The organism is Streptomyces lunaelactis (genome assembly GCF_003054555.1).
In the GTDB taxonomy this organism is placed as follows: Bacteria; Actinomycetota; Actinomycetes; order Streptomycetales; family Streptomycetaceae; genus Streptomyces; species Streptomyces lunaelactis.
This window is the reverse complement of sequence record NZ_CP026304.1, coordinates 4,721,900-4,837,242: the sequence shown is the minus strand read 5'-3', so window position 1 is coordinate 4,837,242 and position 115,343 is coordinate 4,721,900. Positions and strand designations below refer to the sequence as shown.

At 70.3% G+C, this 115,343-nt stretch carries 86 protein-coding genes, 2 tRNA genes and 7 pseudogenes (2 of these 95 running past the window's edge); 45 read left to right on the top strand and 50 right to left on the bottom strand.

Going from position 1 to position 115,343, the window contains the following annotated elements:
- The 3 genes from SLUN_RS22255 to SLUN_RS22250 form a co-directional block, all read right to left on the bottom strand.
- On the bottom strand, positions 1 to 28 hold the 5' portion of the coding sequence (locus SLUN_RS22255) for a hypothetical protein (RefSeq protein WP_108150959.1). It extends 212 nt beyond the left edge of the window; 28 of the gene's 240 nt are visible here — the first part of the coding sequence; its start codon is at positions 26 to 28; its stop codon lies beyond the left edge, outside the window.
- Positions 25 to 237 (bottom strand): hypothetical protein, encoded by a 213-nt coding sequence (locus SLUN_RS39550; protein WP_159100304.1) that lies wholly within the window; start codon positions 235 to 237, stop codon positions 25 to 27. Before SLUN_RS39550 ends, SLUN_RS22255 begins: the two co-directional genes overlap by 4 nt.
- A gap of 967 nt (positions 238 to 1,204) precedes the next feature.
- Positions 1,205 to 2,191, bottom strand: coding sequence for a LuxR C-terminal-related transcriptional regulator (locus tag SLUN_RS22250; RefSeq protein ID WP_108150957.1), 987 nt, complete (start codon positions 2,189 to 2,191; stop codon positions 1,205 to 1,207).
- Positions 2,192 to 2,406: 215 nt separating this feature from the next.
- Here SLUN_RS22250 and SLUN_RS22245 point away from each other — a divergent pair, with 215 nt between their 5' ends.
- The 13 genes and pseudogenes from SLUN_RS22245 to SLUN_RS22190 all read left to right on the top strand — a co-directional run bounded on the left by SLUN_RS22245 (position 2,407) and on the right by SLUN_RS22190 (position 29,536).
- The gene (locus SLUN_RS22245) at positions 2,407 to 2,655 is read left to right on the top strand and encodes a hypothetical protein (RefSeq protein WP_108150955.1); all 249 of its coding nucleotides are present in this window, start codon (positions 2,407 to 2,409) and stop codon (positions 2,653 to 2,655) included.
- A gap of 87 nt (positions 2,656 to 2,742) precedes the next feature.
- Entirely contained in the window at positions 2,743 to 2,934 is a 192-nt protein-coding gene (locus SLUN_RS22240; protein ID WP_159100303.1) for a hypothetical protein, read from the top strand.
- Positions 2,935 to 3,381: 447 nt separating this feature from the next.
- Complete coding sequence (locus SLUN_RS22235; RefSeq protein WP_108150951.1) at positions 3,382 to 3,600, top strand: MbtH family protein; 219 nt, start codon at positions 3,382 to 3,384, stop codon at positions 3,598 to 3,600.
- A gap of 859 nt (positions 3,601 to 4,459) precedes the next feature.
- Positions 4,460 to 8,023 (top strand): non-ribosomal peptide synthetase, encoded by a 3,564-nt coding sequence (locus SLUN_RS22230; protein WP_108150949.1) that lies wholly within the window; start codon positions 4,460 to 4,462, stop codon positions 8,021 to 8,023.
- Between the two features lie 65 nt (positions 8,024 to 8,088).
- On the top strand, positions 8,089 to 15,432 hold the full coding sequence (locus SLUN_RS22225) for a non-ribosomal peptide synthetase (protein ID WP_108150947.1): 7,344 nt from the start codon (positions 8,089 to 8,091) through the stop codon (positions 15,430 to 15,432).
- On the top strand, positions 15,429 to 16,706 hold the full coding sequence (locus SLUN_RS22220; protein ID WP_108150945.1) for an MFS transporter: 1,278 nt from the start codon (positions 15,429 to 15,431) through the stop codon (positions 16,704 to 16,706). Before SLUN_RS22225 ends, SLUN_RS22220 begins: the two co-directional genes overlap by 4 nt.
- Positions 16,707 to 16,717: 11 nt before the next feature.
- Positions 16,718 to 18,202, top strand: a complete 1,485-nt coding sequence (locus SLUN_RS22215; RefSeq protein WP_108150943.1) for an argininosuccinate lyase — start codon at positions 16,718 to 16,720, stop codon at positions 18,200 to 18,202.
- Positions 18,180 to 19,172, top strand: coding sequence for a GHMP family kinase ATP-binding protein (locus SLUN_RS22210; RefSeq protein WP_108150941.1), 993 nt, complete (start codon positions 18,180 to 18,182; stop codon positions 19,170 to 19,172). Before SLUN_RS22215 ends, SLUN_RS22210 begins: the two co-directional genes overlap by 23 nt.
- A gap of 17 nt (positions 19,173 to 19,189) precedes the next feature.
- On the top strand, positions 19,190 to 21,445 hold the full coding sequence (locus tag SLUN_RS22205; RefSeq protein WP_254709945.1) for a pyridoxal-phosphate dependent enzyme: 2,256 nt from the start codon (positions 19,190 to 19,192) through the stop codon (positions 21,443 to 21,445).
- Positions 21,446 to 21,464: 19 nt separating this feature from the next.
- Positions 21,465 to 22,511, top strand: a complete 1,047-nt coding sequence (locus tag SLUN_RS22200) for a GntG family PLP-dependent aldolase (protein WP_108154881.1) — start codon at positions 21,465 to 21,467, stop codon at positions 22,509 to 22,511.
- 1 nt (position 22,512) lies between these two features.
- Positions 22,513 to 25,502: pseudogene (locus SLUN_RS42415) on the top strand (non-ribosomal peptide synthetase); the annotation flags it as partial.
- Positions 25,482 to 29,051: a non-ribosomal peptide synthetase gene (locus tag SLUN_RS42410; protein WP_371413921.1), complete on the top strand. Its 3,570-nt coding sequence runs from the start codon at positions 25,482 to 25,484 to the stop codon at positions 29,049 to 29,051. The pseudogene SLUN_RS42415 and the gene SLUN_RS42410, both read left to right, overlap by 21 nt.
- Before the next feature lie 5 nt (positions 29,052 to 29,056).
- On the top strand, positions 29,057 to 29,536 hold the full coding sequence (locus tag SLUN_RS22190; protein ID WP_257153934.1) for an FBP domain-containing protein: 480 nt from the start codon (positions 29,057 to 29,059) through the stop codon (positions 29,534 to 29,536).
- A gap of 169 nt (positions 29,537 to 29,705) precedes the next feature.
- Here the strand turns inward: SLUN_RS22190 and SLUN_RS42640 are convergent.
- From SLUN_RS42640 to SLUN_RS22165, 4 genes and pseudogenes are all read right to left on the bottom strand, one after another.
- Positions 29,706 to 29,915, bottom strand: a pseudogene (locus SLUN_RS42640) (hypothetical protein); the annotation flags it as partial.
- Positions 29,916 to 30,314: 399 nt separating this feature from the next.
- Entirely contained in the window at positions 30,315 to 31,322 is a 1,008-nt protein-coding gene (locus SLUN_RS41435; RefSeq protein ID WP_257153780.1) for an SNF2 helicase-associated domain-containing protein, read from the bottom strand.
- A 384-nt stretch (positions 31,323 to 31,706) separates the two neighbouring features.
- Positions 31,707 to 33,035, bottom strand: a complete 1,329-nt coding sequence (locus SLUN_RS22170; protein ID WP_108150932.1) for a phosphoribosyltransferase family protein — start codon at positions 33,033 to 33,035, stop codon at positions 31,707 to 31,709.
- A 180-nt stretch (positions 33,036 to 33,215) separates the two neighbouring features.
- Complete coding sequence (locus SLUN_RS22165) at positions 33,216 to 34,343, bottom strand: CapA family protein (RefSeq protein ID WP_108150930.1); 1,128 nt, start codon at positions 34,341 to 34,343, stop codon at positions 33,216 to 33,218.
- A gap of 207 nt (positions 34,344 to 34,550) precedes the next feature.
- On the opposite strand from SLUN_RS22165, the gene SLUN_RS22160 reads away from it, so the two are divergent.
- A complete protein-coding gene (locus SLUN_RS22160; protein WP_108154880.1) occupies positions 34,551 to 35,102 on the top strand; it encodes a DinB family protein in 552 nt (183 codons plus the stop codon).
- On the opposite strand, the gene SLUN_RS22155 is transcribed toward SLUN_RS22160, so the two are convergent.
- Together SLUN_RS22155 and SLUN_RS22150 are read right to left on the bottom strand one after the other, a co-directional pair.
- Complete coding sequence (locus SLUN_RS22155) at positions 35,095 to 35,580, bottom strand: GNAT family N-acetyltransferase (protein ID WP_371413920.1); 486 nt, start codon at positions 35,578 to 35,580, stop codon at positions 35,095 to 35,097. The two genes, SLUN_RS22160 and SLUN_RS22155, sit on opposite strands and share 8 nt — an antisense overlap.
- Positions 35,581 to 35,585: 5 nt before the next feature.
- Positions 35,586 to 35,957 carry an ArsR/SmtB family transcription factor gene (locus SLUN_RS22150; RefSeq protein WP_108150926.1) on the bottom strand — a complete coding sequence of 124 codons (372 nt, stop codon included), beginning with the start codon at positions 35,955 to 35,957 and terminating at the stop codon, positions 35,586 to 35,588.
- Between the two features lie 112 nt (positions 35,958 to 36,069).
- On the opposite strand from SLUN_RS22150, the gene SLUN_RS22145 reads away from it, so the two are divergent.
- The 4 genes from SLUN_RS22145 to SLUN_RS22130 all read left to right on the top strand — a co-directional run bounded on the left by SLUN_RS22145 (position 36,070) and on the right by SLUN_RS22130 (position 39,711).
- Positions 36,070 to 37,431 (top strand): NAD(P)-binding domain-containing protein, encoded by a 1,362-nt coding sequence (locus SLUN_RS22145; protein ID WP_257153779.1) that lies wholly within the window; start codon positions 36,070 to 36,072, stop codon positions 37,429 to 37,431.
- A 30-nt stretch (positions 37,432 to 37,461) separates the two neighbouring features.
- Positions 37,462 to 37,926 carry an ArsI/CadI family heavy metal resistance metalloenzyme gene (locus SLUN_RS22140; RefSeq protein ID WP_108150922.1) on the top strand — a complete coding sequence of 155 codons (465 nt, stop codon included), beginning with the start codon at positions 37,462 to 37,464 and terminating at the stop codon, positions 37,924 to 37,926.
- 839 nt (positions 37,927 to 38,765) lie between these two features.
- Positions 38,766 to 39,053, top strand: coding sequence for a helix-turn-helix domain-containing protein (locus SLUN_RS41430; protein WP_257153778.1), 288 nt, complete (start codon positions 38,766 to 38,768; stop codon positions 39,051 to 39,053).
- 4 nt (positions 39,054 to 39,057) lie between these two features.
- Positions 39,058 to 39,711, top strand: coding sequence for a PIN domain-containing protein (locus SLUN_RS22130; RefSeq protein ID WP_108150918.1), 654 nt, complete (start codon positions 39,058 to 39,060; stop codon positions 39,709 to 39,711).
- A gap of 18 nt (positions 39,712 to 39,729) precedes the next feature.
- On the opposite strand, the gene SLUN_RS22125 is transcribed toward SLUN_RS22130, so the two are convergent.
- Positions 39,730 to 39,803, bottom strand: a tRNA-Thr gene (locus SLUN_RS22125).
- A gap of 321 nt (positions 39,804 to 40,124) precedes the next feature.
- Between SLUN_RS22125 and SLUN_RS22120 the strand changes: the two genes are divergently transcribed.
- Positions 40,125 to 40,649 (top strand): hypothetical protein, encoded by a 525-nt coding sequence (locus SLUN_RS22120; RefSeq protein ID WP_257153777.1) that lies wholly within the window; start codon positions 40,125 to 40,127, stop codon positions 40,647 to 40,649.
- A gap of 13 nt (positions 40,650 to 40,662) precedes the next feature.
- Here SLUN_RS22120 and SLUN_RS22115 read toward each other — a convergent pair whose 3' ends face one another.
- The 10 genes from SLUN_RS22115 to SLUN_RS22070 form a co-directional block, all read right to left on the bottom strand.
- Positions 40,663 to 42,210 (bottom strand): alpha/beta hydrolase, encoded by a 1,548-nt coding sequence (locus tag SLUN_RS22115; protein ID WP_108154879.1) that lies wholly within the window; start codon positions 42,208 to 42,210, stop codon positions 40,663 to 40,665.
- A gap of 89 nt (positions 42,211 to 42,299) precedes the next feature.
- On the bottom strand, positions 42,300 to 43,505 hold the full coding sequence (locus tag SLUN_RS22110) for a DNA polymerase III subunit delta' (protein WP_108150916.1): 1,206 nt from the start codon (positions 43,503 to 43,505) through the stop codon (positions 42,300 to 42,302).
- Positions 43,506 to 43,888: 383 nt separating this feature from the next.
- The gene (gene tmk, locus SLUN_RS22105) at positions 43,889 to 46,945 is read right to left on the bottom strand and encodes a dTMP kinase (RefSeq protein WP_108150914.1); all 3,057 of its coding nucleotides are present in this window, start codon (positions 46,943 to 46,945) and stop codon (positions 43,889 to 43,891) included.
- A gap of 158 nt (positions 46,946 to 47,103) precedes the next feature.
- Positions 47,104 to 49,944: a type I DNA topoisomerase gene (topA, locus tag SLUN_RS22100; RefSeq protein ID WP_108150912.1), complete on the bottom strand. Its 2,841-nt coding sequence runs from the start codon at positions 49,942 to 49,944 to the stop codon at positions 47,104 to 47,106.
- 200 nt (positions 49,945 to 50,144) lie between these two features.
- Positions 50,145 to 50,342: a hypothetical protein gene (locus SLUN_RS22095; RefSeq protein WP_108150911.1), complete on the bottom strand. Its 198-nt coding sequence runs from the start codon at positions 50,340 to 50,342 to the stop codon at positions 50,145 to 50,147.
- A gap of 314 nt (positions 50,343 to 50,656) precedes the next feature.
- Complete coding sequence (locus tag SLUN_RS22090; RefSeq protein ID WP_108150909.1) at positions 50,657 to 52,168, bottom strand: DUF7059 domain-containing protein; 1,512 nt, start codon at positions 52,166 to 52,168, stop codon at positions 50,657 to 50,659.
- Positions 52,169 to 52,274: 106 nt separating this feature from the next.
- Entirely contained in the window at positions 52,275 to 52,934 is a 660-nt protein-coding gene (locus tag SLUN_RS22085; RefSeq protein ID WP_108150907.1) for a prolipoprotein diacylglyceryl transferase, read from the bottom strand.
- A 187-nt stretch (positions 52,935 to 53,121) separates the two neighbouring features.
- The gene (locus tag SLUN_RS22080) at positions 53,122 to 55,527 is read right to left on the bottom strand and encodes a sodium-translocating pyrophosphatase (RefSeq protein WP_108150905.1); all 2,406 of its coding nucleotides are present in this window, start codon (positions 55,525 to 55,527) and stop codon (positions 53,122 to 53,124) included.
- Positions 55,528 to 55,792: 265 nt separating this feature from the next.
- Complete coding sequence (locus tag SLUN_RS22075; protein ID WP_108150903.1) at positions 55,793 to 56,239, bottom strand: ATP-binding protein; 447 nt, start codon at positions 56,237 to 56,239, stop codon at positions 55,793 to 55,795.
- A 91-nt stretch (positions 56,240 to 56,330) separates the two neighbouring features.
- Positions 56,331 to 56,684: an STAS domain-containing protein gene (locus SLUN_RS22070; protein WP_003967428.1), complete on the bottom strand. Its 354-nt coding sequence runs from the start codon at positions 56,682 to 56,684 to the stop codon at positions 56,331 to 56,333.
- A 78-nt stretch (positions 56,685 to 56,762) separates the two neighbouring features.
- Between SLUN_RS22070 and SLUN_RS22065 the strand changes: the two genes are divergently transcribed.
- Entirely contained in the window at positions 56,763 to 59,246 is a 2,484-nt protein-coding gene (locus SLUN_RS22065) for a DEAD/DEAH box helicase (RefSeq protein WP_108150901.1), read from the top strand.
- Here SLUN_RS22065 and SLUN_RS22060 read toward each other — a convergent pair.
- Genes SLUN_RS22060 through ssd form a run of 7 tightly spaced genes read right to left on the bottom strand, consistent with a single transcriptional unit; the run spans position 59,182 to position 64,127 of the window.
- On the bottom strand, positions 59,182 to 59,547 hold the full coding sequence (locus SLUN_RS22060; protein ID WP_108150899.1) for an Rv3654c family TadE-like protein: 366 nt from the start codon (positions 59,545 to 59,547) through the stop codon (positions 59,182 to 59,184). The two genes, SLUN_RS22065 and SLUN_RS22060, sit on opposite strands and share 65 nt — an antisense overlap.
- Positions 59,544 to 60,032, bottom strand: coding sequence for a TadE family type IV pilus minor pilin (locus tag SLUN_RS22055; RefSeq protein WP_108150897.1), 489 nt, complete (start codon positions 60,030 to 60,032; stop codon positions 59,544 to 59,546). The genes SLUN_RS22060 and SLUN_RS22055 overlap by 4 nt, the downstream gene beginning before the upstream one ends.
- Positions 60,019 to 60,219, bottom strand: a complete 201-nt coding sequence (locus tag SLUN_RS22050; RefSeq protein ID WP_246340270.1) for a DUF4244 domain-containing protein — start codon at positions 60,217 to 60,219, stop codon at positions 60,019 to 60,021. The genes SLUN_RS22055 and SLUN_RS22050 overlap by 14 nt, the downstream gene beginning before the upstream one ends.
- 44 nt (positions 60,220 to 60,263) lie before the next feature.
- Positions 60,264 to 61,034: a type II secretion system F family protein gene (locus SLUN_RS22045; RefSeq protein ID WP_108150892.1), complete on the bottom strand. Its 771-nt coding sequence runs from the start codon at positions 61,032 to 61,034 to the stop codon at positions 60,264 to 60,266.
- Positions 61,031 to 61,879, bottom strand: coding sequence for a type II secretion system F family protein (locus SLUN_RS22040; protein ID WP_108150890.1), 849 nt, complete (start codon positions 61,877 to 61,879; stop codon positions 61,031 to 61,033). The genes SLUN_RS22045 and SLUN_RS22040 overlap by 4 nt, the downstream gene beginning before the upstream one ends.
- Positions 61,879 to 63,027, bottom strand: coding sequence for a TadA family conjugal transfer-associated ATPase (locus tag SLUN_RS22035; RefSeq protein ID WP_108150888.1), 1,149 nt, complete (start codon positions 63,025 to 63,027; stop codon positions 61,879 to 61,881). The genes SLUN_RS22040 and SLUN_RS22035 overlap by 1 nt, the downstream gene beginning before the upstream one ends.
- Positions 63,024 to 64,127 carry a septum site-determining protein Ssd gene (gene ssd, locus SLUN_RS22030; RefSeq protein WP_108154878.1) on the bottom strand — a complete coding sequence of 368 codons (1,104 nt, stop codon included), beginning with the start codon at positions 64,125 to 64,127 and terminating at the stop codon, positions 63,024 to 63,026. Before ssd ends, SLUN_RS22035 begins: the two co-directional genes overlap by 4 nt.
- 479 nt (positions 64,128 to 64,606) lie before the next feature.
- Between ssd and SLUN_RS22025 the strand changes: the two genes are divergently transcribed.
- Positions 64,607 to 65,455 carry an HAD family hydrolase gene (locus SLUN_RS22025; RefSeq protein WP_108150886.1) on the top strand — a complete coding sequence of 283 codons (849 nt, stop codon included), beginning with the start codon at positions 64,607 to 64,609 and terminating at the stop codon, positions 65,453 to 65,455.
- 337 nt (positions 65,456 to 65,792) lie between these two features.
- Here SLUN_RS22025 and SLUN_RS22020 read toward each other — a convergent pair whose 3' ends face one another.
- Positions 65,793 to 66,623, bottom strand: coding sequence for a Fic family protein (locus tag SLUN_RS22020; protein ID WP_108150884.1), 831 nt, complete (start codon positions 66,621 to 66,623; stop codon positions 65,793 to 65,795).
- 102 nt (positions 66,624 to 66,725) lie between these two features.
- On the opposite strand from SLUN_RS22020, the gene SLUN_RS22015 reads away from it, so the two are divergent.
- A complete protein-coding gene (locus tag SLUN_RS22015; protein ID WP_108150882.1) occupies positions 66,726 to 67,712 on the top strand; it encodes an ATP-binding protein in 987 nt (328 codons plus the stop codon).
- A gap of 140 nt (positions 67,713 to 67,852) precedes the next feature.
- Here the strand turns inward: SLUN_RS22015 and SLUN_RS22010 are convergent, their stop codons facing one another.
- Positions 67,853 to 69,130 carry a polysaccharide deacetylase family protein gene (locus tag SLUN_RS22010; protein ID WP_108150880.1) on the bottom strand — a complete coding sequence of 426 codons (1,278 nt, stop codon included), beginning with the start codon at positions 69,128 to 69,130 and terminating at the stop codon, positions 67,853 to 67,855.
- Positions 69,131 to 69,423: 293 nt separating this feature from the next.
- On the opposite strand from SLUN_RS22010, the gene SLUN_RS22005 reads away from it, so the two are divergent.
- The 6 genes from SLUN_RS22005 (at position 69,424) to SLUN_RS41425 (ending at position 77,494) form a co-directional block, all read left to right on the top strand.
- Positions 69,424 to 71,811 (top strand): bifunctional SulP family inorganic anion transporter/carbonic anhydrase, encoded by a 2,388-nt coding sequence (locus tag SLUN_RS22005; protein ID WP_108150878.1) that lies wholly within the window; start codon positions 69,424 to 69,426, stop codon positions 71,809 to 71,811.
- A gap of 204 nt (positions 71,812 to 72,015) precedes the next feature.
- A complete protein-coding gene (gene acs, locus SLUN_RS22000; protein ID WP_108150876.1) occupies positions 72,016 to 73,971 on the top strand; it encodes an acetate--CoA ligase in 1,956 nt (651 codons plus the stop codon).
- Positions 73,972 to 74,201: 230 nt separating this feature from the next.
- Complete coding sequence (gene nhaA / locus SLUN_RS21995) at positions 74,202 to 75,593, top strand: Na+/H+ antiporter NhaA (protein WP_175313231.1); 1,392 nt, start codon at positions 74,202 to 74,204, stop codon at positions 75,591 to 75,593.
- 40 nt (positions 75,594 to 75,633) lie between these two features.
- Positions 75,634 to 76,083 carry a phage holin family protein gene (locus tag SLUN_RS21990; protein WP_108150871.1) on the top strand — a complete coding sequence of 150 codons (450 nt, stop codon included), beginning with the start codon at positions 75,634 to 75,636 and terminating at the stop codon, positions 76,081 to 76,083.
- A 127-nt stretch (positions 76,084 to 76,210) separates the two neighbouring features.
- Entirely contained in the window at positions 76,211 to 77,158 is a 948-nt protein-coding gene (locus SLUN_RS21985; protein ID WP_108150870.1) for an alpha/beta fold hydrolase, read from the top strand.
- A 147-nt stretch (positions 77,159 to 77,305) separates the two neighbouring features.
- On the top strand, positions 77,306 to 77,494 hold the full coding sequence (locus SLUN_RS41425) for a hypothetical protein (protein WP_108150868.1): 189 nt from the start codon (positions 77,306 to 77,308) through the stop codon (positions 77,492 to 77,494).
- A gap of 75 nt (positions 77,495 to 77,569) precedes the next feature.
- Here SLUN_RS41425 and SLUN_RS21975 read toward each other — a convergent pair whose 3' ends face one another.
- The 3 genes from SLUN_RS21975 to nth all read right to left on the bottom strand — a co-directional run bounded on the left by SLUN_RS21975 (position 77,570) and on the right by nth (position 80,539).
- Positions 77,570 to 78,769: a MarP family serine protease gene (locus SLUN_RS21975; RefSeq protein ID WP_108154877.1), complete on the bottom strand. Its 1,200-nt coding sequence runs from the start codon at positions 78,767 to 78,769 to the stop codon at positions 77,570 to 77,572.
- Between the two features lie 116 nt (positions 78,770 to 78,885).
- Entirely contained in the window at positions 78,886 to 79,608 is a 723-nt protein-coding gene (locus SLUN_RS21970; protein ID WP_108150866.1) for an NUDIX hydrolase, read from the bottom strand.
- 88 nt (positions 79,609 to 79,696) lie between these two features.
- Positions 79,697 to 80,539, bottom strand: a complete 843-nt coding sequence (nth, locus tag SLUN_RS21965; RefSeq protein WP_108150863.1) for an endonuclease III — start codon at positions 80,537 to 80,539, stop codon at positions 79,697 to 79,699.
- A gap of 317 nt (positions 80,540 to 80,856) precedes the next feature.
- Between nth and SLUN_RS21960 the strand changes: the two genes are divergently transcribed.
- Positions 80,857 to 81,531, top strand: coding sequence for a Crp/Fnr family transcriptional regulator (locus SLUN_RS21960; protein ID WP_108150862.1), 675 nt, complete (start codon positions 80,857 to 80,859; stop codon positions 81,529 to 81,531).
- An 84-nt stretch (positions 81,532 to 81,615) separates the two neighbouring features.
- On the opposite strand, the gene SLUN_RS21955 is transcribed toward SLUN_RS21960, so the two are convergent.
- The 6 genes from SLUN_RS21955 to sp36 all read right to left on the bottom strand — a co-directional run bounded on the left by SLUN_RS21955 (position 81,616) and on the right by sp36 (position 87,643).
- Entirely contained in the window at positions 81,616 to 82,500 is an 885-nt protein-coding gene (locus SLUN_RS21955; protein WP_108150860.1) for a prohibitin family protein, read from the bottom strand.
- 113 nt (positions 82,501 to 82,613) lie between these two features.
- Complete coding sequence (locus tag SLUN_RS21950) at positions 82,614 to 83,444, bottom strand: MBL fold metallo-hydrolase (RefSeq protein WP_108150858.1); 831 nt, start codon at positions 83,442 to 83,444, stop codon at positions 82,614 to 82,616.
- Positions 83,445 to 83,718: 274 nt separating this feature from the next.
- Entirely contained in the window at positions 83,719 to 84,588 is an 870-nt protein-coding gene (locus tag SLUN_RS21945) for an NUDIX hydrolase (protein WP_108150856.1), read from the bottom strand.
- 59 nt (positions 84,589 to 84,647) lie between these two features.
- Positions 84,648 to 86,792 carry a PQQ-dependent sugar dehydrogenase gene (locus tag SLUN_RS21940; protein WP_108150854.1) on the bottom strand — a complete coding sequence of 715 codons (2,145 nt, stop codon included), beginning with the start codon at positions 86,790 to 86,792 and terminating at the stop codon, positions 84,648 to 84,650.
- A 225-nt stretch (positions 86,793 to 87,017) separates the two neighbouring features.
- Complete coding sequence (locus tag SLUN_RS21935) at positions 87,018 to 87,488, bottom strand: RidA family protein (RefSeq protein ID WP_108150852.1); 471 nt, start codon at positions 87,486 to 87,488, stop codon at positions 87,018 to 87,020.
- The gene (gene sp36, locus SLUN_RS21930; RefSeq protein WP_003967454.1) at positions 87,485 to 87,643 is read right to left on the bottom strand and encodes a Sp36 family protein; all 159 of its coding nucleotides are present in this window, start codon (positions 87,641 to 87,643) and stop codon (positions 87,485 to 87,487) included. Before sp36 ends, SLUN_RS21935 begins: the two co-directional genes overlap by 4 nt.
- 96 nt (positions 87,644 to 87,739) lie before the next feature.
- On the opposite strand from sp36, the gene bagA reads away from it, so the two are divergent.
- Together bagA and bagB are read left to right on the top strand one after the other, a co-directional pair.
- Entirely contained in the window at positions 87,740 to 88,696 is a 957-nt protein-coding gene (gene bagA, locus SLUN_RS21925) for an ATPase BagA (protein ID WP_108150850.1), read from the top strand.
- A complete protein-coding gene (gene bagB, locus SLUN_RS21920; protein WP_108150848.1) occupies positions 88,693 to 89,973 on the top strand; it encodes an ATPase BagB in 1,281 nt (426 codons plus the stop codon). The genes bagA and bagB overlap by 4 nt, the downstream gene beginning before the upstream one ends.
- A 42-nt stretch (positions 89,974 to 90,015) precedes the next feature.
- On the opposite strand, the gene SLUN_RS21915 is transcribed toward bagB, so the two are convergent.
- Positions 90,016 to 90,360 (bottom strand): WhiB family transcriptional regulator, encoded by a 345-nt coding sequence (locus tag SLUN_RS21915; protein ID WP_175255791.1) that lies wholly within the window; start codon positions 90,358 to 90,360, stop codon positions 90,016 to 90,018.
- Positions 90,361 to 90,754: 394 nt separating this feature from the next.
- On the opposite strand from SLUN_RS21915, the gene SLUN_RS21905 reads away from it, so the two are divergent.
- Positions 90,755 to 93,004, top strand: a complete 2,250-nt coding sequence (locus SLUN_RS21905; RefSeq protein ID WP_108150844.1) for a transglycosylase domain-containing protein — start codon at positions 90,755 to 90,757, stop codon at positions 93,002 to 93,004.
- A gap of 145 nt (positions 93,005 to 93,149) precedes the next feature.
- Here SLUN_RS21905 and SLUN_RS21900 read toward each other — a convergent pair whose 3' ends face one another.
- Complete coding sequence (locus tag SLUN_RS21900) at positions 93,150 to 93,614, bottom strand: GatB/YqeY domain-containing protein (RefSeq protein ID WP_108150842.1); 465 nt, start codon at positions 93,612 to 93,614, stop codon at positions 93,150 to 93,152.
- A 197-nt stretch (positions 93,615 to 93,811) separates the two neighbouring features.
- On the opposite strand from SLUN_RS21900, the gene mptB reads away from it, so the two are divergent.
- The 5 genes and pseudogenes from mptB to SLUN_RS39545 all read left to right on the top strand — a co-directional run bounded on the left by mptB (position 93,812) and on the right by SLUN_RS39545 (position 99,095).
- Complete coding sequence (mptB, locus tag SLUN_RS21895; RefSeq protein ID WP_371413840.1) at positions 93,812 to 95,251, top strand: polyprenol phosphomannose-dependent alpha 1,6 mannosyltransferase MptB; 1,440 nt, start codon at positions 93,812 to 93,814, stop codon at positions 95,249 to 95,251.
- On the top strand, positions 95,248 to 96,681 hold the full coding sequence (locus SLUN_RS21890; RefSeq protein WP_254709884.1) for a glycosyltransferase 87 family protein: 1,434 nt from the start codon (positions 95,248 to 95,250) through the stop codon (positions 96,679 to 96,681). Before mptB ends, SLUN_RS21890 begins: the two co-directional genes overlap by 4 nt.
- Positions 96,576 to 97,532 (top strand): annotated as a pseudogene (locus tag SLUN_RS21885) (metallophosphoesterase). The gene SLUN_RS21890 and the pseudogene SLUN_RS21885 overlap by 106 nt, the downstream one beginning before the upstream one ends.
- A gap of 133 nt (positions 97,533 to 97,665) precedes the next feature.
- Positions 97,666 to 97,739 (top strand) — tRNA-Pro (locus tag SLUN_RS21880).
- Between the two features lie 831 nt (positions 97,740 to 98,570).
- Positions 98,571 to 99,095, top strand: coding sequence for a hypothetical protein (locus SLUN_RS39545; protein ID WP_159100301.1), 525 nt, complete (start codon positions 98,571 to 98,573; stop codon positions 99,093 to 99,095).
- A gap of 342 nt (positions 99,096 to 99,437) precedes the next feature.
- Here the strand turns inward: SLUN_RS39545 and SLUN_RS42710 are convergent, their stop codons facing one another.
- Positions 99,438 to 99,623, bottom strand: coding sequence for a DUF6233 domain-containing protein (locus tag SLUN_RS42710; RefSeq protein WP_503461801.1), 186 nt, complete (start codon positions 99,621 to 99,623; stop codon positions 99,438 to 99,440).
- A 78-nt stretch (positions 99,624 to 99,701) separates the two neighbouring features.
- Here SLUN_RS42710 and SLUN_RS21865 point away from each other — a divergent pair, with 78 nt between their 5' ends.
- A complete protein-coding gene (locus tag SLUN_RS21865) occupies positions 99,702 to 100,148 on the top strand; it encodes a hypothetical protein (RefSeq protein WP_108150834.1) in 447 nt (148 codons plus the stop codon).
- Positions 100,149 to 101,177: 1,029 nt separating this feature from the next.
- The gene (locus SLUN_RS21860; protein ID WP_108150833.1) at positions 101,178 to 102,194 is read left to right on the top strand and encodes a hypothetical protein; all 1,017 of its coding nucleotides are present in this window, start codon (positions 101,178 to 101,180) and stop codon (positions 102,192 to 102,194) included.
- A gap of 443 nt (positions 102,195 to 102,637) precedes the next feature.
- Here SLUN_RS21860 and SLUN_RS21855 read toward each other — a convergent pair whose 3' ends face one another.
- The 3 genes and pseudogenes from SLUN_RS21855 to SLUN_RS40505 all read right to left on the bottom strand — a co-directional run bounded on the left by SLUN_RS21855 (position 102,638) and on the right by SLUN_RS40505 (position 103,550).
- Positions 102,638 to 103,057 carry an ImmA/IrrE family metallo-endopeptidase gene (locus tag SLUN_RS21855; RefSeq protein WP_108150831.1) on the bottom strand — a complete coding sequence of 140 codons (420 nt, stop codon included), beginning with the start codon at positions 103,055 to 103,057 and terminating at the stop codon, positions 102,638 to 102,640.
- A pseudogene (locus SLUN_RS41420) lies at positions 103,044 to 103,286 on the bottom strand (LacI family transcriptional regulator); the annotation flags it as partial. The gene SLUN_RS21855 and the pseudogene SLUN_RS41420, both read right to left, overlap by 14 nt.
- Positions 103,287 to 103,310: 24 nt before the next feature.
- Positions 103,311 to 103,550, bottom strand: coding sequence for a hypothetical protein (locus tag SLUN_RS40505; RefSeq protein WP_217506079.1), 240 nt, complete (start codon positions 103,548 to 103,550; stop codon positions 103,311 to 103,313).
- Here SLUN_RS40505 and SLUN_RS21845 point away from each other — a divergent pair.
- The 3 genes from SLUN_RS21845 (at position 103,534) to SLUN_RS21835 (ending at position 105,873) form a co-directional block, all read left to right on the top strand.
- The gene (locus SLUN_RS21845; RefSeq protein WP_217506080.1) at positions 103,534 to 104,340 is read left to right on the top strand and encodes a right-handed parallel beta-helix repeat-containing protein; all 807 of its coding nucleotides are present in this window, start codon (positions 103,534 to 103,536) and stop codon (positions 104,338 to 104,340) included. The genes SLUN_RS40505 and SLUN_RS21845 overlap by 17 nt on opposite strands.
- The gene (locus SLUN_RS21840; RefSeq protein WP_108150829.1) at positions 104,337 to 105,182 is read left to right on the top strand and encodes a hypothetical protein; all 846 of its coding nucleotides are present in this window, start codon (positions 104,337 to 104,339) and stop codon (positions 105,180 to 105,182) included. The genes SLUN_RS21845 and SLUN_RS21840 overlap by 4 nt, the downstream gene beginning before the upstream one ends.
- Before the next feature lie 73 nt (positions 105,183 to 105,255).
- Positions 105,256 to 105,873 (top strand): GAP family protein, encoded by a 618-nt coding sequence (locus SLUN_RS21835; RefSeq protein WP_108150827.1) that lies wholly within the window; start codon positions 105,256 to 105,258, stop codon positions 105,871 to 105,873.
- A gap of 506 nt (positions 105,874 to 106,379) precedes the next feature.
- Here the strand turns inward: SLUN_RS21835 and SLUN_RS21830 are convergent.
- Together SLUN_RS21830 and SLUN_RS21825 are read right to left on the bottom strand one after the other, a co-directional pair.
- Positions 106,380 to 106,764 (bottom strand): annotated as a pseudogene (locus SLUN_RS21830) (6-pyruvoyl trahydropterin synthase family protein).
- Between the two features lie 55 nt (positions 106,765 to 106,819).
- Positions 106,820 to 109,504, bottom strand: a complete 2,685-nt coding sequence (locus SLUN_RS21825) for an AAA family ATPase (protein ID WP_108150824.1) — start codon at positions 109,502 to 109,504, stop codon at positions 106,820 to 106,822.
- 339 nt (positions 109,505 to 109,843) lie between these two features.
- Here SLUN_RS21825 and SLUN_RS21820 point away from each other — a divergent pair.
- Positions 109,844 to 110,319, top strand: a pseudogene (locus tag SLUN_RS21820) (sporulation protein); the annotation flags it as partial.
- On the opposite strand, the pseudogene SLUN_RS41415 reads toward SLUN_RS21820, so the two are convergent.
- Both SLUN_RS41415 and SLUN_RS21815 read right to left on the bottom strand, forming a co-directional pair.
- Positions 110,285 to 110,485: pseudogene (locus tag SLUN_RS41415) on the bottom strand (M56 family peptidase); the annotation flags it as partial. The pseudogenes SLUN_RS21820 and SLUN_RS41415 sit on opposite strands and share 35 nt — an antisense overlap.
- A gap of 4 nt (positions 110,486 to 110,489) precedes the next feature.
- On the bottom strand, positions 110,490 to 110,894 hold the full coding sequence (locus SLUN_RS21815; protein WP_108150822.1) for a BlaI/MecI/CopY family transcriptional regulator: 405 nt from the start codon (positions 110,892 to 110,894) through the stop codon (positions 110,490 to 110,492).
- A 194-nt stretch (positions 110,895 to 111,088) separates the two neighbouring features.
- Here SLUN_RS21815 and SLUN_RS21810 point away from each other — a divergent pair, with 194 nt between their 5' ends.
- Entirely contained in the window at positions 111,089 to 111,718 is a 630-nt protein-coding gene (locus SLUN_RS21810) for a hypothetical protein (protein WP_257153776.1), read from the top strand.
- 226 nt (positions 111,719 to 111,944) lie between these two features.
- Positions 111,945 to 112,607 carry a sigma-70 family RNA polymerase sigma factor gene (locus SLUN_RS21805; protein ID WP_108150818.1) on the top strand — a complete coding sequence of 221 codons (663 nt, stop codon included), beginning with the start codon at positions 111,945 to 111,947 and terminating at the stop codon, positions 112,605 to 112,607.
- Between the two features lie 80 nt (positions 112,608 to 112,687).
- Here SLUN_RS21805 and SLUN_RS21800 read toward each other — a convergent pair whose 3' ends face one another.
- Both SLUN_RS21800 and SLUN_RS21795 read right to left on the bottom strand, forming a co-directional pair.
- The gene (locus SLUN_RS21800) at positions 112,688 to 113,209 is read right to left on the bottom strand and encodes a copper chaperone PCu(A)C (protein ID WP_108150816.1); all 522 of its coding nucleotides are present in this window, start codon (positions 113,207 to 113,209) and stop codon (positions 112,688 to 112,690) included.
- Positions 113,206 to 115,343, bottom strand: the 3' portion of a protein-coding gene (locus SLUN_RS21795; RefSeq protein ID WP_108150813.1) for a heavy metal translocating P-type ATPase. The gene runs 193 nt beyond the window's last position; only the last 2,138 of its 2,331 coding nucleotides appear in the window; the start codon falls outside the window, past its right edge — the gene reads right to left on this strand; it ends in the stop codon at positions 113,206 to 113,208. Before SLUN_RS21795 ends, SLUN_RS21800 begins: the two co-directional genes overlap by 4 nt.

The window sequence follows — 115,343 nt, the reverse complement described above, 5'->3', positions numbered from 1 at the left end:
CGTCCGGAGTACCGGGCGCGACGGTCACCCGCAGGAAGGTCTTGACCTTGAGTGACTTCTTGAGCGCCGGGTCCTTGGGTCGACGCGCTTGGCGGAGATCGAGATGAGCGACGTGCCAAAGCCGTCGTCGTACACCAGGGAGGCGTTTGCGATGTCGCCCGGGCCGCCGAAGTTGCTGGTGCCCCGCTGCTTGCTGAACTCCCCCTTGGGCAGGCTGATTTCCAGCAGCTTGATCATCTGGTCGGCGCTGGCGCATGTACCACTTGGGATCGCCGATTCGCGGGTCCGGCTTCCCGGTGATCGTGACGCGCGGTTCCGGCCGGGTGCCCTCGTCCCGCTTCGCGTCGGCCACCGACGTCCCGTCCGGACCATCGCCCGGCACGCCCCCGTAGGCGCCGGCCGTCCCCACGACGCGGGCTCGGCGGGCCGCGCGATCCGCCGGGCCCGCTCCGGCGGCGGGCGGGCAGCCGCGCCGGGTCACGCAGATCGCCGAGGCCGAGGACTGGGGCGTCATCGAGCAGGCGGCCGGCAGCCGCGACACCGGCAGTCGTACGCCGCGCCGGGCCGCGCCCGCCGACGCTCTCACCCAGCGCGCGAAGGGCCGCGGCCGCTCCCGTATCCGGCAGACGGGCGGCGACGAGGCAGAAGACTCATGAAGATCTTGCTGAGGGGTTGTCCGGCCGCAGGCCGGGCGGCCCCTCTGTCTATGCGGTGGCTGGGGTGATGGTCCAGGTTTCGTTGGTCCGGGTGAGTCCGAGGTTGATCAGTCGGCAGATCGCCCACACATCCGGCCCGACCGTCTCCCCGGCCCATTCACTCATCGCCACAACAGAACAGTCTGACCCCGCCGCTCGCGCGGCGGGTCCAGACCCCAACATCTTCATCGGTCTTCTAGTGCGCGCGCCGACCGTCAGCTACTGCGTACCCCTCAGCCCCAAGGCGCCGACGGCCCGCAAGCCGCAGGCAAATCGGGGCAGTCTGGCCGATATGGGCGGTGCGCCGATTCGTCGTGCATCGGCCGTCTGCATCGGGCGGCCAGCGGGTGAGGATGCACCGGCACGGCCGGGACGAGATCCACGGCCTGGCGCTCTCCGACCGCGACTTGGTGGTATTCCTGGAGGCCGCTGGCGTGGTCGACCCGGAGACGGTGCTGGACGATCCGCGCTGGGTGGAGTGGCGCGGCCGGCGTGCCCAGCGGCCGGGACTAGGGCTGAGCTGTCGGGGGCCGGGCCGGCGGCTCGGTGCGCTGGGTACCGAGGAGGTAGCCCGCCTGGAAACGGCTCTTCACGCCGAGGCGGTCCATGACCTCTGCGATGTGGCGGCGGCAGGTGCGGACGGACATGCCCATGCGGGTGGCGATCGACTGGTCGGTCAGTCCTTCGCTGAGCAGCAGGGTGATCCGCTGCTTCAGCTGCTCGGAGATGTCCGCGACCTCCTGGTTGTTCCACTCCAGGGGGAACGGGGTCGCGCTGACCCACCACAGCTCGAAGGTGCTCCTGATGAAGTGGATCAGGTTGGGCTCGCGCACGATGATCGCAGCGCCCGGGTCGCCCTCGACCCCGATGACGGCCACTTTCTGGTCGAACATCAGCAGACGTACGAATTGGTCGTCGAGCGTCCGCACCTCGGCGCCGCGCTGGGAGACCCGTTCCACGTACTCGCGGGTGCCCTGACTGAAACGGGCGGTGTGCTGGTAGAGGGTGCGCATGCTGACCCCGCGCTCCAGCATCGCCTCGTCGCGGGCGATGGCCTCCTCCAGGACGTCGGCCTTACGGCCGCCACCGGGCTGGGAGGTCAGTACCTCGCTCTCGCACTTCGAGGCGAGTTCGGCGATGGCCGCCCGGGTGCTGCTGAGCGTCGCCAGGAACTCGACGGAGCCGCGCGCGTCGCTTCTGGCGGGCTGCTCCTCGTAGACGCGGCTGAACTCCAGAAGCTGCCCGCGCAGGGTCTCGACGGTGGAGCGTTGCGCGCGGATGGAGCGTTCCATCGGGCTGATGACGCGCTCGGCGGCAGTCTCAGGGTCGACGGCGACGAAACCGGAAGGCGCCTCTGCGTCCTCGCGCAGCAGGCCGAGCTCGGCCAGTTCCGTGCAGGACCGCTGGGCCACAGCGAGGGCCAGGCCCAGGCTGGAGGCGATGCCCTCCACAGTGACGGGGGACTGGCGCAGCGTGTGTCGGTAGACGGCGTGCATGACACCTGAGGGATGCACATCGCCAGGTATGCCCGTTTGCTGCTGATTCACGTCTCTACGTCCAGTGCTCATCATGCTGACATGCAGATTAATGATCCACCACTATGCAGGATCCAGCCAGGATGGCCTGCCAGAGTGAAGGCGTGCCAGGGGGCGCAAGGGGGGGTTTCCGACCAGATCCCTCTCAGTGGAACTGTTGAAGGACATGTAACGCAATGAGGCACTTCACCACCATATTCCGCACCGCTTGCACGCTCGCCGTCGTGGCCGTCGCGGGGGCGACCGCTGTCACCACCGCGGGGCAGGCGGCCGACCAGCGGCCCACCGCCGTCGTGGCGGACACCGGCAGGGGCAACCACGGTTTCAAGGGCCTCACTCGAGTAGACACCGGCTGGGGTGGTCCCGGCGCGAAGACCCTGGCGTCGTCGGACACCGGCTGGGGCTCCCCCACCCGCGACGCCTGACGCTACGGGACGGGGGCGCCAGGCCGGACGTCACCACTCCGCTGACCACGTACAGCATGAGCAGGACCCCGCGAGGTGGTGCTGGACGTGCGGGAGAACGAAGAGGCGCCCTGCGGGGTATGCAGCACGACGGACGCGTACGGGTTCGGCCCGGGCGCCACCATGCCGCACTCTGCGTCGACGGCCTTCGACACCTCGTTGCTGGAGATCTACTGCAGGTCACTCAGCGGCGCGCGGCTGGCGGTCGCCGATGACAGCGCTACGACCCTGAGCGGCTGATGGGTTCGTGCGGGACCAGGCGGCCACCCTCGCCTTCTGCATGGCCTCCGGCTGGTGCCGGTGGGCGGAGAGGCTCGTCCGGCCGGCCTGGCGAGTTCCTCGGCCGGGCCGACCAGGTGAAGATCCAGGTCTGCCGGATCGAGCCCGGTGAGATCAACACGGGTGTTCACCGGGCAGCCGACGGTCGCCCAGCCGCATGTGCGGGCGGTGGACTGCCGTGACGGGCGCCCAGCCGGCTGGTCATGCGGGAGCGGGGTGTCCGGGCGTGGCCCGTGGGGTGGACCGCCTCCGGGGGGAGCGCGGGCACCGGCACGGAGCCGCTGGTTCGTGCGTCGGACGCGTACCTCGTGGGCCTGACCAACCCGTACTTGACTTCGGGTCCGGCATCACGGATCCGATCCCACCGAAGCTCCCGAAAAGGCCCCAAGAAGAGATGAGGAACCAACCATGAGCAATCCCTTCGAGGACGCGGACGGCACCTACCTCGTGCTGGTCAACGGCGAGAACCAGCACTCGCTGTGGCCCTCGTTCGTCGCGGTGCCCGAGGGCTGGGCAGCGGCCTTCGGGGAGGCCCGCCGCGAAGAGTGCCTGGCGTACATCGAGGAGAACTGGACCGACATGCGGCCCAAGAGCCTCGTCGACGAGATGGCGACCTCCGCGCGATAGGCGGTACGGCCCCGCACCGCCCGATCGAGGACCAAAGTACGCGAGTCCCCGGACGCGGTGGCACTGATCGTCGGTAGGCAGCGGGGCAGTTGTGTACGGACGGCCAACACCCGGGCCAATGACTTGGCCCGGGTGTTGGCCGTCCGGGGTGCCGGTCTCGGCACGGTAGTCGGGGTCACGCTGCCGTACCCGGGCTTCCCCGTGGGGAGGGCTGTTGCAAAGTCGACTGATCTTGTGACTTCGCTGGTCGGGGCAAGCCGCGCGGCTTGGACCGCGCCGGGGAAGTCCACACCGAGTTCAGTGACCGTCAGGGCCTTTACGGCGCGCAGTTCACGCCGCCCGTGCCCGGTATCGCCTTCCGCATGGCAGGCGGTGACCTCCTCCCCTCGAAGCTCCGTTGAGTGCAGCGACTTGGCAAAGTCACTCGCTCCAACGGGGCTTCGTTGTTTACGGCACGGACGGCGCGACAAGTACCGCCGACCAGGACCATTACAAGATCACACGACTTTGCAACAGCCCTGTCCCCGTAGGCCTGAGCCGGATGCCCGGACCTACTTCATTCGCACGGTCGGCCGTGACGAGGTGATACACCGGGTGCCCTCGGCGCTTTTCGAAGTATTTCGCGCGCAGGAGCCGGGGGAATCGGCGGGCGTCACGGCCGCGGGCCGCTCTTCGCGGACCACGGGATCCGCGAGTACCTGCACGTCAACGCTCTCTCCCGTGCGTCCGTTTCGCTCCCTTTGGTGTTGTATGCCAAGCGCTCAGCTTGCTGTCATGCAGTTATATGAGGCACCAGCTTGCTCGTTTCGGCCGCCCCTGGATGCCAGGGTAAAGCGATGCCTCTTGAGGCAGTTGATCTATGGGTACGCATTTCTTTGAGGTCGGGGGCACCTTGTCTTCTCGTGCTGATTCGCAGCCGTCGCAGGAATCACAGGCAACGCAGGAAAACATCGAGACGTGGCTGTCGGATGTATTCGGAAACGCCCTCGGTCTTGCCGAATTTGCCTCCGACGCCGATTTCTTCGAATGCGGCGGAGACTCCATCCTCGCGGCCAGGGCCGTGATGTGTATCCGGGCCAAGGTGTCGGGCGACGTGCCGCTCTCCTGGCTCTTCGAGCAGCGGAGCCCCGCCAAACTCGCCGCCCTGCTGAACGGCCGCGTCGACCTAGGGGAGGCGGAGCGCTCCCCCGCCATCGTACGGGCCGGGAGCGGGACCCCGCAGCCGCTGTCCCACGCGCAGGAACGCCTGTGGCTTCTCCACCAGCTCGACCCGGAAACCGCTGCCTACAACGAGCCGCTCGTGTACCGGCTCCACGGGGACGTCGACGTCGAGGCGCTGCACACCGCGCTGCGGCACCTGGCGGACCGTCACGACATCCTGCGCACCTCCCTGGTGCTGGACGGCGACCGCCCCGTACAGCGGGTCGAGGAGTCGGCGCGGGTGGAACTGGCCGTCGAGGACCTGCGGGGTGAAGGCGCCGGGACCGCTGAGGACGCGGCCAGGGAGCGGATCCACACCGACCTTGCCACCCCGTTCGACCTCGCCACGGGGCCGCTCTTCCGGGCCGCGCTGCTGCGTACCGGCGACCAGGATGCGTACCTGCTGCTCACCTTCCATCACATCGTCACCGACGGCTGGTCCACCGGGCTGATCCTCGGCGAACTCAGCGCGGGCTACACGGCGGCGCTCGGCGGCCGCCCGGTGGCGGGCGAGCCACTGCCCGTGCAGTACGCGGACTTCGCCGCCTGGCAGCGCGGCTGGCTGGAGGACGGCACCGGGGAGCGCCAACTGGCCTTCTGGGAGACAGAACTGGCCGGAGCGCCGGAGATGTCGGCGCTCCCCACCGACCGCCCCCGTCCTTCCGCGCAGTCCTACAACGGAGACCACGTGCGGTTCAGGCTCTCCCCCGAGCTGGGCGGCCGAGTGGTGACGGCGAGCCGTGAGCACGACGTCACCGTCTACGTGATGATGCTCTCCGCATTCCTGCTCACCGTGCACAAGTACACCGGGCAGCGGGACCTGGTGATCGGCACGCCGGTCGCCAACCGGCACCACCCTGACGTGGACCAGCTCATCGGCTTCTTCGCCAACACCGTCCCGTTCCGATCCCGTTACGAGAACCGTGACACTTTCGAGGAGTACGTACGGGCCGTCGGCGGCACCTGCCTCGGGGTCCTGGACCACCAGGACGTGCCGTTCGAGCAGATCGTGCAACGGCTGAACCTCCAGGGCGTCACCAGCCATTCCCCGCTGGTCCAGACGGTCTTCGCGTACCAGGACGACGAGGAGCAGGAGCTGGCCCTCGACGGGCTGCGGACCGAGACCGTGGCGGTGACCGGCGAGACCTCCCGGTTCGACCTGACTCTCTTCATGACCCGGCGGGGCGACGGATCGTTCGACTGCGACCTTGAATTCAGCACCGACCTCTACGACCTCGCCACCGCCGAGCGTCTCGTCACGCACTTCCTCGGGCTCCTCGGCCAGGTCCTGGACGCCCCGGGCGCCGGCCTGGCCAGCTACCAGCTGTGCACGGCAGCCGAACTGGCCCAGCTGCACGCCTGGAACGACACCACCGTGGAGTTCCCCGCCGATCGCTGCCTCCACGCGCTGGTTGAGGACCAGGTCCGCGCCACTCCCGATGCCACGGCCGTGGTCTTCGGGGACGCCGAGCTGAGCTATGCCGGACTGGACGCCCGCGCCAACCAGCTCGCCCGTCACCTGAGGCGGCTCGGTGTCGGTCCGGACGACGCCGTCGGCCTGTGCATTGACCGTTCACCCGAACTGGTCGTGGGGCTGCTGGCCATCCTCAAGGCGGGCGCCGGCTATCTGCCCCTCGACCCCGAGGCGCCGCGCCAGCGACTGACCCAGATAACGGCCGACGCGCGCGCCGAGGTCTGCCTCACCCTCGGTCACCAGGCCGGGAACGCGCCCGAGGTGGCGCACGTCGTGCTCGTGGACGACGACTGGCAGGAGATCGCCGGACTGCCCGCCGACCGCCCTGACGTGGCCGTACACCCCCGGAACCTGGTGTCGGTGTACTACACCTCCGGCTCCACCGGCGCCCCCAAGGGCGTCGCCAGCACCCACGAGGGCTGGGTCAACCGGATGGTGTGGATGCAGAAGCAGCACGATCTGCGGGCCGGCGAGACGGTGCTGCACAAGACGACGCTGACCTTCGACGACTCGGCGCTGGAGCTGTTCTGGCCGCTCATGTACGGCGGACGGATCGCGCTGCTTGAACCAGGACTGCACCGCGACCCGCAGGCGGTGCTGGCGGCCGCAACGGCGTACCGGACCGTGCTGCTGCAGACCGTTCCCAGCATGCTGAACCTGCTGATGGACGGGATCACCCCGGCCGACCGGGCCGCGCTCGGCGCGCTGCGCAACACCGTGTCCAGCGGCGAGGCCCTCACCCCGGCGGCGGTGCGCCGTTTCGGCGAGACGATGCCCGGCGCGCTGCACAACACCTGGGGCGCGACCGAGGTGTCCATCGACTCCACCATCCGTACCTGCGACGCGTCGGACGCCGAGGACGCCGGCGCGGTCAGCGTCGGGGTGCCCTTCGACAACAACACGGTCTACGTCCTGGACGCGGCGTTCAACCCGGTGCCTGCGGGCGTCACCGGAGACCTCTACATCGGTGGCTCCGGGCTGGCCCGTGGCTATCTGAACGACCCGGTGAAGACCGCGCAGGCGTTCGTCGCGAGCCCCTTCGGCGGCGGGGAGCGGCTCTACCGCACCGGTGACCAGGGCTATCTGCGGACGGACGGCTCGATCAAGTTCGTCGGCCGCAACGACCACCAGATCAAGATCCGTGGCATGCGGGTGGAGCTGGGCGAGATCGAATCCGTCCTGCGCGACCACGAGCATGTGCAGGACGCGGTGGTCGTAGCGCAGCGCACGGCGGCCGGACACTACCGGCTGGCCGGGTATGTGACCGCGCTCGAGCACGACGCCGCTCCGGACCTGGAGTCGCTGCGACGGCACCTCGCCCAATGGCTTCCCGACCACATGCGCCCGCCGTTCCTCCTGGTGATGGACCGGCTGCCGCTCAACGCCAACGGCAAGCTCGACCGGCACCGACTGCCCGACCCCACACAGGGGGTTGGGCGGGCGGAGGCCGAGCGGGCGCCGCTGGAGGGACCGGTGCAGCGGGCCGTCGCCGAAATCTGGTGCGAGGTCCTGGAGCTCGACGCCGTGGGCCCCGACGACAACTTCTTCGACCTGGGCGGCCACTCGCTGATCGCCACCAAGGTGACCGGCCAGCTCCGCGCCCGGTTCGGCCTCGAACTGCCGCTGCGCACCGTGTTCGCCGCCCCTGGCCTGCGCGGATTCGCCGAAGAGGTGGACCAGCACCTCAGGGAGAGGATCAGCGGAATGAGCATGGACGAGATGCGGTCGCTGCTCGAACTGCTGCGCTGACCAGCGCCGGACGACGGCGGACAAGCGGCTGTACGAGCCGCCCGGTACCAAGGGATGGGGACTTCGTGAACACCGGACTGCCTGGAGCAGCCGAAGAGGAATTCTATGAATTCCGCGCCTCACGGGCGCAGCACCGCATGTACTTCCTGCAGCAGCTCGCCGGAGCCGCGCCGACGTATCACATGCCGCTCTTCTACCGGCTGCGCGGCGAGGTGGACAGCGGAGCGCTGTACGAGGCGGCACGCGTGCTGACCGAGCGGCATGAGGCACTGCGGACCCGGTTCGCCGTCCAGGACGGCGAGCTGCTGCAGCTGATCAGCCAGGACGCCGTCTTCGAGTGGCATGAGACGGACGTGGGCACCGACGCCGCGACCGACGGGAACGCAGACGGGAACGCCGAGGGCGCGGTCCGGCGCTGGATGCGGGACGAGGCGGCGCGGCCGTTCGACCTCACGCGCGGGCCGCTTTTCCGGGCCGGGCTGCTGCGCGTCTCGGACCGAGAGTCGGTACTGCTGCTGGGCATGCACCACATCGTCTCCGATGGCTGGTCGTCCGAGATCATGCTCCGCGAACTGGCCGAGGTCTACACGGCCCGGGTGACTAGCGGCGACGTCTCGCTGCCGGAGGTGGAGTTCCAGTACGGGGACTACTCCTCCTGGCAGGACGAGTGGATGGAGAGCCCCGCCGCCCGGCTGCAGGAGGCGTACTGGCAGGAGAAGCTGGCCGGCGAACTCCCTGTCATGCGGCTGCCGGTGACACGGCCGCGCGACGCGTCGGCTCCAGAGCGGCGGGGCGCGAGCCTGGAGTTCCCGCTGCCCCCGGCGGCGGAGGAGCTGCGGGAGTTGTGCAGCGGCGCCAACGCCACGTTCTTCACCGGACTGTTGGCAGCCTTCAAGATCCTGCTCAACCGCTACACCGGACTCGACGACCTGCTGGTGGGCACGCCGATCGCCAACCGTCATCGCGGCGAGTTCGAGTCGACGGTCGGCCTCTTCGTCAACACCACAGTCTTCCGGACCGACCTGTCGGCGGACCCGACCTTCCGTGAACTCCTCATCCAGGTACGCGACTGCGTGCTGGAGGCGCAGGACCACCAGGACATGCCGTTCGAAGAACTGGTCCGGATGAAGAACCCGGACCGGAACGCCGAGTCGTCTCCCGTCTTCCAGGTGATGTTCGGCATGAACGAGGTCGGGGACCAGGGTCTGCGGCTGCCCGGGATCACCGGCGAGTGGCTGTCGACGGACTCCGGAACCGCCAAGTTCGACCTGATGCTCGACGTGGCGGACACGCCGGAGGGCCTCACGGGGATCTTCGAGTACCGCAGTGACCTGTTCGAGGCGTCCGTCGTGGACACGCTCGCCCGGCACTACGGGCGGCTGATCGAGGCCCTCGCGAAGGAGCCCGACGTCCCGGTCTCCGCCCTGCGGATGCTGTCGGACGATGAGTACGCCGCCCTCACCCCGCCGCCCGCCGTGACCGACGAGTCCGGGGCCCCGCAGCCGGTGCACGAGCTGTTCGCCCAGTGGGCCGCCCGCACGCCGGACGCCGTCGCGCTGGTCGACGGCGGTGTCCAGCTCACCTACGGCGATCTGGACCGCCGGTCCCACCAGCTCGCCCACCACCTGCGCGAACACGGTGTGGGGCCGGGGGTGATGGTCGGGCTGAGCATGGAGCGCTCCGCCGACCTGGTGACGGCGCTGCTCGCCGTGCTGAAGGCGGGCGGCGCCTACGTACCGCTCGACCCGGCGTATCCGGTGGACCGGCTGCGGTACATGGTCGAGGACTCCGGGCTGGCGACGATCGTGACCGGTGGCGCGGTCCCGCGCTGGTGGACCGGGTCCGAGGGGGCCGCGTTCGAGGGCACCGTGGTCGACCTCACCGCCGACCCGGAGCTGCTGGACCGGTACCCGGCCACGCCGGTGCGGGGCGGCGCGGGCCCCGACGACCTCGCGTACGTCATCTACACCTCCGGCTCGACCGGCCGCCCCAAGGGCGTGCTGATCCCGCACCGCAACGTCAGCCGCCTGTTCACCGCCACCGACCACTGGTTCGGCTTCGGGGAACGGGACGTGTGGACGCTCTTCCACTCGTATGCCTTCGACTTCTCGGTCTGGGAACTGTGGGGAGCCCTCGCCCACGGCGGACGGCTCGTCCTGGTGCCGTACGAGACCAGCCGCGAGCCCGAGTCCTTCCTGCGGCTGCTGCGCGAACAGCGCGTCACCGTGCTCAACCAGACGCCGTCCGCCTTCTACCAGCTGATGCGGGCCGACGAGGCCGCTGGCGGCGACCCGTCCGAACTCTCCCTGCGCTATGTGGTGTTCGGTGGCGAGGCGCTCGACCCGAACGCCCTGCGCGGCTGGTTCGCGCGGCACGGCGACGCCACCCCGCAGCTGGTCAACATGTACGGCATCACCGAGACGACCGTGCACGTCACTTACCGCCCGATCACCCTCAAGGACCTGGCGGAGGGCAACGGCAGCGTCATCGGCGAGCCCATCCCGGACCTCCACCTGTACGTGCTGGACCAGCACGGCCGCCCGGTGCCGGCTGGTGTCCAGGGCGAGCTGTACGTGGGCGGCGCGGGCCTGGCGGACGGGTACCTGAACCGGCCGGAGCTGACCGCCGAGCGGTTCGTGCCGCACCCGTTCGCGGCCGACCCCGCCGAGCGGCTCTACCGCACGGGTGACCTCGCTCGTTTCCTGTCCAACGGGGACCTGGAGTACTGCGGGCGCATCGACTCGCAGATCCAGTTGCGCGGCTTCCGGGTCGAGCTGGGCGAGATCGAGTCGGCGCTCTCCGACCATGACCTCGTCCACGAGGCCGTGGTGTTGCTGCGCACCGAAGCGGAGGGGCACGCCCAGCTCGCGGCGTACGTCACCGCGCGGGCGGGCGCGACTGACGCAGCCGCGCTCGACACGGACGCGCTCGACACCGAGGTACTGCGTGCCCACGCGGCCCGTCGGCTGCCCGCCTACATGATCCCGGCCACCTTCACGCTGCTGCCCGAGTTCCCGCTCACGGCCAACGGCAAGGTGGACCGCAAGCGGCTGCCCGACCCGCAGGTCGGCCAGGCCGTCTCCGGGCGGGAGTTCGCGGCTCCGACCACTGCGGCCGAGCAGGTCCTGGCCGAGGTGTGGTCCCGGGTCCTGGGCGTGGAACGGGTGGGGATCGACGACAACTACTTCGCGCTGGGTGGCGACTCGATCCGCAGCATCCGGCTGCTGGCTCTGGCCCGCGAGGCGGGGTTGGAGATCGGCTTCAACGACCTCATGACCCGCCAGACGGTCCGTGGCCTCGCCGTGCTCGCGAAGACGGCGGACGCCACCGGGGACCCGGCCGGGGCGGCGGGAGCGGGGGCAGGCTACGTGCCGTTCTCCCTGGTCCCGGCGGCTGACCGGGCGCTCCTGCCGGACGGCCTGGAGGACGCCTATCCGATGACCCGGCTCCAGCAGGGCATGCTGTTCCACAGCGACCTGTCGGCGGCGGGCACGGAGTACCACAACGTCTCGACGTACCATCTGAAGGCCCGTTTCAGTGAACCCGCCTGGCGCGACGCGGTCTCCGGGCTGCTGGTCCGGCACGAGATCCTGCGCACCTCCTTCGACGTGAGCGGCTTCGAGGAGCCGCTCCAACTGGTCCACGAGCGGCTGCCGTCGCCGATCACCTTCGAGGACCTGAGCGGTCTCACCCCCGCCGAGGCGGACGCGGCGGCGGACCGGTGGTTCGAGCGCGAGAACGCCAAACACTTCGACTGGCGGACAGCACCGGTGATCCGGTTCCACGTCCAGCGACGCCCGGACGACACCCTCCAGCTCTACATCACCGAGCACCACGCGATCCTGGACGGCTGGAGCGAGCGCTCCCTCTACGCGGAACTCCTCCTCCGCTACAGCCACGGCCTGTCCGGCGCGGAGCCGCTGGACGCCGCTCCGCTGCGGTCCCGGTTCTCCTCGTACGTCGCGCTGGAGCGCGCGGCGGTCGAGGACGACGACAGCCGCCGCTTCTGGGCCGACCAGCTGACGGGGTCGACGCTCACCCGACTGCCCCGGGGCCTGGTGGCGGCCGGGCGCCCGGGGTACGCCGTCGACGCGGTGATGGCGTTCACCGACCGCCCGGTGCCCGAAGCGGTGCACCGGGGGCTGGGCGAGCTCGCCCGTGAACTCGGCGTCCCGCTGCGGACGGTGCTGCTCGCGGCGCACCTGCGGGTCATGGGCCTGCTGACCGGTACGGACGACCTCGTGACCGGCGCCGTCTACAACGGGCGCGGCGAGGAGGCGGACGGCGATCTGGCGCTGGGCGTCTTCCTCAACACGTTGCCGGTGCGCGGGCGCCTGCCGGGCGGGACCTGGTCCGACCTGGTGCGCCAGACGGCGGCACTGGACCTGGAGATCCTGCGGCACCGCAGGTACCCGCTGTCGGAGATCATGCGGCGGACGGGGGTCTCGGAGCCGTTCGAGGCGTTCTTCAACTACACCCATTTCCACGTCGAGCGGTCGCTGGACGAGCAGTCGGACGTGGAGGTCCTCGACTCCCACGGGGTCGCGCACACCAACTTCCCCTTCGGCGCGGAGTTCTTCCGGGACGGTGTCGACGGCGCGCTCGGGCTCGGGCTGCGGTATGACACGGCCCAGTTCGACGCGGAGCAGATCGAGCTGTTCCACGGGTACTACGCCGCCGCGCTGGCCGCGCTGGCCACCGACCCGGAGGGCCGCTACGAGACCGCCGACCTTCTCTCCCCCGCCGAGCACCGCACCTTCCAGGAGTGGAACGACACCACCGAGCGGTACGACCGGCCGCACGTGCTGCACATCCTGATCGAGGAGCAGGCGCGGCGGACCCCTGACGCGACGGCCGTCTGGTTCGAGGGCCGGTCACTGACCTACCGCGAGCTGGACGAGCGCGCGGATCGGCTGGCGCGGAGCCTGCGGTCGCGCGGCGCCCGGCGCGGCGGCTTCGTGGCCGTTCTGCTGGAGCGCTCGCTGGAGCTGCCGGTCTGCCTGCTGGGGGTGCTCAAGTCCGGCGCCGCCTACGTGCCGCTCGATCCGGACCACCCGGAGCAGCGGCTGCGCGGAATCCTGGCGGACTCGGGCATCCCCGTGGTGATCACGCTCCCGTCGTGGGACGCGAAGGCCGCCGGGCCGGGCGTCGCGATCGTCCGCCCGGACGAGGGGGGGACGGAGCCGGGTTCCGAGGACACCCTGGTCCCCGTGGACGCCGTAGGCCCAGAGGACGGCGCGTACATGATCTTCACTTCGGGCTCGACCGGGACGCCGAAGGGCGTGGTGGTCTCACACGGGGCCATCGCCAACCGGCTGCTGTGGATGCAGCGGGAGTACGGGCTGCGGCCCGGTGAGCCGGTGCTGCAGAAGACACCCGCCACCTTCGACGTGTCGGTGTGGGAGTTCTTCTGGCCGCTGCTGGCCGGGGGCGTGCTGGTGCTGGCCAGGCCTGGCGGTCACCGCGATCCGGCGTATCTGGCAGAGCTGATCGACGCCGAGTCGATCACCACGGCCCACTTCGTGCCCTCCATGCTGCAAGCGTTCGTCGAAGACCCCGCCACGGCCGCGTGCACCGGGCTGAGCCGAGTGATCTGCAGCGGCGAGGCCCTCCCGTATGACCTCCAGCAGCGCTTCCTGGCAAGATTCCCGGCGGAGCTGCACAACCTGTACGGGCCCACCGAAGCGGCTGTCGACGTCACGTACTGGCAGTGCGCCGACGACGGCAGCGGCGTGGTGCCCATCGGGCGGCCGATCGCCAACACCGAGCTGCACGTCCTGGACCGGCACGGTCGGCACATCCCGCGAGGCGTGACGGGGGAGCTCTACCTGGGGGGGACCGGGCTGGCCGAGGGCTACCACCGGCGGCCGGAACTGACCGAGCGGGCCTTCGTCCGGCACACCGACCACGCGGGAGTGACGCGTCGCCTCTACCGGACCGGCGACCTCGTACGGCACCTGCCGGACGGCGCGCTGGAGTACCGGGGCCGGACCGACGCGCAGATCAAGCTCCGCGGCTTCCGGATCGAACTCGGCGAGATCGAGGCGGTCCTGGCGGGCCACCCCGCCGTCGCCGAGTGCGCCGTCCTGCTACGTGACGAGCGGCTCGCCGCCTACGTCGTACCGCGTCCTGGTGCCGAGGCCGGCGCCGATCCGGTCCTGCTCGCGGCCTACGCGGCCAGCGCGCTGCCCGCCTACATGGTGCCGTCGTCCTGGACCTCGCTGCCCGCGATGCCGCTTACCGGCAGCGGCAAGCTGGACCGCAAGGCGCTGCCCGCGCCGAGCGGGACCACGCCGGCCCAGAGCCGCCCCGCCGCGCCCCCGCGGGACGAGGTCGAGGCGTGGTTGCTGGAAATCTGGACCGAACTGCTCGGCCCGGAACGGCTCGGCGTGCACGACGACTTCTTCGTGGTGGGCGGCCACTCGCTGCTGGCGCTGCGGCTCGTCTCCCGCATGAACGCCGCGTACGGGCGGAGCCTGGGGGTCTCGGCTGTCCTGGAGAACCCGACGATCGCCCAGCAGGCGTCCCTGGTCCGGGGCGACACCACTGCGGCGCGGGTCGGCGCGGCGGTGCCCATCCGGGCCACGGGGGAGCGGCCTCCGCTCTTCCTCGTCCACCCCGCCGGCGGCGGCGTCCTGTGCTACCGCGAGACCGCGGCGGCACTCGGAGGCGACCAGCCGGTGTACGGGCTGCCCGCGACCGGGCTCGCCGAGGGGATCGTTCCGGCGGAGACGGTCGAGGAGATGGCCCAGTCGTACCTGCGCGCCGTCCAGGAGGTCCAGCCGTCGGGCCCGTACCACCTGGGGGGCTGGTCGTTCGGCGGGCTGGTGGCCTACCAGATGGCCTGCCTGCTGGTCGCCGACGGCGAGCGGGTGGACCTGCTCGCGCTGGTGGACAGCGGCCACCCCGGTGGTGGCGGCGCGCCTGGTACGGAACCCGGTCGGCCAGATCCTCAACTGCCCGAACCCGAGTTGCTCGCGGACTTCGCCGAGGACCTGCTGCTCTCCGCCGGGCTCACCGTTCCGCTCGAACTGGCCGCCGCGCTCAGCGAAGCGGGCGACGGCGACCAGGAGTGGGAGAGCCTGCGGCTCGTCCACGAGGAACTGGTCCGGGCGGACGCGGGCGGCGGTCTCGGCCTCGCCGACCTGGCCCGCCATTACGCGGTGTTCCGGGCGAACCTGCTCGCCATGACGGCGTACCGGCCGCCGGCCTTCCCGGGAGCCGTGCGCTTCTACCAGAGCACGGACGGCGCTCAGTCGGGCTCCGCGCGGGCCTGGGAGCGCACCGTCGGCACCGCCCTCACGGTGCGCGACCTCGACACCGACCACTACGGGATCGTGCGCGCCGCGCACATCCAGGAGATAGCGAGAGACATGGAAGAAATCATGCAGGAAGGGCCGCGCCGGTGACCGACAAGAGAACGACCCTGTGGCGGCACGCCGACTTCCGCAACCTGTGGTTCGGACTGACCGCGTCGCTGTTCGGGTCCAAAGTCACGGCCGTGGCGCTTCCGCTGATCGCAGCCGTCTCGCTGGCGGCGACGCCGTTCGAGATGGGCGTCCTGATCGCGGCGGAGGGACTGCCCTACCTCTTCATCAGCCTGTTCGCCGGGGTGTGGCTGGACCGGAGCGCCAAGCGCCCCATCCTCATCCTCACCGACCTGGTGCGCGCGGGGCTGCTGCTGCTCCTGCCGATCGGCTGGGCGGGCGACTTCCTCTCCTTCCCGCTGCTGCTCGCGGTGTCGCTGGCCGTCGGCGTCTGCACGGTGGTCTCCGACATCGGCAGCGCCTCCTATCTGCCGCTGCTCATCGACCGCAAGGACCTGGTCGAAGGCAACAGCAAGCTGGAGCTGAGCAGTTCCGCCTCGGACATCGCGGGCAACGCGATCGGTGGCGGCTTGCTCCAGATCATCTCCGCGCCTCTCGCGGTGATCATCAACTCGTTCACGTACCTGGTGTCGGCCGTCTTCACCGGCCTCATCGGGCACCGCGAGGCGAAGCCCGCCCCGGCCGGCGCGGTCGAGGCCGCCGTACAGCCCGGCGTCTGGCGGGAGATCGCCGAGGGCGCGCAGCCCGTGCTGCGTAACAAGGTGGTCCGCACGCTGGTCACCGCCACGCTGGTCTTCAACCTCTTCACCCTGGTGATCGAGCCGGTCTTCCTGATCTTCATCACCCGGACGCTGGGCCTGGAACCGTTCTTCATCGGGCTGATCTTCGCCTCCGCCGGGGCGGGCGCGCTGGTCGGGGCGCTGGTCGCCGAGCGAGCGACCCGACTCCTGGGAGTCGGGCGCGCGATGGTCTTCTCCCTGGTGATCGCGGGGCTGTCGGCCCTGCTGATCCCGGTGGCCACGCAGCTGCCGAAGACCGAGGCGTCGTTGCTCATCGTGGCCATGCACTTCATCGACTCGGCCATGGTCATCATCTACAACGTCAACCAGCGCAGCCTGCGGTCGGCCGTCACTCCCGACGACCTCCAGGGCCGGATGAACGCGACGATCCGGATGGTCGTGATGGGCGTCACCCCGGTCGGCGCCCTCGCCGGCGGCTTTCTCGGCGGCTGGTTGGGTGCCCAGCAGACACTGGCGCTCGGCGCCGTCGGTGTCCTGCTCTCCGGCGTCGTGATCCTGCTGTCCGGCGTCCGATCGGTGCGGGAGATCCCCGATGCCGACCCTGTAGCGGTCTGAGGCGGGAAAGCGTGAAGCACACACTCAGCGGCCGCATTTCTAGCGGCCCCAGCTTCCTCCTCCGGACCGAGCTGCTCGATCCGCAGTTCGCCTACGAGGCCGAGCACCTGCTCCCCTACTACGTGAAGATCGAGCGCACGCTCGTCGCCGAGTACGCGCGTATGCGGCTCATCAGCCCGGAACAGACGCGGGAGCTGGACGGCCTGCTCGCCGGTGCGACCCGGGAGGTCATCACCGGGCAGCAGCAGGCGAACATGTCCGACATCGCGTTCGCGCTGGAGCGGCACGTGGAGGCCGGGCTGTCCGCGCCGGTCCCGACCTGGCACCTCGACCGGAGCCGCAATGACCTCCAGGCCTGCGCCCAGCTGATGTTCGGCCGTGGCCGGCTCATCGGCGCGGCGGAGTCACTGCTGGAGTTCCAGGAGGCGGCCCGGCAGCTGGCGGAGGCCACCACCGATCTGCCCATGCCCGGCTACACCCACCACCAGGCCGCCCAGATCATCACCCCGGGCTTCTACCTGGCGGCGCTCTCCGAGCACGTCCAGCACACGCTGCGCCGACTGCTCGCCACGTACGACGGCTTTGATGCCTGCCCGCTGGGTGCGGGCGCCATGTCCGGCCAGGAACTGCCCTGGGACCGGGACAGGATGGCATCCCTGCTGGGCTTCCGGCGGGCACAGCCGAACGCGCTGATGTCGGTCGCCTCGCGCGGCTGGGCCCTGGAGATCACCGCCGAGTTCGGGGTCTTCGGGGTGGCGCTGAGCCGGTTCGCGACGGACCTGCTGGCCTGGGGGAGCAGCGAGTACGGCTTCATCGACCTGCCGGACGAGCTGTCGGGCATCTCGTCGGCCATGCCGCAGAAGAAGAACTTCCCGATCCTGGAGCGCATCCGCGGTCGCAGCGCCCATCTGTCGTCGTTCCACATCGATGTGACGCTGGGTCAGCGCAACACGCCGTACTCCAACACCGTCGAGGTCTCCAAGGAGGCCGGAGCGCACGTCTACGAGGCGTTCGAGGCGCTGCGCAGCACGCTGCGGCTGTTCACCGAGGTCCTGCGGCACCTCACTTTCCGGGCAGACCGGATGGCCGAGGTCTGCGAGCGGGAGTTCCTGGGCGGCTTCGCCCTCGCCAACTCCCTGACGCTGGCCGAGGAGGTCCCCTGGCGACGCGCCCAGGTGATCGCGGGGCGGTACATCGTCGCGGCGGTGGCGGCAGGCCGCAAGCCTGCCGACGGCGACCCGGAGCTGCTGCGCGCGGCGGCCGAGGCGGAGGGTCACGTGCTGCGCGACCCGGCCAGGACGCTGGGCGACGCCTTCGACGTGGGGCGGGCGCTGCGCCGGATGAAGTCCAGCGGGTCGGCGCACCCGGACGCGGTGGGCGCGGCACTGCGCGCGCAGCGGGACGAGCACGAGCGGCTCGTACGGGAGTGGGCGGCGCGGGCGGCGACCGCCCGGGCAACGGGGGAGGACGGAAATGGACACGCAAGCGCGCCCTAAGGCGACTGAGACGATCGTGCGCGGCACCGGCACGGCGTTCGGCACCTTCGGCGAACTCCTGCAAGGCGTACTGCCCGGCGGCGACCGGCACTTCATGGTGACCTTCCCGGTCGCCGCATGGAGCACGGCGGTCTTCCGCCACTCTCCGGACCGCGACGGATTCGTGGTCTGGCCGCCGCACAAGGGCAAGGCGGTGCGCATCGCCGAGCTGGCGCTGGCCGCCGCCGGGCGGAGCGGCGGCGGCTCACTGGAGCTGAGCAGCGAACTGCCCGAGGGCAAAGGGATGGCCAGTTCCTCCGCGGACCTGGTGGCCACCGTGCGCGCGGTGGGCGCGGCGCTGGGCACGACGTTCGACGCGGCGGCGATCGAGTCGTTCCTGCGGGAGATCGAACCGACCGACGGGGTCATGTACGACGAGATCGTCGCGTACTACCACCGCGAGGCCGAACTCCGTGAGGGGCTGGGGATCCTGCCGTCGCTGGCCATCGTCGCGTACGACGAGGGCGGTCAGGTCGACACGATCGCGCACAACCGGGACGCGCGGCAGGTCAGCGAGGCCGACAAGGCGGAGTACGCCCGGCTGCTGGACGAGCTGTGCGGCGCCGTCCGGGCCCGTGACCTGACCGCCGTGGGCCGCGTCGCCACCCGCAGCTCCGAGCTCAACGCGGCGGCCCGGTCCCGCCGGAGCCTGCCCGAGCTGCGCCGGATCTGCGAGGAGACCGGCGGACTGGGGGTGGCCTGTGCCCACAGCGGCACGGTGCTCGGCATCCTCTACGCCGCCGACGACCCGGAGCTGACGAGGAAGGTCGGGGCGGCCCGGGCCGCGTGCTCCGCACTGCCCGGCACCACCACCGTGCACCGGTCGCTGGGCCATGGCGACGTGTGGAGCGCCTGCTCCATGGAAGTGACGGCGCGGGATAACACCGCACCGGCTCGCACCGCGAGCACCGAACATGCCTGGGGGGCGTGAACATGATCTTTGAGTCAATGAACGAAGCGATCGGCAACACACCGCTGGTCCGGCTCGCCGTCTCCGCCTCCGAAGGGACGCGGGTGTACGCCAAGCTGGAACTCGCCAACGCGTTCGGCATGAAGGACCGCGTCGCCAAGAACATCGTGGCCGAGGCCCGCCGCCTGGGCGTGCTGCGGCCGGGCGCGCCGATCGTGGAGAGCTCGTCAGGCACCATGGCTCTGGGCGTGGCCCTGGTCGGACGTTCGCTCAGCCACCCGGTGCACATCGTCACGGACCCACGGACCGACCCGACCACCCTGGCGAAGCTGCGCGCCCTGGGGTGCGAGGTGCACGTGGTGCCCGCCATGACCGACGGCGGCTGGCAGGGCGCCCGGCTGGCCCGGCTGGCGGAGCTCATGCGCGAACTCCCCGGCTCCTTCTGGCCGCAGCAGTACAGCAACCCGGACAACCCCGGCGCGTACCGGGTCCTCGCCGACGAGATCCTGCGCGACCTCGGCCCGGTCGACACGCTGGTCGGCGCGGTCGGCAGCGGCGGCTCGCTGTGCGGGACCGGTCGCGCCCTGCGCCGTACCCTGCCCGGACTGCGGGTCGTCGGCGTGGACTCCGTCGGCAGCACCCTCTTTGACCAGCCGGACGTGCCCGGCCGCCTCCAGAGCGGTCTCGGCAACAGCCTGCACCCGAACAACCTCGACCGGACCGCGATCGACGAGATCCACTGGCTCAACGACCGCGAGGCGTTCGCCGCCACCCGTGACCTCGCCCGTGAGCAGCAGATCTTCGCGGGCAACACGTCCGGCTCCGTCTACCGCCTGCTGCGCGAGCTGGCCCTGACGGCCACGCCGGGCAGTCGGATCGTCGGCATCTTCCCGGACCGTGGCGACCGGTACACCGAGACCGTCTACAGCGACGCCTACTGGGCCGCGCACCGGCTGGAGGAGCTCCCGTTCTCAGACGCCCCGGCCCCGGTCGGCTACGGCACCGCCGTCCGCTCCTGGTCCCGCGCCGGTCTGGACGAGCGGCCCGCCCGCCAGCGCCACCTGCTCTTCGTCGAGGCCAACACCAGCGGCACCGGGGTGCAGGCGCTGAGGGCGGCGGCCGCGCTCGGCCTCACCGCCGTGCTGCTCACCAGCAAGCCGGAGCGGTACGTCGGTGCCGTGGAGACGGGCTGCGAGGTGCTGGTCTGTGACACCAACCAGATGCCTGTCCTCCGTAAGGCCATCCAGGAGCGCTTCCGCCGGGAGGAGATCGCCGGCATCACCACGACCAGCGACTTCTACGTCCCCACGGTCGCCGGACTCGCCGACTGGCTGGGCCTGCCCGGCAACTCCGAGGACGCGGCGAACCGTTGTCGCAACAAGGCGTCGCTGCGCCGGACGCTGAAGGACGCAGGCGTCCCGCAGCCCCGCTTCGCCGTCGTGACGGACGTCGCGCAGGTCGCGGCGGGCGTCGCCGCCGTGGGCCTGCCGTGCGTGGTCAAGCCCGCCGACGACTCCGGCTCCAACGACGTGCTGCTGTGCGCCACGGCCGCCGAGGCGACGGAGCACGCCGCCCGGGTGCTGGCCGTCGAGAGCAACGTACGGGGGCTGCCCACGGCCCGCACCGTGCTGATCGAGGAGTACCTCGATGCGCTCGAGTACAGCGTCGAGATGTTCAGCGACGGCGACGAGGTCACGTGCGTCGGCGTCACCGCCAAGTACCTCACCGGGACGCCGTACTTCGTGGAGACCCGGCACGTCTTCCCGGCCCCGCTGCCGGAAGCCGAGCGGGCCGCGCTGACCGATACCGTCACCCTGGCGCTGAAGGCGACCGGGATGCGCTTCGGCCCGACGCACACCGAGGTCAAGCTCACCGCCCGGGGCCCGGAGATCATCGAGATCAACCCGCGGCTGGCCGGTGGCATGATCCCCGAACTGATCAGGCTGGCCACCGGATCCGACCTGCTGGAACAGCAGGTCCGGGCCGCCGCCGCGCTGCCGGTGGATCTCTCCGCCGAGCGGTCGGGCCACGCGGGCATCCAGTTCCTGCTTGCCGAGCACCCCGGCACGCTGGCCTCCGTCGACGGCACCGCCGAGGTGCTGTCCGCCGAGGGGATCGAGCGGGTGACCGTGACGGCGTCCGAGGGCATCGACGTCCGCCCGCCGCGCAACGCCTACGACCGGCTGGGCCATGTCATCGCGCGCGGTGACGACGCCGCCGACGTGATGGACGCCCTCGACTCGGCCCTACGCGGGATCAGCGTCCAGCTGTGCACCGACACGTTCGCGAAGTAGTGAAGAGAGACCAGTGACCATGATCGAACTGCGCAGTGACACCTTCACCCTGCCCACTCCGGCGATGATACGGGCGATGAACGAGGCCCCGCTGGGTGACGACGTGTACGGGGAGGACCCGACCGTCCGCCAGCTGGAGGAACGTTCCGCCGACCTGCTGGGCAAGCAGGCGGCCTGCCTGATGCCGAGCGGCACCATGGCCAACCTCGCCTCCATCCTGGTGCACGCCCCGCGCGGCTCGAAGATGCTGGCCGGCGCCGAGAGCGACATCTACATCTACGAGGCCGCTGGTGCCACGGTCTGCGGCGGCGTGATGTACGAGCGGATCCCCAACCAGCCCGACGGCCGGCTCCTCCTCTCCGACCTGCGCGCCGGGTTCCCCGACGAACCCGAGGACGAGCAGTTCGCGTTGCCCTCCCTCATCTGTCTGGAGAACACCCAGAACCGCTGCGGCGGCGTGGTGCTCCCGCAGAGCTACATGAAGGAGGTGTGGGAGTTCGCCCACGAGCGCGACGTCGCCGTGCACCTGGACGGCGCGCGCCTGTTCAACGCCGCCGTAGCCCTCGCGATCCCGGCCAGCGAGATCGCGCAGTACGCGGACTCCGTGCAGTTCTGCCTCTCCAAGGGGCTCGGCGCACCCATCGGCTCGATGGTCGCCGGAAGCGAGGACTTCATCACCGAGGTCCGCCGGGCCCGCAAGATGCTCGGCGGCGGTATGCGCCAGGCGGGCATCATCGCGGCTGCCGGCCTGGTGGCCCTCAACGACCTGGGACGGCTCCAGGACGACCACGCCAACGCGCTGCGGCTGGCCGAGGGCCTCGCGGAGATCGACGGGATCGACACCGACCCCGCCGCCGTGCAGACCAACATCGTCATGTTCAAGGTCACTGACCCCCGCTTCACCTGGCAGATGTTCGTCGAGGCCGCCGGGCACCTCGGTCTCTCACTGGCCGAACTCGGCCACGGCAGGCTGCGCGCCGTGACCCACAACGGAGTCAGCACGGCGGACATCGACACGGCGCTGTCGATCGTGCGCCAGGTGCTCACCGAAGGGCGGGGCAACTGACATGAGCCCCAACGAACTCGCCCCGGACACCCTGGACCCGGACACCCGGGACCTCCAGGCCGAACTGCTCAGCATGCTGCTGGACAACAAGAAGGAGGTCCTCGCGCCCTCCACCGTCTGCCGGACGCCCCGCGAGGGCCGGCTCCCGGCCTCCAGCGCCCAACAGCGGCTCTGGTTCCTCGACCAGCTGCACGGCAGCAACGCCACGTACAGCGTGCCGTTCGCCCTCCGCATAGACGGCGACCTGCGGATCGACGCGCTGTGCGCCGCGCTCCAGGACCTCGTCGACCGGCACGAGATCCTGCGCTCCACCCTCGCCGGCGCCGATGACGACCTGGTCCTGCGCATCGCCGACCGGCTCACGCTCGACGTGCCCCGCGTCGAGGTCCCCGGGCTGACGGCCGAAGAGGGCGAGCGGGAGGTCCTGCGCCAGATCGCGGCCGAGGCCCAGATCCCCTTCTCGCTCACCGACGGCCCGCTGCTCCGGGCCGCCGTCTACCGCACGGACCCCGCCCGGCACTACCTCTTCATCAACTTCCACCACACCGTCACCGACGGCTGGTCGGAGGGCGTCTTCGCGCGCGAACTCTGGCAGCTCTACGCGGGGCACGCGTCCGGCACCCGCGCCGTACTGCCCGAACTCCCGCTCCAGTACGCGGACTACGCCCACTGGGAGCGCGACTCGCTGGCCGACGGCGAACTACGCCGCCAGGTGGACCACTGGATCGTGGACCTGGCGGGAGAGCTGCCCACCCTCCGGCTGCCCGCCGACCGCCCCGCCCGGCCCGGCCCACCTTCGAGGGCGGCACCACCCTGGCCGCCCTGCCCGGCGACCTGGAGCGGCGGCTGCGGGAGCTGTGCCGGCGGGGCGGGGTCTCCCCCCTCACGGTGCTGCTCACCGCGTTCAACGTCCTGCTGCACCGCTACACGCGGGAGGAGGACATCATCGTCGGCGCACCGGTCGCCAACCGGACCCGCCGGGAGTTCGAGGGCATCGTCGGGTTCTTCGTGAACACCGTCGCGCTCCGCTCCGACGTGCCCGGCACCGCGACCCTCACCGACGTGCTGCGGACCACGCGGGAGACGCTGCTCGCGGCGCAGGCCAACCAGGAGGCGCCGTTCGCCCGCGTCGTGGAGGAGCTCGCCCCCGACCGGGACCTCGGGCTGAACCCCGTCTTCCAGGTGCTCTGCAACTTCCTCGACCTCCGCGAGGGGCCCGCCGTCGGCGGCCTCACCACGACCGTCCTGGAGATCGAGGAGCAGGTCACCCGCTTCGACCTCGAGCTGCACTTCGAGGCCAAGGAGGAGGGCACCACCTGCCGCTTCGTGTACAGCAAGGACCTCTACGACGCGGCGCGCGTTGAGCGGATGGCCGCCCACTACCTGGCCGTGCTGCGGGCCGTCCTGACGGCACCGGACACCCGGGTGGACGACGCCGAACTGCTCTCCGGAGCGGAGCGGCAGCAGGAACTCGCCGTCTGGAATGCCACCGACGCGCCCGTCTCACCGCTCTCCCTGCCCGAGTTGGTCGAGGCCCAGGTCGCCAGGTCGCCCGGCGCGACAGCCGTCATGTTCGAGGGCCAGACGCTCACCTACGCCGAGCTCAACGCCCGCGCCAACCGGCTCGCCCACGCGCTGATCGCCCGCGGAGCGGGACCGGAACGGGCGGTCGCCCTGCTGGTACCCCGGTCGCTCGACATGATCGTCGGCCTGCTCGCGGTGTTCAAGAGCGGCGCGGCCTACCTCCCCGTCGACCCGGACTACCCGCGCGACCGCATCACGTACCTCCTGACGGACGCCACCCCCACCCTGGTCCTCGCGCACTCCCGCACGGTGGGCCTGGTGCCCGACGGCACCGGCACCGTGCTCCTGGACGACGCCGACCTCATCGCCGAGGCTGCCACGCGCCCCGACACCAACCCCACCGACTCCGACCGCACCAGCGCGCTCACCGACCTCAACACGGCCTACGTCATCTACACCTCGGGCTCGACCGGCCGCCCCAAGGGCGTGCTGATGCCCGCCGCCGGGCCGCGCAACCTGGTCCTGTGGCAGCGCGACACCATGACGGGCATGACCGGCGCCCGCACGGCGCAGTTCACGGCGGTCGGCTTCGACGTCTCGGTCCAGGAGATCCTGGCGAGCCTCATCTCGGGCAAGACCCTGGTCGTCCCCACCGAGGACACCCGGCGCAGCGCCGAGCAGCTCGCCCGCTGGCTGGACCGCTACGACGTGAACGAGCTCTACGCCCCCGCCCCCGTCATCGACGCGGTGTACGAGGCGGCGGAGGAACTGGGGCTCAGCCTGTCCTGCCTCACCGACGTCCAGCAGGCCGGAGAGGCACTCACCCTGGGCGACCGGACGCGCGGCCGCCACGCGGACCCCGCCCGACGCCTGCACAACCTGTACGGGCCCGCCGAGGCCCACGGGGCGACCGTCCACTCCCTCCCGGGCGACAGCTCCGCCTGGCCCGACGCGGCCCCCATCGGCCGCCCGGTCGCCAACACCCGCGTCTACGTCCTGGACGACCGGCTGCGCCCGGTGCCGCTGGGCGTCGCCGGTGAGCTGTACATCGGGGGCGAGGGCGTCGCCCGGGGGTACGCGGACCGCCCGGGGCTCACGGCCGAACGGTTCGTCGCGGCCCCCTACGGCCCGCCGGGCAGCCGGATCTACCGGTCCGGCGACCTCGCCCGCAGGCGGCCCGACGGCGAACTGGAGTTCCTGGGCCGGGCCGACCACCAGGTCAAGATCCGGGGCATCCGGATCGAGCCCGGGGAGATCGAGGCGGTGCTGGCCAAGCACCCGTCGGTCACCCAGGTCGCCGTGGTGGCCCGGGACGACCGGCCCGGCGGCAAGTACCTCGTCGCCTACGTCGTGCCGGACCCTGCGATCGGCTGGGATCCGGACGAACTGCGCCGGTTCGGCGAGGAGTTCCTGCTCACGTCGATGGTGCCGACGGCCTTCGTGGCCATGGACGTCTTCCCCCTGTCGCCGAACGGGAAGCTGGACCGCCGGTCCCTGCCCGCCCCGCCGCTCGACGCGGAGCTGAGCGGCCGGGCGCCGCGCACCGCGCTGGAACGGGAGCTGTGTGCCCTGTTCGGTGAGGTTCTGGGCCGCCCCTGGGACAGCGTCGACGACAACTTCTTTGCCTTCGGCGGCCACTCCCTGCTGGCCACCCGGCTGATCAGCCGCATCCGCTCGGAGCTGGGCGCGGAACTGCCGATCCGTACGGTCTTCGAGACCCCCACCGTGGCGGCGCTCGCGGAGGCGCTCGCCGGTCCCGGATCCGGGGCCGGCGCGGCGCGGCAGGCGCTGCTGCGCGCCGAGCGGCCCGCCGTCGTACCGCTGTCGTCCGCCCAGCGGCGGCTGTGGTTCCTGAACCAGTTCGAGGGCCAGCGCGCGGCGTACAACATGCCGTCGGCGTTCCGGCTGTCAGGCGCGCTGGACATCCCGGCCCTCGAAGCCGCCCTCGGTGACCTCGTCGCCCGGCACGAGAGCTTGCGGACGGTCTATCCCGACTCCGAGCACGGGCCACACCAGCTGGTGCTCAGCGCTGAGCGGGCCCGCCCGGCGCTGCGCGTGGCCGAGACCAGGGAGGAGGAGGTCGCCTCGGCGGCGGCCCGGGTGGCCGCTGAGGGCTTCGACGTCACCGTCGACCCGCCGGTGCGCGCCCACCTGTTCGTCACCGGGCCCAGCACGTATGTCTTCGTCCTGGTCGTCCACCACATCGCGGGCGACGGCTGGTCGATGGGGCCGCTCTGGCACGACCTGTCGGCCGCGTACACCGAGCGCCTGGGCGGGTCCGCGTACACCGGGCCGGAACTCCCTGTGCAGTACGCCGACTACACCCTCTGGCAGCGTGATCTCATCGGCCGCGAGGACGACCCGCACAGCGCGGTCTCCCGCCAGCTCGCCTACTGGCGCGAGGCGCTCGACGGGGCACCCGAGGAGACAGCGCTGCCCGCCGACCGGCCCCGCCCGGCCGTCCCGTCCCACCGGGGCGGCATGGCGCCCTTCCAGGTCCCGGCGGCGCTGCACCGGCGGCTGATGGAGGTCGCGGAGCAGACGGACAGCAGCCTGTTCATGGTGGTGCAGGCCGCCCTGGCCGCCGTCCTCACCCGACTCGGCGGCGGTACGGACATCGTGATCGGCACGCCGATTGCGGGCCGCACCGACGAGGCGCTCGACGATCTCGTCGGCTTCTTCGTCAACACGCTGGCGCTCCGCACGGACACCTCGGGCGACCCGACGCCGCGCGAGCTGCTGCAGCGTGTCCGCGACACCGACCTCGCTGCCTACGAGAACCAGGACGTCCCGTTCGAGCGGCTGGTCGAGGTGCTCAACCCGGTCCGTTCCATGGCCCGGCACCCGCTGTTCCAGGTGATGCTGGCCCTCCACAACAGCACCGAGGACCTGCTGGAGCTGCCCTCCGTGGCCGCCGAGGCGATGCCGATCGACCTCGACGCCGCCCTCTTCGACCTGCACTTCGACCTGACCGAGAGCCGTGCCGAGGACGGCACGCCCGGCGGCATGGAGTGCTACGTGGAGTACTGCCTGGACCTCTTCGACCGGGAGTCCGCCGAGGGGTTCGGCGAGCGGCTGGTCCGGATGCTGGGTGCCTTCGCCGACGATCTCGACCAGCGGACGGCGGCCGTCGGGCTGCTGGGCCGGGCCGAGCGGGACCGCCTCCTGGTCCAGTGGAACGACACCGCGCGTCCCGGCGAGCCGACGACGCTGACCGAGCTGTTCGAGGAACGCGCGGCCCGGACCCCGGACGCCCCAGCGGTCCGCCTGGACGGCCAGGTCCTGAGCTACGCGGAGCTGAACGCCCGGGCGAACCGGGTGGCACGCCGGCTGATCGCCGGGGGCACGGGGCCCGAGGACCTGGTGGCGCTGGTGCTGCCGAGGTCGGCGGAGATGGTGACGGCGGTGCTTGGCGTACTCAAGGCGGGCGCGGCGTACCTGCCGGTGGACCCGGCCCATCCGGCATCGCGGATCGCTGCCACGCTGGAGGACGCGGCCCCGGCGGCGGTCTTCACCGCCGAGGCGATCGCGGAGCTGCTGAACGGGGACGAGCCGTCGGGCGGTCATGCGTGGGCCGGGAATCCGGCCGACGCGGACCGGGTGCGGCCGCTGTCCCCCTCCCATCCGGCGTACGTCATCTACACCTCGGGTTCGACGGGCCACCCCAAGGGCGTGGTGATCGAGCACCGTTCGGCGGTCAACTTCGTCCGGGCCACCAACGCCCACTACGAGATCACCTCGGCCGACACCCTGCTGCAGTTCGCGACGCCCACGTTCGACGTCTCGGTGCTGGAGATGTTCTGCGCCCTGCTGGCCGGTGCCACCTTGGCGGTCGCCAACGCCGACCAGCGCCGCGATCCCGAGCTGCTCATGGCGTTCATGCGGGAGTCGGGCGTCACGGTGGGCGACCTGCCGCCCGCCCTACTGCCCCTGCTGGTCCCGGAGCGGCTGCCCGCCCTGCGGATCGTCTCGGTCGGCGGCGAGGCGTTCCCCGGCAGCCTGGTCGGCGAATGGGTCAGCGAGCGACGCCGGTTCATCAACAGCTACGGGCCCACCGAGAGCACGATCGCCGTCACCCTCATGGACTGCGTCGGCAGCTACGACCGGAATCCGCCGATCGGCCGCCCGATGGACAACATCCAGGTGTACGTCCTCGACGCGGACCTGAGCCCGGCTCCCGAAGGGGTCGCGGGTGAGCTGTACCTGGCGGGCGACGGGCTGGCCCGGGGCTATCTGGGGCGTCCGGGGCTGACCTCCAAACGCTTTGTGGCCTGCCCGTTCGGGGCACCAGGGACCCGGATGTACCGCACCGGGGACCTGGCGCGCTGGCGGCGTGAGGGAGTGCTGGAGTTCCTCGGCCGCAGCGACGACCAGGTGAAGATCCGGGGATTCCGGATCGAGCTGGGTGAGATCGAGGCCGTACTCGCCGCCCATCCGGCGGTCGAGCAGGTCCGCGTCCTGCTGGCCGGCCGACATTTGGTCGCGTACGTGGTGCCCGTGCCGGGAGCCGAGGCGCCGACCGAGGCGCTGCTGCGGGAACGCGCGGCGGCGGCGCTGCCCGAGTACATGGTGCCGTCCGCCTACTGCGTGCTGCACGCGCTGCCGATGACGCCGAACGGGAAGCTGGACCAGAAGGCGCTGCTGAACCTGGACATCCGTACCGAGGGGCGCGCATACACGGCTCCGGTGACGGAGACCGAGCGGGCGGTGGCCGGGATCTGGGTGTCACTGCTCGGGTGTGAGCGGGTCGGCACGGAGGAGAGCTTCTTCGCACTGGGCGGCCATTCGCTGCTGGTGATCCAGGCCGTGAGCAAGATCCGTTCCTGTTTCGGGGTGTCCCTGCCCATCCGGCGGTTCTTCCAGGAGCCGACGGTCGCCGGACTGGCCCGGGTGATCGACGCGAGCGGTTCCGTCCCCGGGACCGGCCCCGCCGACGACGGCCCCCGAGTCGTCCGCCGCGGCCGCACAGCCCGGCCCGCAAGGCCCGTAGGGCGACCCGTAAGGAGAGATCATTGAACCCCGTGACGCAGGACGAGATACGCCGCTCGCTCGTCAACATGTCGAGGAGCCGTTCCAAGGCGCTCACCATCCCGGTCCTCGACGAGGTGGAGTGGGACGACCTCGACTTCTTCTCGTGGGCGGACGGCCGGGACCTCAGCCGCGCCTATCTCGTGGTCCAGCGGGCGGACCAGCTGGTGGGCGTGGAGCTGCGGGCCACCCGCCGCACCACGGACTTCCGCCGGAAGTCGATCTGCGGGCTCTGCTTCACCACCCATCCGGTCGGTGGCACAGCGCTCTTTTCCTCACTCAAGGGCGGCAAAGAAGGGCGGCTCGGCAACTCCGTGGGGCTCTACATGTGCCGGAACCTGGCCTGCTCCCTCTACGCGCGGCGGAAGATCGCGGCGCCTATGGGGCAGATGGACGAGACGCTCGACCTGGACGACCGGATCGGGCGGATCAGGAAGAATCTGGCGGGCTTCCTCGCGAAGGTCCTCCAGTGACCCGGTTTCCGGGTGCTGGACCGGCCGGGTGACGGCTGGCGTGGGTCTGTCAAACGTCGTCCATGCCGTCGGGCGGGAGTGTTGTCGGGCCCGGCCGGGGCAACTGTTCTGTCACGTAGCAGGTGTGGATCGAGGCGTGGCGGTGGTGTACGTCGGCCCGGCGGTTCCCACCGGTGGCCTGGATGGTCTTGGCATCGGAAACCTGTTCGGCGGGGGCGTCGAGCCCCGGCACGGTGACCGAGCCCTTGCTCCCGCCGTCCAGAATCGCCTTCACTTGCGCGGCGCTGGCCGAGGTGTCCACAGCCTGTGCATCGCCGGTTGAGCAGGAGGCGGAGGCGCTCCCGGCTGCGATGCCGAGCACCGGAATCGCCAGCAGCAGCGGACCGGAGGCGACGAGGCCGACGACGGCTCAGGTGGTCCTCCTCTTCGCCCCGGCCATCCGCCGGAGCGGACACAGTCCATCCCGGCAACGGGGTTGGGCCGGATCGTGGGCGTATCAGGGCATGGTGTATCGCAGCGGCTCCTCGTGATTCGCAGGAGGCGCGCGGTGCCGACTTCTCGTGCAGAGTGGTCGGCACCGCGCCGATGTGAATCCGCCTGGCAGGGCGGGCCCGGCGCAGGGGTTGGTAGCTCCCGGACACAGGTCTCAGGTCATGCCGCAGCCAGCCGCGCTCTTGATCTCAGGCGATGCACCGGGCTCTCCTCATGGCTTGGAGGGCGGGGGTCAACGCACCTATCTGTGCCCATGTTTGGACGCAGCAGCACGAATCAGCACAGGTCAGCGGCCGTGGAGCCTGGCTCCGCCGCGGTGACAGGGCGAGACAGCAGACCCGGAATCCGGCCGCACCAAACGACTGCCGATCACCTGCCCGGAGCGTGGCGCAACCTCGTCAGGTGCGGCCGGAAACCCCGGCTGACCTCCGGCACGCTCCCGCTTCGTACAGCCGTTGCTGAGCACCATTCGGAGCGGGCAGAGCCGCGTCGCGCCCTGAAAGAGGCCCCGCACATGAGCTACACGCCGCAGCGATGCGATGCCCTCACCGTGCTGAAGTCCTTGCTGGACGAGAGCATCAACGCGGTCATCACCGCCCCCGTACAACTCCGGCGGACGCACCAGCTCGGATCGCACCGGCCGGCACAGCCCGTGCCAAGTACGTCCCGCGTCGGTGAGCTCCTCGTCGCCGAGCAAGACCCGCCACTGGAAGTCGAGCAGCGTATCGGCGTCCAGTAGCCCAGAGACCGTGGAGCCGGGCGCGGCAGGCCCGCCGACGACGGCCTGGGCGGTGAGCGCCTTGGCCAGGTCGCGCGGCCAGTGGACCACGATGCCCGCGCCACTCAGCGCGTCGGTGGCATCCCCCAGCAGGCCGAAGGCCTCGTCGTCGGTCAGGCGCAGCTGGTCGGGAGCGGCGTTCTGGAGGATGCCGCCGAGTGGTTCCCAGACGCGTGCTCCATGCCGCAGGGCGAGCAGCATCTCCGTCTCGGCGCGCGGTCCGAGGAGCCGTTCGGTACCGGCCGGGTCGTCGCACATCCGGGCGGCCTCGACGACCACGGCCGGATCGTGAAGCACGGCCCTGAACTGCCTGCGCCGGCCCTCCGGCGGATCGACCCGCATCGAGACGGTGACATCGGCGGCCAGCGCCGCCTCGATCTCCTCGGCCCACTCCCACAGCCCCGGCACCGGCCGCACCTCACGCCAGGCATACGGCACCGCGCCGACGGCCAGCGGAACGGCCGGCGTACGCACCAGGGTGTCCGCCACGGCATCGCAGAACCGCCGGGCCAGCACGTCCGGTTCACTGATCCGCAGCGGCGCCGGCCCCGGCTCGGGCAGACAGTGAGCGTGCGGCGGAAACGCCGCGACGAGATCCGCCAGCGCGCCGATGGACGGCCTCGAACGGGCCTGCCCGCACGCCAGGTGTCGTACGCCTCAGAGGTCAGCACCGGATACAACCGCCCGTCGGCAAGCAGCCGCAGCGCGAACCGGGCCGCCGCGGCCCACGCCGGGACGGAGGAATGCAGCGGGGCAGACGCCGGGGGCTTCCGCGCCCATCGGAACGCCCGCGCCTGCCGCTACGCCCTCACCCACGGGCACGCCCGGAAACGAAGCACTAGCCGTTTCTTCCCGATCACGGGCACGCCCGGAAACGAAGCACTAGCCGTTTCTTCCCGATCAGGCCAGGTGCCTGCTGAACCAGTCCGTGGCCAGCTCGGTGACCGATTCCAGGGTGCCGGGTTCCTCGAAGAGATGAGTGGCACCGGGGACGATGGCCAGCTGATGCTCGCAGCTCAGGCGCGCCGCGGCCTGCCGGTTGAGGTCCAGCACCAGGTGGTCGCGGCCCCCGACGATGAGCAGCGTCGGAGCCTTCACCTCCGGCAGCCTGGGGCCGGCCAGGTCCGGCCTGCCTCCGCGGGAGACGACTGCCGTGACGTCCGCGGCGGGCTCCGCCGCGGCCCACAGCGCGGCGGCGGCGCCTGTGCTGGCACCGAAGTAGCCGAACTCCATGCCCTGGGTGTCGGGCTGCTCACGCAGCCATTCGGTCGCCTCGGTCAGGCGGCGGGCGAGCAGCGCCGTGTCGAACACGTTGTCCCGGTTCACCGCCTCGGCCTCGGTGAGCAGATCGAACAGAAGGGTGCCCAGACCGGCGCGGTTCAGCCCGGTGGCGACGAAGCGGTTGCGCGGGCTCTTCCTGCTGCTGCCGCTGCCGTGGGCGAAGAGGACGACCCCGGGGGCACCGCGGGGCACCGTGAGCCGCCCGTCGAGCGCGGCGCCTCCGGCCGGTATCCGGACCGACCTGTCATAGGGCAGGGAATCGTGCTCCGGGGAGGCGCTGCCCGCGGCCGGCGGCGCGTCGGACGTGGCGTGCGCCGCGCGGTTGTGCGCCAGGCAGGCGATGACCTCCTCGTCGCTCGTCTGCCCGAAGTCCGCGTAGAACTCACCGATCGCGTGGAACTGCCGGGGGGTGTGCAGACAGACGCCTTCGTCCGCCTCGCCTCCGAGGCGGGCCGACCAGTCGTGCGGCGCCACGGGAACTGCCAGCACGATCCGCGACGCGCCGCGGGCGCGCGCAATCCGGCAGGCCGCCAGTGCCGTGGAGCCGGTCGCCAGACCGTCGTCCACCACCAGAACCGTGCGTCCCTCGTACCGGGCCGGCTGCCGCTCGCCCCGATAGCGGCGGGCGCGCTGCTCCAGGACGCCGCGCTCGTGTTCCTCCACCGCCGCCAGATCACGGTCCGTCACACCCATGCCCCGCACCACCGGTTCATTGACGACGCGCACGCCTTCCTCGCCGATGGCGCCCATGGCCAGTTCCGGCTGGAAGGGCACCCCCAGCTTGCGTACGAGGCAGACGTCGAGCGGAGCGCCCAGGGCCTCTGCGATCTGTGCAGCGACCGGGACGCCGCCGCGGGGAAGTCCCACGACCACCAGGTCTTGGCCCTTGAGGTGGTTCAGCCGGGCGGCGAGTCGCCGGCCCGCGTCGGTTCGGTCTGTGAAGTACATGGTCGCCTCCCGGGTGAGGTGAGGTCCTCGAGTCCCGACTGTCCGTTGTGCGCGCCGGGCGGCCGTTGCGGAGACGGTCCAGAGCCCCGGAGCCCGGTGAGTCCACGGCACGCGCCAACGGCGCGGCGGGCGTATGCGTCGCCGAGCGGTCCGCGCTCCCCGTCGGGTGCATGGTCCCGCTCACGCCTGCGGCCCCTGGGACGGCCGGACGGTGATGGTGTTGTCCGGGTTCCGTTCGACGCGTGAGCCGTAGGCCCGGCTGATCCGGCCCAGAACGTCCTGCACCCACCGCGAGTCCTCGACCGTCGCGTGCTCCAGCCGCATCCGCCGGGACCGCATCGGGGCGATGCGCACGTCATGGAACCTGCCGTCGTCCTGGTCCACGGTGACGAAGTACAGCAGCCGGAGATCGTCCCGGTACTCCTCGCAGCCGCCGATGCCCTCGTAGTCGTTGATCAGGTCGCCGCAGCCGTGGGTGATGAGCTTTCCCCGGTACGACTCCAACGGTCGCGGCTGGTGCGAGGAGTGCCCGTGCACAACGTCCGCGCCGCCGTCGATGAGCGCATGGCCGAAGCGGACCTGGTCACGCGGGACGCCGTAGCCCCAGTTGGAGCCCCAGTGGACCGAGACGACCACGATGTCGCCCGGCCGCTTGGCCGGACGCAGCCGGGCAGCGATCCCGGCCGCGGCGGCGTCCGACGGCTCGGCGACGAAGTCGACCCCACTGCGCTGTGCCGTGGCGGCCCAGCTGCCGGGTATGCCGCTGGAGGCCATCCCCACGGAGAAGACCAGGACGCGCCGACCGCCCACGACAGGGACGATCGCGGGACGCCGGGCCTCGTGGGCGTCCCGCCCCGCCCCTGCCGAGCGAAGACCCGCGTCCGCCAGGGCGTCGAGGGTCTCGTCCAGCCCGCGGCGGCCGTAGTCCAGCACATGGTTGTTGGCCAGGGCACAGACGTGCGGACGGGCGGCGGCCAGACTGGGCAGGTTGGCCGGGTGCATCCGGTAATGGATCTCTTTGCCGGGCGCGATCTCGTCGTTCTGCGTGACGGCGGTCTCCAGGTTGAGGATCCGGGCGTCGGGCGCCGCCGCGGCGAGCACGTCCAGCGCGTCGCCCCAGGGCCAGGGGAAGTCGACCGGAAGGGGAATCATGCCGTTCGCCGCCTCGGCCAGCTCCACATAGGCTCGGGCGTCCTTGATGTACGACTCCGGCAGCTTCGGATCGCCGGGGTGCGGAAGGATCTGGTCGACTCCGCGGCCGAGCATCACATCGCCGGCCAGGAACAGCGTGACGAGGTCACCGCCCATTCCTCCAGGCTAGGCCGGTCCGGCGGGTACTGCTCCCGGGCGGCGAACAGGGGCCCGCAAGCGTAAGCCTGTCCGGCGCCCGCCCCTTGGGAGCGAGGCCGGGTCGGCAGCCAGAGAGCGACGCTGGGCTCCCCTCGAGCAGCCTCGCGCGCATCATCGCAGCCCCGGGGCGGAGGCGCCCGAGTGCCGACCGAAAGCTGGCAGGCCATGACGAGCGCAGACCCGATGGACCGGCAGGCCGTGCACAACGAATACGAGCGCACCCGCCAGACCTTTCACCGACTCCTCGACGCTGCTTCGAAGGACGACCTGGCCCGGCCCACCTGCGGCACCAAGTGGACCAACGAGCAACTGCTGTGGCACATGCTCTTCGGCTACATGGTCGTCCGGGCGCTGCTCATCCTGGTACGCGTCTTCGGGCGGCTGCCCCGCTGGGTGGGCAAGATGTTCGCGCAGGTACTGAACGCGGCCACGCCACCGTTCGACCTGGTCAACTACCTAGGGCCGTGCGGAGCGGTGAAGGTCTACGGGCCGCGCCGGATGGGTGCCAAGTTCGACCGCGTCATCGGCTCCCTGCAACGCCACCTGACCGCGGAATCCGAAGCCGACCTCGCACGCGGCATGCACTACCCCGTCCGCTGGGACCCCTTCTTCAAGGACTGCATGACCCTCGCGGACATCTACCGCTACCCGACCCAGCACTTCGACTTCCACCACCGCCAGCTCACCCTCGGCGGCAACGAGAGCCCAGTCAGCTGATCGCCGGGCTGCGGCGTTCCAGCAGCACCACGTCCCGCCACGCGCCGTGGTGACGGCCGATGCTTTCGCGGGTGCCGATGACCCGGAAGCCGGCCCGCGCATGCACGGCGAGACTGGCGGCGTTCTCGGGGAAGATCCCGGACTGTATCGTCCAAATGCCGGCCGCCTCGGTCGACGCGATCAACGCACCGAGCAGCGAGCGGGCGACGCCTCGTCCTCGGGCGCCCGGGTGGACGTACACGGAGTGCTCGACCACGCCCGCGTACGCGCAGCGGTCGGAGACCCTGGTGGCGGCGACCCAGCCGAGGACCTTGCCGTCCTCGTCCAGTGCGACGAAGCGGTGCTCGGGCAGCTTTGCGGCGTCGAACTCCGCCCACTGCGGCGCCGTGGTCTCGAAGGTGGCGTTCCCCTCGGCGATCCCGGCCTGGTAGATCGTCAGTACCTCGTTCGCGTGCGCCTCGGTCAGCGGTGCGATCACCAGGTTCACGCGGCACCCGCGCGGGTCAGGAGCTGTGCCATGGCGGCGAGGACCGACGGCTCCACGCGGTAGTACACCCAGGTTCCCCGGCGCTCGGAGCTGAGCAGCCCCGCTTCCTTGAGCTTCTTCAGGTGGTGGGAGACGGTCGGCTGGGAGACGCCCACATCGGAGATGTCGCACACGCACGCCTCGCCGCCCTCGTGAGAGGCCACCAGCGAGAAGAGGCGCAGCCGGACCGGATCTCCGAGTGCCTTGAACATCAGGGCGCTGCGCTCGGCCTCCTCTGCTGTCAGAGGCCGTTCGGTCAGGGGCGGGCAGCACGGCGCCACGGCGGCCTCGGGCTCCAGTAGAGGCAGGGCGGTCTTCACAGCGGACATGCACCTATCATCCGAGAAGATTCGATGAATGTCTATGTTGACGAACGTCGATTTAGGGTCCACTCTGGCGACACATCGCATCGACAGTCATCGAATCAATGGGGAGCCTGCCGTGACCGCATCCATCGAGACCCTGCCCGTCGTCGTCATCGGGGCCGGACCCGCCGGACTCGCGGCCGCCGCCCACCTCGTCGACCGCGACCTGGAACCGCTGGTCCTGGAGGCCGGACCGGTCGCCGGATCCGCGGTGCGCGAGTGGTCGCACGTGCGCCTGTTCTCCACCTGGGGCGAGGTTGTGGACCCGGCAGCGGAGAAGCTCCTGGCCCCCACCGGCTGGGTCAAGCCCGACGCCGACACCTATCCCTCCGGCGGCGACTGGGCTGAGCTTTATCTCCAGCCCCTGGCTGATGTCCTCGGCGAGCGCGTCCGCTACGGCGCCCAGGTCACGGGCGTCTCCCGCACGGGTCGGGACCGGATTGTCGATGCCGATCGCGAGGCCCGGCCCTTCGTCGTCCACTACACCGTGGCCGACGGCCGCGAGGCCCGTGTCTTCGCCCGCTCGGTCATCGACGCCTCCGGCACCTGGTCCACCCCCAGCCCGGCGGGCGGCAGCGGACTGGCCGCGCTCGGTGAGACGAGCGCGGCCGACCACGTCACCTACCGAGTGCCCGACCTCAAGGACCCGGCCGTCCGCGCGCGCTACGCCGGCAAGCGCACCGCCGTAATCGGCTCTGGAGCCTCTGCCTTTACCGCCCTCGCGTACCTCGCCGACCTGGCGATGGACGAGGAGGGCACCCACGCGGCCTGGATCCTGCGTCGGGGGATCAGCGGTTCCACCTTCGGCGGCGGCGAAGCCGACCAGCTTCCCGCCCGCGGTGCCCTCGGCCTCGCCGCCAAGGCCGCCGTCGACGGCGGCTACGCGGACGCGGCCACCGGCTTCCGCACCGAGGCCATCGAGAAGACCGACGACGGCCGCCTGGTCCTCGTCGGCGAGGACGGCCGCCGCCTGGACCCGGTCGACGAGGTCATTGTCCTCACCGGCTTCCGCCCCGACCTCACCTTCCTGGACGAGCTCCGCCTCGGCCTCGACGAGCGCCTCCAGGCCCCCGTCGAGCTGGCCCCGCTGATCGACCCCAACCAGCACTCCTGCGGCACCGTCTATCCGCATGGCGTGAACGAGCTCTCCCACCCGGAGAAGGACGTCTACCTCGTCGGCATGAAGTCCTACGGCCGCGCCCCGACCTTCCTCGCCATGACCGGCTACGAGCAGGTCCGCTCCATCGCCGCCGCCCTCGCCGGCGACCACGAGGCCGCCGAGCGCGTCGAACTCACCCTCCCCGAGACCGGAGTCTGCGGCGGCGCGGGCCTCTTCGACGAGCCGGAGAACGCGGAGCAGTCCGGCGGAGGCTGCTGCGCCGCCCCCACCACCCTCCAGATCGACATCGGCACCCCGGTCTCCGCCGGCGGCTGCTGAACTCCCCCACTCCCCCCAATGAGGTTCGCCATGTCCCGCGTACAGCTCGCCCTCCGCGTCCCCGACCTCGCCGCGTCCATCGCCTTCTACACCAGGCTCTTCGGCACCGAGCCCGCCAAACTCCGCGACGGCTACGCCAACTTCGCCATCGCGGAACCCCCGCTCAAGCTCGTCCTCGTCGAAGGCACCGCAGGCGACGACACCCGTATGGACCACCTGGGCGTCGAGGTCGACTCCACCGAAGCCGTCGTCGCGGCCACGGCCCGGCTGGCCGACGCGGGCCTGGCCACCGACGTGGAGAGCGACACCACCTGCTGCTACGCCCTCCAGGACAAGGTCTGGGTCCACGGCCCCGGTCAGGAGCCCTGGGAGGTGTACGTCGTCAAGGCCGACGCCGACAGCCTGTCCAAGCAGCAAGGCAGCACCTGCTGTTCCAGCCCGGCCGGGGCCGAGACCGGCGCGAACGAACCGGTCGCCGCGAGCGACTGCTGCTGACCGCCGGATGACCGACCTTCACACCAGCCATTCCGCGACGGAACAGGAGACCGGTCGCGGCCCCGCGCCGCCCTGCCCGCCCGGCCCGGCCCGCCCACCGGCCTCCCTACACAAGCTGCCTTGTCCCCATCAGCCCAGACTGCTACCTGAGATACGAATCTGACCAAAACGGCACAAACTCCACAACCATCGTTCCCAGGATGTTCCCAGCAGGCACAAAAAAGCCCCCGTGATCTCTCGCGAGGGGACCTTCAAGGCCCTGACCTGGGCTTTCTTGAGCCGCCTTCGGGATTCGAACCCGAGACCTACGCATTACGAGGCCCCACAAGATCATCCCGCTTCGTGCCGGACCGTGCCGCTGAATCCCATTTCCGCAGGTCGTGAAGGTACGGCCCGGCCTCCGCATGCCGCCCAATCCACCCTGTGCCACCCCGTCCGCTCACGCGGCGCTCACGCAGCGAAGCCGCAGTTCGGACACAGAAGGAGGGGCGGCATTGGAGTGATGCGGGCGATGGATCGCCTCGCACAGAGGGACACCGCGACGGTGAGCGGCGTCGGGACTCACACCACGCCACAGGGGATGCCTGTTGCGATTATTTCGGTTACTGCGGATAATGCGAATAGGTTCGCCTTCGCGAGCCCATGCCGCCACACGAAGGGACGGTCACATCATGAGCACATCGACCGCTCGGCCCACTCCCCCAGCCGGGGCGAACGCTGACTTCGCGGCGCGCGCGCTGAAGCCGGTGAAGCGATCTCTCGCCCGCTCGCCGCACGCCGATCGGATCCGGTTCAGGATCGAGGACGGAGAACCAGATCTTGAGGTGCCCCGTGAGGCAGTGGAGCTCCTGGCGACAGTCCTGAGTCACATGGCAGCAGGTCGCACCGTCTCCATCGTTCCCGAGCACGCGGAGCTGACCACACAGCAGGCCGCCGACATGCTGAACGTGTCGCGGCCGTTCCTGATCGGGTTGCTGGAGGCCGGTGAGATCGACTACCGGAAGGTCGGCACACACCGCCGGATCAAGGCGCAGTCGCTGATTGAGTACCAGCGCCAGGACGATCAGAAGCGCCGGGCGGCTGCAGACGAACTCACGGCCCTGAACCAGGAAATGGGGCTGATCTGATCCCGTGGCGTTCATCGTCGTCTACGACGCCTGCGTTCTGTACCCGAGCACACTGCGCGACCTGCTGATCCGGATAGCCCAGGCCGGACTCGTTCAGGCGAAGTGGACTGATCGGATCCTGGACGAAGTGTTCCGGAATCTCCAGGCCAACAGACCTGAGCTTGATCCAACGAAACTGGCCCGCACACGGGAGTTGATGATGCGCGCCGTCCGGGACTGCCTCGTCAAGGACTACGAGCCCCTGGAGGCGGTGCTGGAACTGCCAGACGCTGACGACCGCCACGTGCTCGCTGCCGCCGTCAAGTCCCGGGCTCAACTCATCGTCACCAACAACCTCAAGGACTTTCCCCAAGAGACCCTCACAGCGTGGAACGTCGAAGCTGTTAGCGCAGACGACTTCGTCTTGGCCCAGATCGACCTGGATCGTCAGCAAGTCTTCGCAGCTGTCCAGCAGATCGCCGACTCCTGGCGAAAGCCGCCTGGCGCTGCGAGTGACGTCCTCGATCGGCTTGAGCGAGACGGCCGTAGAGTCGGCCGCCGCTCTCCGGGCCGGCTGATGGCGCGCGCCCCCGGCGCTCACGCAGAAGCACCTCCGCCATCCTCAGGAAGGTGCTTCCACGTGACCCAAAAAGCAAAAGCCCCAGGTCACGGCGAGTGAGTCCTGGGGCTTCTACAGAGCCGCCTTCGGGATTCGAACCCGAGACCTACGCATTACGAGTGCGTTGCTCTGGCCAGCTGAGCTAAGGCGGCAAGCTGCGGATATGACCGTCCTCAAGAGGACACGTTCGCATCCGCAGCGGCGCCAAGTCTACAGGGTTCTTTCGGGTGCCCCGCACCAGGTCCGGGGCACCCCACGGTCCCCGGTCGGCTTGCGCAGCGCGGGGTGAACCGCCGCATATTTGCCCAGGTGTGCCGTATCCGGCATACCGCACTTTTAGCCCTCGAAGGGATGAGATATCCCGTGGCCCGAGCCGTGAACCCACTGCCCCCGCCGCGGAAGGCCGCCAGACGCCCGGTGCCGGGCGTTGGGCGATGCTCGCTGTGCTGTGTTCCAGCCTTCTGCTGGTGGCCATGGACGCCACCATCCTCAATGTCGCGCTTCCGTCGCTCATCGACGACCTCCGGCCCGGCGCACTCGAGCAGCTGTGGATCATCGACATCTACGGCCTGGTACTGGGCGGTCTCCTCGTCACCACAGGCGCGATCAGTGACCGCTACGGACGCAAGCTGCTGTTCCTGACCGGCTTTGTGCGTCCGTGCTGGTCTCGGCCGTGCCGGCCGAGCGGGCCGGGCAGGCCGGAGCCGTGTCCGAGACCAACTACGAGCTCGGGGTCGGAGGGGCGTGGCCCTGCTGGGGTCGATCCACGGCGCGGTGTACGTCAGCCATATGCGAGGCCGCAACTGGCCCGGGAGTCGATCGGCGGTGCGCACGAGCTGGCCCGGACCGCGGGCGGCCGGGTGATGGACGCCGCGCAGGCCGCCTTCGACAGTGCGCTGACCACGACGGCGTACGTCTCGGTCGGCATCGTCGGAACCGTGACGCTGCTGGTCGTGTGGCTGGTGCCGCGCGGTTTCAAGGTGACGGCAGGCCACTGAGACAGCGGGCGTGTCAGCGGCAACGCTTGTCCTTGGGCGGGAGCGTGCCTTCCAGCAGGTAGGTGTTGATCGCCGTGTCGACGCAGTCGCTGCCGCGTCCGTACGCCGTGTGGCCGTCGCCCTCGTACGTGAGCAGGGTCCCGGAGTCGAGCTGCTCCGCCAGCCCCTGCGCCCACTTGTACGGGGTGGCCGGGTCCCGGGTGGTGCCGACGACCACGATCGGGTCGGCGCCCTTCGCCTCGATACGGTGCGGGGCGCCGGTGGCCGGGGTGGGCCAGTACGCGCAGTTCAGGGAGGCCCAGGCGAAGCCGCGGCCGAAGACCGGGGAGGCCTTCTCGAATTCGGGAAGGCCCGACTGTACGGCCGCGGGGGCGGTGAAGGCCGGCGGCAGGTCCAGGCAGTTCACGGCGGCGTTGGCGTACATCAGATTCGCGTACGAGCCGTCGCCCTCGCGCTCGTAGTAGCTGTCGGCCAGCGCGAGCAGGGGCGCGCCGTCGCCGTCCATGGCGGCCGCGAGGGCCTCGCGGAGCTGCGGCCAGGCGCCCTCGTCGTACATCGCGGCGATCACTCCGGTGGTCGCCAGGGACTCGCCGAGCTTGCGGCTCTCGCCGGTCTCGACCGGCTTGGCGTCGAGCGCGGCGAAGAAGGCCTTGAGGCGGGTGGAGGCGTCGGCGGCCGACTCGGTGCCGAGCGGGCAGTCCGTCTGCGTGACGCAGTCGGTGGCGAATGACTGAAACGCGGTCTCGAAGCCCTCGGTCTGGTCCCGGTTCAGCTGCCGGGAGGGCAGCGACGGGTCCATCGCGCCGTCGAGGACGAGCCGGCCGGCGCGGTCGGGGAACAGCTCGGCGTAGGTCGCGCCGAGGAAGGTGCCGTACGAAGCACCGACGTACGTCAGCTTCTCGTCGCCCAGCACGGCGCGCAGGATGTCCATGTCACGGGCCGCCTCGACGGTGGAGACATGGGGCAGGATCGCGCCGGAACGCTTCTCGCAGCCCGCCGCGAAGTTCTTGAGCGACGCGGCGAGGCGGGTGGCCTCGGCCGCGTCGTCGGGGGTCTGGTCGACCTGGGTGTACGCGTCCATCTCCTTGCCGGTGAGGCATTCGACGGGCTCGCTGCGGGCGACGCCGCGCGGGTCGACTGCGACCATGTCGTAGCGGGCGCGGACCGGGGCGGGGTAGCCGATGCCCGCGTACGCCTGGAGATAGCCGACGGCCGAGCCGCCGGGGCCTCCCGGGTTGACGAGCAGGGAGCCGAGGCGCTTGCCGGGGCCGGTGGCCTTCTTGCGGGCGACGGCCAGCTTGATCGACTTGCCGTCGGGCTTGTCGTAGTCCAGCGGGGCCTTCATCGTGGAGCACTCGAAGCCGGGGGCGCCGCAGGGCCGCCACTTCAACTCCTGCGCGTAGTACGGCTGGAGAGCGGAGGCGGGGGCAAGCCCGCCGTCCTTGGTGGATGCCGATGCCGAGGCGCCCGGCGACGAACTCCCCCCGCTGCAGCCGGAAATCAGCAGACCGGCCGTGGCCAGCGCGAGGGCGGAAGTACGGAGCAGGCGCCTGGTGTCCATCCTCGGAGCGTAGTAGAGCGTGACCAGTGACGCCTTCTCGCGCCCGTACGGGTGAGAGGTCAACCGACCGGTGGCGCGAGCGCGACGCGTCAGCCGGCCCGCAGCGCCACCGCCATCGCCTCGACAGCCAGCAACGGCGCGACATTGCGGTCCAGCGCCTGTCGGCAGGCGACTACCGCCTCTATCCGGCGCAGGGTGCCCTCGGGGGTCGAACCCCGGGCGATCCGGTCGAGGGAGTCCCGTACATCGTCATTGGCGAGCGCGACCTCGGAACCCATCTGGAGAGCCAGCACATCGCGGTAGAAGCCGGTCAGATCGGTGAGCGCGAGATCGAGACTGTCGCGCTGGCTACGGGTCTTACGGCGCTTCTGCCTGTCCTCCAGCTCCTTCATCGCCCCGGCCGTCCCGCGCGGCATCCGCCCGCCGGCGGAGGCCCCGAGGGCCGCCTTGAGGTCCTCCGTCTCCTTGACGTCGACCTCCTCGGCAACCTGCTTGGCGTCCTCGGCCGCGGCGTCGATCAGCTCCTGCGCGGCCTTGAGGCAGCCGCCGATGTCCTCGACGCGCAGCGGCAGCTTGAGCACGGTGGCCCGCCGGGCGCGGGCCCGCTCGTCGGTGGCGAGCCGGCGTGCGCGGCCGATGTGCCCCTGGGTGGCGCGGGCGGCGGAGTGGGCGGCCTCGGGCTCGATGCCGTCCCGCCGGATCAGCACGTCGGCGACGGCGGCGACCGAGGGCGTACGGAGGGTGAGGTGGCGGCAGCGGGAGCGGATGGTGGGCAGTACGTCCTCGAGGGAGGGCGCGCAGAGCAGCCACACGGTGCGGGACGCGGGCTCCTCCACGGCCTTCAGCAGGACGTTGCCCGCGCCCTCGGTGAGACGGTCGGCGTCCTCCAGGATGATCACCTGCCAGCGGCCTCCGGCCGGGGAGAGCTGGGCGCGGCGGACGAGGTCGCGGGTCTCCTTGACGCCGATGGAGAGCAGGTCGGTGCGGATGACGTCGACGTCGGCGTGCGTGCCGATGAGGCTGGTGTGGCAGCCGTCGCAGAAGCCGCAGCCGGGCTCACCGCCGAGGGCGCGGTCGGGGCTGGTGCACTGCAACGCCGCGGCGAACGCCCGCGCGGCGGTGGACCGCCCGGAGCCGGGGGGTCCGGTGAACAGCCAGGCATGCGTCATCTTCGAGGCGTCGGGGGCGGGCTCGCGCCGGGCTTCGAGGGTGACGCGGGTGTCGGCGTCGCGGGCGGCGGCGGACAGCTGCACCTGGACGCGCTCTTGGCCGACCACGTCGTCCCATACGGTCATGTGCCGTCACCGCCTTTCGTGGGTCTCCATTGTGGGGCAGGGGTCTGACAGCGGGTCCCGGCCGTGGGGGTGTCCCCCCGCCCCGGGAGGTGGACGCGTGGTCCAACGCCGCACACCGCGGATGGGCGCGGGGCCGGGTTGCCCCCCGTCCTCTTCCCGCTGCATCCGATATGCGCCTCGGCCGCGCGGTGGGGGCGAGGCCTCAGGTCCCTGGGGGTGCGGGGCTTGCTCGTCCCCCACCCCGCCCCTTCCCGAAACCGGGGGCTTCGCCCCAGACCCCAGGCAGGGGGACGGGTATGTGGGGGCTGTCGCCCCCACATCCCACGCGGCAGCCTCGCGCCGCAGGAAGCGCACCTCAGCCCCCAATGGGGGACCCGGCACCCTCAGCGGCGTCCCCGAGACCCTTTCTCGTCGTCGCCGTCGTGCGGGCCCAGCAGCTCGTCCGCCAGGGTCGGAAGGTCGTCCAGCGGGGTCTCCTCCGCCCAGTCCGAGCGGCGGCGCGGGCTGCCCGACGCGGGGTCGACCTGGGGGAGTTCGCGCGTGCGGTCGTTCGTGCCGTCGGCCGACGGCTCGTCGCGGAACATGCCCGGCGGCACCCGGTCAGCCGGATCCGACTCCCGCGCCGGCTCCCGCTCCCGTACCGGCGGCAGCACCGCCGTCTCGTCCACGTCCCGAACATCCGAAGCATCCGGAACCTTCGGAAGCACCGTCGTCTCCGCCGCGTCCGGAACCGGAACCTGCTGCGTCACCTCGTCCGGAGCGACCTCCGGGGCGACCTCAGAAGTGACCACCGGCGTCGGCACCGTAATCTCAGCCGCCGCGGCCGCGGAAGCCGCCGCGGCTTCCGCCGCCCGCCGCGCCTCCTCCGCCAGCAGCAACGCCTCCTCCGCCTTGCGCTGCTTCTCCAGCCGCCGCTCCTCCGCCTCCGCCCGGAGCCGCGCCTCCTCCTCCGCCTGCCTGCGCAGCCGCTCCTGCTCAGCCGCGGCCGCCTTCTCTTCGGCCAGCCGCCGCGCCCGCTCCTCGTCCGCCCGCCGCCGCGCGTCCTCTGCCCGCAGCCGGGCCTCCTCCGCCTGCCGCTCGGCCTCGCGCTGCCGCGCCTCCTCCAGCTCGCGGCGCTTGCGCTCCTCCTCCTCGGCGCGGAGTTTGGCGAGCTGTTCCTGCCGCTCGCGCTCGGCCCGCTCGTCCTCCGCCTTGCGCGCGGCCTCTTCCTCGGCCCGCCGACGGGCCTCCTCCCGGGCCGCCTTCCGCGCCTCCTCCTGCGCCTTCACCTCGGCGTCGGAGAGCGGAAGCAGCCGGTCGAGCCGGTGCCGTACGACCGTCGCGACGGACGACGGCTCCTGGCCCGCGTCCACCACCAGATACCGGCCCGGGTCCGCCGCGGCCAGCGTCAGGAAACCGGCGCGCACCCGCTGGTGGAATTCCGCCGGTTCCGACTCGAGCCGGTCCGGCGCCTCCGTGAAGCGCTCACGCGCCGCTTCGGGCGAGACGTCGAGCAGCACCGTCAGATGCGGTACGAGACCGTCCGTCGCCCACCGCGAGATGCGGGCGATCTCGGTCGGCGACAGATCGCGCCCCGCACCCTGATACGCCACGGACGAGTCGATGTAGCGGTCGGAGATGACGATCGCGCCGCGCTCCAGCGCGGGCCGTACGACCGAGCCGACATGCTCGGCGCGGTCCGCGGCGTACAGCAGCGCCTCCGCCCGGTTCGAGAGCCCCGCCGACGACACATCCAGCAGGATCGACCGCAGCCGCTTCCCGATCGGTGTCGCACCCGGCTCACGCGTCACAACAACCTCGTGGCCCTTCGCGCGGATCCACTCCGCGAGCGCGTCGACCTGCGTCGACTTCCCGGCTCCGTCGCCGCCCTCCATGGCGATGAAGAAACCGGTCGCGGCCGGCGCCTGCGCCGGATCCGACCCGCCGCGCAGCGCGTCACCCAGATCGCGGCGCAGCGGCACGCCCGCCCGGTCGTCCGTCTTCGCGAGGACGATCGCCGCGACGGGCAGCAGCAGCGCGCCGACCAGCATCAGCGTGAACGCCGCGCCGCCGTGCGCGAAGACGAAGTCGCCGCTCGCGAGCCGGTGCGGCCCGATCGCGGCGGCGAGCAGCGGCGCTGCGATCGCGCCGAGCCCGATCGCGACCCGTACGACCGCCTGCAGGTGCTCGCTGATCCGGCCCCGCCGGAACTCCTCGGCCTCCTGGTCGACGAGCGCATGCCCGATGCTCGCTGCGACGCCGGCCGCGAGGCCCGCGAGCAGCGCGAGGAACAGCACGGTCGCCGTGTCCGGCACCAGCCCCATGGCGAGCAGCGCGACGCCGGTCAGGGCGAGCGCGAGGGCGAGCAGCCGACGGCGCGACAGCGTGGGCAGTACGGAGCCGGCGCCCCGGATGCCGAGCGCGGTGCCGCCGGTGAGGGCGAGCACCAGCAGCGCGAAGGTCGCCGGCCCGCCGCCCAGGTCGAAGGCGTGCAGTACGGAGACGGCGACGGCGGACGAGATCGCCCCGGCGACGGCCGCGCAGGCGAGAACGAACAGCGGTATGGCGCCCGTACGCCCCTTGTCCAGACCGTTGCCGGTGGACGGACGGCGCAGCCCCTCCAGCGGCGAGCGCGGCCGCGGGGTCAGCGATCCTGGCAGCTCCAGGAAGTACAGCGTGGATACGGACGCGGCGAACAGGCCGGCCGCGACGTACGAACCGAGCGCCGCCTGGTGCAGCGAGAACCACTCGATGCCCGAGCCCAGCAGATTGCCGATCAGCGTGGCGACGAGCAGCACCGCCGCTCCGGCTGGGATGACTGCGAAGCCCGTACGCAGCCAGAGCCTGCGCAGCGCGTCGAGGTGATCCGGCAGCGGACGGACCGCCGCGCCCTCCAGCGGCGGGGCCGGCAGCAGCGCGGGGGCGGCGCCCTCCCGGGCGACCGTCCAGAATCGCTCGGCGACACCGGCGACGAAGACCGTGATCAGCAGGACCGCCGGCGCGTTCTCGGGCGACCAGTCGATCCACAGCGGCGCCACGATCAGCAGCGCGAGCCGCAGGCCGTCCGCGCCGATCATGGTCCAGCGGCGGTCGAGCGGCCCGCTCGGCGAGGTGAGTGTCGTCAGCGGGCCGAGGAGCACGGCACCGAAGAGCAGCGTGGCGAGCACGCGCGCACCGAGCACGGCGGCGACGGCGAAGGCCGCACCGCGATAGCCGTCCCCGAACGTGCCCTGCAGGACCGACGCCTGAAGCGTCAGCAGCAGAAGCACGAGAACGGCGACGGCATCCCCGATGCCGCCGACGACCTGCGCACTCCAGAGACGCCTCAGCGGAGGGAAGCGCAGCAGGGCGCGCACGGCGCGCTCACGTGAGTCCGCGACAAGGGCGTCGGAGTCTGAGGCAGTCTCTGAGGCGGTGTTCAGGACCGCCTGCTGCTCGGCTGGCTGCTCGGCTCGCGTCATCCGCCCAGCCTATCCGGAGCGCACTGCTCCCCGGAGGCCTGGCCGAACATACGGGCGCTATGTGCGGAGGGTGGGAATCCTCCCCGCACAAAGCGCCCGTATGAACCGGCTACTCGAATGAACCGGCTACTCGAACTGAACTACTCGTCCGTCCTGAACTACTCGTCCGTCGACGCCTTCGCCGACGCGGCGGTCTTCTTCGCCGCGGCCGCCGACGTGGTCGTCTTCTTCGCGGCAGTCTTCTTGGCCGCCGTCTTCTTGGCAGCCACCGTCTTCTTCGCGGCGGTCTTCTTCGCCGGCGCCTTCTTGGCCGGAGCCTTCTTCACCGTCTTCTTCTTGACGGGTCCCTTGGCACGCTTCTCGGCGAGCAGCTCGTAGCCGCGCTCCGGTGTGATGTCCTCGACGCTGTCATCCGTGCGCAGGGTCGCGTTGGTCTCGCCGTCCGTGACGTACGGACCGAAGCGGCCGTCCTTGACGACCACCGGACGCTCGCTCACCGGGTCCGTGCCCAGCTCCTTCAGCGGCGGCTTGGCAGCAGCTCGACCCCGCTGCTTCGGCTGCGCGTAGATCGCCAGCGCCTCGTCCAGCGTGATGTTGAAGAGCTGGTCCTCGGTCTCCAGCGAGCGCGAGTCCGTGCCCTTCTTCAGATACGGGCCGTACCGGCCGTTCTGCGCGGTGATCTCGACGCCTTCCGCGTCGGTGCCGACCACCCGCGGCAGGGACATCAGCTTCAGCGCGTCGTCGAGGGTCACCGTGTCCAGCGACATCGACTTGAAGAGGGAGGCCGTCCGCGGCTTGACCGCGTTCTTGCCGGTCTTCGGGGTGCCCTCGGGCAGCACCTCGGTCACATACGGGCCGTAGCGACCGTCACGGGCGATGATCTGGTGACCGGTGACCGGGTCCGCGCCCAGCTCGAAGTCGCCGCTCGGCTTGGCCAGCAGCTCCTCCGCGTACTCCACGGTCAGCTCGTCGGGCGCGAGGTCCTCGGGGACGTCGGCGCGCTGGTGGCCCTCCGAGTCCTTCTCGCCCCGCTCGATGTACGGGCCGTAGCGGCCGACGCGCAGCACGATCCCATCGCCGACCGGGAAGCTGGAGATCTCCCGGGCGTCGATCGCGCCGAGGTCGGTCACCAGCTCCTTCAGACCGCCGAGGTGATCGCCGTCGCCGTTGCCCGCGCCGGAGGCAACACCCGCGCCCGCCGGATCTCCACCGAAGTAGAAGCGCTTCAGCCACGGCACGGCCTTCGCCTCGCCCCGCGCGATGCGGTCGAGGTCGTCCTCCATGCGGGCGGTGAAGTCGTAGTCGACGAGCCGGCCGAAGTGCTTCTCCAGCAGGTTGACCACGGCGAAGCTCAGGAACGACGGCACGAGCGCCGTCCCCTTCTTGAACACATAGCCACGGTCGAGAATCGTGCCGATGATCGAGGCGTACGTCGACGGGCGGCCGATCTCGCGCTCTTCCAGCTCCTTGACCAGCGAGGCCTCGGTGTAGCGGGCGGGCGGCTTGGTCGCGTGGCCGTCGACCGAGATCTCCTCGGAGGACAGGGCGTCGCCCTCCGCGACCTGCGGCAAGCGCCGCTCGCGGTCGTCGAGCTCGGCATTGGGGTCGTCGGCGCCTTCCACGTACGCCTTCATGAAGCCGTGGAAGGTGATCGTCTTGCCGGACGCGGTGAACTCCGCGTCCCGGCCGTCGCTCGTCCGGCCGCCGATCCGGACGGTGACGCTGTTGCCGACCGCGTCCTTCATCTGGGAGGCGACGGTCCGCTTCCAGATCAGCTCGTAGAGCCTGAACTGGTCGCCGGTCAGACCCGTCTCGGCCGGAGTGCGGAAACGATCACCCGAAGGGCGAATCGCCTCGTGCGCCTCCTGCGCGTTCTTGACCTTGCCGGCGTAGACGCGCGGCTTCTCCGGCAGATAGTTGGCGCCGTACAGCTGCGTGACCTGCGCCCTCGCCGCCGAGACCGCAGTGTCGGAGAGGGTCGTGGAGTCGGTACGCATGTAGGTGATGAAGCCGTTCTCGTACAGCTTCTGCGCGACCTGCATGGTGGCCTTGGCCCCGAAGCCCAGCTTGCGGGAGGCCTCCTGCTGGAGGGTCGTCGTACGGAAAGGTGCGTACGGAGAGCGGCGGTACGGCTTCGACTCGACCGCGCGGACGGCGAACGAGGCGTCCTGGAGAGCGGCGGCCAGGGCGCGGGCGTTCGCCTCGTCCAGGTGCAGGACCTGGCCGGACTTGAGCTGCCCGTCCGAGCCGAAGTCGCGGCCCTGGGCCACGCGCCGTCCGTCGACCGTGTTCAGGCGGGCGGTCAGGGTCGAGGGGTCGGAGGCGTCCCCGGCACGGCCGGTGGAGAACGTGCCGGTCAGATCCCAGTACTCGGCGGAGCGGAAGGCGATGCGCTCGCGCTCCCGCTCGACGACGAGGCGGGTGGCGACGGACTGCACGCGGCCGGCGGACAGTCGCGGCATGACCTTCTTCCACAGGACCGGCGAGACCTCGTAGCCGTAGAGACGGTCGAGGATGCGGCGGGTTTCCTGGGCGTCGACCATGCGCTGGTTGAGCTCGCGGGGGTTTTCGACGGCCTCGCGGATCGCGTCCTTGGTGATCTCGTGGAAGACCATCCGGTGGACGGGGACCTTGGGCTTGAGTACCTCGAGCAGGTGCCAGGCGATGGCCTCGCCCTCACGGTCCTCATCGGTTGCGAGGAAGAGCTCGTCGGATTCGGCGAGCTGCTCCTTGAGCTTCCTGACCTGGGCCTTCTTGTCGGCGTTGACGACGTAGATCGGCTGGAAGTCGTTCTCGACGTCGACGCCGAGGCGGCGCACCTCGCCGGTGTACTTATCGGGCACCTCGGCGGCGCCGTTGGGGAGGTCGCGGATGTGCCCGACGCTCGCCTCGACGACGTATCCGGGGCCGAGGTAGCCCTTGATCGTCTTCGCCTTGGCAGGAGACTCGACGATCACGAGTCGGCGGCCGCCCTTTGCGGTCTCGCTGGTCGGGGACAACTTCGCTCTTCTCTCCGGTCGACGCTCGATGGGCACAAACGGCAGTACGGCACCGTTGTGACGCTGCTGTCGCTGCGGAGTGTGACGGTACAACCCGCCCCCGTGTCAAACGGCAAAAGCCCGCAACGGCCACTCGAACGGTAACCCGACTCCGGCCATTCCTGCCGCCCGGACCGGCACGTCGGCGCTCCGGCCCCAGATCAGACGCGGCCGAAGCACCACACGCCGAGGGCGAAGGAGACCGCGCCGAAGAGGGTCGAGAGGGCGATGGCCGTGGCGGGGCTCACTCCGTGTGCGACGGGGGCGCGGTGCAGCACGCGTGCTCCGGTCCACACCAGCAGCCCGGCCCCGAACAGCGCGAATGCCGTCCCGGCGAAGATCGCTGGCCCGCTCTCCATGCCCGCACCCCGTACTTCCCTGCTGTCCGGCCTGATGTCCGGCGTTCCCCGGCGGCCCGAGGCTGACACCTCCGGGCGTCAGGGGTGCGAATTCCGGGTGAACGCCGCGTGGGTTCACCCGCCCGGTCGCGCCGGCACATCGGGACGGCTGGGTCCCGCCGGGTCGACGACGAGTCGAAAGACGTACGGGAGCCGGGCGGGAGGAGGTGCGAACGGTTCACCGGAGGCGGCCGCTCCTCTTCCTCTTCCTCTTCCTCTTCCTCTTCCTCTTCCTCTGCGTCGTGTTCGCCGTGCGGATGTTGGCCGGTTTCACCTCATGGACGGACCGGTTCCAGAAAGCCCTCCCCCACCAGCAGCCGTACGGCCTGCGGCGTGCGGTCCCGGAGCACCACTGGGTCCTCGTCGATCAACTGGGCGATCGCGTCCAGGATCCGCCCGGCACTGAGCGTCCCGTCGCACACCCCCGCGAAGCCGGCGCCGACCGTGTCCACCTTGGTGGCGCGCCGCATACCGCGGTTCTGACGCAGCACCACATGCTCGGGGTCCTCCGCGCCCGGCAGCCCGACCTGCTCCTGCACGACCTCGGCCGCCAGCCTGAAGTGCCCGGCCAGCAGGGCCGCGTCGTCGTGCGTACGCAGATAGTCCTGCCGCGCGAAATGCCCCTGCACGCTCTCGCCGAGCGGCTGCTCCACGGGGTGCGGCCACTCCTCGGCGACGATCGACGGGCGCGCGGCACCCGACTTCCTGAGTGTGATCCAGCCGAAGCCGACCGCCTTGGTCCTACGCGCCTCGAACTCGTCCAGCCAGGCGTCGTACCGCGCGGCGTACTCGGCGGGATCGCTGCGGTGGTCGCCGCTGTCGCGCAGCCACAACTCGGCGTACTGCGTCACGTCCTGCACCTCGCGCTGCACGATCCACGCGTCGCAGCCGCGCGGCACCCAGGAGCGCAGCCGCTCCTGCCACTCCTCCCCCTCCACGTGCTGCCAGTTGGCGAGGAAGTGCGCGTACCCCCCGTCGTTCAGCCGCTCCCCCGCCTGCTGAACGAGCGTGCGGCACAGATCGTCCCCGCCCATCCCGCCGTCCCGGTAGGTCAGCCGGGCGCCGGGAGAGATCACGAACGGCGGGTTCGACACGATCAGGTCGTACGTGTCGTCCCCGACCGGCTCGAAGAGCGAGCCCTCGCGCAGGTCGGCCTCCGGCGCACCGGAGAGCGCGAGCGTGAGCCGCGCGAAGTGCAGGGCGCGCGGGTTCAGATCGGTGGCCGTGACCCGGGTCGCGTGCTGTGCGGCGTGCAGCGCCTGGATGCCGGAACCGGTGCCGAGGTCGAGCGCGGACGAGACCGGCGTACGCACGGTGATCCCGGCGAGCGTGGTGGACGCCCCGCCGACGCCGAGCACCACCCCTTCGCCGTGCCCGCTCGCACCGCCCGCACCGCCCACCGCGCAGCCCAGGTCCGAGACGATGAACCAGTCCTGCCCCTCGGGTCCGCCGTACGGCCGCACATCCACCGTGGCCCGGACCTCGTCGCCGTCGCGCACCACCCAGCCGTCGGCCAGGCACTCCTCGAGCGGCAGGGCCGCCTGCGCCCGTTCGTACGGGACGGGGCGCTGCAGCAGGAAGAGCCGCACGAGCGTGTCCAGGGCGCCGCCCCCGCGGGTGGCCCGCAGCGCGGGCACGGTCTCGCTGCGGGCGAGCGCGGCGTACGCGGGGGCGCCGAGCAGCTCGAGCAGTCCGTCAGCGGTGAAGGCGGCGGCGAGGAGCGCTTCGCGCAGCCGGTTCAAGCGGTCGGGCGAGGGAAGGCCTGCGGCAGAGCTGTTCGTACTCACTCGCCCATTGTGGCCGCCGCCACTGACAAACGCCGCACGGCCCGGCCCCCGTGGTGCGGGAGGCCGGGCCGTGCGGAGCCGTACAGCGGCGGGCGGAGCCGGGCGGTTACGCCTTGCTCGATGCCTTGTCCGAAGGGGTCGCCCCGGCCTTCGCGGGCGCCGAGGAGGACGCGCCGGCGGGCTTGGACGGGTCGGAGGCGGCTGCGGGCGGAGTCGACGCCTTCGCCGTCCGGCAGCCGGGCTCCTTCGCCATCGCCTTGCCCAGCTCACCGGACTGCAGCTTCGTGAGCGCGTCCTGGTCCATCTTCTCGATCTTCTTCAGGCCGTCCGCGACACCCTGCAGACCGTCGGCGAACTTCTGCTGGTCCTTGGAGTCGAGGGCGTCGACCTGCTTCTTCAGATCGAGGTACGCCTTGGAGGTGGCCTCGAGTTCATTGACCGCGTCCTGCTGGAGCTTCTCGCCGTTGTCGACGGGCGGCGTACCGGCCCCCTTCACGGCGGTGGCGAGCGCCTTGTCCGCGTCGGCGATCTCCTGGAAGGCCTTCGAGTCAGCAGCCTGGATGTCGCTCGGCTTGCCGTCGGCAGCGGTCGAGATGATGGTCTGCTGGGCGTTGGCCCTCTTCTGGATCTGCGGCTGTGCCTGGTCGCAGACCGTCTTGGCCCAGGCATTCACCTTGCTGTCGGTGTCGTCGCCGTTGCTGCAACCCGACAGTGCCAGTACCAGTACCGCACCGCCGGACAGTGCGGCCGCAAGCTTCTTGTTCACCGGATTGGTCCCTTCCAAGGCTCTCGGCCCCGGAACATACACGCCGAGTGGGCGACAACCGCGTGCCGTGCGACCGATCTGTCCGCTATTGAAGCCATTTGCACCAAGGGAGACAAGCCTCACCCACACACGCAAACGGGCGGACGGCACATCAAAGTGCGCCGTCCGCCCGCCTTTTGAGCAGGTATTACGAAACCACCGCCGGATCAGGCGACTTTGCGCTCCGCTCCGCGGAGTTGTCTTCGTCACCCACAGCGATGCCTCGCCGCTTGGAGATGTACACCGCGCCGGTAATGACAAGGATGGCGAGCACGGCCACCAGTGCCCGTACGCCGGCGTTGGCGTCGTCGCCGTAGCTGAACTGCACCACCGCGGGTGCGATGAGCAGCGCCACCAGGTTCATCACCTTCAGTAGCGGATTGATGGCAGGGCCCGCGGTGTCCTTGAACGGGTCGCCGACGGTGTCACCGATGACGGTGGCGGCATGGGCCTCACTGCCCTTGCCGCCATGGTGGCCGTCCTCGACGAGCTTCTTGGCGTTGTCCCACGCCCCACCGGAGTTGGCGAGGAAGACGGCCATCAGGGTGCCGGTGCCGATCGCGCCCGCAAGGAAGGAGCCGAGGGCTCCGACGCCGAGCGAGAAGCCGACCGCGATCGGGGTCAGTACGGCGAGCAGACCGGGTGTGGCCAGCTCGCGCAGCGCGTCCTTGGTGCAGATGTCGACGACGCGTCCGTACTCCGGCTGCTCGGTGTAGTCCATGATCCCGGGGTGCTCGCGGAACTGCCGCCGCACCTCGTAGACCACGGCTCCGGCCGACCGGGACACCGCACTGATCGCCAGCCCCGAGAAGAGGAAGACGACCGCGGCACCGAGGATCAGCCCCACCAGGTTGTTGGGCTGCGAGATGTCCATCACCAGGTTCATCGGGGCGCCGTCGCCGACCACCTCGCCGACATCCCTGGCCGCTGTCGCAATGGCGTCGCGGTACGAGCCGAAGAGCGCCGCCGCGGCCAGTACGGCCGTGGCGATGGCGATTCCCTTGGTGATGGCCTTGGTGGTGTTGCCGACGGCGTCGAGGTCGGTGAGCACCTGCGCGCCCGCGCCCGTCACATCGCCCGACATCTCGGCGATGCCCTGGGCGTTGTCGGAGACGGGTCCGAAGGTGTCCATCGCGACGATGACGCCCACGGTGGTGAGCAGACCGGTGCCGGCCAGCGCGACCGCGAAGAGCGCGAGCATGATCGACGTACCGCCGAGCAGGAACGCGCCGTACACGCCCAGGCCGATCAACAGCGCGGTGTAGACAGCCGATTCGAGGCCGATGGAGATACCGGCCAGCACGACCGTGGCGGGTCCGGTCAGCGAGGACTTGCCGATGTCCCTGACGGGACGGCGGTTGGTCTCGGTGAAGTACCCGGTCAGTTGCTGGATCAGGGCCGCCAGCACGATGCCGATGGCGACGGCGACGACCGCCAGAACCCGCGGGTCCCCGCTGTGCGTCTTGATGGCCGCCTCGGTGACACCGTCCAACTGGGCGTACGTGGACGGCAGATAGATGTATACCGCCGCGGCCACCAGGACCAGCGAGATCGCCGCGGAGATGAAGAATCCACGGTTGATGGCAGTCATCCCGCTGCGGTCGGCGCGCCGCGGGGCGACCGCGAAGATACCGATCATCGCGGTGACCACGCCGATCGCCGGGACGATCAGCGGGAAGGCGAGCCCGGCGTCACCGAAGGCGGCCTTGCCGAGGATGAGTGCCGCGACGAGCGTCACGGCGTACGACTCGAAGAGGTCGGCCGCCATGCCCGCGCAGTCGCCGACGTTGTCACCCACGTTGTCGGCGATGGTCGCGGCGTTGCGCGGGTCGTCCTCGGGGATGCCCTTCTCGACCTTGCCGACCAGGTCGGCTCCGACGTCGGCCGCTTTGGTGAAGATTCCGCCGCCGACACGCATGAACATGGCGATCAGCGCGGCGCCGAGACCGAAGCCCTCGAGCACCTTGGGCGCGTCGGCCGCGTAGACGAGAACCACGCAGGAGGCACCGAGCAGGCCGAGGCCCACCGTGAACATGCCGACCACGCCTCCCGTACGGAAAGCGATCTTCATGGCCTTGTGCGAGACGGCCGTCAGATCCTTTGCCGGCTCGCCCTCCGCGGGTGTCGCTTCACGCGCGGCCGCGGCCACGCGCACATTTGCCCGTACGGCCAGACGCATGCCGATGTATCCGGTGGCCGCCGAGAAAAGCGCACCCACCAGGAAGAACACCGAACGTCCGGCTCGCTGTGACCAGTCGTCGGCCGGCAACAGCAGCAGTAGGAAGAACACCACGACGGCGAAGACGCCGAGGGTGCGCAGCTGCCGGGTCAGATAGGCATTCGCGCCCTCCTGCACGGCTGCCGCGATCTTCTTCATGGAATCGGTACCCTCGCCGGCGGCAAGCACCTGGCGCACCAGCAGCTGGGCGACGACCAGTGCCGCCAGCGCGACCACCGCGATGACGATCACGATCATCCGGTTGTCGTCCGTAAGTACCGCGGCTGCGAGAGAAGTGGGTTGATCGGACAGTTCTGTGTTGACGAGCCCCGCCATTCGTCCTCCTTGACGCTCAGAGCTCAAGATGTGGACGGATTGTAGGGAGCGGAACCTGATCAAAACAGGGCGCGACAAATCTAATTGACCTTCACTTGCTACTCAGCAAATGATCGCGTTCCCAAAATGCCCCCGAAAGAGGTAACGGGACAAAGGCATTGACGTCCCTCGAATGATCTAGGGAAAGCGAAAAAGGCCCTGCTCAAGCAGGGCCTCTTCACTTCAGAACGATCAGCCGACTGTCAGCTCGGTCAACACAGCGTGCTCAGGGCAGTGCGGTGACCGGCGTCGTGGGCCAGCTCATCCGGATCTCGCCACCTTCCTCGGTGGAGGTGACCTCCACGTCGTCGACGAGGCCGCTGATGACCGCGAGGCCCATCTCGTCCTCGCCGTCGGAGTCAGGGTCCTCGGCGGTGCCGTTACGCGCGCCGGGGACCCCATTGGCTCCCTCGGCGCCCACACCAGGGACCTCGTCCCGGACCTCGATGGAGAAGGTCTTCTCCTCCTCGGAGAGCCGGACCGTGACGGGCGCGGTGATGCCATTGCTTCGGTGCAGCCCAACGGCGCGGCTGCACGCCTCGCCGACAGCGAGCCGCACCTCGTCCAGCACGGCCTCGTCGACTCCGGCCCTGCGAGCCACGGCAGCGGCCACCAGACGGGCCGTCCTGACATGCTCGGGCTGGGCGCTGAATCGGAGTTCAACGGTGGCCATGCAATCCCCCTCGGACGTACGGGCGTGCATCTCAGGGGCCGGGCTGGATGCCCGGTACCCCTCACTTCTTCCGGCAGTCTCCGGCCGACCGTCAGTCGGTCGCCGCGACAGCTTCGTCGACCGTGGTGTGGATCGGGAACACCTTGGTCAGACCTGTGATCCGGAAGATCTTGAGAATGCGCTCCTGGTTGCAGACCAGGCGCAGCGAGCCTTCATGCGCACGTACACGCTTCAGGCCGCCCACGAGCACGCCGAGGCCGGTGGAGTCGAGGAAGTCCACGCCCTCCATGTCGACAACCAGGTGGTAGCTGCCGTCGTTCACCAACTCGACCAACTGCTCGCGCAGCTTGGGCGCGGTATACACATCAATCTCGCCACCGACCTCGACGACCGTACGGTCGCCACCAGGGCCGGACACATTGCGAGTCGACAGGGACAGGTCCACGGATCCTCCAGCACCTTGCTATCGAGCGGCCGCCCCTCAGGTCTCCCCGGCGGAGCCGGAGGACGGTCGCCAGCCGCGATGGCATTCAATCACTTACCAACAGCCATGCACGACGCCTTGGGACCATTGTCCGTCACTCCGGTGACACACTCGGTGCCGATGGCCAAGAATCTCCGCCCCAGACGACCTCCCGAGACCGGGGAAACCCGCCCCTCGCCCGGTGCGGTCCTCGACCGGCTCACCGCGGGGGCGGGCCGGGCTGCGCGCATCACTCATACGGAGCACTTGCCCCCCAGGCCGGGCCGTCATGCCGTCTGGCCCCATCGCATCCGCCCGGAAGTGATCAACGCCATTCAGCAGGCCGGCATCGAGCACCCCTGGGCCCACCAGGCGGCCGCCGCCGAGCACGCTCTGGACGGCGAATCCGTCGTGATCGCCACCGGCACAGCCTCGGGCAAGTCCCTGGCCTATCTCGCGCCCGTACTGACCACGCTGCTCGACGGCTCCGAGGCCGCGAACGGGCGCGGCGCCACGGCCCTCTATCTCGCCCCCACCAAGGCCCTCGCCGCCGACCAGCGCCGCGCGGTGAAGGAGCTCAGCGCGCCGCTCGGCAACCGCATCCGCCCCGCGGTCTACGACGGCGACACGCCCGTCGAGGAACGCGAGTGGGTCCGCCAGTACGCCAATTACGTCCTCACCAACCCCGACATGCTCCACCGCGGGATACTTCCCTCACATCCCCGCTGGTCCTCCTTCCTGCGCTCCCTGCGCTACGTCGTGATCGACGAGTGCCACACCTACCGGGGTGTCTTCGGCTCCCACGTCGCCCAGGTGGTGCGCCGTCTTCGCCGTGTATGCGCCCGCTACGGTGCGAATCCGGTCTTCCTCCTCGCCTCCGCCACCGCCGCGGAACCCGCGCTCGCCGCCGGACGGCTCACCGGCCTGACCGTCCAGGAGGTCGCCGACGACGCCTCACCGCGCGGCGAGCTCGTCTTCGCCCTCTGGGAGCCCCCGCTCACCGAGCTCCACGGCGAGAAGGGCGCGCCGGTCCGCCGCACCGCCACGGCCGAGACGGCGGACCTCCTCACCGATCTGACCGTGCAGGGCGTCCGGACGGTCGCCTTCGTTCGCTCCCGTCGCGGCGCCGAGCTCATCTCCGTCATCACCAAGGAACGCCTGGCCGAGGTAGACCGCTCGCTGCCCGCGCGTGTCGCCGCCTACCGGGGCGGCTATCTCCCCGAGGAGCGCCGCGCCCTGGAGCGGGCACTGCACTCCGGCGAGCTCCTCGGTCTCGCCGCCACCACGGCGCTGGAGCTCGGCGTCGACGTCTCGGGCCTGGATGCCGTCGTCATCGCCGGCTACCCGGGGACGCGGGCATCCCTGTGGCAGCAGGCCGGGCGCGCCGGACGGTCGGGCCAGGGCGCCCTGGCCATCCTCGTCGCCCGCGACGACCCGCTGGACACCTTCCTCGTCCACCACCCCGAGGCGCTGTTCCAGCAGCCGGTGGAGTCCACGGTCCTCGACCCGGACAACCCGTATGTGCTCGCCCCCCATCTGTGCGCGGCTGCCGCCGAGCTCCCGCTCACGGAAGAGGATCTGGAGCTCTTCGGCCCGGCGACCGCCGAGCTCATGCCCCAGCTGGAAGCGGCCAGGCTGCTCCGCCGCCGGGCCACCGCCTGGCACTGGACCCGCCGCGAGCGGGCGGCCGACCTCACCGACATCCGGGGCGAGGGCGGCCGCCCGGTCCAGATCGTCGAGGCCGCCACCGGCCGGCTGCTGGGCACGGTCGACGAATCGGCCGCCCACACCGCCGTCCACGACGGGGCCGTACACCTCCACCAGGGCCGTACGTACCTGGTAAAGCACCTGGACCTGGAGGACTCGGCCGCGCTCGTCGAGGAGGCCGATCCGCCGTACTCCACCACCGCGCGCGACACCACCTCCATCTCCGTACTCGAAACCGACACCGAGATCCCCTGGGGCGCCGGACGCCTCTGTTACGGCTCCGTCGAGGTCACCAACCAGGTCGTCTCCTTCCTGCGCCGCAAACTCATCACCGGCGAGGTCCTCGGCGAGACCAAGCTCGATCTGCCGCCGCGGACGCTGCGCACCCGGGCCGTGTGGTGGACGGTCACCGAGGACCAGCTGGACGCTGCCCGTGTCAACCCGGAACAGCTGGGCGGGGCCCTGCACGCCGCCGAGCACGCCTCCATCGGGATGCTGCCGCTCTTCGCCACCTGCGACCGCTGGGACATCGGCGGGGTCTCCGTACCGCTCCACCCGGACACGCTGCTGCCGACGGTCTTCGTGTACGACGGCCATCCGGGTGGCGCGGGCTTCGCCGAGCGGGCCTTCCACACCGCCCGTGAGTGGCTCACCGCCACGCGTGAGGCGATCGCCTCCTGCGAGTGCGACGCGGGCTGCCCGTCCTGCATCCAGTCCCCCAAGTGCGGTAACGGCAACGATCCGCTGCACAAGCGCGGCGCGGTCCGCCTCCTCACGGAACTGCTCCGGGGAGCTCCGGCGGACCAGAAGGCCCCGGCGGCCCCGCCCGCGACCTGACCGTCGGGGCGTACGGACCGAAGCGGGCCTGCGCCGTCACATCGGCGATCTCACCCCGCACCGCGCACCGCACCACCGTCGCGCCCTGTGCCCCGGCCACCTGGGCCGCCTTCGCGCAGGCTGCGTCGGTGCCGCTCAGGGCATGGTCTGCCGCGGCGAGGGCCGCCAGGTCCGCGGCGGAGCCCGCCCGGTGGCGGGCGACCACGGCCTGCCCCATGGCAAGCACGACCGCGAAGACGGCGCACAGCACGGTCGTCGCCATGGCCACCCAGACGGTCGCCGACCCGCGGTCCCGGTTCACGGGGCCACCGCCCCAGTGCCGCCGCCGGCGTCGGTACGGCCGACGGCCCCTGGGCCCGTGGCGCCGTCCTGACCCGCGTCGTCCTGGCCCGAAGGGTCCTGACCCGCGTCGTCCTGGCCCGCGGGGTCATGACCGCCCACCGTGTCCTCGGCGAGGGCCGCCGCCTCCGCGCTCAGCGTCAGAGTCAGCGCGCCCGGCCCCGGAGCCTTAGCCTCGACCTGCACCCGCCACAGCTCCCCTGCCCGCCCCAGCGTGACCCGAGCGCCCTCCGGGGCGGCCGAGCGGGCAGCGGCCAGCGCGGCCGCCCGCGGCTCGGACCTGGCCGCCGCCCGTGCCCCGGCCCGAGCCGCGTCCACGCACCGGATCTGAGCGGAGGCCGCCATCAGCGCCCAGACCAGGGCCATGGCGAAGACCACCAGGGCCGGCACCGCGACGGCCGCCTCCGCCGTCACGGAGCCCCTGTCGGCCCCCTCAGAACTGCGCATTGAGCGCCTTGCCGATCACCGACTGCAGTGCCCCCGAAACGGCCCCGCTGGTGACGACCTTGTACAGAACGGCCGCGAAAGCACACGCGGCGATCGTCCCCATCGCGTACTCGGACGTGGTCATCCCCGCGTCTCCGCGCATCCTGCGAGCGAGTCCGCGAAGCCATCCCCGCACCGGATTCCACATATCAACCCCCATGAGATCTCGTTCAGTTGCGCAACCGGCCATGTTCAGTTGCCGTTCAGCAGTCCGCCCGCCAAGCCGATCACCACCGGAGCCACCCCGACCGCCAGGAAGGCGGGCAGGAAGCACAGCCCCACCGGAGCAGTGATCAACACCTGGGCCTTGTGGCCCCTGGCCACGGCCGTCCGCGCCCGGTCCGCCCGGAAGCGCTCGGCCAGCCGGGCCACAGGCTCCGCCGCCGGAGCCCCAGTGGAGTCGGCCCGCTCCAGACAGCGGGCCAGTGCCGCCGCGCCTGGTATCCGCCCGAACCACCCCCACGCCTGCGCCGGTTCACCACCCAGCCGCAGTTCGGCCGCCGCCCGTGCGAGCCGTTCGCCGACCGGGCCGCCCAGTGACTCTCCGACCGCCTCCGCCGCCTCGCGCGGACCGGCCCCGGCGGAGATGCAGGCGGCCAGGAGGTCGGCGGCGAGCGGCAGTTGACGGCTCGCCTCGCGATCGCGGATGTCCGGGCCGGGCTTTCGGCTTCGCTGCCAGCGCCATACGCCGTACGCCCCGGCGAGCCCGACAACGCCGCCGGTCACCCCGCCGACCAGGACACAGCCGGTGATCACCGCGCCCAGCGGAGCGGCCCAGCGCCTCACCCAGGCGCCGCATTCCGGCCGCCACCGCCGCCGTTCGCACTCCACCGCGAGCAGCGCCTCGATCCGTCTGCGCACCCTGCGCTCGCGCCGTCTGCCCGCGACCGCGAAGCCCAGGCAGGCCGCCGCGGCCAGTACGGACACCACTGCCTCCAGCCGGTGGACGGCGTCCCCGGTCACGCCTCCTCCCCGCCCCGCACGATCCGCGCGGCCCAGCAGAGCCCCGCGACTTCCAGCAGTCCGCCGATCACCAGGCACACCAAGCCCGCCGGGGAGTGCAGCAGCACCCTCAGAGGGGCGGCGCCCAGCGCCCAGCCCATCGCCAGGCCGGCCACGGGAAGCAGCGCCAGCAGGCTGATGGTCGACCAGGCTCCCGACAACTGGGAGCGGAGGTCCTGCCGTTGGTCCCGGTCCGCCCGCAGTGCAGCTTCCAGCCGGTCGAGGCCCGCGGCCAGACCGGCTCCGCTGTCCACAGCCACCCGCCAGCAGGCCGCGACCCCGGCGAGCCCGTCCGCGCCCGGCCCCCGGGACGCCTCCCGCAGCACCTCAGGCACATCGCCCCCGAACCGCGCCGCCGCCAGTACGGCAGCCTCAGCACCACCCAGCGCCCGCGTGGATCTGGCGGCGAACAGCAGCGCCTGCCCCGGCTGCAGCCCCGCCCGCAGCTCGCCGGCGACCGCACCGCACAAGGTGATGACGCCCTCGGCCCGCCGTTCCTGCTCCCGCCTCCGCTCCCGGGCCCGCAGCCGCCGCCTCATCAGTGGCACCGCCACCGCGCCCGCGACCAGCGGCAGCACCGACTCCCCCAGCACCGCGAGAACCAGCCCCGCGGGAAAACACAGCCACTCCGGCCGCAGCCGGACCACCGGAAGCAGCCGCGTCCGCGACCACCACGGGGCCATCTCCACCGCACCGCCACCGGCCAGGAGCAGCCGCGCCCGCCGCAGCCCCCGCTCCCGCCCGACTGTCAGCCACGCCGCGGCCCCCGCACACAGCGCGGCCGCGTACACCGACTCAGCGGCCATCACAGCGCACCCCCGATCAGCGACCGCAGCCGCGCCCAGCCCCGCTCGTACGCGAACGCGTCGGCGCCCCACCGCAGCGCGGGCACGGTCACCACCAGCCCCGCCGCGTCCCGCTCCAGCACATGCACCTCCGCGATCCGCCGTTGCCCGCCCCTGTCCCGTACGAGATGGATCACCACCGAGAGTGCCGCAGCCAACTGACTGTGCAGCGCCGCCCGGTCGAGCCCGGCCGCCGTCCCCAGCGCCTCCAGCCGCGCCGGCACATCCGCCGCCGCGTTCGCGTGGACGGTGCCGCACCCGCCCTCGTGGCCGGTGTTGAGCGCGGCCAGCAGCTCGGTGACCTCCGCGCCGCGCACCTCCCCGACGACCAGCCGGTCGGGCCGCATCCGCAGCGCCTGCCGCACCAGGTCCTGCAGCGTCACCCGGCCGGCGCCCTCCTGGTTGGCCGTGCGCGACTCCAGTCGCACCACATGCGGGTGTTCGGGTCTGAGCTCCGCCGAGTCCTCGGCCAGCACGATCCGCTCGCGCTCCCCCACCAGTCCCAGCAAGCTCGACAGCAGGGTCGTCTTGCCGGACCCTGTGCCGCCGCTGATCAGGAACGAGAGCCGGGCCTCGATCAACGCCCGCAGCACCCAGGCGCCGCCGGGCGGCACCGTCCCCGCTGTGACGAGCTCCCCCACCGAGAACGCCCTCGGCCGCACCACCCGCAGCGACAGACACGTCGAGCCGACGGCCACCGGCGGGATCACGGCATGCATCCGCGTCCCGTCCGGCAGCCGCGCGTCGACCCAGGGCCGGGCGTCGTCAAGACGCCGCTCCGCCACTGCCGCGAGCCGCTGGGCCAGCCTGCGCACCGCCATAGCGTCCGCGAATGTCACCCGGGTCAGTTCGAGCCCGCAGCCCCGGTCCACCCACACCCGGTCGGGCGCGGACACCAGCACATCCGTCACGGCCGGGTCTGCCAGCAGCGGCTCCAGCGGCCCCGTGCCCACCAGCTCGCACCGCAACTTCTCGGTGCCGCCCAGCACTTCGGCATCCCCCAGCAGCCGCCCCTGTGCCCGCAGCGCGGCCGCCACCCTGGCCGGAGTCGGCTCGGCCCCGCTCTCCGCGAGCCGCTGCCGTACGGCATCCAGCAGTCCGGCGCTCATGAGACCCCACCCCCGGCCAGCGCCCGCTCCCAGAAGGCCGTGCAGAACCTGGCCAGCGGCCCGCGCGCACTGCCGCCCGGCGGAGCGCCGCTGTCCTGGGCCGCCAACAGTCCTGCCTCCATGGGCAGTTCACCCGCCAGCGGCAGCCCTAGCGCGTCCGCCACCCACTGCTCGTCCAGCCCCGCGGCGTACGGCCCGCGCACCACCGCCCGCAGGTCCTGGAGCACCATGCCCACCGTCGATGCCACCCGGTTCGACGCGGCGACCGCCCGCAGCTCGCCCGGCACCACCAGCAGTCCCAGGTCCAGCTGGGCCAGCGCCTCCGCCACGCCCTCGTCGACCCGCCGGGGCAGATCTACGACCACGACCCCGCCGCGTCTGCGCGCCGCGGCCAGCACCGAACGCATCGCCTCCGGCGGGATCACCACCGAATCACCGCGGTCCCAGCTCAGCACCCGCAGCGCATGCAACTCCGGCAGCGACTCCTCCAGCGCCCCACCGGCGACCCGCCCCTTGGAAGCGGCGAAATCCGGCCAACGTCTGCCTTCCGCTCGCTCCCCGCCGAGCAGCACATCAAGTCCTCCACCGAGCGGGTCGCCGTCGACGAGCATGGTGCGCCTGCCGGACCTGGCCGCGGTCACCGCCAGCGCGCAGGCCAGCGTCGATGCCCCGGCCCCGCCCCGGCCGCCGATCACCCCGACGGTCAGCGCCTGCCGGCCGACGCCCTCGACCACATCGGCGATGCGGTCGACGAGCCAGCTCTCCCCATCGGGCAGGCGCAGCACGCAGTCCGCCCCGATCTCCACGGCCCGCCGCCAGACGTCCGGGTCGTCCTGGTCACGCCCGACGAGCAGCACACCGCGCCTGCGGGTGGCTCCCCGGCAGCGCGCGGCCGCGTCGTCGCCGACGAGGACCAGTGGCGCGCTCTCCCAGCTTCCCCTGCGCTCCGGCACCGAATGGTGAACGTCCGGCTCGGCTCCGGCCGCGGCACACAGCCGCAGGAGATCGTCGAGCAGTTCCAGGTCTTCGGTGACGATCAGCGGCCCGTCGCGCCGTCCTTCGGCGACCGGTGGCCGTTGAGATGTGACGGATCCAGCCACAATCTCCACCCCCTCTCACTTCGATCTCGCTTCACGCCGAGATCTGCGATTCCTTCTGTCCGCGAACTACGCGGGCGGAATCACCGTGCATCGCACCGGAAAATCGTGTGGATCTTGCTGAAAAGCTGTGGACAACTAGCCACTTGTGAATATCCCGGTAGCCCATACCGGTGACTCTCGGAGAGCAGCACAACCGCTACGCACGGTGACGGCTCTGAGGAGTCAGAGGCTGGCGTCGACACAGCCGACAGAAGGAGAAAACGATCGGAGTCGATCGCAGAAGAGGGACGAAAACGCGTCCGGACATGCGACGACCCCCGCCGGGGGGGAGAGCGGGGGTCGTCTCTCCGGCCGACTCGGGGGGGGAGGAGCCGGACCGGGTTAGCACGGTCGCGAACGATCCGTGACTTCCATGGTGTACCCGAGAGCCTTCTCAGGCAAACCCACACGCCCCCGCGTACGCCGAATGGCGGGCACCTATGCTCGGGCTCGTGGAAAACCACTCCTTGCCGCGCACAGCTGCCTTCTTCGACCTGGACAAGACGGTCATTGCGAAGTCTTCGACTCTGACCTTCAGCAAGTCCTTCTACCAAGGCGGGCTGATCAACCGGCGCGCCGTACTACGGACCGCCTATGCCCAGTTCGTTTTTCTCGCGGGCGGTGCCGACCACGACCAGATGGAGCGGATGCGGGAGTACCTCTCCGCGCTCTGCAAAGGCTGGAACGTCCAGCAGGTCAAGGAGATCGTCGCCGAGACGCTCCATGACCTGATCGACCCGATCATCTACGACGAGGCCGCGTCGCTGATCGAGGAGCACCACACCGCCGGCCGGGACGTCGTCATCGTCTCCACCTCCGGCGCGGAGGTCGTCGAGCCGATCGGCGAGCTGCTCGGCGCGGACCGGGTGGTGGCCACACGCATGGTGGTGGGCGAGGACGGCTGCTTCACGGGCGAGGTGGAGTACTACGCGTACGGGCGGACCAAAGCGGAAGCGATCAAGGAGCTCGCCGCATCCGAGGGGTACGACCTGGCTCGCTGCTATGCCTACAGCGACTCGGCCACCGATGTCCCGATGCTGGCGTCTGTCGGCCATCCGTACGCCGTGAACCCGGACCGCGCACTGCGACGCGAGGCGACCACGCGCGGCTGGCCGATTCTCGTCTTCAATCGCCCGGTCCGGCTGAAGCAGCGGCTCCCCGCGCTCTCCATGCCACCGCGCCCCGCCCTGGTCGCGGCGGCCGCGGTGGGTGCGGCTGCCGCGACGGCCGGACTGGTCTGGTACGCGAGCCGGCGGCGCACTGCCGCGGCTCAGGCCACCGCCGTATAGAAATTCCTCCGTATTTGAACCTAAAAGTAAAGAAGTGCAGCAAGGGCTACCGCTTGCCCTCGAGCTGGAGTACAAATGAGTCAACGGCCCGCGAGACCAAGGACATCCGAGAGGATCACCTTTAACGCATGAAGGCCCACGGACCGAAGCATGAAAACTGAGAACCCACGCGACGTCGACCCGTCGATTACGGGCCAGCCGCACCAGGTGACGGGCAAGAAGTTCCCGACCTGATGGGCAACATTCGAGGACGCTTGGTAATTCGGTGGACGTGCCAGCGGCGGTACCACCCATTGGTACCGCCGCAACCCTGTTCAGGGACTTTTTCAGGTGCAGTTCAGGCAGCGCCGCGCTGCAACGCCTCACACACGGCGGTCGACTCCCTGACCCCCAGCTCCACCGCGCGCCCGCAGTGCGCCATCCAGGCGGCCATGCCGTCCGGCGTCCCCGAGAGATAGCCCTCGAAGGCCGCGGCATAGGCAGCTCTGCCCTGCTCGGCGTGGCCGACCTCCGCCGGGCAGATGGCCTTCGGATCGAGCCCGCTGCCGATCAGCACGATGCGCTCGGCCGTCCGCGCGACCAGGCCGTTGTACGAACCGAAGGGACGCAGCGCGAGCAGCTCGCCGTGCACCACGGCGGCCGTCACCAGGGCCGGTGCGGAACTGCCCGTGATGATCAGCTCCGCCAGCCCGTCCAGCCGGCCGGTCACCTCGTTCGCGTCCGGCAGCGGCGCCTCGATCAGCGGCTCGTCGACCGCTTCGCCGGCCAGGCGCGGCCGGCCCACCGCCTCGTCCTCGCCGACGCCGCCGGCCGCGACCAGATGCAGCCTGGCCAGCACCCTCAGCGGCGACTGCCGCCAGATGGACAGCAGTTGACCGGCCTCGGCGGTCAGCCGCAGCGCCGCGCCGACCGTCCGTGCCTCGGCCTCGACGCCGAAGTCAGTGCGCCTGCGGACCTCTTCCAGGGCCCAGTCGGCCCCGGACAGCGCGGCGGAACCGCGCGCTCCGCGCAGCGCCGCCTCCGAGGTGACCTCGTTGCTGCGGCGCCGCATGACCCGGTGGCCGTAGACCCGGTCGACAGCTTTGCGTACGGAGTCCACGGAGTCGGCGACGCCCGGCAGGGCGCCGAGAGTGGCGAGGGGGTCGACCGACGAGGCATGCGTACTCATAGGTAGCGAGGCTACGCGCCCCTGGCGCACGCCCCACCTTGGAGTGGTCTTCTTCACGCATCTTGACCACACCATGCGATCGTGGCACTACTCTAGGTGAACATGAAGATCGCTTTCGTAGGGAAGGGCGGCAGCGGCAAGACGACGCTGTCCTCGCTCTTCATCCGCCACCTTGCCGCCAATGAGGCCCCCGTCGTCGCGGTGGACGCCGACATCAACCAGCATCTTGGGGCCGCACTCGGTCTCGACGAGACGGAGGCCGCCGCACTGCCCCCGATGGGGGCGCACCTGCCGCTGATCAAGGACTATCTGCGGGGCTCCAACCCCCGGATCGCCTCCGCCGAGACGATGATCAAGACGACGCCCCCGGGCGAGGGCTCGCGGCTGCTGCGTGTCCACGAGGACAACCCGGTCTACGAGGCCTGCGCCCGTACTGTCCACCTCGACGACGGGGACATCCGGCTGATGGCGACGGGGCCCTTCACCGAGTCCGATCTCGGGGTGTCCTGCTACCACTCCAAGATCGGCGCGGTCGAGCTCTGCCTCAACCACCTGGTCGACGGCCCGGACGAGTATGTGGTCGTCGACATGACGGCCGGCTCGGACTCCTTCGCCTCCGGGATGTTCACCCGCTTCGACATGACGTTCCTGGTGGCCGAGCCGACGCGGAAGGGGGTCTCCGTCTACCGCCAGTACAAGGAGTACGCACGGGATTTCGGCGTCGCGCTGAAGGTCGTCGGCAACAAGGTGCAGGGCCAGGAGGATCTGGACTTCCTGCGCGAGGAGGTGGGCGAAGACCTGCTCGTCACCGTTGGGCACTCGGAGTGGGTACGGGTGATGGAGAAGGGCCGGTCGCCGCGGTTCGAGCTGTTGGAGGCGGACAACCGCATGTCGCTGCAGGCACTGCAGAACGCCGCGGAGGACTCGTACGAGAACCGCGACTGGGAGCGCTACACGCGCCAGATGGTGCACTTCCACCTGAAGAACGCGGAGAGTTGGGGCAACGCGAAGACCGGCGCCGACCTGGCCGCACAGGTCGACCCCGGCTTCGTGCTGGGTGAGCGTTCGGCGGTTCCGCAGCACAGCTGAGGACGCGGCGCCCCCGGGCCGACGGGCGGAGCCCGGCGCTGCGGCCCGAAGCCCGGGAGGCGCCCCGGCGCCGAGTGGCGCGAGGGGCGCAGAAAGAGGAATCTGCCCCGGCTTCGAACCGGGTGGGCGTATGTCCGAAGTCAGCGCTGCTGGGCCCGCTTGACCGCGGGCGGCGGGGCCGCGGCCTCCGGCTGGGTAGCGAGGTACGCCTCCCAGCCGTCCGCCGGGGCCTGACCGACCTTCAGGGCGCGCATCCTCTCCAGGACATCCGGGTCCTGCGCGTCCAGCCAGTCGGCGAGCTGACGGAAGGACACGCACTTCACATCGCGCTTCACACAGACCGTCGCGATCGTCTCCTCGATGGCGCGCATGTACGTGCCGCCGTTCCAGGACTCGAAGTGGTTACCGATGATCAGCGGGGCACGGTTGCCCTTGTACGCGCGGTTGAATGCCCGCACCAGACCGTCCCGCATCTGGTTGCCCCAGTACGCGTGCTGCGACGGGTCACCCTTGACCGTCCCGGACTGGTTGACCATGAAGTTGTAGTCCATGGAGAGCGTCTCGAAGGCGCGGCCCGGGACGGGGACCATCTGCAGTGACAGGTCCCACAGACCGAGGTCCTTCTTGGGCCAGATCTGGTCGTTGACGCCGCTGGTGTCGTAGCGGAAGCCCAGCTCGCTCGCGGCACGCACGAAGTTCGTGCGGCCCTCCAGGCAGGGGGTGCGGGCGCCGATGAGCTCCGTGTCGTAGTTGAAGGGCAGCGGCTGCTCGGCCTCCAGGCCCGCATTCGTCTTCCAGTTCTTCACAAAGGACTTGGCCTGGGAGATCTCGCTCTTCCACTCGGCGACGGACCACTTGCCCACCCCTCCCGCCTTGCCGCAGAAGTGGCCGTTGAAGTGAGTGCCCACCTCATTGCCCTCCTGCCAGGCGGCGCGCAGTTCCCGCACGGTGTCCTTGATGCCCTGCGTGTCGTTGAAGCCGATGTCGGAACGCCCGGCCGAGTGCTGCGGCGGGTCGTACATGGTCGCCTTCTCCTCGGGGAGCAGATAGACGCCGCTGAGGAAGAAGGTCATCGTCGCGTCGTACTTCCTGGCGACGTTGCGGAAGTGGGAGAAGAGCTTCTGGCTGTCCTCCCCGGCTCCGTCCCACGAGAACACCACGAACTGCGGCGGCTGCTGACCGGGCTTCAGTCGCTCCGGTTTGAGCAGTCCCGGCTGGACTCCGGTGAACGCTGTGGAGCCGTCGCCAATGAGACGTACCGCGCTCTTGGGGGCCGCGGCGCCCTTCTTCGCTCCGGGTGCACCCTCCTCGTGGGTGGCCGGGGTGCGCGGGGCCTCCGAGCCGGTGCAGCCGGCTAGCCCCGCGATCAGCGCCGTGGCAACTGCGCCGACGGCGATTCTCTTCGTGGCGGCCTTCATTCACCCACCCACTTTCCTATGATTTTCTGCCTATATGCCTGTACGACGAATTACTCATGGCGCCGACAAACTCGCATCGCGGTGGAGAGGGGGTGGCGCGACGGGGCCGCATTCACATCACTGATCACCGGATCGAGTGAAGAACTGCCCCATTTGCCCCGAAAATCATGCCAGACTCTTTACTCTGCATTACGATCCATTTACTGAGAGTTGAGAATCCCGCCACTGCACGCCGTGACCCACGGCCGCGTCCCCCATTCCGCGACCGCGCTGCCCCGGAGGAGACGGGAACCATGTCTGCCTGCGTCCCCACTCGCACCGACGACCCTTCTCGCAAGACCAAGAGCAACAAGACCAAGAGCAACAAGTCCCGCGTATCCCTCACCTCGCGCTTCCAGCGCCCGCACAGTCCACCATCGCCCGACGGCGGCGATGGCGGTCGACGTCGCTTCCGCATCGCGGGCGCCGACTTCTCCGCCTCGATCTCCGTGTTCCTGATCGCGCTGCCGCTCTCCCTCGGCATCGCGCTCGCCACCGGCGCACCACTCCAGGCCGGACTGGTGGCCGCCGCCGTCGGCGGTATCGTCGCCGGCCGGCTCGGCGGGTCGCCGCTGCAGGTCAGCGGCCCCGCGGCCGGACTGACCGTCGTCACCGCCGATCTGATCCAGCGGTACGGCTGGCGTACCACCTGCGCCATCACCGTCGTCGCCGGACTCGCCCAACTCGGGCTGGCCGCCCTGCGGGTGGCCCGCTCGGCTCTCGCCGTCAGCCCGGCGATCGTGCACGGCATGCTGGCCGGTATCGGCGTCACGATCGCCCTCGCCCAACTCCATATTGTTCTCGGCGGCACGCCGCAGAGCTCGGCCGTCGACAACGTCCGCGCTCTTCCTGCCCAGTTGGCCGATCTGCATACCGCCGCGCTCTCGGCCAGCGTCCTGACCGTTGCCGTACTGCTGCTGTGGCCGCGGATTCCGGGGCGTGCGGGCCGGATCGTACGAACGGTCCCGGCCGCGCTCGCGGCGGTGGCAGGCGCCACCGTCTTCGCCGTCCTCGCCGGGCTGAGCCTGCCGCGCGTCGATCTGCCGTCCTGGAGCAGCCACGCGCTGCCCGAGCTGCCCCAGGGGCCGGCGCTCGGCATCCTCGCCGCCGTGCTCACCATCACCCTGGTGGGCAGCGTGGAGTCGCTGCTGTCGGCGGTCGCCGTCGACAAGCTGGTGGCTGGCCGCAAGGAGCCGGACGTCCACATTCCGCGCGCTCACCTCGACCGGGAGCTGGCCGGGCAGGGGGCGGCGAACGTCGTCTCCGGAGCGCTCGGCGGGCTGCCCGTCACCGGGGTCGCCGTACGCAGCGCCGCCAATGTGTCCGCCGGCGGTGTGAGCCGCAACGCCACGATGCTGCACGGGCTGTGGATCGCGGTCGCCGCGCTGCTGCTGGTGCCCGTGCTCGATCTGATCCCGCTGGCCTCCCTCGCCGCGCTGGTGATGGTCGTGGGCATCCAGATGGTCAGCATCACGCATCTGCGCAGCGTGCGGCGGAACCGCGAAATGCTGGTGTATGCGGCGACGCTGGCCTCGGTCGTTGCCACCGGCGTACTGGAAGGAGTGGTGATCGGGATCGGGGTGGCCGTCGCCGTCGCGCTGCACCGGCTGACCAGGACGCGGATCATCGCGGACGAGCAGGAGGGGGTTCACCGGGTGCGGGCGCGCGGCCAGTTGACCTTCCTCGCCGTGCCCCGGCTGAGCCGGATACTGGGGCAGGTGCCCCAGGGGGCCGACTGTGTCGTCGAGTTGGACGGCTCGTTCATGGACCATGCCGCCTACGAGGCGCTGCACGACTGGCAGGCCTCGCATGTCGGGCAGGGCGGGACGGTGGAGTTCACCGGCCGGGCGGGGGGGCGGATCAGCGAGCCCGCCTCCGAGACGCACGGCTGCTGCCGCCCCTGGACACCCTGGCGCAACCACCACTGCGACGATCGGCCCCCGCGTGCCGATACGCATCAACTGGCCAGCGGGCTGCGCTCGTTCCAGCGCAATACGGCTCCGCTGGTGCGCGACGAGCTGGCGCGGCTGGCGCGCGAGGGGCAGCGGCCCTCGCAGCTCTTCCTCACCTGCGCCGACTCCCGCCTGGTCACCAGCATGATCACGGCCAGCGGTCCGGGTGATCTGTTCACCGTACGGAATGTGGGCAATCTGGTGCCCCTGCCCGGCGCGGAGAGCAGCGACGACTCGGTGGCGGCCGCGATCGAGTACGCCGTCGATGTGCTGGCGGTGGACTCGATCACCATCTGCGGGCATTCCGGGTGCGGTGCGATGCAGGCCCTGCTGAACGCTCCGCCCGGGGGCGCCCAGACCCCGTTGCGGCGCTGGCTGCGGCACGGGCTGCCGAGCATGGAGCGGATGAAGAGCCGGCACCGTTCCTGGGCCAGGATCTCCGGGCGGCTGCCCACCGACGCGGTCGAGCAGCTGTGTCTGACCAACGTGGTCCAGCAGTTGGAGCATCTGCGCGCCCATGAGGCGGTGGCCCGGCGGCTCGCCGAGGGCACGCTGGAGCTGCACGGCATGTACTTCCATGTCGGCGAGGCCCAGGCGTATCTGCTCGCCAGCAGCGACGAGCACGAGATCGACGCGGTCTTCGACCGGGTCGCGCCCGCACCCTCGGCGCTGGTGAAGTCGCGCGCCTGAACCACTCGCCCGAACCACGTGGCTGAACCACAGCCATGCCCCGTCCGTGAGAACGTGTGGCCCCTCTTTCCCACCGCCCGGGGAAGAGGGGCACCCATAGGTCTAAACCAATTTTCGGCCAGCTCTTGTCACCCGGCCCGCTGGCTGATGAGCTATGGCCTGGGACACATAGGCATATAGGACGCCCTGGGAAAGGGAGATGTCGTGAGCAACGAAAGCCTGGCCAACCTGCTCAAGGAAGAGCGGCGGTTCGCGCCGCCGGCCGAGCTGGCCGCGAACGCCAACGTGACGGCGGAGGCGTACGAGCAGGCCAAGGCTGACAGGCTTGGCTTCTGGGCCGAGCAGGCGCGGCGGCTCAGTTGGGCCACCGAACCGACCGAGACCCTCGACTGGACCAATCCGCCCTTCGCGAAGTGGTTCGCCGACGGCAAGCTGAACGTCGCGTACAACTGCGTGGACCGCCATGTCGAGGCGGGCAACGGCGACCGCGTAGCCCTCCACTTCGAGGGCGAACCCGGCGACAGCCGCGCGATCACCTACGCCGAGCTCAAGGACGAGGTCTCGCGCGCCGCGAACGCCCTGACCGAGCTGGGAGTGGTCAAGGGCGACCGGGTCGCCGTGTACCTCCCGATGATCCCCGAGGCCGTCGTCGCGATGCTGGCCTGCGCCCGTATCGGCGCCGCGCACTCGGTGGTCTTCGGTGGTTTCTCGGCCGAAGCCGTCGCCTCCCGCATCCAGGACGCCGACGCCAAGCTGGTCATCACCGCCGACGGTGGCTACCGCCGCGGCAAGCCGAGCGCGCTCAAGCCCGCGATCGACGAGGCCGTCGCCAAGTGCCCGCAGATCGAGCATGTCCTGGTGGTGCGGCGTACCGGCCAGGACACGGCCATCGCCGAGGGCCGCGACGTCTGGTGGCACGACATCGTCGCCCGCCAGTCCGCCGAGCACACCCCGGAGGCCTTCGAGGCGGAGCACCCGCTCTTCATCCTCTACACCTCCGGTACGACGGGTAAGCCGAAGGGCATCCTGCACACCTCCGGCGGCTACCTCACCCAGGCGGCCTACACCCACAACGCCGTCTTCGACCTCAAGCCGGAGTCGGACGTCTTCTGGTGCACCGCCGACATCGGCTGGGTGACCGGCCACTCGTACATCGTGTACGGGCCGCTGGCCAACGGCGCGACACAGGTGATGTACGAGGGCACACCCGACACCCCGCACCAGGGCCGCTTCTGGGAGATCATCCAGAAGTACGGCGTCACTCTCCTCTACACGGCGCCGACCGCGATCCGCACGTTCATGAAGTGGGGCGACGACATCCCCGCGAAGTTCGACCTGTCCTCGCTGCGGATCCTGGGGTCGGTCGGTGAGCCGATCAACCCGGAGGCATGGATCTGGTACCGGGAGCACATCGGCGCCGGCAAGACCCCGATCGTGGACACCTGGTGGCAGACCGAGACCGGCGCGATGATGATCTCGCCGCTGCCCGGCGTCACCGAGACCAAGCCCGGCTCCGCACAGCGCGCGCTGCCCGGCATCTCGGCGACCGTCGTGGACGACGAGGCGCACGAGGTGCCCAACGGGGGCGGCGGCTATCTCGTCCTCACCGAGCCGTGGCCATCGATGCTGCGCACCATCTGGGGCGACGACCAGCGCTTCATCGACACGTACTGGTCGCGCTTCGAGGGCAAGTACTTCGCGGGCGACGGCGCCAAGAAGGACGACGACGGCGACATCTGGCTGCTCGGCCGGGTCGACGACGTGATGCTGGTGTCCGGCCACAACATCTCGACCACCGAGGTGGAGTCGGCGCTCGTGTCGCACCCGAAGGTCGCCGAGGCGGCGGTCGTGGGCGCGGCGGACGAGACGACCGGCCAGGCGATCGTGGGCTTCGTGATCCTGCGCGGTACGGCGAGCGTGGACGAGGGTCTGGTGAACGAGCTGCGCAACCACGTCGGCTCGGTGCTAGGCCCGATCGCCAAGCCGAAGCGGATCCTGCCGGTGGCCGAGCTGCCGAAGACCCGTTCGGGCAAGATCATGCGCCGGCTGCTGCGCGATGTCGCCGAGAACCGTCAGCTGGGCGACGTCACCACGCTCACCGACTCCTCGGTGATGGACCTCATCCAGACGCAGCTGCCGAGCGCCGCCAGCGAGGACTGAGCGGGTATCCGCAGGTAGAACCACGTCTTGGCAGGTTGAAGCAGGTAACAGGGGCACCCGGCGACAGCGAGCCGGGTGCCCCTCCTGCACCTAAAGTGAGGCTCACCGGATACGCCCTCGCGCACTTAGGTAGACTAAAGACCGCGTCAATGACGCAACAAGAAAAGGTGCGCCGGGAAGTCTGGTCGGCATGTGTTTTGCCGTGCCTACCCGACCGGAGGTCCCCCGACGTGGCCGCGCCCACCCCCCGCAAGTTCCTCGGACGCCTTTCGCTGCCCGAGCGGACGTTCGTGGCGGACGCGCTGCGCGCCGAGACCGTTGGCGGCGTACTCCTCCTGGCGGCCGCGATCGCGGCGCTGATCTGGGCGAACACACCGCTGCGCGACAGCTACGAAACCGTAAGCAACTTCCACATAGGCTTCGCCTCCATCGGCCTCGACCTCTCGATACAGCACTGGGCAGCCGACGGGCTGCTCGCCCTCTTCTTCTTCGTCGCCGGCATCGAGCTCAAGCGCGAGCTGGTGGCCGGCGAGCTGCGCGACCGCAAGGCGGCCGCCCTTCCCGTGATCGCCGCGATCTGCGGCATGGCGGTGCCTGCCCTCGTCTACACCCTGACCGTCACCATCGGCGGCGGATCCACCGACGGCTGGGCAGTCCCGACCGCCACCGACATCGCCTTCGCGCTCGCCGTTCTCGCGGTCATCGGCACCTCTCTGCCGTCCGCGCTGCGCGCGTTCCTGCTGACCCTCGCCGTCGTCGACGACCTCTTCGCGATCCTGATCATCGCGGTCTTCTTCACCAACGACCTGAACTTCGCGGCGCTCGGCGGGGCCGTGATCGGGCTCGGCGTCTTCTGGCTGCTCCTGAGGAAGGGCGTGCGCGGCTGGTACGTATACGTGCCCCTCGCCCTGGTCATCTGGGGGCTGATGTACAACAGCGGCGTCCACGCCACCGTCGCCGGTGTCGCGATGGGCCTGATGCTGCGCTGCACGAAGAAGGAAGGCGAGGAGCACTCCCCCGGCGAGCACATCGAGCACCTCGTACGCCCCCTGTCCGCCGGACTCGCCGTACCGCTGTTCGCGCTCTTCACGGCAGGTGTGACCGTCTCCGGCAGCGCGCTCACCGATGTCTTCACCACCCCCGAAACCCTTGGTGTGGTCCTCGGTCTGGTGGTCGGCAAGGCCGTCGGCATCTTCGGCGGCACCTGGCTGGCGGCACGCTTCACCAAGGCCGAACTCAATGACGACCTGGCCTGGCCGGACGTCTTCGCCGTCGCCTCGCTCGCCGGCATCGGCTTCACGGTCTCGCTGCTCATCGGCGAACTCGCCTTCGCCGACAACCTGGCACTGACCGACGAGATCAAGGCCTCGGTGCTCATCGGCTCGCTGATCGCCGCCGTGTTCTCCGGGATTCTGCTCAAGCTGCGGGTGCGCAAGTACCGGGCGCTGGTCGATGACGAGGAGCGCGACGAGGACCAGGACGGCATCCCCGACATCTACGAGCAGGACAAGCCCGAGTACCACTTGCGGATGGCGGCGATCTACGAGGAGAAGGCCGCGGAGCACCGTCGTAAGGCTCAACTCGCGGGGGCATCGCACGACGGCGGCGACAGTCCGGCATGATCGGACATCGGATCCGTAGATGAGGGAGAGGGAGTCAGCGATGAGCGACCCCGGCAACAGCGCGGCGGCGGCCGTCGGCGCCGACCGCAGTCTCGGGCAGCTGGTGGCCTCGGCGACCGCCGAGATGTCCGCGCTCGTGCACGACGAGATCGCCCTGGCCAAGGCGGAGCTGCGGCAGGACGTCAAGCGCGGCGCGATCGGTGGCATGGCCATCAGCATCGCGGGGGTGTTCGCGCTCTTCTCGCTGCCGGTGCTGAGTTTCGCCGCGGCGTACGGGATCCATAATCTGGGTCTCGGCCTCGCCTGGTCGTTCCTGATCGTGGGCATGGCGTTTCTGCTGCTCGCGGGATTGCTGGCGCTGATCGCCGTCGCCAAGTTCAAGAAGGTCAAGCCGCCGGAGAAGTCCATCGCTTCGGCCAAGCAGACGGCGGCCGTACTGCAGAGCGTCAAGCCGCATACCCGTGCGGCCGAGGAGAAAGCCACCGTCTGAGCGATGGGCAGGCGGCGGCCCCGGGGGCCGGTGGGCACCGGTGGCGCCAGGGATCGCGGCGGGCCGGTGGCCGTATCCGGGCGCCCTTGGCAAACGCCGGGTGTCCAGTTGTGGCACGCTCGTCTGCATGACGGCCCCTGATACCAACCCCGGCGGAACCGCCGGCCTCGGCAGCCCCGTACGCATTGATGGTCCCTGGACCCACCGCGACGTGGCCGCCAATGGTGCGCGCTTCCATATCGCCGAGATGGGCGATGGGCCGCTGGTGTTGCTGCTCCATGGCTTTCCGCAGTTCTGGTGGACGTGGCGGCATCAGCTGCCTGCGCTCGCCGACGCGGGGTTCCGGGCGGTGGCGATGGATCTGCGGGGCGTGGGCGGCAGCGACCGTACGCCGCGGGGTTACGACCCCGCGAACCTCGCGCTCGACATCACGGGTGTGGTGCGCTCCCTGGGCGAGCCGGACGCGGCGCTGGTCGGGCACGACCTGGGCGGGTATCTGGCGTGGACCGCGGCGGTGATGCGGCCGAAGCTGGTGCGCCGGCTGGCGGTCTCCTCGATGCCGCATCCGCGGCGGTGGCGCTCGGCGATGCTCTCGGACTTCTCGCAGAGCCGCGCGGGGTCGTACGTCTGGGGCTTCCAGCGGCCGTGGGTTCCGGAGCGTCAGCTCGTCGCGGACGACGCGTCCTTGGTGGGCAGGCTGATCCAGGACTGGTCCGGGCCGCAGCTGCCGGACGAGGACGCGGTCGAGGTCTACCGGCGCGCGATGCGCATCCCGTCGACGGCGCACTGCGCGATCGAGCCGTACCGGTGGATGGTGCGGTCGATGGCGCGGCCGGACGGGATCCAGTTCAACCGGCGGATGAAGCGCCCGGTGCGGGTGCCGACGCTGCATCTGCACGGCTCGCTCGACCCGGCGATGCGCACGCGGAGTGCGGCGGGGTCGGGAGAGTATGTGGAAGCGCCGTACCGCTGGAGGCTGTTCGACGGGCTGGGCCACTTCCCTCATGAGGAGGACCCGGTGGCGTTCTCCACGGAGCTCATCAACTGGCTGAAGGACCCCGAGCCGGACCGGTAGGGGCCGGCGGGGGGAAGCTGACCGGCCGGTCAGCACGACTCCCCCGGGGGAACGCTTGTACTACGAACAGCCAAATGCCTGACGCATAGGCCAATTGGCCGCCCCTGACGCGATTACGGACCTTGGGGCACGGGCAAACGTCGGAGTATGGGCTGGACGCACGACTACGGTGACGCAGCACGCAACCGCCGCTCGGCCACTGGGCCGATCACCCACGAGAGGGGTGGCCCTCAAGGCGAGGGCCATGAGCATCCGGGGCAGGGGATCGGCATTCCCCGGATCCTGAGGCGCAGAGCCCGCTGGGTCTCGGCGCGATTGCGGCATACCCGCGGCTGACGCCCGGCTCCGCCGTCACCTTCACTGCGCCGCCACTTCATCGCGCAGTTCCGTCGCGCCACTTCGCCGCGCCCGCTACAGCGCGCACCCCTGGGTGTCGACCTGCTGGTTGGCGTTCAGGCCGAGGTTGATGTCGTCGCGGATCTCGTCGGCCGTGAGGGCGTAACCGGTGTTCGGGTCGTCCAGCGACCTGGCGAAGATGACGCCGTACACCCTGCCGTCCGGTGTGAGCAGCGGGCCGCCCGAGTTGCCCTGACGGACCGTCGTGAAGAGCGAGTAGACATCGCGTCGCACGGTGCCGCGGCGGTAGATGTCGGGGCCGTTGGCGTTGATCCGGCCGCGGACTCGGGCCGAGCGCACGTCGTACGAGCCGTTCTCCGGGAAGCCCGCGACGATCGCGCCGTTTCCGCTGCGCGCGTCCGTCTCGGTGAACAGCAGCGGCTGCGCCTTGAGGTCCGGGACGTCCAGTACGGCGATGTCGCGCTGCCAGTCGTAGAGCACGACCTTCGCGTCGTACAGCCTGCCCTCGCCGCCGATCTGCACGGTCGGTTCGTCGACGCCGCCGACGACATGGGCGTTGGTCATCACCCGGCGGTCGGAGAACACGAATCCGGTGCCTTCGAGGACCTTGCCGCAGCTCGGGGCCGTACCGACGACCTTGACGATGGACCGCTGGGCGCGAGCGGCGACCGGGCTGCCCGCGAGCGCCGGGTCCGGGGCCCGGACCTCGGTGATGGGCTCGTTGGAGAACGGGCTGAAGACCTGCGGGAAGCCGTTCTGGGCGAGGGCGGAGGAGAAGTCCGTGAACCAGGTGTTGGCCTGGCTGGGCATCACCCGGGAGACCCCGAGCAACACCTTGGAGTTGCGGACCTCCTTGCCGAGCGTGGGCAGGGAGGTGCCGGCGAGCGCGGAGCCGATCAGCCAGGCGACCAGCAGCATGGCGACGACATTGACCAGCGCCCCGCCGGTGGCGTCGATGGCGCGGGCGGGCGACCACGTGATGAACCGGCGCAGTTTGTTGCCGAGGTGGGTGGTGAACGCCTGGCCGACCGAGGCGCAGACGATCACGATCACGACGGCGATGACGGCGGCCGTGGTGGACACTTCGGAGTCGTCCGTCAGCTGGCCCCAGATGACGGGGAGCAGATAGACCGCGACGAGGCCGCCGCCGAGGAAGCCGATCACCGAGAGGATGCCGACGACGAAGCCCTGGCGATAGCCGACGATCGCGAACCACACGGCGGCGACCAGCAACAGGATGTCCAGCACGTTCACCGTCAATAGCCTCGCTGTTCGTCGCCGGGTGCTCCGTCCGGCTGGGGTCCGGCCGCCCGCGTGCGGAGCTGCCTTCGATGCCGCGTCCCCGGGAGGCGCGGCATTGGGTCAGCCTGTCATGAGCGCCAGTCCAGCGGGACCTGCTTGGCGCGGTCCCATGGTCTTTCCCAGTCGGCGAAATGCAGGATGCGGTCGATCACACCGGCGGTGAATCCCCAGACCAGAGCCCCTTCGACCATGAATGCCGGGCCGCTGTGGCCGCTCGGATGCACGGCTGTCGCACGGTTGGCGGGGTCCGTGAGATCCACCACGGGCACGGTGAAGACCCGCGCGGTCTCAGCGGGATCGACCGCGCCGACCGGGCTCGGGGTGCGCCACCATCCCAGTACGGGCGTCACGACGAAACTGCTCACCGGAATGTAGAGCCTGGGCAGGACTCCGAAGATCTGGACGCCCGACGGGTCGAGGCCGGTCTCCTCCTCGGCCTCGCGGAGCGCGGCGCGCAGCGGGCCGGTGGTGGCCGGGTCGCCGTCCGTCGGGTCGAGCGCGCCGCCGGGGAATGAGGGCTGCCCGGGGTGCGAGCGGAGGCTGCCGGCGCGCTCCATGAGCAGCAGCTCGGGGCCCCTGGCACCCTCGCCGAGCAGGATCAGGACGGCGGACTGGCGGCCGCGGCCGCTCTCGGGCGGCAGAAAGCGGCTGAGCTGCTCCGGCTCGACGGTGCGCGCGGCGCGCACGACGGGGTCGAGCCACTGGGGCAGTCCGTCGGTCGTGACGGCCACATCGCCGTCGTACGCCTCGCCGTGCGTGTCTTCGTACGTCTCTTCTCCAGCGCGCATCATGGGCACCCCCTCAGGCACAACGCCTTGGGGCGCATGGATCGTTCCGCGAGCATCACGACGTACTCCGTAAGGATCACGACGTTCGGCGTCACTCGGCCTCGCCCAAGGTCGGGGCGGGCTTGCCCGGGTAGTCCGGGGGCGGGCTCAGTCGCTGGCCCGGCTGACCGCCCATCTCGTACTTGAGCAGCTTCTTCGCCTTCTCGGGGTCCGTCTCGCCCTCCCCGTAGGACGGGCAGAGGTGCGCGATGGGGCAGGCGCCGCAGGCGGGCTTGCGGGAATGGCAGATGCGGCGGCCGTGGAAGATGATCCGGTGCGAGAGCATCGTCCACTCGGACTTCGGGAAGATCTCGGCGATCTCCGCCTCGACCTTCTCCGGGTCCTCCTGCTCGGTCCACTTCCAGCGGCGCACCAGGCGGCCGAAGTGGGTGTCGACGGTGAGGCCCGGTACGCCAAATCCGTTGCCCAGGACCACATTTGCGGTCTTGCGGCCGACGCCGGGCAGCGTCACCAGATCCTTCAGCCGGCCCGGGACCTCGCCCCCGAAGTTGTCCCGCAGGGCGGCGGAGAGGCCGATGAGGGACTTCGCCTTGGCCCGGAAGAAGCCGGTCGGGCGGATGATCGCCTCCAGCTCCTCGGGAGCGGCCGCGGCCATGTCCTCGGGCGTGGGGTACTTGGCGAAGAGCGCGGGCGTGGTCTGGTTCACCCTCAGGTCCGTCGTCTGGGCGGACAGGACGGTGGCGACCAGCAGCTGGAAGGGGTTTTCGAAGTCCAGCTCCGGATGGGCGTACGGATAGACCTCGGCAAGCTCCCGGTTGATCCGGCGGGCGCGGCGGATCATCGCCAGTCTTGATTCCGGTTTGGGTGCTTTTGTCGCTTTCTTCGGGCCGGCCGGGGACTGTTCGCCCACAGCGGAATTCTGCTTTCCGGACACTCTCCCAGCCCCCTTGGCCTGCGCTCTCACCGGCGAATTGGACACTCGGCCAGCCTAAGGGGCCCCACTGACATCCGCCCCGGTCACAGCCAATCAGGACCCAATCGGGCCCCTGCCGCACGAACAGGCGCTCCAGTGCGTCAAACTTGTTGTGATTGATCGCACGAATATGTACCTGCCGGGGGTCCGGCCCGCTGCGGAGCCGCTGTGGGGCACGGCGCCCCGGGTTACCACAGCGCGGTCCGGCATCTAGCTACTGCGCGGTCCGGCATCATGGGGCCGACGGTCCCCTGAGCAGGTCGACAAGGAGAGAACTCGTGGACGACGTTCTGCGGCGCGCCCCGCTCTTCGCGGCGCTCGATGACGAGCAGGCCGCGGAGCTCCGCGCCTCGATGAGTGAAGTGACGCTCGCCCGTGGCGATGCGCTCTTCCACGAGGGCGACCCCGGCGACCGCCTCTACGTGGTCACCGAAGGCAAGGTCAAGCTCCACCGCACGTCCCCCGACGGCCGCGAGAACATGCTCGCCGTCCTCGGCCCGGGCGAGCTGATCGGTGAGCTGTCCCTCTTCGATCCGGGCCCGCGTACCGCCACCGCCAGCGCACTGACCGAGGTCAAGCTCCTCGGCCTCGGCCACGGCGATCTGCAGCCCTGGCTGAACGCCAGGCCCGAGGTGGCCACGGCGCTGCTGCGCGCGGTCGCCCGCCGACTGCGCAAGACCAACGACCAGATGTCCGACCTGGTCTTCTCCGACGTCCCGGGCCGCGTGGCCCGTGCGCTCCTCGACCTGTCGCGCCGCTTCGGCGTGCAGTCGGAGGAGGGCATCCACGTCGTGCACGACCTCACGCAGGAGGAGCTGGCCCAGCTGGTCGGCGCGTCCCGCGAGACCGTGAACAAGGCGCTGGCCGACTTCGCGCAGCGGGGCTGGCTGCGGCTGGAGGCGCGTGCGGTGATTCTCCTTGACGTGGAGCGCCTCGCGAAGCGTTCGCGCTGAGCCTCTGACGTACGAGAGACGTACGCGAGACGTACGAAAGGGCCGCCCCGGACTCGACCGGGGCGGCCCTTTCGGCTGCGTACGTCAGTTCTTGGTGCCGTCCACGATCAGCGGGTTCCCGCTGCTGCCGCCGCAGGGCACGGCGTACACCGGGTGTTTGGCCGCCGCCTCCTTGTAGGCGTCGATGCACTGGTTGGTGAGCACCTTGTCGGTGAGCGAGTCGTTCAGGATCTTGTTGGCCCTGGCGATGCCCTCGGCCTCGATCCGGCGGCGCTCGGCCTCCGCCTTGGCCGTACGCGCCGCCTCGGTCGCCCGCTCCGTCGCCTGCTGCTGCTGGATCTTGCGGTCGATCTGGTCCTGCAGCCGGTCGGACGGCTTCACATTGCGCAGGTTGACGGTGGTGACGTCGATACCGCGGGGGGCGAGCCGCTCCTTGATCAGATCACCGATCTCGGCGTTGATCTTCTCGCGGGCGGAGGAGTAGCCCTCCTCGCTGGTGTGACGGGCGAAGACATTGCGGATGATCTCCCGGCTGTCCGGGAACACCAGCCGCTGCTGGATCGCGCTCTCGCTGCCCGCCAGCCGGTAGAGCTCGACGGACTTGGCCGGGGTCACCGCCCACTTCACAGTGAGCTCCACGTACATCACGCCGCCCTGCGAGGAGCGCACCTCGACGACGTCCTTGTCGGAGAGGTTGAGGTCCACCGGGCGGGTGGAGAAGGTGGTGACGTTGGTGAAGGGCGAGGTGACGTTCACCCCCGGGGTCATGGGCGCGCCGACCTTGCCGAAGGTGACGGGGACGCCGACCTCGTAGGCGCTGACGATGTGGACGCAGCTGGAGATGCCGGCGAAGAGGCCGGCCATCAGCGCGCCGAGGGCGCCGAGCTTGAGGCCGCGGCGGTCGCCGCCGCGGGCGACGAAATACATCACGGCCGCGGCGATGATGAGCACGATGAACAGGACAAACACGCTGGTTCCCCCCAGGAACGAATGCCAGAACTAAGCGGAGCGTAAAGCACGGGTCAAAGAACCCGACGCCTGGGTCCTGTCCGGTCGATCAGGCCGGATCAGGCCGTGCCCGGTCAGATCAGGCCGTGCTCGCGCAGGTACTCCAGCTGGGCCAGCACCGACAGCTCGGCCGCGGGCCACAGCGACCTGTCCACGTCCGCGTACACCTGCGCGACCACCTCGGACGCGGTGACGTGGCCGCTCTCGACCGCGGTCTCCACCTGGGCGAGGCGGTGCGCGCGGTGGGCCAGGTAGAACTCGACCGCGCCCTGGGCGTCGTCGAGTACGGGGCCGTGGCCCGGCAGCACCGTACGCACTCCGTCGTCCACCGACAGCGAGCGCAGCCTGCGGAGGGAGTCGAGATAGTCGCCGAGCCGCCCGTCGGGGTGGGCGACGACCGTCGTGCCGCGGCCGAGGATCGTGTCGCCGGTCAGGACGGCCCGGTCCGCGGGGAGATGGAAGCAGAGCGAGTCGGCGGTGTGGCCGGGGGTGGGGACGACGCGCATCTCCAGCCCGCCGGTGGTGATGACGTCGCCGGCGGCGAGCCCTTCGTCGCCGAGCCGCAGCGCGGGGTCGAGGGCGCGGACATGCGTACGCGTGAGCTCGGCGAACCGCGCGGCGCCGTCGGCGTGGTCGGGGTGACCGTGGGTGAGAAGGGTCAGGGCGACCCGCTTGCCCGCCTTCTCGGCGGTGGCGATGACGGCGTGGAGGTGTGCGTCGTCGAGGGGGCCGGGGTCGATGACGACGGCGAGTTCGGAGCCGGGCTCGGAGACGATCCAGGTGTTGGTGCCGTCGAGGGTCATCGCGGAGGGATTGGGCGCGAGGACATTGACGGCGCGGGCGGTGGCGGGCCCGGAGAGCACGCCACCACGGGGCTGCCCGGGGAGGGCCGCGGCATCGCTCATGACGTACCTCCGAAGCGGCGGACGGGTGCGGGGGGCGCCGCGGGCAGGCTCTCGACGGCAGGAGCAGCGCCCGGTGCCGACGCGGCGGTACGCCTGGCGGACACGACGAGCCGCGAGCCGCCTGTCGCCGCAGCGCCGCGGTGCAACGTGCGTGGGCGCGTAGCCGCGGGGGCGGCGGCCCACGCCGCCGTCGGCACAGCCCGGCCGTGCGCACAGACGTACGCCGCGAGCGCTGCCCGCGCTGCCCGCGCTCCCCGCGAAGGCCGCACGCTCCTCACTGCGCCCCACCCCCCGTCGGAATGTGCTTCGTGAATTCGTCGTGGCCCGGCCAGCTCAGTACCAGTTCCCCGGCCTCCAGCCGCGCTCGCGCCAGTACCGGGGTCAGGTCCTGTTCCGCCGCGCCCGTCAGGGCCGACGACGCCGTCGCGTACCGCTCCAGCGCCCGCAGTGTCGAGATCGTCGGCGGCATCATCAGCAGGTCGCCCTTGTCGTAGCCCGCGGCCGCCTCCGAGGGGCGGATCCAGACCGTACGGTCCGCCTCCGTCGAGGCGTTCCGGGTTCGCTGGCCCTCCGGCAGGGCCGCGACGAAGAACCAGGTGTCGTACCGGCGCGGCTCGAACTCCGGAGTGATCCACCGCGCCCACGCGGCCAGCAGGTCCGAGCGCAGCACCAGGCCGCGCCGGTCCAGGAAGTCCGCGAAGGAGAGGTCCCGGTCGACCAGCGCCTGGCGGTCGGCCTCCCAGTCGTCGCCCGTCGTGTCGCCGACGACCGTGTCCGGCGTGGGGCCCGCGAGCAGGACGCCCGCCTCCTCGTACGTCTCGCGCACCGCCGCGCACACGATGGCCTGCGCCGAGGCGGTGTCGACGCCCAGCCTGGCGGCCCACGTCTCCAGCGACGGGCCCGCCCACCGCACCAGGTGGTCGTCGTCGCGCTCGTCCACGCCGCCGCCCGGATAGGCGTACGCGCCTCCGGCGAAAGCCATGGAGGCGCGTCGGCGCAGCATGTGCACGGCGGGGCCGTCCGCCGTGTCGCGCAGCAGCATCACGGTCGCGGCCCGCTTCGGCGTCACCGCGGTGAGCTCACCGCTCGCGAGGGCGCGAATCCGGTCCGGCCATTCCGGCGGGTACCACTGACCATTGGACATGGGCGGATGCTATGCGCATCCGGCGTGATGTTCGAGGGGCGGCCCATGCCACCGCCCGGTCACCGGCCGGTCACCAGCCGGCCGCCCCTCGACCGCTCATCGCCGCCCGAGTAGACGATGTCGATCAGCAGCACCCGGTCGTTGCCGTTCGTGCCGTCCTTGTCCGTCGACGTGGTGAGCCAGATGTCGCCGTCATGGTCGACCTCGACCGTACGCAGCCTGTTGTACGTGCTCTGGAAGTAGGTCTTCTGTTCGACCAGGTTGCTACTGGCGTCGATCCGCAGCCGGTAGACCCGCTGGCCGACGGTCGTGGCGACGAAGACATGGTCGTTGATGATCGTCAGGCCGCTGGGTGAAGCCGATGACGTGGACCAGGTCTTCTTCGGCGCGATGTAGCCGGAGCAGTCGCCCGCGGTGCCCTCGCAGTTGGGCCAGCCGTAGTTGCCGCCCTTCTGGATCAGGTTGACCTCGTCCATGTTGCTGTTGCCGAACTCGGCCTGCCACAGCCGGCCCTTGGAGTCGAAGTCGATGCCCTGCGGGTTGCGGTGGCCGAGCGACCAGACTGCGTTGCCGAACGGGTTGTCCGACGGAATGGTGCCGTCCGCGTTGATGCGCAGGATCTTGCCGTTGAGCGAGGTCTTGTCCTGCGCCCGGCTGCCGCTCTGGGCGTCGCCCATCGAGGCGTACAGCTTGCCGTCGGGGCCGAAGCGCAGCCGGCCGCCGTTGTGGAAGCGGCTCTTCTCCATGCCCTGGAGCAGGATCTTGTAGTCGCTCAGCGCGTTGTTCTCGTACGTCATCCGCACGATGCGGTTGCCCTCGGAGGCGGAGTGGGTGAAGTACAGGTAGTGGTCGCTGGTGAAGCCGGGGCTGATCTCGATGCCGAGCAGACCGCCCTCGCCGCCCGTGGTCACGGCGTTGGGGACCTTCCCGATCAGCGTCCTGTTGCCGGCCTTGGTCAGCTTGTGGACGTTGAAGGTGTTCCGCTCGGTGTAGAGGCCCGTGCCGTCGGGCAGGAAGCCGACGCCCCAGGCGACGTCCACGCCGCCGGCGAGCGTGGAGACCGTGCCCGGGTCGGGTACGCCGCCGGGCCGGCCGTCCCCGGTGGTGACGGTGATCTCCGGGCCGAACTCCGACTTGTTGCCCTTCAGGTCGAAGGCCCTGACCTTGAACTTGTACGCGGTGCCGGCCTTCAGACCCGCGATGGTCGTCGAGGTGGAGTCGGAGGTTCCGGCGGCTGCGCCGTCGCGGTGGATCTCGTACCCGGTGACCTTCACATTGTCCGTGGAGGCGTTCCAGGCGAGGTCGACGCTGGTCGCGGTCCTGCCGGTGGAGCGCAGACTGCCGGGGATGCTGGGTGCCTGGTTGTCCGGCGGTGCGGGCAGCGTCGCGATGGTGACGGCGTTGCTCGCGGCCGAGACATTGGCCGCGGCGTCACGGGCGAAGACGGTCCAGTCGTACGAGGTCTCCGGGTTGAGTCCGTCCACCGTGGCGGCGAGCGCGGCCCCGTCGACCTGCTTCATCAGCTGGCCGTGCTGGTAGACGTCGTAGCCGGTGACCTTGACGTTGTCGGTGGACGCGTCCCAGGCCAGCGAGACGGAGCTCGCCGTCGGCTCCTTGTCCCTGCGCAGGTTCGCGGGCGCGGTCGGCTTCTCGGTGTCGGCCGGGCCGCTCGCGGTGACGGTGAGCTGGTCCAGGTTGGGGCCGTCGCCGTTGGCGGTCAGGGCGCGGATCCTGTTGCTGCCCGCCTTGAGGACCGCGTCGGCGCTCACGTTCTTCCAGGAGGTCCAGGCGCCGGTGCCGGGGAACGCGAGGTCGTCGGCGACGGAGGTGCCGTTGACCGTGATGTCCATCGGGCGGCTTGCGGTGGTGCCGTTGGCGTAGCGGAAGTCCAGTCTGGCGTTGGCGGCCTGGGCGGAGTCGACGGTGAATTCGACGTACGAGCCCGTCACCGCCTGGAAGTTGACGAAGCCGGTACCGGAGTAGCCCGCGTGGTTGGACTCGACGGCGCCCTGCGAGATGGTCGCCGCTTCGGCTTCGTACCGGACGGGCGCGGCCTTGAAAGCCCCTGCCTTTGCGGGCGCGGCGGACGAGTCGGCTGAAGGCTGGGCATTGCTCAGGGTCGGCAGGGCCACGGTTAACGCTGCGGTGGCCGCGGCCACGAGAACACCGGTCGCTCTGCGCGACCGGCGGGGGATTGGTGCCACGGATCCCTCCCACTTTCGTTGGGGGACGAGGGTGTTGGGGGCGTAAGGCGTTCAGATGGTTAGGAAACATTCCTAACCTTGGACAGACCACACCTGCCGACGCGTCCATGTCAAGAGAGATGTGAGGGATTGCCGCAGACGAACAGAACCCCGCGCCCGCCGGAGAACCGGCAGGCACGGGGCCATCTGCATGCTGACCGGCGGTTCAGTGCCGGGATGCGCTGGTCAGTCCTGGACGAGCTCCACCTGAATCTCGACCTCGACCGGAGCGTCCAGCGGAAGCACCGTGACACCCACCGCGCTGCGCGCGTGCACACCCTTGTCGCCGAGCACCTCGCCCAGCAGCTCGCTCGCGCCGTTGAGCACACCGGGCTGCCCGGTGAAGTCGGAGGCGGACGCGACGAAGCCGACGACCTTCACGACCCGCGCGATCCGGTCCAGATCGCCGATGACCGACTTCACGGCGGCCAGCGCGTTCAGCGCGCAGGTCCGCGCCAGCTCCTTGGCCTCCTCGGCGGTGACCTCACCGCCCACCTTGCCGGTGACCGGAAGCTTGCCCTTCACCATCGGGAGCTGGCCCGCGGTGTAGACGTACACACCCGACACCACGGCCGGCTGGTACGCGGCCAACGGCGGCACTACGTCCGGCAGCGTCAGCCCGAGCTCGGCGAGCTTCGCGTCGACAACCCCGCTCATGCCTTCTCCCGCTTCAAGTACGCCACGAGCTGCTCGGGGTTGTTCGGCCCGGGAACGACCTGGACGAGCTCCCAGCCGTCCTCGCCCCAGGTGTCCAGAATCTGCTTGGTCGCGTGCACGAGAAGGGGCACGGTCGCGTATTCCCACTTGGTCATGGAGCCGACTGTAGCCGCACCGGCCGACAGCCCCGTGACGCAGCCCGCATGCCACCTCGTGCGTAGGCGGCAGCCCGACTGGTTAGGCTCGAATACGTGAGCAGGCTCCAGGTCGTCAGCGGCAAGGGCGGTACCGGTAAGACGACGGTGGCCGCCGCACTCGCGCTCGCCCTCGCCACTGAGGGAAAGCGCACTCTCCTCGTCGAGGTCGAGGGGAGGCAGGGCATCGCACAGCTCTTCGAGACGGAAGCGCTTCCGTACGAGGAGCGGAAAATCGCCGTCGCCTCGGGCGGCGGCGAGGTGTTCGCGCTGGCCATCGACGCCGAGCGCGCGCTCCTCGACTACCTCCAGATGTTCTACAAACTGGGCACCGCGGGCCGCGCGCTCAAGAAGCTCGGCGCGATCGACTTCGCGACGACCATCGCGCCGGGCGTCCGGGACGTGCTGCTGACCGGCAAGGCCTGCGAAGCCGTACGCCGCAAGGCGAAGGGCCGCTATGTGTACGACTACGTGGTGCTGGACGCCCCGCCCACCGGCCGCATCACCCGCTTTCTGAACGTCAACGACGAGGTCGCGGGGCTGGCCAGGTTCGGCCCGATATACAACCAGGCCCAGGCCGTGATGCGCGTCCTCAAGTCCGCCGGGACCGCGGTCCATCTGGTCACGCTGCTCGAGGAGATGCCGGTCCAGGAGACCGCGGACGGCGTCGCCGAACTGCGCGCAGCCGACCTCCCGGTCGGCAAGGTGATCGTGAACATGGTGCGCCCGCACCTCCTCGACGAAGGGGCGGTGCGCAGCGCCGCGGGCGACCGCGCGGACATCGCCAAGGCGCTCACGGCGGCGGGCGTCAGCGGCTCCGCGAAGCTCGTCACCCCGCTCCTGCAGCAGGCCGCGGACCACGCCCAGCGCGTCGAGCTGGAGCGCGAGCAGCGGGCCGCGCTGAACGGCCTGGACCTTGCCTCGTACGAACTCCCCCTGCTCAGCGAGGGAGTCGACCTGGCCGGGATCTACCAACTGTCGAAGGAACTGCGCAAGCAAGGGGCTGCCTCATGACTCTGGACGTGTCGGCCTCTCTCGACATCGACCTGCTCATCGACGACCCGGCCACCCGCATCATCGTGTGCTGCGGCGCCGGCGGCGTCGGCAAGACGACGACCGCTGCGGCCCTTGGCGTACGAGCGGCGGAGCGCGGCCGCAAGGTCGTCGTCCTGACCATCGACCCGGCCCGCCGGCTCGCCCAGTCCATGGGCATCGACTCGCTCGACAACACCCCGCGCCAGGTCAAGGGCATCGACGGCGAGGGCGAACTCCACGCCATGATGCTGGACATGAAGCGGACCTTCGACGAGATCGTCGAGGCGCACGCGGACGGCGAGCGGGCCCGCGCGATACTGGAGAACCCCTTCTACCAGTCCCTGTCGGCCGGTTTCGCCGGCACGCAGGAGTACATGGCGATGGAGAAGCTGGGGCAGCTGCGTGCCCGCGACGAGTGGGACCTGATCGTCGTCGACACTCCGCCGTCACGCTCGGCGCTGGACTTCCTGGATGCGCCCAAGCGTCTCGGGTCCTTCCTGGACGGGAAGTTCATCAAGCTGCTGATGGCCCCGGCGAAGATGGGCGGCCGGGCCGGGATGAAGTTCCTCAATGTCGGCATGTCGATGATGACGGGGACGCTCGGCAAGCTCCTCGGGGGCCAACTCCTGCGCGACGTACAGACTTTCGTGGCCGCGATGGACACGATGTTCGGCGGCTTCCGCACCCGCGCGGACGCGACCTACCGGCTGCTGCAGGCCCCCGGCACGGCGTTCCTGGTGGTCGCGGCGCCCGAGCGGGACGCGCTGCGCGAGGCGGCGTACTTCGTGGAGCGCCTGGCGGCGGAGGAGATGCCGCTCGCCGGTCTCGTACTGAACCGGGTGCACGGCAGCGGCGCCGCCCGGCTGTCGGCCGAGCGGGCACTTGCCGCCGCAGAAAATCTTGACGAGGGCCGCATTGTGGATCAGGAGTCCGGGAAGACTGGTGCTCGTGACGCCACGGCCGCCTCTCCCGAGACCCCACCCGTGGACCACGCCCCCGGCGAACATGAAGCGCAAGGGGACCACCCCGACCACACCACAGAGCAGCTGACCGCGGGTCTGCTGCGCCTGCACGCCGAACGCATGCAGGTGCTCGCGCGTGAACAGCGAACGCGCGACCGCTTCACCGCACTCCACCCCGAAGTGGCGGTGGCCCAAGTGGCCGCCCTGCCCGGCGATGTACACGATCTCGCGGGGCTTCGGGCCATCGGTGATCGACTCGCGACCGGGGGTCGGACTCCGGCCGGAGCTGCGTAGAGCAACTGCGTCGAGCAACAGCGGGGGGCTATCCCGAGAGGGCTATCCCACCGCCGCGTATGTCTCGTATGTCTCGTCGTCGTCGAGGCCCACGGGCAGAATGCCCGCGCTGCGCTCGTACTCCGTCCGCGCGGTCTCGAGCAGTCCGCGCCAGGAGGTGACCGTGGGACGCCTGCGCAACAGTGCGCGCCGCTCCCGCTCGGTCATTCCCCCCCAGACACCGAACTCAACGCGATTGTCGAGCGCATCGGCCAGGCACTCGGTCCGCACCGGACATCCGGTGCACACCGCCTTGGCCCTGTTCTGCGCTGCCCCTTGTACGAACAGTTCATCCGGATCGGTAGTGCGGCAGGCTGCCTGCGCACTCCAGTCGGTTACCCAGCCCATCCCGGCGCCGTCCTCTCCCGAATCGAGGCTCCCCCACGGCGGTAGCGGCATATTCACCGCTGCCAGTTGAGGACGTTACGGAAGGTGGGCACAGCGCAACACCCCCTTCGGGCCCAATCTTGAATGGCCCGAACGGACTATGCGTACGCGGCAGATCACCCAGAGGAGTGAGCCGAGGGCATACAAGGCTATCCCGACAAACCGGGACAGTTCAGTTGAGTCACAACGGACGCCCGATGACGCATGAGGCGGATTCGGACAGAGGCCTGCCAGATTCGGGAACAGCCAGGGGGGGTGGAGGTCTTGATACGAAACCGCACTGCTGTGACAGTTGAGAGCAGCTTAGGCCAAGGCATATACGCGTGTCCGGCGAATGAGAACGTAGGCTGCCCCCATGCCAAAGAAGCGCTCGGGCGGAGGTCTGACAGGGACCCAGCAGGCCGCCAAGTTCCTCGGTGTCAGCGTTCTCGCGGGAGCGGTGCTGGCGGGTATCGCCCTGCCCGCCGCCGGTGCGCTGGGACTCGCGGCCAAGGGAACGGTCCAGGGATTCGACGAGATCCCCGCCAACCTCAAGAGGCCCCCGCTGAGTCAGCGCACCACCATCCTGGACTCCAAGGGCGGCCAGATCGCCACGGTCTACTCGCGCGACCGCACGGTCATCAAGCTCGCGGACATCTCGCCGTACATGCAGAAGGCGATCGTCGCCATCGAGGACTCGCGCTTCTACGAGCACGGCGCGATCGACCTCAAGGGCGTACTGCGCGCGCTCAACCGCAACGCCCAGTCGGGCGGCGTCTCCCAGGGCGCTTCGACCCTTACGCAGCAGTATGTGAAGAACGTCTTCGTGGAGGAGGCCGGCGACAACCCCGACAAGGTCGCCCAGGCCACCCAGCAGACGCTCGGCCGCAAGATCCAGGAGCTCAAGTACGCGATCCAGGTCGAGGAAGAGCTGGGCAAGAAGAAGATCCTCGAGAACTACCTCAACATCACCTTCTTCGGCCAGCAGGCGTACGGCGTCGAGGCGGCGGCCCAGCGCTACTACTCCAAGTCGGCCAAGGACCTGAAGGTGGAGGAGGCGGCGATGCTCGCGGGCATCGTCCAGTCGCCGAGCCGCTACGACCCGGTCAATGACACACAGGAGGCGACCAAGCGTCGCAACACCGTGCTGCAGCGCATGGCCGACATCCGCGACATCTCGCAGGCGGAGGCGGACCGGGCGAAGGCGACCCCGGTCAACCTGAAGGTCAGCAAGCCGAAGAACGGCTGCATCACCGCGGTCAGCGGCTCGGGCTTCTTCTGTGACTACGTCCGCGAGGTGTTCCTCTCCGACCCGGTCTTCGGGAAGAACAAGGAGGACCGGGCCAAGATCTGGAACCAGGGCGGCCTGACGATCAGGACGACGCTGGACCCGAAGGCGCAGAAGTCGGCGCAGGCGTCGATAAAGGAACACGTCTACCAGACGGACAGCGTGGCCACCGCGGTGACCATGGTCCAGCCCGGCACCGGCAAGATCATGGCCATGGGCCAGTCCCGGCCGTACGGCTTCGGGAAGACCGAGACGCAGATCAACTACTCGGTCGACAAGCAGAGGGGCGGCTCGAACTACGGCTTCCCGACGGGTTCGACGTTCAAGCCGTTCGTCGCCGCGGCCGCCCTGGAGCAGGGCAGGCCGCCGACGCAGGTCTACCCGGCGCCGTTCAAGATCCCGTACCCGACCGTGCAGACCTGCAGCGGCAACCCGTGGGTGAACACCGACAACGCCGAAGTGCCGAACGAGGACGAGTCCGAGGTCGGCCCGTACGCGCTCAAGGAGGCGATGGCGAAGTCGGTCAACACCTACTTCGTCCAGATGATCGCCGACATCGGCATGTGCCCGGTGATGGAGATGACCACCAAGATGGGCGTCGTCCAGGGCAACGGCGAGAAGCTGCCCGAGGTGCCCGCGATCTCCCTGGGATCCAAGGGTGTTTCGCCCCTCACCATGGCCACCGCGTACGCGACGTTCGCCAACCGCGGTACGTACTGCACCCCGACGGCCATCGAGTCCATCAGGACGGCCGACGGCAAGAGCCTCCGGGTGCCGAAGAGCACCTGCGACAAGGTCATGTCCGAGCGGACGGCCGACACCGTCAACACCCTGCTGCGCGGAGTGGTCGACTCCGGTACTGGCCAGCAGGCCGGTCTGCAGAGCCGGGACAACGCGGGCAAGACCGGTACCACGGACGCCCGTAGGAACGCCTGGTTCGTCGGCTACACCCCGACCCTCTCCGGGGCGGTCTGGGTCGGCAGCCCCACCCAGCAGGTGAAGATGGAGAACATCACCATCGGCGGTCAGTGGCAGGAGAAGGTCTTCGGCGGTCAGGTCCCCGGACCGATCTGGCGCGACGCGATGAGCGGGGCCCTGGAAGGTCAGCCCGCTCCCTCGTTCATCAGCGTGCCGATCCCGGACCCCCCGAAGGAGAAGGACAAGAGGAAGCCCGGCGACGGCAAGCCCGGTGACGACGGCGGCCAGACCAACGGCGGGCAGGAGCCGTTCCCCGGCATCTCGATCCCGCCGGACCTGATCGGCGGCGGCACCAACCGCGGTCAGACGAACGGCGGGAACGGCAACAGTTCGACGGGTGGCTGGCCGGACCTCGGGTAGCCGGCGGATGTGAGGAGGGGCCCGGGTCGCATGCGACCCGGGCCCCTCTTTGTACGTGTGCGAGTCCTCGTGTACGAGCGCCTGGCTTCGTGCACGAGCGCCTGGCTTCGTGTACGAGCGCCTGGCTTCGTACGTCCGCCGGCGCTCAGCCCGCGAGCAGCTTCTTCACCGCGGCGGCCACCCGGCCACCCTCGGCGCGACCGGCCACCTCCGGGTTCACGATCTTCATGACGGCACCCATCGCGCGCGGGCCCTCGGCACCGGCGCCCTTGGCCTCGGCGACAGCCGCCGCGACGATCTGCTCCAGCTCTTCGTCGCTGAGCTGCTGCGGCAGATACGCGTCGAGCAGCACACCTTCCGCCTTCTCCCGCTCGGCCGACTCGGTACGACCGCCCTGCGCGAAGGCATCGGCGGCCTCACGGCGCTTCTTCGCCTCCCTGGCGATCACCTTCTGCACCTCGTCGTCGGAGAGCTCACGGGCCGTCTTGCCCGAGACCTCCTCCTTGGTGATCGCGGTGAGGGTCAGCCGGAGCGTGGAGGAGCGCAGTTCGTCGCGCGCCCTGATCGCGGCAGTGAGGTCTTCCTGCAGCTTGGACTTGAGCGTGGTCATGCCGTCCAGTCTGTCAGGTGCGGCGAAGTGCCCGCCCGCGCATTTCGCGGCGAGGGGCTGCGAGCCACGAGCGCGGAGTCACGGTGTCCATGCGAACCGTGGTTTCCCGGCATCCGTAATACGGCCGACATACGGCGGCCGCTCGGTGGCGATGACGGCGTCGCCTCTCGGCCATCGCCCGTTGAGAGTCTGCCCACGTGCTGGCCATCCGCGTACCCGTCGTCGACACCCGCCGCTGCCAACTGCTGGGGCTGGTGGGCTCGGCAGCGCTCGCCGCAGGCGGGGTGAGTGCGGGGGCGCTGCCCGTACGGGACGCCCTCGCCCCCGAGTCCGGACTGGCGGCGGCGGGCCTGGCCGGCGCGTACTTCGGGCTCGTACTCCTGGTCGCTGCCTGGGCGCTGCTGGGCCGGGCGATACGCGGGCCCGAACCGCCGGACCGCCGTACGCTGCTGCTCACGCTCGTGCTGTGGGCGGCACCGCTGCTGCTGGCGCCGCCGCTGTTCAGCCGGGATGTGTACAGCTACCTCGCGCAGGGCGCGATGGTCGACGCCCGCATCGATGTGTATGTGTACGGCCCTTCCCAGCTCGGTGGACCGCTGACCGACGAGGTGGCACCGCTCTGGCAGCACACCCCGACCCCGTACGGCCCGGTCTTCCTCGCCTTCGCCAACGCCATAAACGACTTCTCCAGCACCCAGTTGTCCACCGGGGTGTTCGGCATGCGGCTGGTCGCGCTGCTCGGGGTCGCCCTGATGGTCGTCTGTCTGCCCACGCTGGCCCGGCACTGCGGGGCGGACCCGGCCGTCGCGCTCTGGCTCGGCGTGCTCAACCCGCTGGTGCTGCTGCATCTCGTCGGCGGGGCCCACAATGACGCGATCATGCTCGGCCTGCTGGGCGCCGGTCTGGTGGCCGCGCTGGGCCGCTGGCCTGTCCTCGCCGTCGTCCTGGTGACGCTGGCCGCTCTGGTGAAGGCGCCCGCGGCTCTGGGGCTGGTGGCCGTCGCGCTGCTCTGGGGCCGGAATCTCGGCGGCCGGTCGGGGCGCGTGAAGGCCGCGCTCGCCGTGGCCGGAATCGCCGCCGCCACCACGGCCGCGACCACCGCCCTGACCGGCACGGGGTACGGGTGGATATCCGCGCTCGACACCCCGGTGTCGCCGCAGAACTGGTCGCTGACCTCGTCACTCGGCCGGATGACCGGGGCCCTGCTGGAGAACGCCAACAGCGGACTGGCCCAATTCGCCGCCCCCGCCTGGCACTTGATGGGACTCGCCGCCACAGCCCTCGCCGTACTCATCGCCTGGCGGCGGCACCACCTGCTGCGCCCGGTGTACGCGCTCGGGCTGAGCCTGACGGCGGTGGCCGTCCTCGGACCGGCGATACGGCCCTGGTACGTGCTGTGGGGGCTGTTCCTGATAGCCGCCGCCGGGCCCGACAGATCCGTACGCAGGGCCGTCGCCGCCGCAAGCGCCGTGCTGGCCCTGGCCGTACTGCCGAGCGGATTCGCGCCGGACGGGGCGCAGGTGGCGCTGGCGACGGGCGGCGGCGTACTCGCGGTGCTGGCGCTGTGGTGCGCCCACCGGTTCATGGGACGTGGCGCGTCGCGCGACCCGCTGGGACGTCTGGGGAGTGCGGCATGACGGGAGACGGGATGACGGGGAACAGTGTGACGGGGAACGGCTTCACGTGGCCGACGAGCACCCGCGGGCGGCTGCTCCTGGTCCTGGGACTCGCGGCCGCCGTCGGGCTCTTCCTCGCGACGGTCCCCCTGCACCGGGACTGGTTCGACCTCGGCGTCTACTACGGAACCGTCGACCACTGGACGGACAGCGGCCGCATCTACGACTACCTGGTGCCGGGGACGCACTACGGCTTCACCTATCCGCCGTTCGCCGCGCTGTGCATGCTGCCGATGACGCTGGTCGACTGGCCGAGCGCCGTCGCGATCAGCCTGCTGCTCAACGCCTCCGCGGGGGCCGCGATCCTGTACTGCTCGGCCGGTGCCGCCATCCGCAGGCAGGGCTGGAGCACGTGGTTCGCCTTCGCCGTAGCGGGCTGCCTGTTCGCGCTGCTCGAGCCGGTCCGCGACACCATCAGCTTCGGGCAGGTCAATCTGCTGCTGCTGGCGCTCGTACTCATCGACGCGTGGCTCCTGTCGGCCGGCCGCGAGCGGTTCCCCCGCCTTGCCCGGTTCGCGGGCATCGGCATCGGCATCGCCGCCGCGATCAAGCTCACGCCGGCCGTCTTCATCGGCTATCTGCTGGTCACCCGGCGCTGGCGTGCCGCCGCCACGGCGACCGGTGTCGCGACCTCGGCCACCCTGCTCGCGCTGTGGGTGGCCCCCGACGCGTCCCGGGTCTACTGGACCGAGGCGATGTGGAACACGGACCGCGTCGGCTCGCTCGCCTATGTCTCCAACCAGTCCTGGCAGGGAGTCCTGGCCCGCCTCTCGGAACCCGACGCCCCCAGCCGTACGGTGTGGGCGCTCGGCGTGATCGTGCTCCTGTGCCTCTGGGCCTGGCGAGTGCGGCGGGCCGCCGCCGCGGGCGACGAGCAGACAGGCTTCGCGCTGACGGGACTGCTCGCCTGCCTGATCAGCCCGGTCACCTGGGTGCACCACCTGGTCTGGCTGCTCCCGGCCCTCGCTGTGCTCATTGACACCGGACTGCTCGCCGCGAAGGGCGGACAGCGGCGGCGCCGGCTGCTGCGGTGGGCCGTCGCCGTCTATGTGGCGCTGTGCAGCAGCGTCGTATGGCTGTGGAGCTGGGACGCGACGGGGGTCGACGGCTTCCTCGGCAGCAATACGTACGTCTGGATCACGCTGGGGCTGCTGCTGGCCCTGCCCGTACGGGAGACCGTGGGGGTGGCGGAGGTGGTCAAGATGCCTGGGGTGGCGAAGGTGCCTGGGGCGGCCGAGGTGCCCGCCCGGCGTCCTCCCCCTGAGGGGTCTGCCACGATGGACGCATGCGCGCACGCTACGGAGTACCCCTGGGAATCACGGCAGCCGCCGCGGTCGGCCTCGCCTACGCCGCCGGCGTCGAGACCCGCTCCTTCCGGCTCCGACGGCTGACGGTGCCGATACTGCCGCGGGGCATGCGGCCGCTGCGCGTACTCCAGGTCTCCGACATCCACATGGTCAGCGGCCAGCGCAAGAAGCGCGCCTGGCTGCAGTCGCTCGCGGGACTGCGCCCGGACTTCGTCGTCAACACGGGCGACAACCTCTCCGACCCGGAGGGCGTCCCGGAGGTCCTGGACGCGCTCGGCCCGCTGATGGACTTTCCCGGCGTCTATGTCTTCGGCTCGAACGACTACTACGGCCCCCAGCTCCGTAACCCGGCCCGCTATCTCTTCGAGAAGGCCCAGGGCCGCCACGGCCTGAACGGCAACGCACCGGCCGTCGGCGTGGTCCACAACCCGTGGGAGGACCTGCGGAACGCGTTCGACGCGGCGGGCTGGGCGGGCCTGAACAACACGCGCGGCCGGCTGAAGCTGGACGGCTACGAGATCGCGTTCACCGGCCTCGACGACCCGCACATCAAGCGCGACCGCTACGAGCTGGTCGCGGGCGGCCCGGAGACGGACGCCGACCTGTCGCTGGCGGTGGTCCACGCCCCGTATCTGCGCACCCTCGACGCTTTCACGGCGGACGGCTACCCCTTGATCCTGGCGGGCCACACGCACGGCGGGCAGCTGTGCATCCCCTTCTACGGGGCGCTGGTCACCAACTGCGATCTGGACACGGACCGGGTGAAGGGCCTCTCCACGCACCGGTCCGGGGGTATCGGGGCGGTCCGGGGCCGGGGCCTGGAGGAACGTCTCGTACCTGCATGTCTCGGCGGGCTGCGGCACGAGCCGCTACACGCCGGTCGCTTCGCGTGCCCACCGGAGGCGACGCTGCTGACGCTGACGGAGCGGGTCTGAGGGCGTGTACCGACGGGCGTGATGTCGGGCTGTGGGGCGTAGGCGGGGGCGGCGGTGGGGGCGCGAAAACCGGATTTCGCCTCCAGGCGCGGGTGGGCTAAAGTAATCGATGTCGCCGCGACAGCGGTGACATCGGGGTGTAGCGCAGCTTGGCAGCGCGCTTCGTTCGGGACGAAGAGGTCGTGGGTTCAAATCCCGCCACCCCGACAGCTGTAACACCAGGTCAGGCCCGGTCTTCCATCATGGAAGACCGGGCCTGACCTGCGTTCTGGACGTTTCGGGAGTGACTGGGGAGTGGATCAAGGAAATCCACTCCCGGCATGTGGATCTCCGTACTGATCGGAGACCCAGGTGTCAACGATGATCGTCAGTTTTAGACCCAGTTGAGTCGCAGCGCGGACCGAGTTTCCCTACATCATCAAGGCTCGCTCCGCTCGCTGCCCGACCCGGGTCCGGTCGCAGCCCAGCCACATCGGCCGGACTCTGTCCCATGCCTGCCATGCGCCCAAGTGGCCCCAGAAGACGCCAAGCACACCAGCACTCCCAAGCCCGGGGGAAGAGGCGGACGCTCGGGAGAACACCACACTCGACGCATCGAACGTCTGCATTCCCGGCCTCCTGAACTGCGTAGCAGTCTGATCAGAGATCAGAGGTGCCGCGCACAGCGCGGCGGCGCCGGCTGGACGCCGCCGCGCTTGCCCCTCCATGTCTACGCCACCGGGGCCGCACGTCGTCGCCCACCCGCGCCCACAAAGGGGCGAAAGAACCAGGCCGGGGGTGGGGACGGACGGCTCCACGGCTCTACCCACCTCCCCGATCCGGGACCCGCGTCGAGCAAGACCAGGGGGCCACTCGAACACATTGCGGGCAGGGAACAAACCTGCCCGAGCAGCCGGAAAGCGTACGGCCCCCTGATCATGCCCGACCCCCAACCAGGCAGGACACCGGCCAAACCCGCTCCGCCGACCTCGGCCCATCGCTTCAAGCCGTGCAGACAAAATCGTGCCCCAACCCGGGCCCCAGGATCAAAATGGCGCAATGAGTATGAAGATGACAGAGCCTTATGCCACCACCATCGCGGCTGTCGCGCCGGTGCTCTTGCTCGTCGCCGTAGTTGAGGTTCAGCAGATCACCCAGAGGACGCGACAGGACAGCGCTGCGATGACCGCCGCCTATCGCGACGCCGCTGCCAAGTTGAGGGCCAGGGAAGCAGGCGTATCTCCGGGAGAGCTACAAGAGATACGCGCCCGCGTCCAGCAACTGGAGAGCGAACACAATGCAGGTCTGCAGGGGTTCGCCCGAGTGCTCTACTACGTTTGGGCCTTCACCGCAACGGCCCTAGTGGCGGTCGTGAGCCTGGCTCTCACGTGGCTTGGCCGCGGATCGGGAGACGCCGATCCATTCATGGCATGGTTCTGCTTCAGCGCCCTCTTATGGGGAACGTTCGTGGTGGTCAACATGCCAGTGGTCGCATGGATCGCTCAGAGTCGTCAAGAGATCAAGTCGGCTGAGGCATACGGACGTGCCAGGGATCGCGCATTGAGTGAGGCCCAAGAACCGTAGTAGACGAACGAGGCTTGTGCGATGGGCAGTCGCAAGTGGCACGGCTCTGCGTTCCACTGGTCTGGGCCCGCCACCAGAACTCGCTCGGGAGGTGACGCCGGTCCTGAGCGACTGGCGGGCCAGCTTCGATCCGCCGAGGACCAACTCGTCAGGGTCCTCCACGCCCGCACGGCGGAGGAACTCGATCACGTCAGCGTCCGACCGCGCGAGGCCGAGGATTTGCTCATCGCCCTCGACACGGACGGTGAGGCGCCGCCCGCCCGACGGGGAGATCCGGTGCACGACCATCGGGGCGTGTTCCATACCCATAACCCATACCTCCAGGCTGCGCCGGGACGCTGGTCACAGCGCGCCGAGCGCAGTATCCGGGCGGCAGAATTGGCACGCCTCGACACCCTCGTGGGCGCCTGCCGCGCCTCTCCCGCGTGATCCGCTTACTGAGCGGGGCCGGCATCCCGCAGGAGCCAGGGGTGCGGGGCGCTGTGGACGGAGGGCGGCGTGATCGCGGCGTAGCTCACGCAGCCGCATGAACCTTACACAAAACGATCAAACTCGCATACGATGCGCCCGCGCAGGATCAACTCCTGCCCCGGAAAGGACAGTTCTGTGAACAAGATACGCCGCGCCGTCACGGTGGCCGCCGCCGCCACGAGTGCTGTCGTCCTCGCGTCGACGCCCGCCTCGGCCTACCCCACCTGGCAGCCGTGGGTTCCCAACGCCTTCTCCTACTGCGGCCCGACAACGCACAGCGACCCGTCGACCAAGGTCATCCATCAGGCCTGCATTATTGAAAACCTGACCCATGCGCAGGGCGTCCTCCTCGTGCGAAACAACGCAACGGTGAACATCCTCATCGACGAGGGCACAGTCACTTGGAGGAGAAAAGACGGCAGTTTCATAACCAGAGTCAACTGCAACGAGAAGGTGGTCCGACCCGGCGAACTGACCGCCTGCTACGGGGAAACGATTTACGCGTCTCCGGGAGACAAGGCCATTGGCAGTTACGGCTACAACAACTCCTACAACATTACGGAGCCTGTGATCAACAAGTAGTAGTAGCCGGAATCACGGCGGCGGCTCGGCCCACACATCCGTGCCGCCACCCCGCCACTCGATCAGATCCGGGTCCCCCGTGCCGAACACCCGGAAGGCGCGGCGCAGGGCCGGGCTCCGTGCCACAACCGCGCCAGATCGAGCGGGGAGCCACGGGGAACCGCGGTCGTTGACAGTGCGCGCGGCCTGCGTCCGTCGAAGTCGACGTGCCGCAGGTCAGGCCCCAACTCGCCCCACCACGCTCCTAAAGCGGTGGTCCCGGGGGAAGTCAGGGCCGTTGCAGTACAGCAGCGAAGTACAGCAACCAGCGCGACCGCAGCCCACCAGCATCAGCCCCAGGCACCCCGGCTGACCAGTCGATCGGACCTCAGCGACCGCCCCGCCGATAGTTCGGGACGAAGAGGTCGTGGGTTCAAATCCCGCCACCCCGACAGAGAAGTACCAGGTCAAGGGCCTGATCCTCATTGAGGATCAGGCCCTTCCTGCGTCTCCGGTGATCGTTTGGGAGAAATCTGGGAGAAGATCTTGGTCGGGGTCTCCCAGCAGATGATCGTCGAGCAGAGACAACACGTCTCGGTTGCGTTGACCCGCACCTACAGGTTCGCGAACAGACAGTCGCCAGATCGATCACAGAGGCGTCCCGGAAGGTAGCGCCAAGCGCCTTGATCACATCCGTGGACGTGACCAGGCGAGGGAGCGCGATCGGGAAACGCGACGTGCTTGTCAGTGATGAGTCAGATCGTCGTTTCCCACGGTTCAAACGGGCCAAGGCGATGGAGGACGGGCACACAAGTGGGTGCCGTCATGACCCAGGTTGCCCGAGGGCGAAAACCTGTCGTTCACACCCCGTCCGGCGCTATGCTCCCATCAGGCGACCACGCTCGCTGTTACGTCGGACCTGGGTTCCTCCCGCAGTCACCCGGGGTTGAGGGCGCAAAGTGCCGTTGGGCACGCGTGATGCAGAACTGTCGTTCCTCCTATGGGGCGCAGTGGGCGGGAGCACTGGCACGTGCCCATCAGGAGCCGGACATGACGCTCAACAAAGACATCGCCAAACTCGCCCACCGTATCCGGCGCGAGTCCGGGGACGTCATCCCCTTCCAGCAGGCACGGTTGACTGCCTCAGGTCAGTTGGGCGCACTCCCCGTCCACACCATTGCGCCCCAGGAGCGGATCCCGCTCCGTGTCGAATACACCGGGGAGAGTGACGCCGCCGCCCAATCCGCGATCGACCATGACACTCATGGGTTGGGCCTGGACCACTGCTCGGACGACCAGCGTGCCTTCAGGGCCCTGCTGGCGCTCGCGCTCTTCAACGGCAACGTGTACACGGGTCCGACGGCCAGATGGAACTACGCGGTTGTCGCCTCGTACGACCCTGTGATGTCGCCCCGCCGCGACCAGTTGGTGATGGTGGCGGAACGCGCCCCGGACAACGTGGCCACGCGATTGTTGGCTACCGAGGGCGCTGGCTCACGGGGCATGCCTGGGCTACGGCACGAAGTGAGCTACGCGTGCCACGGGCAGCGCTCTTTGTGCCTGCGTCATCTGCCCACCGGTGCATTGCTGACGATCACCGGTGACCCGGACGGTTGCCCGCGCGGCAACAAGCGCAGCCTCGGTCCCCGACACCGCTATCTCACGATCGACCACCATGTCACCGAGCACGAGCGCCGTGCACTGGCTGCGATCCCCCCGCTCTCGCACGACGCCACGGCCCTGCTGGCTGGTCTCGTCTCGCGCTACAACCTGGTTGACCGGAGAGGCCGTTGGGCGACCAGTCTGTCCTGGGACCCTCTGGAGCGCCCCGGCGCCGAACACAGGAGGGAGCCTGATGTGAGGCTGCACGGCGCCGTGCGCCGGCTCTGGGGCTCCGGGGACTCGTGGGCCTTCCGCTGGACCGGTTATCCAGAGCCCTATGACCTGGCTATGGCTCTGACCCACCGGGAGGTCGGAATCAAGGGCGCAAGGCTGACCCACCATGGCGGCGCCTTCCGCGTGACCCTGGGCACCGCCTCGCTTGAGCTGTCCGATGAGAAGGGCTGATCCGTGCCGTTTCTTGCCGAACACCCAGAGTCCGCACCCGTGCTGGTGACCGCTGTCGTCCTCGGAGTCCTCCGCTTCACGTTCCCGAGGGACTCGCGCCATCGCCTGGAGTTGTGGAAGGCAGTCCTTGAGCACCGGCGTCAGCGGTGGCACGTGACAGAGCGCCGCCGTGCGGCCGGAAAGCGTAGAGAACCTGTTCAACCGGAACAGGCAGTGGAAGCACCAGAACTTGGCACCGTGCCGACAGCGGATTCTTGATCCGTTGTTCACAGCCAAGTGCGCTCCATCGGAAGCCGCATCCATGCGAACGAACGCACGGCACTCCTACCAAGCCTGAACAGAGCCGACCTCAGGTCCGAGACGCTCTTCCTCGCTGCCATCCGAAGCAGGGCCTGGCTCTAGCCCTGCTGAATTCAGCGGAGTCTCTCCGAGCGTCGGATCCTTCAGCCTGGAAAGAGCTGGAGGGCTGCAGGCGCCTCACCGGCCACATGCTCCGACGAGGCATCAAGGGACAACCGAGGGCGTGTCATCGTCGCCGTGGCATAGACCTCGTTGGCCAGATCGAAGGGCAGACCTGATCGCGCAACGAGTTCGTCGAACGGCACGCCAGTCTCCTCACACAACCGCACTGCCTTCTCCAGCAACAACGGAGCCTCACGAGGGCCCAGTTCGCACGGCTCTGGATCACCATTCTGGGCAAGCAGCATCATTGCTCGCTTGTAGGTCGATTCCCGGAACACGCCAAGCGCATGAGCGCGATAGACAAGCGACTTCAGTGAGGTCCCCCAGCGCCTCTTGAGCGCGTAGAGAGCCTCCCAATCAAGCCGCTTCGGCAGCTCATCGGCGATCTCGGCGCCGGGCATCAGGAACGGGCCACGGCTCGCCGAGTAGCGGCACGGGTCGCGCCTCCTGCGGGGCCTTCTTCGGGTACCAGCCAGAGGCTGCCGGGGTGAACAGCCAAGTGGCGAAGCCGTTTCGGCGCCAGTGGGCTGCGTGCTCCGACACCGTGCCGCCCCGCACGAACCCGAGGTCTGCGATGGCCTTCTCCACTCGCGCCCGCGTGACCTCAGCGACGCGGTCAGGGCGATTGAGTCGTGTGCATCGTGAAGTCGCAGGTCACGGGTCTGGTGTGAGCAGCGATTCGGGACCGTCCGCAACCACCTCCTCAACGGCGTGCTCGTCACCGGCATGAGCGACAGCAACGGCGGCCTCGCCAGGGGCAGCGACGGCTATCGGCACCTCGATCCGGCCAAGTTCCCCCCGTTGAAGGGCTTTCGGGTGCGCTACGTCACCGCTCACGCGAACGGCCTCTACGGCATCTATGCGTTCAACGCCCAGCATGGCGTCCTGGAACACAACCACGCCTCGGGCAGCGCCGACTCCGGGCTCTACGTCGGCCAGTGCAAAGCCCTGCCACATCCTCGTCCGCGACAACGTCGCCGAGCACAACGCCATCGGCTACGAGGGGACCAATGCCAGTGGGCCGATCTGGGTGCTGCGCAACCGCTTCACCGGAAACCGGGTCGGGCTGACGGTCAACTCCGACTACCTGGAGGCGTACGTCCCCCAGCGGGGCGGCACCATCGCCGGAAACCTGATCGCCGACAACGCGGACCCGGCCACCCCCGAACAGGCCGACGGCGCCTTCGGCATCGGCATCGGCATCGCCGGCGGGCAGCGCAACGAACTCCTCCGCAACCGGATCACCGGCAACCCCCGGGCAGGCGTCGTACTCGCCTCCAACGAGGACCTCGCCCCGAGGGAGAACCGCCTCCGCGAGAACACGCTCACCGGCAACGGCGTGGACGTCGCCTACCGTGCCTCCGTGCGAGCGCCAGGGCGCGGGAACTGCCTGGACGGCAACACCCTGAGCACCACCCTGCCCACCGACCTGAAGTCCATCGCCGCCTGCCCGCACGGCCATCCCGAAGCCGCCGGCCCGTCCCCGCGCACCGACCCGGCACCTCCCGGCATCCCCTTCCTGGACATTGCCCCGCCGCCGGCGCAGCCCCAGCTCCCGGACGCCGCGACCGCGCCCGCCGCTCCCGCCGACGGACTGCCGGGACCCGTCGATCCCGGCCGGGTACCGTTGCCCGGCGCAGACCTGTTCGCCGACCGCAGCCGACCGACGACCACCGCCCGATGACGCCGCGCGTCACCCGCAGGCCCGTCCGGGCCGCGCTCCTGCTGGCCGTGCTGCTCGCCTCGGCGGCCTGCACCGGGCCCGCCGCCGACCGGCCCGCCGGCGACCGGGCGGCACTGACGCAGCAACAGGCCGAGCTCCTCGCGCTGACCCGGTTCACCAACTACCGCAGCGCCACCGGAACCGTCAGTGCCACCATCCCGGTGCCGGGCCGGACCCTCCGGCTCGACGGCCGACTCGACTGGCGCGCGCACACCGGCTACGCGGAACTGCGCGACGAGACCCCCGGAGCCCCCACCCACTGGCGCCACCTGCTCCGCTGGAACCGCACCACAGTCTCGGCCCGCTTCAACTGGACCGGCCCGCGACCCGACAAGCCTCCGGCCGACGGCTGGAGCGAGCGTCGCCTGGAACCCCGCTCGGCCACCGTGGACAGCACCCTGCTCCTGCTGCTCTCGCTCGGCTCCGACCGGCCCGAGAACGCCCAGCTCCTCGTCCGCAGCAGCGCACATGTCCTCGGACACGAGAAGATCTCCGGGGTCCCGGTCACGGTCTTCTCCGGCCCCGGCAGCGCCGACGCGCCCGCCCCCGCAGCGCCGTCCGCACCCGGGACGCCGGGCCGCACCCGCTACTGGGTCGACGCCGACGGCGGCCTGCGCCGCTTCGCCGCACGCCTGGGAGGCTCCGGCACCTGGATGACCGCCGACATCTCCCGACAGCCGCCGCCACCCGCCACCCCGCGGCCTCTGCCACCCCGTGACAGCTTCACCAAGCCGCCGGGAGCCATCTGGGAGCCGATTCGCTCCCCGCCTGGCTCCAACGGTGCGCCATGCTCGTCCGAGTGACTGTGCAGCCCGTCGCGCGCTCGGTTAGCGTTGTCAGGCGAAGGCGGACTGATCCCGGAAGGGTGGCTCGGTCGTGAACCTACTGAAGATCCTCCCGATGGCGTTCGTGATGATCGCCGGTCCGCAGATCCTCAGCGCCATCTTCCTCGCGACGAGCGAAAACTGGCGCCGCAACTCGGCCGCTTATATCGCCGGTGCGGCCCTGTCCATCACCGGGTTCGTCACGGTCGCGTTCTTCGTGGGCTCGGGCGTCTCCGACGCCGGGGCGTCGAACGACACGCTTGACATCGTGGTCCTGGTCCTTCTTGTTGCTGCGGCGCTCCACACATTCCTCAAGCGGAAGGAATCGAAGCCGCCGAAATGGATGGGCAAGCTGGAGGTTGCGAGCCCGAGGTTCTCATTCAGGCTCGGCTTCCTGCTGCTGGGTGTGTTCCCGACCGACATCCTCACCTCGTGGGCCGTCGGCACCTATCTGTCAAACCACGGCGATCCGTGGTGGCACTTGCTTCCTTTCGTGCTGCTCACCCTGCTGCTGCTGGCGCTACCGGCGCTCCTGCTTCTGCTGTTCGGTCAACGGGGGCAGGAATTCCTGCCGAAGGCTCGCGACTGGATGAACACGCACTCGTGGGTCGTCGGTGAGATCGTCATCATGTTCTTCATCGCCATCGCCGCCAACAGTCTCGCTGGGTAGCAGCGACGCCGGACGAGCGCGAGATCGACGCGGCGGCACAAGAGGACGCCGCGACCGGAGTGCCGGGCGCCGAGCGGCGGGACACGCTTCATCGGCAGCGACTACCGCTTTGGACGGACGATCAGCGGCAGCCAACCGAGCGCCCGGAATCACGAGGCCGCGCTGTCGCACGGAGGCAGAAGCAGAAGTCGATGGCCTTGGGGAGCGGGGTGGATCCGACGCGTCGCAAGCGACGGCGCTCTGGGAGAAACCTGGGAGAAGATCTTCTCCCGAAGCCCCAAGAACAGGTCTGGATCTTGCCCGGACCTTATTCGGGACGAAGAGGTCGTGGGTTCAAGTCCCGCCACCCCGACAGCTGAAACACCAGGTCAGGGGGTCGTCTTGGGAGCCGACCTCGATCGCCGGCTCCCCGAGCGGCGCTGGACGAGGGGGTGGGCCGCGCCCTCACTGTCGTAGCCGTTGACGGGCCACTGAGCTCGGTGCCAGTGCCGGGCGATGTTCGTATGTCAGCTGGGCAGCCGCCGCCCCGGTCGATACTCAGCCCATGTCTTGGGTGTTTCGGACACCTTCACGGCTGTGAGTTCAGGCAGTCGTTCCACCCAGAGGTCGAAGATCCACACGGCGAGATTCTCCGCCGACGGGGAGATACCCCCCCCCATCGCCTCATTCAAGTGACGGTGATCGAGGGTGTCATCCATCCACTTCTTGAACACATCAAGGTCCCGTTTAATCCCGGACGAAGCCCTCTTCGGTCAGCCCATCGCGGCGGGCAGAGAGTTCCAGGACGACGACGTAATTGTGACCATGCATGCGGGCGCAGGGATGCCAACTCGGGAGCCGATCCAGGACATGGCTCGCCGAGAAGTGGAATTCCTTGGTGATCGTCAGCATGGCTGTCCCAGTCTCCCATCCCGCTGGTCAGCCTTCTGAAGACGCTGCCCCGGCTTCACCGGGCGACCCCCTCCCCCGCGCGGATGGCACGGTTGAGAGACACGTTAGCGAGGAAGCGCCGGACCATGGCGCTGCTCCCGACCAGGTCCGCCTTGCGTGCGACTTCTGCTCGTGCCCGCTCGAGCAGAGCGGGTGCCTCGTCCTGAGCACCGTGCGCGGACAGGACGACGGCGGAGTAGTACAGCACCTCCTCGGTCCGCAGGGCCGGCATGTCCCCGACCTCGTCGAGGATACGAAGGGCCTCGCGGGCGGCGCTCTCGGCAGGCCCAGGTGCGCCCTGGAGCAGGAGGATGCGGCTGCGGAGAGACTGGGCTGCGATCTCGCTGCGGACCATGCCACTGCGCTGAGTCTCGGCAACTGTGGCGGCGGCCAGTCGGTATGCCTGGTCGAGGACATCGCCGGCTGCGTCCCCGGTGCGGAGAAGGATCTCGGCGTAGAGGTTGCGGACGATGGGCACGAGATTGACCAGCCATGTCCGCTCGGTCTCGGCCCACGCGGCGGTCACCAGGTCGAGGCTCTCGCTACGGCTGTCGGCCCGGCCCGCCAGTATGTGGGCAAGGAGCGCCGTGTTGTACGCGTGCCATCCGCTGTCTCCGCCCCGGTCCGCCTCGAAGGCGAGAGCCTCCCGCAGTACTGCCTCCGCCTCCTGGTCTGCCCCGAGACCCGCGTACACCTGCGCGAGGTAATTCAGCGCTATGGGCAACTCGGCCCTGAGGGGTTCGCTGCGCAGACGCTCGACGCAGCGGTGGAGGCGGGTGAGCGCCTCGCCGAGGTGGCCGCTGTCGAAGAGGGTGATGCCGAGCTGCATCTCCCCCAGGTTGCGTGCGTGCTGCAGGACGGGGTCGTCGCTGCCGCCGAGGCGGGCGTCGGACGCGTACATGCGCTCGGCTTCGCGAAGCTGTGCCAGTCCGTCTGCGAGTTTGCGCTTCGAGACCTGTCGTCCGTACTCGACCCGCGCGACGAAGAGCGCCACCGCGTCGTCGTGGTTCTCGGCCAGTTCCACCGCCTCGCGGAGCTTGTCGAGCGAAGGTACGAGACCCCGTGTGGCCAGGAGGGTCTTGCCGCGCAGCAGCCTGGTGCGAATCTTCAGCTCCGGTGCTCGGCAGCGTTCTGCCGCCGCTTCGGCCTCGGCTGCCAGGGCGTCGATGTCCGGACCTCCGGCCGGCCGGCTCTGTCCCCGCCAGCGCACTTCGGTCAGCGACAGCAGCAGCTCAACGGCCTGAACGAGCCGACGATCCCGGCCCTCCTCCCGCTCCGGCAGGTCCCGGGCCGCGCTGATGGCCACGTCACAGTGCTGCTCCGCCTCGGCGAACGACAGCCCCTCCATCGCGGCGTCCCGGGCGAGTGCATAGTGGACATCGGCCGAGGCCGCGAGACATGCGGGGCCGCCGAGGCGCAGGTGGTGGGCGATCTCCAGCCGGCGTTCGAGCGGCATCTCCTGTGCACCGGCGACGGTGAGGGCGGACGCGATGCGGGCATGGCGCGAACGGGTCTGCTCCGCACTCTGCTGGGCGTAGACCACACCCCACAGCGCACGGTGTTCAAAGCGATAGCAGTCCGAAGCCTCCATCCGGGCCCAGCCGGGAGGCTCCTCGGCAACGATCAGCCGATGGTCCTGGGCGATGCGCCGCAGCCGCTCCATGACCTCGTCATGCGGTGCGCCCTTGACGGCGGCGACCGTGCGCGACAAGAACGTCGATCCTTGCGTGGCGCCGATGGCGAGCAGTTCACGGTCCTGCTCGGCGAGCATCCTCAGGCGGCCCTCCACGACGCGCGAGAGGCTGGCAGGCAGGGCGATCCGCGTACCCTGCTCCGGGGTCCATTCGTCCAGGCAAAGAGTGACGAAGATGGGGTGCCCCAGCGTCACTTGACTCAGCTCCTCGGACAGGGCCGACGGCGCATCGGGATGCCTGCGCTCGACCAACTCTGCCACCGCGTCCCCCGGCAATCCGTTCAAGGTCCGGCGCTGGATCAGCCCTTCCGTGTCCCAGCGGTGAAGCAGTTCCTCCACCATCGCGCCCGGGCCGTCCAGGTAAGCCCCATCCGTCGTGTGGCTCAGTACGACCGCGATCGGCTCGCCCGAGATTCTGCGCAGGAGCTGATCCAGTACGAGCAGGCTGCTGGGATCGCTGTGCTGGACATCATCGATCAGCAGAACGGCAGGCGGCCCCTGTCGGACCAACTCGAGCAGCGCCTCCACGATCCGTACCGCAGCGCCCTGCTGGAAGGGCAAGAGGCTGTCGAAGGGCATCGACCCGGACGCGAGCGACGCTTCGGTGACCTCCCTGCCCAGGGTGAACACCGCTCCAAGGCCCGGAACGATGGCGGACAGCACCTCTGGTGCGGAGCGGACGACGCCCTGGCCGGTGAAGCTCAGCATCCGACGGAAAACTCCCGGCTGCTTGATGTCCTCTCCCAGCTTCAGGAGGAGGTCGACGACCGGGCCGTACATGAGACCGGACCCGATGCCCGGATGGCACCGCGTCGTGACGGCACGGCAGGTATGCGGAGGCGACGCAGCAGCGGCATGTCCTGTGAACGCCTGCAGCAGCGCGGACTTCCCCATCCCCGAGACGCTGTCCACCACCAGAGCCCGGCCGCCTCGCCCGTCTGCGAGGTCCGCCACCAGCGAGCGCAGTTCGGCCATATCCTCGACGCGATCGACGAACTCCGTCGACACCACACGTTCCCCGCTTCTCGAGTAGTCGCGGAACTTTCGTTCCAGTGTGGGCACTTGCCGCCCTACCGTAGATCAAACGGTCAGCAGAAATCCCGCCGCCCGACAGCGCCCGGCTCTTCGCGGATCCTGGACGGCCCGCCGGTAACCCGGGTCGTTGACCGCCGCGTCCGCGCCGGTGAAGACCGCACGACCACGGCCATGGCGAGGTCCGCGAGGTGCGGCGGCAGCGAATTCCCCCATTCATCATCCGCAGGACCGCGGCCGGCCACCCCTACGCTTCTACAGTCCTGTAGAGACAGGGCTCTGACAGGCACTCAGCACGAAGGAGTGGACGCCACGATGGTGTTCAAACGGCTGCTCGGCTCGCTCGGCGTGGGTGGCCCCACAGTGGAGACGTCCTGGAGCTGGCCGCCCGGGTCGAGGCCGAGCACGAAGACGGCGAGGCCGAGGGCTTCGTCACTTTCGAGCGGTTCACCGTCGGCGGCGGGCGCGAAGGACAAGGGCGACCTGGACCCGCTGAGCGTCGCGCCGCTGCCCGTGCAGGAAGCGGTCCTTGAGGCGCTCGGGCAGCTCGGCTTCCGCACCGCGGACCTGGAGTACGGGCGCATCGGCGGGACGGGACAGCGACTGCCGTTCTACCAGGAGATCGAGCTCAGCCCGCCCCCGCAATACGCGCATGCGGTCAATGAGATCGAGGCGACCTTCCTCGCCTCGCCCGACGGCCTGGAGGTGGCCCTCGAGGCCGACAAGCGCGGCGGATCCTCTCCGAGGGCCACGACGCGGTGACCCGTTTCCCGGTCGGCCACCAGGACGTTGGACAACCAGCAGCCCCAGACACAACGTGCTGCACAGCGCGAGCACACCGGCGAGCGCGGTCAGCAGCCTGGTGGCGACGTGCGGGTGAAGGTGCTGCTCGGCGAGGCGGGCGACCGGCACCGCCGTCAAGGGCAGCACCAGCGGCAGAAAGACGCCCCCCCCCACCGCCTCAGACCACCGGCCCGTCCTCGGCGTCCCCCAACAGACCGCGCAGCAGCTGCTCGTCGTCCGCCGACAGCGCGGTGACGAACCGGGCAAGGACCGCCTCCCGGTCGGCCTCCGCGTCAAGGACCCTGCGCATACGCAGTGCGGCAAGCCCGGCCTCGTCCGCGGCCGCCCGCCACTCGAAGGAGCGTCCGGCCCGCTCCCGGGTGACAACTCCCTTGTCGTACAGCCGCGTCAGAATGGTGATCACCGTGGTGTACGCAAGGCCGTCACCGAGCCGCTTCTGCACCCACCCGGCATTCACCGGCCCCGGCGCCTGCCGCAGCACCGCCAGCACCTGCACCTCCAGCTCGCCCTGCCCCCGCCGGCGGGGACGCGGCTGGGAGCCGCCTCGCTCGCGATACGTCATGGCTCGTCCCCTTCCAGCCGTACCCCCCGCAGTGCCTACGAGGAGCGCCTCATCGTACTGACCTGTCGCGGTACGTCCGGTGCCTGCGGAGCATCGCCCAACGAGAGGCGGGTGCCCGGCCGCGCTACGCAGCGCCGGTACGGATCTGCCCGACTCCAGTCCCCGTGTAGGCGAGTGATGGCACGATGGCCGCCATGACCTCCGGGCCCTGTTTCCGTCTCGCGCGTTCCGCGATCTTCGCGGCCGTGTGTGTGGCGATGACGGCTCTGGGGCACGCGCTCATGTCCGGCGACTCGCTGCCCGGTTGGGTGATGGGGTCCGCGTTCGCCGTGGTGACGTCGGGCGCGTGGTGGCTGACCGGGCGGGAGCGCGGGGCCCTCGTGGTGACGGGTTCGACCGTGGTCGCGCAGCTCGTGCTGCATGCGGCGTTCACCACCTCCCAGGCCGTCTTGGGGCACGCGCCGGGCACGGACACCATGGCCGGTACCGGCATGGCGCACATGCACCACCACAGCGTGACCGCGACGGCCGCGGCCGGGCACGGCACCTCGGTCGGCATGGTGCTGGCCCACGCCCTGGCCGGCCTGTTCTGCGGGCTGTGGCTGTGGCGCGGTGAGGCGGCGGTGTTCCGGCTGGGCCGGGCGCTGGGCGCCTTCGTGTTCGCGCCACTGTGGCTGGCCGTGCGGATGTTCGCCGCCACGGGCGCGCCCACGCCGCCTGGGCGCCGGTCGACCGCGCTCCGTCCGGAGCGGCAGCCGCGCCGTCTGCTGTTGCGTCATGTCGTCTCGCGCAGGGGTCCACCGGGGCGTCCGGTCTTCTGCTGACCGCCCCTCCCGGCGACTTCGACCGGTGACGGGCGATGGACCGGCGTGGTCGCGCGCCGGCCTTCTGCCCCTGTGGTTCTCCGCCGCGCGCTTCTCCGACTTGTAGCCGTGACGACTCGTACCAACGACTCGTACCGCTGACGACGCGTGCCCCGGAGGGCTGCCCACCAGCGGGATCGCAGCCGACAGGCAGCAGGTCCCGTACGCATCCGAAGGACACTTTGCGATGACCCCTGCCCTGAAACGGGCTCCGCGCGAGGCATCCACCGCGCGGAACGACGTACGCAGCGACATACGCGACGACGCGCAGGTCACCGAGTGGGCGCTGGCCGCCCGCAGCGGTGACCGGGAGGCGATCGAGAGCTTCATACGCGCCACCCGTCGCGACGTATGGCGCTACGTCGCTCATCTCAGCGCCGATCTGCACGCCGCCGACGACCTCACCCAGGAGACATTCCTCAGGGCCCTGACCGCCCTGCCCCGATTCGCGGGCCGTTCCTGTGCCCGCGTCTGGCTGTTGTCGATCGCCCGCCGCGTCGTCGTCGACCGCTACCGCGCGGCCGCGGCCCGTCCCCGTATCGCCGCTGCCCGCGACTGGCAGGCCGCGGCGGAGCGTACGCAGCAGAGCGGCCAGCCCGGCTTCGAGGAAGGAGTTGCCCTGCTCGACCTGCTGGACGCGCTGGACGCCCCGCGCCGTGAGGCATTCGTCCTCACCCAACTCCTCGGTCTGCCCTACGCGGAGGCAGCGGCCGAGGTCGGCTGCCCGATCGGTACCGTCCGCTCGCGCGTGGCCCGTGCCCGCGCGGACATGACGACGCTGCTGAACGCGGCGGAGAGCGCGGGGGTGGCGGCCGCGGTACGCGTGCCGTTCCCGGGAAGAACGCGCTGAACGCGTAGGTCGCGCCGGCCGCTTCCAGTACCGGGCAGCCCGGGCCCGGAGCCGGCCGGCGCGGCGATCAGGGCGCTGATTCAGGAAGTCCAGTCGCCGGGGCGGACGACGACCGCCATCGTCCTGATCCGTTCGCTGTCCCTGAAGTGGAGGACGAAGGGGATCTCCTGGCCCTCCCTCAACGGCTCGCGTACCTCGACCATCACGTCAAGACCGTACGGCGACATGGCCAGCTCCCCGCGTCCGGGAACCGTGGCCGCGTCCACCATCCGCATCCGCGCCGCCCCCTCCCGCGCGGGCGAGTCACCGGTCAGCATGGCGCTGCCCATGACCGGAGACGTCACACCCGTCAACTCGTCATCCGCGTCACCGGTGTTGCGGATACGGAAGACGGCCGCCGTGACCTCGTTGTCGTTGAACGGCAGCAGCAACCTGGCGGCGATGACGTCGAGCCGTGGCGGGCTGCCGGCGGCGCCGACGGCGGTCCAGGCGGTGAGCCCGCCCAGGGCCAGGGCGCTCGCCGCCACAGGGGCCAGCGCCGCCCGCGCGAGGGCGGTGACGGAACGCCGTATGCCCGCGGAGCGGTGAGTACTGTCCGTCATGTCTGCCTTCCCGTCAGGCTCCGGGACGCCGACGGCTGCCAGCCCCTCAGGCGCAGGCTGTTGCCGACCACCAGCAGCGAACTCACCGACATCGCGGCCGCGGCCACCATGGGGTTGAGCCACCCGGTCGCGGCCAGCGGCACGGTCACCAGGTTGTAGCCGAATGCCCAGACCAGATTGGCCCGGATCGTGCCGAGCGTCCGCCGCGCGAGCCGGACCGCGTCCGCGACGGCCTCGATGTCCTCGCGGACCAGCGTCACATCGGCGGCGCCGATGGCCGCGTCGGTGCCGCCGGCCATCGCGATACCCAGGTCCGCCCCGGCGAGCGCGGCAGCGTCGTTGACCCCGTCGCCGATCACGGCGACCCGGCGGCCCCGCGCCCTCAACTCCCGTACCAGCGAAGCCTTGTCCTGCGGTGTGCAGCGGGCATGAATCTCGCTGATGCCCAGGTCCGCGGCGACGGCGCGGGCGGTGGCCGCGTTGTCGCCGGTGGCGAGGACCGGCCGCAGGCCGAGCCGCCGTAGCCGCTCCACGGCGCGGTAGGCGCCCGGCCGCAGCGGGTCGCCCAGTGCGATGACGGCCTCGGTCACTCCGTCCACCCGGACCAGGACGGCGGTGTGGGCGGCGGCCTCGGCGGCGGCGAGCGCCGTGGACAAGGGCTCCGCCGGGCTGTCGTCGCCCGGGGCGCGCACCTCCACACGGTGGCTCTCGACACCGCCGCTGACACCGAGCCCGGGGGTGGCCGTGAAGTCCGTGACGCCGGGCAGCGGCCGCTCCGGGAGCGCCTTGCCCGCGTACGCGGCGATGGCCCGGCCCAGTGGGTGCTCCGAGCCCTGTTCGACCGCTCCGGCCAGCCGCAGCGCGGCCTCCCGGCCGATACCACCCGGCACCGCGGTGACCTGGGTGACATGCATACGGCCGGTGGTGAGCGTGCCGGTCTTGTCGAGGACGACGGTGTCGATGCGGCGCAGGGCTTCCAGCGCCCGCGGCCCGGTGACGAGAATGCCGAGCTGCGCCCCGCGTCCGGTGGCGGCGAGCAGGGCGGTCGGTGTGGCGAGACCGAGCGCGCACGGGCAGGCGACCACCAGGATCGCGACGGCGACGGTGACGGCCGCCTGTGCGTCGGCGCCCGCGCCGAGCCAGAATCCGAGCACGGTCACCGCCAGGGCGAGCACCACCGGTACGAAGACGCCGGCGACCTGGTCCGCGACCCGCTGGGCGCGGGCCTTCCCCGCCTGCGCCTCGGTGACCAGGTGGGTGATACGGGCCAGTTGGGTGTCGGCGCCGACAGCCGTCGCCCGTACGAGCAGCAGTCCCCCCGAGTTGACGGCGGCACCGACCACGGCGGACCCCGGGCCGACCTCGACCGGCTCGCTCTCGCCGGTGACCAGCGACAGGTCGAGCGCTGAACTGCCCTCCACCACGACGCCGTCGGTGGCTACCTTCTCGCCTGGCCGGACCGTGAAGACCTGGCCCACCCGCAACCGCGCGACCGGGATCCGGCGTTCGCCGTCGCCCTCCCGTACCGCCACGTCCTTGGCGGCGAGTTCGGCCAGCGAGCGCAGCGCCGATCCGGTGCCGTGCTTGGCGCGTGCCTCCACAAGGCGGCCGACGAGTACGAACAGCGGTACGGCGACGGCCGCTTCGAGGTAGAGGTGCGCCGCTCCGGTGTCGGCGGACGGCAGGAGGCTGAACTGCATCCGCATGCCGGGCTCGCCCGCCCCGCCGAGGAAGAGGGCGTACGCCGACCAGGAGAAGGCGGCGGCCACGCCGAGCGAGACGAGGGTGTCCATGGTCGCGGCGGAGTGCCGCAGCCCGCGCAGCGCCCGCGAGTGGAACGGCCAGGAGCTCCACACGGCCACCGGGGCGGCCAGTGCGAAGCACAGCCACTGCCAGTTGCGGAACTGAAGGGCGGGGACCATGGACAGGGCCAGCACCGGCAGCGCGAGCAGGGCCGTGACCAGCAGCCGTCGGCGCTCCTCGCGCCCGGCCGCGTCCTCCGGCTCGCGGTCGGCCACATCCTCCGGCTCGCGGTCGTGCCCTTCGCCCGGACCGCGGTCGTGCCCGTCGCCCGGTTCCTGCTCGGGCTCCGGCGGTGCGGGGAGTTCGGCGGTGAAACCGGCGCGTTCGACGG

Excerpts from the sequence above, each read along its gene's own strand:
- SLUN_RS39550 (WP_159100304.1), bottom strand. The coding sequence starts at position 237 with ATGATCAAGCTGCTGGAAATCAGCCTGCCCAAGGGGGAGTTCAGCAAG.
- SLUN_RS22250 (WP_108150957.1), bottom strand. The coding sequence starts at position 2,191 with ATGCACGCCGTCTACCGACACACGCTGCGCCAGTCCCCCGTCACTGTG.
- SLUN_RS22245 (WP_108150955.1), top strand. The coding sequence starts at position 2,407 with ATGAGGCACTTCACCACCATATTCCGCACCGCTTGCACGCTCGCCGTC.
- SLUN_RS22235 (WP_108150951.1), top strand. The coding sequence starts at position 3,382 with ATGAGCAATCCCTTCGAGGACGCGGACGGCACCTACCTCGTGCTGGTC.
- SLUN_RS22230 (WP_108150949.1), top strand. The coding sequence starts at position 4,460 with ATGGGTACGCATTTCTTTGAGGTCGGGGGCACCTTGTCTTCTCGTGCT.
- SLUN_RS22210 (WP_108150941.1), top strand. The coding sequence starts at position 18,180 with ATGGACACGCAAGCGCGCCCTAAGGCGACTGAGACGATCGTGCGCGGC.
- SLUN_RS22205 (WP_254709945.1), top strand. The coding sequence starts at position 19,190 with ATGAACGAAGCGATCGGCAACACACCGCTGGTCCGGCTCGCCGTCTCC.
- SLUN_RS22200 (WP_108154881.1), top strand. The coding sequence starts at position 21,465 with ATGATCGAACTGCGCAGTGACACCTTCACCCTGCCCACTCCGGCGATG.
- SLUN_RS42410 (WP_371413921.1), top strand. The coding sequence starts at position 25,482 with ATGGACGTCTTCCCCCTGTCGCCGAACGGGAAGCTGGACCGCCGGTCC.
- SLUN_RS22170 (WP_108150932.1), bottom strand. The coding sequence starts at position 33,035 with ATGTACTTCACAGACCGAACCGACGCGGGCCGGCGACTCGCCGCCCGG.
- SLUN_RS22165 (WP_108150930.1), bottom strand. The coding sequence starts at position 34,343 with ATGGGCGGTGACCTCGTCACGCTGTTCCTGGCCGGCGATGTGATGCTC.
- SLUN_RS22160 (WP_108154880.1), top strand. The coding sequence starts at position 34,551 with ATGACGAGCGCAGACCCGATGGACCGGCAGGCCGTGCACAACGAATAC.
- SLUN_RS22150 (WP_108150926.1), bottom strand. The coding sequence starts at position 35,957 with ATGTCCGCTGTGAAGACCGCCCTGCCTCTACTGGAGCCCGAGGCCGCC.
- SLUN_RS22140 (WP_108150922.1), top strand. The coding sequence starts at position 37,462 with ATGTCCCGCGTACAGCTCGCCCTCCGCGTCCCCGACCTCGCCGCGTCC.
- SLUN_RS22120 (WP_257153777.1), top strand. The coding sequence starts at position 40,125 with ATGGACGCCACCATCCTCAATGTCGCGCTTCCGTCGCTCATCGACGAC.
- SLUN_RS22115 (WP_108154879.1), bottom strand. The coding sequence starts at position 42,210 with ATGGACACCAGGCGCCTGCTCCGTACTTCCGCCCTCGCGCTGGCCACG.
- SLUN_RS22110 (WP_108150916.1), bottom strand. The coding sequence starts at position 43,505 with ATGACCGTATGGGACGACGTGGTCGGCCAAGAGCGCGTCCAGGTGCAG.
- tmk (WP_108150914.1), bottom strand. The coding sequence starts at position 46,945 with ATGACGCGAGCCGAGCAGCCAGCCGAGCAGCAGGCGGTCCTGAACACC.
- SLUN_RS22095 (WP_108150911.1), bottom strand. The coding sequence starts at position 50,342 with ATGGAGAGCGGGCCAGCGATCTTCGCCGGGACGGCATTCGCGCTGTTC.
- SLUN_RS22080 (WP_108150905.1), bottom strand. The coding sequence starts at position 55,527 with ATGGCGGGGCTCGTCAACACAGAACTGTCCGATCAACCCACTTCTCTC.
- SLUN_RS22075 (WP_108150903.1), bottom strand. The coding sequence starts at position 56,239 with ATGGCCACCGTTGAACTCCGATTCAGCGCCCAGCCCGAGCATGTCAGG.
- SLUN_RS22065 (WP_108150901.1), top strand. The coding sequence starts at position 56,763 with ATGGCATTCAATCACTTACCAACAGCCATGCACGACGCCTTGGGACCA.
- SLUN_RS22055 (WP_108150897.1), bottom strand. The coding sequence starts at position 60,032 with ATGCGCAGTTCTGAGGGGGCCGACAGGGGCTCCGTGACGGCGGAGGCG.
- SLUN_RS22050 (WP_246340270.1), bottom strand. The coding sequence starts at position 60,219 with ATGTGGAATCCGGTGCGGGGATGGCTTCGCGGACTCGCTCGCAGGATG.
- SLUN_RS22040 (WP_108150890.1), bottom strand. The coding sequence starts at position 61,879 with ATGGCCGCTGAGTCGGTGTACGCGGCCGCGCTGTGTGCGGGGGCCGCG.
- SLUN_RS22035 (WP_108150888.1), bottom strand. The coding sequence starts at position 63,027 with ATGAGCGCCGGACTGCTGGATGCCGTACGGCAGCGGCTCGCGGAGAGC.
- SLUN_RS22025 (WP_108150886.1), top strand. The coding sequence starts at position 64,607 with ATGCTCGGGCTCGTGGAAAACCACTCCTTGCCGCGCACAGCTGCCTTC.
- SLUN_RS22020 (WP_108150884.1), bottom strand. The coding sequence starts at position 66,623 with ATGAGTACGCATGCCTCGTCGGTCGACCCCCTCGCCACTCTCGGCGCC.
- SLUN_RS22015 (WP_108150882.1), top strand. The coding sequence starts at position 66,726 with ATGAAGATCGCTTTCGTAGGGAAGGGCGGCAGCGGCAAGACGACGCTG.
- SLUN_RS22010 (WP_108150880.1), bottom strand. The coding sequence starts at position 69,130 with ATGAAGGCCGCCACGAAGAGAATCGCCGTCGGCGCAGTTGCCACGGCG.
- SLUN_RS22005 (WP_108150878.1), top strand. The coding sequence starts at position 69,424 with ATGTCTGCCTGCGTCCCCACTCGCACCGACGACCCTTCTCGCAAGACC.
- SLUN_RS21990 (WP_108150871.1), top strand. The coding sequence starts at position 75,634 with ATGAGCGACCCCGGCAACAGCGCGGCGGCGGCCGTCGGCGCCGACCGC.
- SLUN_RS21985 (WP_108150870.1), top strand. The coding sequence starts at position 76,211 with ATGACGGCCCCTGATACCAACCCCGGCGGAACCGCCGGCCTCGGCAGC.
- SLUN_RS41425 (WP_108150868.1), top strand. The coding sequence starts at position 77,306 with ATGGGCTGGACGCACGACTACGGTGACGCAGCACGCAACCGCCGCTCG.
- SLUN_RS21970 (WP_108150866.1), bottom strand. The coding sequence starts at position 79,608 with ATGATGCGCGCTGGAGAAGAGACGTACGAAGACACGCACGGCGAGGCG.
- SLUN_RS21950 (WP_108150858.1), bottom strand. The coding sequence starts at position 83,444 with ATGAGCGATGCCGCGGCCCTCCCCGGGCAGCCCCGTGGTGGCGTGCTC.
- SLUN_RS21945 (WP_108150856.1), bottom strand. The coding sequence starts at position 84,588 with ATGTCCAATGGTCAGTGGTACCCGCCGGAATGGCCGGACCGGATTCGC.
- SLUN_RS21935 (WP_108150852.1), bottom strand. The coding sequence starts at position 87,488 with ATGAGCGGGGTTGTCGACGCGAAGCTCGCCGAGCTCGGGCTGACGCTG.
- sp36 (WP_003967454.1), bottom strand. The coding sequence starts at position 87,643 with ATGACCAAGTGGGAATACGCGACCGTGCCCCTTCTCGTGCACGCGACC.
- bagB (WP_108150848.1), top strand. The coding sequence starts at position 88,693 with ATGACTCTGGACGTGTCGGCCTCTCTCGACATCGACCTGCTCATCGAC.
- SLUN_RS21915 (WP_175255791.1), bottom strand. The coding sequence starts at position 90,360 with ATGGGCTGGGTAACCGACTGGAGTGCGCAGGCAGCCTGCCGCACTACC.
- SLUN_RS21905 (WP_108150844.1), top strand. The coding sequence starts at position 90,755 with ATGCCAAAGAAGCGCTCGGGCGGAGGTCTGACAGGGACCCAGCAGGCC.
- SLUN_RS21900 (WP_108150842.1), bottom strand. The coding sequence starts at position 93,614 with ATGACCACGCTCAAGTCCAAGCTGCAGGAAGACCTCACTGCCGCGATC.
- SLUN_RS21890 (WP_254709884.1), top strand. The coding sequence starts at position 95,248 with ATGACGGGAGACGGGATGACGGGGAACAGTGTGACGGGGAACGGCTTC.
- SLUN_RS39545 (WP_159100301.1), top strand. The coding sequence starts at position 98,571 with ATGAGTATGAAGATGACAGAGCCTTATGCCACCACCATCGCGGCTGTC.
- SLUN_RS42710 (WP_503461801.1), bottom strand. The coding sequence starts at position 99,623 with ATGCGGCTGCGTGAGCTACGCCGCGATCACGCCGCCCTCCGTCCACAG.
- SLUN_RS21860 (WP_108150833.1), top strand. The coding sequence starts at position 101,178 with ATGACGCTCAACAAAGACATCGCCAAACTCGCCCACCGTATCCGGCGC.
- SLUN_RS21855 (WP_108150831.1), bottom strand. The coding sequence starts at position 103,057 with ATGCCCGGCGCCGAGATCGCCGATGAGCTGCCGAAGCGGCTTGATTGG.
- SLUN_RS21845 (WP_217506080.1), top strand. The coding sequence starts at position 103,534 with ATGGCGTCCTGGAACACAACCACGCCTCGGGCAGCGCCGACTCCGGGC.
- SLUN_RS21840 (WP_108150829.1), top strand. The coding sequence starts at position 104,337 with ATGACGCCGCGCGTCACCCGCAGGCCCGTCCGGGCCGCGCTCCTGCTG.
- SLUN_RS21815 (WP_108150822.1), bottom strand. The coding sequence starts at position 110,894 with ATGACGTATCGCGAGCGAGGCGGCTCCCAGCCGCGTCCCCGCCGGCGG.
- SLUN_RS21810 (WP_257153776.1), top strand. The coding sequence starts at position 111,089 with ATGACCTCCGGGCCCTGTTTCCGTCTCGCGCGTTCCGCGATCTTCGCG.
- SLUN_RS21805 (WP_108150818.1), top strand. The coding sequence starts at position 111,945 with ATGACCCCTGCCCTGAAACGGGCTCCGCGCGAGGCATCCACCGCGCGG.
- SLUN_RS21800 (WP_108150816.1), bottom strand. The coding sequence starts at position 113,209 with ATGACGGACAGTACTCACCGCTCCGCGGGCATACGGCGTTCCGTCACC.